109 protein-coding genes and 1 riboswitch (2 of these 110 running past the window's edge) are annotated in these 113,571 nt (G+C 60.4%); of the genes, 52 read left to right on the forward strand and 57 right to left on the reverse strand.

The window, feature by feature from the left end; all coding sequences use genetic code 11:
• Positions 1–1,737, reverse strand: the 5' portion of a protein-coding gene (locus AC3Y64_RS26045) for a putative bifunctional diguanylate cyclase/phosphodiesterase (protein WP_489985711.1). The gene continues 387 nt to the left of window position 1, outside the view; only the first 1,737 of its 2,124 coding nucleotides appear in the window; its start codon is at positions 1,735–1,737; its stop codon lies off the left edge, out of view.
• A gap of 322 nt (positions 1,738–2,059) precedes the next feature.
• Between AC3Y64_RS26045 and AC3Y64_RS26050 the strand changes: the two genes are divergently transcribed.
• Positions 2,060–2,728, forward strand: coding sequence for a polysaccharide lyase family 7 protein (locus AC3Y64_RS26050; RefSeq protein ID WP_489985712.1), 669 nt, complete (start codon positions 2,060–2,062; stop codon positions 2,726–2,728).
• A gap of 187 nt (positions 2,729–2,915) precedes the next feature.
• On the opposite strand, the gene AC3Y64_RS26055 is transcribed toward AC3Y64_RS26050, so the two are convergent.
• The 7 genes from AC3Y64_RS26055 to tkt all read right to left on the reverse strand — a co-directional run bounded on the left by AC3Y64_RS26055 (position 2,916) and on the right by tkt (position 9,927).
• The gene (locus tag AC3Y64_RS26055; protein ID WP_489985713.1) at positions 2,916–3,290 is read right to left on the reverse strand and encodes a DUF6124 family protein; all 375 of its coding nucleotides are present in this window, start codon (positions 3,288–3,290) and stop codon (positions 2,916–2,918) included.
• A 394-nt stretch (positions 3,291–3,684) separates the two neighbouring features.
• On the reverse strand, positions 3,685–4,749 hold the full coding sequence (gene fba, locus AC3Y64_RS26060; protein WP_008081027.1) for a class II fructose-bisphosphate aldolase: 1,065 nt from the start codon (positions 4,747–4,749) through the stop codon (positions 3,685–3,687).
• A gap of 126 nt (positions 4,750–4,875) precedes the next feature.
• Entirely contained in the window at positions 4,876–5,208 is a 333-nt protein-coding gene (locus tag AC3Y64_RS26065; RefSeq protein WP_489985714.1) for an MliC family protein, read from the reverse strand.
• A gap of 56 nt (positions 5,209–5,264) precedes the next feature.
• Positions 5,265–5,486, reverse strand: a complete 222-nt coding sequence (locus tag AC3Y64_RS26070) for a hypothetical protein (RefSeq protein WP_489985715.1) — start codon at positions 5,484–5,486, stop codon at positions 5,265–5,267.
• A gap of 35 nt (positions 5,487–5,521) precedes the next feature.
• Complete coding sequence (locus tag AC3Y64_RS26075; RefSeq protein ID WP_007913753.1) at positions 5,522–6,685, reverse strand: phosphoglycerate kinase; 1,164 nt, start codon at positions 6,683–6,685, stop codon at positions 5,522–5,524.
• A gap of 12 nt (positions 6,686–6,697) precedes the next feature.
• Positions 6,698–7,750: an erythrose-4-phosphate dehydrogenase gene (epd, locus tag AC3Y64_RS26080; protein ID WP_489985716.1), complete on the reverse strand. Its 1,053-nt coding sequence runs from the start codon at positions 7,748–7,750 to the stop codon at positions 6,698–6,700.
• Between the two features lie 179 nt (positions 7,751–7,929).
• Entirely contained in the window at positions 7,930–9,927 is a 1,998-nt protein-coding gene (gene tkt, locus AC3Y64_RS26085) for a transketolase (RefSeq protein ID WP_489985717.1), read from the reverse strand.
• A gap of 258 nt (positions 9,928–10,185) precedes the next feature.
• Between tkt and AC3Y64_RS26090 the strand changes: the two genes are divergently transcribed.
• From AC3Y64_RS26090 to AC3Y64_RS26105, 4 genes are all read left to right on the forward strand, one after another.
• Positions 10,186–11,181, forward strand: a complete 996-nt coding sequence (locus tag AC3Y64_RS26090) for an ArsR/SmtB family transcription factor (protein ID WP_489985718.1) — start codon at positions 10,186–10,188, stop codon at positions 11,179–11,181.
• Between the two features lie 18 nt (positions 11,182–11,199).
• Entirely contained in the window at positions 11,200–12,390 is a 1,191-nt protein-coding gene (gene metK, locus AC3Y64_RS26095; protein WP_489985719.1) for a methionine adenosyltransferase, read from the forward strand.
• Between the two features lie 169 nt (positions 12,391–12,559).
• Positions 12,560–14,227 carry an NAD-dependent DNA ligase LigB gene (ligB, locus tag AC3Y64_RS26100; protein ID WP_489985720.1) on the forward strand — a complete coding sequence of 556 codons (1,668 nt, stop codon included), beginning with the start codon at positions 12,560–12,562 and terminating at the stop codon, positions 14,225–14,227.
• A gap of 97 nt (positions 14,228–14,324) precedes the next feature.
• Positions 14,325–14,720 (forward strand): DUF1090 domain-containing protein, encoded by a 396-nt coding sequence (locus AC3Y64_RS26105; protein WP_158956322.1) that lies wholly within the window; start codon positions 14,325–14,327, stop codon positions 14,718–14,720.
• Between the two features lie 78 nt (positions 14,721–14,798).
• On the opposite strand, the gene AC3Y64_RS26110 is transcribed toward AC3Y64_RS26105, so the two are convergent.
• Positions 14,799–15,248 carry a c-type cytochrome gene (locus AC3Y64_RS26110; protein ID WP_489985721.1) on the reverse strand — a complete coding sequence of 150 codons (450 nt, stop codon included), beginning with the start codon at positions 15,246–15,248 and terminating at the stop codon, positions 14,799–14,801.
• 127 nt (positions 15,249–15,375) lie between these two features.
• Between AC3Y64_RS26110 and mltA the strand changes: the two genes are divergently transcribed.
• Positions 15,376–16,560, forward strand: a complete 1,185-nt coding sequence (gene mltA / locus AC3Y64_RS26115; RefSeq protein ID WP_489985722.1) for a murein transglycosylase A — start codon at positions 15,376–15,378, stop codon at positions 16,558–16,560.
• 114 nt (positions 16,561–16,674) lie between these two features.
• On the opposite strand, the gene AC3Y64_RS26120 is transcribed toward mltA, so the two are convergent.
• Both AC3Y64_RS26120 and AC3Y64_RS26125 read right to left on the reverse strand, forming a co-directional pair.
• Positions 16,675–17,058, reverse strand: a complete 384-nt coding sequence (locus AC3Y64_RS26120; RefSeq protein ID WP_489985723.1) for an MAPEG family protein — start codon at positions 17,056–17,058, stop codon at positions 16,675–16,677.
• Between the two features lie 39 nt (positions 17,059–17,097).
• Positions 17,098–17,931: an EamA family transporter gene (locus AC3Y64_RS26125; RefSeq protein WP_158956316.1), complete on the reverse strand. Its 834-nt coding sequence runs from the start codon at positions 17,929–17,931 to the stop codon at positions 17,098–17,100.
• A 154-nt stretch (positions 17,932–18,085) separates the two neighbouring features.
• Between AC3Y64_RS26125 and AC3Y64_RS26130 the strand changes: the two genes are divergently transcribed.
• A complete protein-coding gene (locus AC3Y64_RS26130) occupies positions 18,086–19,351 on the forward strand; it encodes a cation:proton antiporter (RefSeq protein WP_489985724.1) in 1,266 nt (421 codons plus the stop codon).
• On the opposite strand, the gene AC3Y64_RS26135 is transcribed toward AC3Y64_RS26130, so the two are convergent.
• Positions 19,352–20,239, reverse strand: coding sequence for a formate/nitrite transporter family protein (locus AC3Y64_RS26135; RefSeq protein WP_489985725.1), 888 nt, complete (start codon positions 20,237–20,239; stop codon positions 19,352–19,354).
• Between the two features lie 177 nt (positions 20,240–20,416).
• The gene (locus tag AC3Y64_RS26140) at positions 20,417–20,824 is read right to left on the reverse strand and encodes an acyl-CoA thioesterase (protein WP_016984776.1); all 408 of its coding nucleotides are present in this window, start codon (positions 20,822–20,824) and stop codon (positions 20,417–20,419) included.
• A 190-nt stretch (positions 20,825–21,014) separates the two neighbouring features.
• A riboswitch (S-adenosyl-L-homocysteine riboswitch) is annotated at positions 21,015–21,113 on the forward strand.
• Positions 21,114–21,136: 23 nt separating this feature from the next.
• Between AC3Y64_RS26140 and ahcY the strand changes: the two genes are divergently transcribed.
• The 4 genes from ahcY (at position 21,137) to rhlE2 (ending at position 26,670) form a co-directional block, all read left to right on the forward strand.
• A complete protein-coding gene (gene ahcY / locus AC3Y64_RS26145) occupies positions 21,137–22,546 on the forward strand; it encodes an adenosylhomocysteinase (protein WP_489985726.1) in 1,410 nt (469 codons plus the stop codon).
• A gap of 192 nt (positions 22,547–22,738) precedes the next feature.
• Positions 22,739–23,584 (forward strand): methylenetetrahydrofolate reductase [NAD(P)H], encoded by an 846-nt coding sequence (metF, locus tag AC3Y64_RS26150; RefSeq protein ID WP_122594708.1) that lies wholly within the window; start codon positions 22,739–22,741, stop codon positions 23,582–23,584.
• Between the two features lie 168 nt (positions 23,585–23,752).
• A complete protein-coding gene (locus tag AC3Y64_RS26155; protein WP_489985727.1) occupies positions 23,753–24,565 on the forward strand; it encodes a substrate-binding periplasmic protein in 813 nt (270 codons plus the stop codon).
• Between the two features lie 221 nt (positions 24,566–24,786).
• Positions 24,787–26,670, forward strand: coding sequence for an RNA helicase RhlE2 (rhlE2, locus tag AC3Y64_RS26160; RefSeq protein ID WP_489985728.1), 1,884 nt, complete (start codon positions 24,787–24,789; stop codon positions 26,668–26,670).
• A 247-nt stretch (positions 26,671–26,917) separates the two neighbouring features.
• Here rhlE2 and AC3Y64_RS26165 read toward each other — a convergent pair whose 3' ends face one another.
• From AC3Y64_RS26165 to AC3Y64_RS26175, 3 genes are all read right to left on the reverse strand, one after another.
• Positions 26,918–27,493: a YceI family protein gene (locus AC3Y64_RS26165; RefSeq protein ID WP_489985729.1), complete on the reverse strand. Its 576-nt coding sequence runs from the start codon at positions 27,491–27,493 to the stop codon at positions 26,918–26,920.
• A gap of 31 nt (positions 27,494–27,524) precedes the next feature.
• Positions 27,525–28,076, reverse strand: coding sequence for a cytochrome b (locus tag AC3Y64_RS26170; protein ID WP_489985730.1), 552 nt, complete (start codon positions 28,074–28,076; stop codon positions 27,525–27,527).
• 611 nt (positions 28,077–28,687) lie between these two features.
• Positions 28,688–30,457 (reverse strand): flavin monoamine oxidase family protein, encoded by a 1,770-nt coding sequence (locus AC3Y64_RS26175; protein ID WP_489985731.1) that lies wholly within the window; start codon positions 30,455–30,457, stop codon positions 28,688–28,690.
• 223 nt (positions 30,458–30,680) lie between these two features.
• Between AC3Y64_RS26175 and AC3Y64_RS26180 the strand changes: the two genes are divergently transcribed.
• Together AC3Y64_RS26180 and AC3Y64_RS26185 are read left to right on the forward strand one after the other, a co-directional pair.
• Complete coding sequence (locus tag AC3Y64_RS26180; protein ID WP_489985732.1) at positions 30,681–32,087, forward strand: adenosylmethionine--8-amino-7-oxononanoate transaminase; 1,407 nt, start codon at positions 30,681–30,683, stop codon at positions 32,085–32,087.
• A gap of 144 nt (positions 32,088–32,231) precedes the next feature.
• The gene (locus tag AC3Y64_RS26185; protein ID WP_253481505.1) at positions 32,232–32,951 is read left to right on the forward strand and encodes a 16S rRNA (uracil(1498)-N(3))-methyltransferase; all 720 of its coding nucleotides are present in this window, start codon (positions 32,232–32,234) and stop codon (positions 32,949–32,951) included.
• 115 nt (positions 32,952–33,066) lie between these two features.
• On the opposite strand, the gene trhA is transcribed toward AC3Y64_RS26185, so the two are convergent.
• Positions 33,067–33,684 carry a PAQR family membrane homeostasis protein TrhA gene (gene trhA / locus AC3Y64_RS26190; RefSeq protein WP_064388099.1) on the reverse strand — a complete coding sequence of 206 codons (618 nt, stop codon included), beginning with the start codon at positions 33,682–33,684 and terminating at the stop codon, positions 33,067–33,069.
• Between the two features lie 209 nt (positions 33,685–33,893).
• Here trhA and AC3Y64_RS26195 point away from each other — a divergent pair, with 209 nt between their 5' ends.
• Complete coding sequence (locus tag AC3Y64_RS26195; RefSeq protein WP_123454264.1) at positions 33,894–34,808, forward strand: LysR family transcriptional regulator; 915 nt, start codon at positions 33,894–33,896, stop codon at positions 34,806–34,808.
• 123 nt (positions 34,809–34,931) lie between these two features.
• Here the strand turns inward: AC3Y64_RS26195 and madM are convergent, their stop codons facing one another.
• From madM to pilG, 16 genes are all read right to left on the reverse strand, one after another.
• The gene (gene madM / locus AC3Y64_RS26200; RefSeq protein ID WP_016984761.1) at positions 34,932–35,696 is read right to left on the reverse strand and encodes a malonate transporter subunit MadM; all 765 of its coding nucleotides are present in this window, start codon (positions 35,694–35,696) and stop codon (positions 34,932–34,934) included.
• Between the two features lie 5 nt (positions 35,697–35,701).
• A complete protein-coding gene (madL, locus tag AC3Y64_RS26205) occupies positions 35,702–36,094 on the reverse strand; it encodes a malonate transporter subunit MadL (RefSeq protein WP_129395884.1) in 393 nt (130 codons plus the stop codon).
• A 66-nt stretch (positions 36,095–36,160) separates the two neighbouring features.
• Entirely contained in the window at positions 36,161–37,081 is a 921-nt protein-coding gene (mdcH, locus tag AC3Y64_RS26210) for a malonate decarboxylase subunit epsilon (protein WP_489985733.1), read from the reverse strand.
• Complete coding sequence (locus tag AC3Y64_RS26215) at positions 37,078–37,698, reverse strand: malonate decarboxylase holo-ACP synthase (protein WP_489985734.1); 621 nt, start codon at positions 37,696–37,698, stop codon at positions 37,078–37,080. Before AC3Y64_RS26215 ends, mdcH begins: the two co-directional genes overlap by 4 nt.
• Positions 37,692–38,477: a biotin-independent malonate decarboxylase subunit gamma gene (gene mdcE, locus AC3Y64_RS26220; protein WP_489985735.1), complete on the reverse strand. Its 786-nt coding sequence runs from the start codon at positions 38,475–38,477 to the stop codon at positions 37,692–37,694. The genes AC3Y64_RS26215 and mdcE overlap by 7 nt, the downstream gene beginning before the upstream one ends.
• Entirely contained in the window at positions 38,474–39,325 is an 852-nt protein-coding gene (locus tag AC3Y64_RS26225) for a biotin-independent malonate decarboxylase subunit beta (RefSeq protein WP_489985736.1), read from the reverse strand. Before AC3Y64_RS26225 ends, mdcE begins: the two co-directional genes overlap by 4 nt.
• Positions 39,318–39,617 carry a malonate decarboxylase subunit delta gene (locus AC3Y64_RS26230; RefSeq protein ID WP_007913697.1) on the reverse strand — a complete coding sequence of 100 codons (300 nt, stop codon included), beginning with the start codon at positions 39,615–39,617 and terminating at the stop codon, positions 39,318–39,320. Before AC3Y64_RS26230 ends, AC3Y64_RS26225 begins: the two co-directional genes overlap by 8 nt.
• A complete protein-coding gene (locus tag AC3Y64_RS26235) occupies positions 39,617–40,489 on the reverse strand; it encodes a triphosphoribosyl-dephospho-CoA synthase (protein WP_489985737.1) in 873 nt (290 codons plus the stop codon). The genes AC3Y64_RS26230 and AC3Y64_RS26235 overlap by 1 nt, the downstream gene beginning before the upstream one ends.
• Positions 40,489–42,159 (reverse strand): malonate decarboxylase subunit alpha, encoded by a 1,671-nt coding sequence (gene mdcA / locus AC3Y64_RS26240; protein ID WP_007913685.1) that lies wholly within the window; start codon positions 42,157–42,159, stop codon positions 40,489–40,491. Before mdcA ends, AC3Y64_RS26235 begins: the two co-directional genes overlap by 1 nt.
• A 380-nt stretch (positions 42,160–42,539) precedes the next feature.
• Positions 42,540–42,905, reverse strand: a complete 366-nt coding sequence (locus tag AC3Y64_RS26245; RefSeq protein WP_489985738.1) for a DUF6124 family protein — start codon at positions 42,903–42,905, stop codon at positions 42,540–42,542.
• A gap of 533 nt (positions 42,906–43,438) precedes the next feature.
• Positions 43,439–43,909: a chemotaxis protein CheW gene (locus tag AC3Y64_RS26250; protein ID WP_397483413.1), complete on the reverse strand. Its 471-nt coding sequence runs from the start codon at positions 43,907–43,909 to the stop codon at positions 43,439–43,441.
• The gene (locus AC3Y64_RS26255) at positions 43,902–49,811 is read right to left on the reverse strand and encodes a hybrid sensor histidine kinase/response regulator (RefSeq protein WP_489985739.1); all 5,910 of its coding nucleotides are present in this window, start codon (positions 49,809–49,811) and stop codon (positions 43,902–43,904) included. Before AC3Y64_RS26255 ends, AC3Y64_RS26250 begins: the two co-directional genes overlap by 8 nt.
• Before the next feature lie 11 nt (positions 49,812–49,822).
• Positions 49,823–51,883 (reverse strand): methyl-accepting chemotaxis protein, encoded by a 2,061-nt coding sequence (locus tag AC3Y64_RS26260; protein WP_008084308.1) that lies wholly within the window; start codon positions 51,881–51,883, stop codon positions 49,823–49,825.
• Positions 51,884–52,029: 146 nt separating this feature from the next.
• Positions 52,030–52,569, reverse strand: coding sequence for a chemotaxis protein CheW (locus AC3Y64_RS26265; RefSeq protein ID WP_095049470.1), 540 nt, complete (start codon positions 52,567–52,569; stop codon positions 52,030–52,032).
• Positions 52,570–52,579: 10 nt separating this feature from the next.
• Positions 52,580–52,945 carry a twitching motility response regulator PilH gene (pilH, locus tag AC3Y64_RS26270; protein WP_007913674.1) on the reverse strand — a complete coding sequence of 122 codons (366 nt, stop codon included), beginning with the start codon at positions 52,943–52,945 and terminating at the stop codon, positions 52,580–52,582.
• 60 nt (positions 52,946–53,005) lie between these two features.
• Complete coding sequence (gene pilG / locus AC3Y64_RS26275) at positions 53,006–53,410, reverse strand: twitching motility response regulator PilG (protein ID WP_007913673.1); 405 nt, start codon at positions 53,408–53,410, stop codon at positions 53,006–53,008.
• Between the two features lie 225 nt (positions 53,411–53,635).
• Here pilG and gshB point away from each other — a divergent pair, with 225 nt between their 5' ends.
• From gshB to AC3Y64_RS26310, 7 genes are all read left to right on the forward strand, one after another.
• Complete coding sequence (gene gshB, locus AC3Y64_RS26280) at positions 53,636–54,607, forward strand: glutathione synthase (protein WP_489985740.1); 972 nt, start codon at positions 53,636–53,638, stop codon at positions 54,605–54,607.
• Between the two features lie 173 nt (positions 54,608–54,780).
• Positions 54,781–55,680, forward strand: a complete 900-nt coding sequence (locus AC3Y64_RS26285; protein ID WP_489985741.1) for an energy transducer TonB — start codon at positions 54,781–54,783, stop codon at positions 55,678–55,680.
• A gap of 134 nt (positions 55,681–55,814) precedes the next feature.
• On the forward strand, positions 55,815–56,387 hold the full coding sequence (locus AC3Y64_RS26290; protein WP_150793224.1) for a YqgE/AlgH family protein: 573 nt from the start codon (positions 55,815–55,817) through the stop codon (positions 56,385–56,387).
• Positions 56,387–56,824: a Holliday junction resolvase RuvX gene (gene ruvX, locus AC3Y64_RS26295; protein ID WP_064589634.1), complete on the forward strand. Its 438-nt coding sequence runs from the start codon at positions 56,387–56,389 to the stop codon at positions 56,822–56,824. The genes AC3Y64_RS26290 and ruvX overlap by 1 nt, the downstream gene beginning before the upstream one ends.
• Positions 56,825–56,904: 80 nt before the next feature.
• Positions 56,905–57,411, forward strand: coding sequence for a bifunctional pyr operon transcriptional regulator/uracil phosphoribosyltransferase PyrR (pyrR, locus tag AC3Y64_RS26300; protein WP_489985742.1), 507 nt, complete (start codon positions 56,905–56,907; stop codon positions 57,409–57,411).
• 27 nt (positions 57,412–57,438) lie between these two features.
• Positions 57,439–58,443 carry an aspartate carbamoyltransferase catalytic subunit gene (locus tag AC3Y64_RS26305; protein ID WP_007913665.1) on the forward strand — a complete coding sequence of 335 codons (1,005 nt, stop codon included), beginning with the start codon at positions 57,439–57,441 and terminating at the stop codon, positions 58,441–58,443.
• On the forward strand, positions 58,440–59,711 hold the full coding sequence (locus AC3Y64_RS26310) for a dihydroorotase (protein ID WP_489985743.1): 1,272 nt from the start codon (positions 58,440–58,442) through the stop codon (positions 59,709–59,711). The genes AC3Y64_RS26305 and AC3Y64_RS26310 overlap by 4 nt, the downstream gene beginning before the upstream one ends.
• A gap of 96 nt (positions 59,712–59,807) precedes the next feature.
• Here the strand turns inward: AC3Y64_RS26310 and AC3Y64_RS26315 are convergent, their stop codons facing one another.
• On the reverse strand, positions 59,808–60,221 hold the full coding sequence (locus tag AC3Y64_RS26315) for an NINE protein (protein WP_178113635.1): 414 nt from the start codon (positions 60,219–60,221) through the stop codon (positions 59,808–59,810).
• A gap of 266 nt (positions 60,222–60,487) precedes the next feature.
• Between AC3Y64_RS26315 and AC3Y64_RS26320 the strand changes: the two genes are divergently transcribed.
• Complete coding sequence (locus AC3Y64_RS26320; protein WP_016985978.1) at positions 60,488–61,105, forward strand: C40 family peptidase; 618 nt, start codon at positions 60,488–60,490, stop codon at positions 61,103–61,105.
• Between the two features lie 125 nt (positions 61,106–61,230).
• Here AC3Y64_RS26320 and AC3Y64_RS26325 read toward each other — a convergent pair whose 3' ends face one another.
• Complete coding sequence (locus tag AC3Y64_RS26325) at positions 61,231–62,265, reverse strand: type IV pilus twitching motility protein PilT (protein ID WP_158953380.1); 1,035 nt, start codon at positions 62,263–62,265, stop codon at positions 61,231–61,233.
• Between the two features lie 56 nt (positions 62,266–62,321).
• Between AC3Y64_RS26325 and AC3Y64_RS26330 the strand changes: the two genes are divergently transcribed.
• The 10 genes from AC3Y64_RS26330 to AC3Y64_RS26375 all read left to right on the forward strand — a co-directional run bounded on the left by AC3Y64_RS26330 (position 62,322) and on the right by AC3Y64_RS26375 (position 69,281).
• A complete protein-coding gene (locus tag AC3Y64_RS26330) occupies positions 62,322–63,008 on the forward strand; it encodes a YggS family pyridoxal phosphate-dependent enzyme (RefSeq protein ID WP_489985744.1) in 687 nt (228 codons plus the stop codon).
• Positions 63,009–63,031: 23 nt separating this feature from the next.
• On the forward strand, positions 63,032–63,850 hold the full coding sequence (proC, locus tag AC3Y64_RS26335; protein ID WP_489985745.1) for a pyrroline-5-carboxylate reductase: 819 nt from the start codon (positions 63,032–63,034) through the stop codon (positions 63,848–63,850).
• Between the two features lie 10 nt (positions 63,851–63,860).
• On the forward strand, positions 63,861–64,451 hold the full coding sequence (locus AC3Y64_RS26340; RefSeq protein ID WP_007913643.1) for a YggT family protein: 591 nt from the start codon (positions 63,861–63,863) through the stop codon (positions 64,449–64,451).
• Entirely contained in the window at positions 64,448–64,735 is a 288-nt protein-coding gene (locus AC3Y64_RS26345) for a DUF167 domain-containing protein (protein WP_489985746.1), read from the forward strand. The genes AC3Y64_RS26340 and AC3Y64_RS26345 overlap by 4 nt, the downstream gene beginning before the upstream one ends.
• 179 nt (positions 64,736–64,914) lie before the next feature.
• Positions 64,915–66,054, forward strand: coding sequence for a homoserine O-succinyltransferase MetX (metX, locus tag AC3Y64_RS26350; RefSeq protein ID WP_038358832.1), 1,140 nt, complete (start codon positions 64,915–64,917; stop codon positions 66,052–66,054).
• Positions 66,055–66,061: 7 nt separating this feature from the next.
• Positions 66,062–66,682 carry a methionine biosynthesis protein MetW gene (gene metW, locus AC3Y64_RS26355; protein WP_095121520.1) on the forward strand — a complete coding sequence of 207 codons (621 nt, stop codon included), beginning with the start codon at positions 66,062–66,064 and terminating at the stop codon, positions 66,680–66,682.
• Between the two features lie 25 nt (positions 66,683–66,707).
• Positions 66,708–67,142 (forward strand): DUF4426 domain-containing protein, encoded by a 435-nt coding sequence (locus AC3Y64_RS26360; RefSeq protein WP_489985747.1) that lies wholly within the window; start codon positions 66,708–66,710, stop codon positions 67,140–67,142.
• Positions 67,139–67,735 (forward strand): RdgB/HAM1 family non-canonical purine NTP pyrophosphatase, encoded by a 597-nt coding sequence (gene rdgB / locus AC3Y64_RS26365; protein WP_008083802.1) that lies wholly within the window; start codon positions 67,139–67,141, stop codon positions 67,733–67,735. The genes AC3Y64_RS26360 and rdgB overlap by 4 nt, the downstream gene beginning before the upstream one ends.
• Positions 67,732–68,937 (forward strand): radical SAM family heme chaperone HemW, encoded by a 1,206-nt coding sequence (gene hemW, locus AC3Y64_RS26370; RefSeq protein ID WP_489985748.1) that lies wholly within the window; start codon positions 67,732–67,734, stop codon positions 68,935–68,937. Before rdgB ends, hemW begins: the two co-directional genes overlap by 4 nt.
• A gap of 20 nt (positions 68,938–68,957) precedes the next feature.
• Positions 68,958–69,281, forward strand: a complete 324-nt coding sequence (locus AC3Y64_RS26375) for a DUF3392 domain-containing protein (protein ID WP_127930116.1) — start codon at positions 68,958–68,960, stop codon at positions 69,279–69,281.
• Positions 69,282–69,399: 118 nt separating this feature from the next.
• Here the strand turns inward: AC3Y64_RS26375 and trmB are convergent, their stop codons facing one another.
• The 4 genes from trmB to AC3Y64_RS26395 all read right to left on the reverse strand — a co-directional run bounded on the left by trmB (position 69,400) and on the right by AC3Y64_RS26395 (position 71,642).
• Positions 69,400–70,125, reverse strand: a complete 726-nt coding sequence (gene trmB / locus AC3Y64_RS26380; protein WP_489985749.1) for a tRNA (guanosine(46)-N7)-methyltransferase TrmB — start codon at positions 70,123–70,125, stop codon at positions 69,400–69,402.
• A 9-nt stretch (positions 70,126–70,134) separates the two neighbouring features.
• Positions 70,135–70,929 carry a thiazole synthase gene (locus AC3Y64_RS26385; RefSeq protein ID WP_489985750.1) on the reverse strand — a complete coding sequence of 265 codons (795 nt, stop codon included), beginning with the start codon at positions 70,927–70,929 and terminating at the stop codon, positions 70,135–70,137.
• Positions 70,930–70,989: 60 nt separating this feature from the next.
• Positions 70,990–71,190: a sulfur carrier protein ThiS gene (gene thiS / locus AC3Y64_RS26390; RefSeq protein ID WP_122604433.1), complete on the reverse strand. Its 201-nt coding sequence runs from the start codon at positions 71,188–71,190 to the stop codon at positions 70,990–70,992.
• A 71-nt stretch (positions 71,191–71,261) separates the two neighbouring features.
• Positions 71,262–71,642 carry a DUF423 domain-containing protein gene (locus AC3Y64_RS26395; RefSeq protein ID WP_489985751.1) on the reverse strand — a complete coding sequence of 127 codons (381 nt, stop codon included), beginning with the start codon at positions 71,640–71,642 and terminating at the stop codon, positions 71,262–71,264.
• Positions 71,643–71,716: 74 nt separating this feature from the next.
• Here AC3Y64_RS26395 and mtgA point away from each other — a divergent pair, with 74 nt between their 5' ends.
• The gene (gene mtgA, locus AC3Y64_RS26400; protein ID WP_007913618.1) at positions 71,717–72,439 is read left to right on the forward strand and encodes a monofunctional biosynthetic peptidoglycan transglycosylase; all 723 of its coding nucleotides are present in this window, start codon (positions 71,717–71,719) and stop codon (positions 72,437–72,439) included.
• 206 nt (positions 72,440–72,645) lie between these two features.
• Here the strand turns inward: mtgA and rpoH are convergent, their stop codons facing one another.
• The 4 genes from rpoH to ftsY form a co-directional block, all read right to left on the reverse strand.
• The gene (gene rpoH / locus AC3Y64_RS26405) at positions 72,646–73,500 is read right to left on the reverse strand and encodes an RNA polymerase sigma factor RpoH (RefSeq protein ID WP_042561557.1); all 855 of its coding nucleotides are present in this window, start codon (positions 73,498–73,500) and stop codon (positions 72,646–72,648) included.
• A 114-nt stretch (positions 73,501–73,614) separates the two neighbouring features.
• A complete protein-coding gene (gene ftsX / locus AC3Y64_RS26410; RefSeq protein WP_034153670.1) occupies positions 73,615–74,640 on the reverse strand; it encodes a permease-like cell division protein FtsX in 1,026 nt (341 codons plus the stop codon).
• Positions 74,637–75,308 (reverse strand): cell division ATP-binding protein FtsE, encoded by a 672-nt coding sequence (gene ftsE / locus AC3Y64_RS26415; RefSeq protein WP_003229148.1) that lies wholly within the window; start codon positions 75,306–75,308, stop codon positions 74,637–74,639. Before ftsE ends, ftsX begins: the two co-directional genes overlap by 4 nt.
• Entirely contained in the window at positions 75,305–76,846 is a 1,542-nt protein-coding gene (ftsY, locus tag AC3Y64_RS26420) for a signal recognition particle-docking protein FtsY (RefSeq protein ID WP_489985752.1), read from the reverse strand. Before ftsY ends, ftsE begins: the two co-directional genes overlap by 4 nt.
• A gap of 344 nt (positions 76,847–77,190) precedes the next feature.
• On the opposite strand from ftsY, the gene AC3Y64_RS26425 reads away from it, so the two are divergent.
• The 5 genes from AC3Y64_RS26425 to AC3Y64_RS26445 all read left to right on the forward strand — a co-directional run bounded on the left by AC3Y64_RS26425 (position 77,191) and on the right by AC3Y64_RS26445 (position 82,530).
• Positions 77,191–78,546 (forward strand): M16 family metallopeptidase, encoded by a 1,356-nt coding sequence (locus AC3Y64_RS26425; RefSeq protein WP_489985753.1) that lies wholly within the window; start codon positions 77,191–77,193, stop codon positions 78,544–78,546.
• A complete protein-coding gene (locus AC3Y64_RS26430; protein ID WP_489985754.1) occupies positions 78,539–80,029 on the forward strand; it encodes a M16 family metallopeptidase in 1,491 nt (496 codons plus the stop codon). Before AC3Y64_RS26425 ends, AC3Y64_RS26430 begins: the two co-directional genes overlap by 8 nt.
• Complete coding sequence (gene rsmD, locus AC3Y64_RS26435; protein ID WP_158953356.1) at positions 80,029–80,643, forward strand: 16S rRNA (guanine(966)-N(2))-methyltransferase RsmD; 615 nt, start codon at positions 80,029–80,031, stop codon at positions 80,641–80,643. Before AC3Y64_RS26430 ends, rsmD begins: the two co-directional genes overlap by 1 nt.
• Before the next feature lie 64 nt (positions 80,644–80,707).
• Entirely contained in the window at positions 80,708–81,703 is a 996-nt protein-coding gene (locus tag AC3Y64_RS26440) for a hydrolase (protein WP_489985755.1), read from the forward strand.
• Positions 81,700–82,530 carry an AraC family ligand binding domain-containing protein gene (locus AC3Y64_RS26445; RefSeq protein WP_489985756.1) on the forward strand — a complete coding sequence of 277 codons (831 nt, stop codon included), beginning with the start codon at positions 81,700–81,702 and terminating at the stop codon, positions 82,528–82,530. The genes AC3Y64_RS26440 and AC3Y64_RS26445 overlap by 4 nt, the downstream gene beginning before the upstream one ends.
• A gap of 78 nt (positions 82,531–82,608) precedes the next feature.
• Here the strand turns inward: AC3Y64_RS26445 and AC3Y64_RS26450 are convergent, their stop codons facing one another.
• Both AC3Y64_RS26450 and AC3Y64_RS26455 read right to left on the reverse strand, forming a co-directional pair.
• Positions 82,609–83,463 (reverse strand): sulfurtransferase, encoded by an 855-nt coding sequence (locus AC3Y64_RS26450; protein ID WP_489985757.1) that lies wholly within the window; start codon positions 83,461–83,463, stop codon positions 82,609–82,611.
• Between the two features lie 32 nt (positions 83,464–83,495).
• The gene (locus tag AC3Y64_RS26455; RefSeq protein ID WP_064388061.1) at positions 83,496–84,167 is read right to left on the reverse strand and encodes a TetR/AcrR family transcriptional regulator; all 672 of its coding nucleotides are present in this window, start codon (positions 84,165–84,167) and stop codon (positions 83,496–83,498) included.
• A 146-nt stretch (positions 84,168–84,313) separates the two neighbouring features.
• Between AC3Y64_RS26455 and AC3Y64_RS26460 the strand changes: the two genes are divergently transcribed.
• The 5 genes from AC3Y64_RS26460 (at position 84,314) to AC3Y64_RS26480 (ending at position 88,997) form a co-directional block, all read left to right on the forward strand.
• Positions 84,314–85,744: a coniferyl aldehyde dehydrogenase gene (locus AC3Y64_RS26460; protein ID WP_489985758.1), complete on the forward strand. Its 1,431-nt coding sequence runs from the start codon at positions 84,314–84,316 to the stop codon at positions 85,742–85,744.
• Positions 85,745–85,773: 29 nt separating this feature from the next.
• Positions 85,774–86,319, forward strand: coding sequence for a twin-arginine translocation pathway signal protein (locus AC3Y64_RS26465; protein ID WP_489985759.1), 546 nt, complete (start codon positions 85,774–85,776; stop codon positions 86,317–86,319).
• Positions 86,320–86,408: 89 nt separating this feature from the next.
• Entirely contained in the window at positions 86,409–88,004 is a 1,596-nt protein-coding gene (locus AC3Y64_RS26470) for a GMC family oxidoreductase (protein ID WP_489985760.1), read from the forward strand.
• A gap of 115 nt (positions 88,005–88,119) precedes the next feature.
• Positions 88,120–88,599, forward strand: a complete 480-nt coding sequence (coaD, locus tag AC3Y64_RS26475; protein ID WP_003229157.1) for a pantetheine-phosphate adenylyltransferase — start codon at positions 88,120–88,122, stop codon at positions 88,597–88,599.
• 146 nt (positions 88,600–88,745) lie between these two features.
• A complete protein-coding gene (locus AC3Y64_RS26480; protein ID WP_017734768.1) occupies positions 88,746–88,997 on the forward strand; it encodes a YfhL family 4Fe-4S dicluster ferredoxin in 252 nt (83 codons plus the stop codon).
• Positions 88,998–89,125: 128 nt separating this feature from the next.
• Here the strand turns inward: AC3Y64_RS26480 and AC3Y64_RS26485 are convergent, their stop codons facing one another.
• The 3 genes from AC3Y64_RS26485 to AC3Y64_RS26495 form a co-directional block, all read right to left on the reverse strand.
• A complete protein-coding gene (locus tag AC3Y64_RS26485) occupies positions 89,126–89,449 on the reverse strand; it encodes a multidrug transporter (protein WP_489985761.1) in 324 nt (107 codons plus the stop codon).
• 69 nt (positions 89,450–89,518) lie between these two features.
• The gene (gene mutM, locus AC3Y64_RS26490; RefSeq protein WP_158958057.1) at positions 89,519–90,331 is read right to left on the reverse strand and encodes a bifunctional DNA-formamidopyrimidine glycosylase/DNA-(apurinic or apyrimidinic site) lyase; all 813 of its coding nucleotides are present in this window, start codon (positions 90,329–90,331) and stop codon (positions 89,519–89,521) included.
• A 12-nt stretch (positions 90,332–90,343) separates the two neighbouring features.
• Positions 90,344–91,156 carry an HDOD domain-containing protein gene (locus AC3Y64_RS26495; RefSeq protein WP_489988032.1) on the reverse strand — a complete coding sequence of 271 codons (813 nt, stop codon included), beginning with the start codon at positions 91,154–91,156 and terminating at the stop codon, positions 90,344–90,346.
• A 227-nt stretch (positions 91,157–91,383) separates the two neighbouring features.
• Here AC3Y64_RS26495 and AC3Y64_RS26500 point away from each other — a divergent pair, with 227 nt between their 5' ends.
• The 6 genes from AC3Y64_RS26500 to ilvD all read left to right on the forward strand — a co-directional run bounded on the left by AC3Y64_RS26500 (position 91,384) and on the right by ilvD (position 99,101).
• Entirely contained in the window at positions 91,384–91,923 is a 540-nt protein-coding gene (locus AC3Y64_RS26500) for a type 1 glutamine amidotransferase domain-containing protein (RefSeq protein ID WP_489985762.1), read from the forward strand.
• A gap of 168 nt (positions 91,924–92,091) precedes the next feature.
• On the forward strand, positions 92,092–93,288 hold the full coding sequence (locus tag AC3Y64_RS26505) for a class I SAM-dependent rRNA methyltransferase (protein WP_077574923.1): 1,197 nt from the start codon (positions 92,092–92,094) through the stop codon (positions 93,286–93,288).
• Between the two features lie 446 nt (positions 93,289–93,734).
• Entirely contained in the window at positions 93,735–94,805 is a 1,071-nt protein-coding gene (locus AC3Y64_RS26510; RefSeq protein WP_489985763.1) for a SagB family peptide dehydrogenase, read from the forward strand.
• Complete coding sequence (locus AC3Y64_RS26515; protein ID WP_489985764.1) at positions 94,802–95,779, forward strand: diiron oxygenase; 978 nt, start codon at positions 94,802–94,804, stop codon at positions 95,777–95,779. Before AC3Y64_RS26510 ends, AC3Y64_RS26515 begins: the two co-directional genes overlap by 4 nt.
• Positions 95,772–97,004 carry an MFS transporter gene (locus tag AC3Y64_RS26520; protein WP_489985765.1) on the forward strand — a complete coding sequence of 411 codons (1,233 nt, stop codon included), beginning with the start codon at positions 95,772–95,774 and terminating at the stop codon, positions 97,002–97,004. The genes AC3Y64_RS26515 and AC3Y64_RS26520 overlap by 8 nt, the downstream gene beginning before the upstream one ends.
• A 255-nt stretch (positions 97,005–97,259) precedes the next feature.
• Positions 97,260–99,101 (forward strand): dihydroxy-acid dehydratase, encoded by a 1,842-nt coding sequence (ilvD, locus tag AC3Y64_RS26525; protein WP_489985766.1) that lies wholly within the window; start codon positions 97,260–97,262, stop codon positions 99,099–99,101.
• 188 nt (positions 99,102–99,289) lie between these two features.
• Here the strand turns inward: ilvD and AC3Y64_RS26530 are convergent, their stop codons facing one another.
• The gene (locus AC3Y64_RS26530; protein ID WP_489985767.1) at positions 99,290–100,351 is read right to left on the reverse strand and encodes an HAD family hydrolase; all 1,062 of its coding nucleotides are present in this window, start codon (positions 100,349–100,351) and stop codon (positions 99,290–99,292) included.
• A 242-nt stretch (positions 100,352–100,593) separates the two neighbouring features.
• On the opposite strand from AC3Y64_RS26530, the gene AC3Y64_RS26535 reads away from it, so the two are divergent.
• Complete coding sequence (locus tag AC3Y64_RS26535; RefSeq protein ID WP_489985768.1) at positions 100,594–101,985, forward strand: L-cystine transporter; 1,392 nt, start codon at positions 100,594–100,596, stop codon at positions 101,983–101,985.
• 114 nt (positions 101,986–102,099) lie between these two features.
• Here the strand turns inward: AC3Y64_RS26535 and AC3Y64_RS26540 are convergent, their stop codons facing one another.
• Positions 102,100–102,612 (reverse strand): dihydrofolate reductase, encoded by a 513-nt coding sequence (locus AC3Y64_RS26540; protein ID WP_489985769.1) that lies wholly within the window; start codon positions 102,610–102,612, stop codon positions 102,100–102,102.
• 85 nt (positions 102,613–102,697) lie between these two features.
• On the opposite strand from AC3Y64_RS26540, the gene AC3Y64_RS26545 reads away from it, so the two are divergent.
• On the forward strand, positions 102,698–104,071 hold the full coding sequence (locus AC3Y64_RS26545; protein WP_489985770.1) for a DUF2868 domain-containing protein: 1,374 nt from the start codon (positions 102,698–102,700) through the stop codon (positions 104,069–104,071).
• Positions 104,064–105,440 carry a GTPase/DUF3482 domain-containing protein gene (locus AC3Y64_RS26550; RefSeq protein WP_489985771.1) on the forward strand — a complete coding sequence of 459 codons (1,377 nt, stop codon included), beginning with the start codon at positions 104,064–104,066 and terminating at the stop codon, positions 105,438–105,440. The genes AC3Y64_RS26545 and AC3Y64_RS26550 overlap by 8 nt, the downstream gene beginning before the upstream one ends.
• A 130-nt stretch (positions 105,441–105,570) precedes the next feature.
• Here AC3Y64_RS26550 and AC3Y64_RS26555 read toward each other — a convergent pair whose 3' ends face one another.
• The 7 genes from AC3Y64_RS26555 to AC3Y64_RS26585 all read right to left on the reverse strand — a co-directional run.
• Positions 105,571–106,128, reverse strand: coding sequence for a phosphonate degradation HD-domain oxygenase (locus tag AC3Y64_RS26555; RefSeq protein WP_489985772.1), 558 nt, complete (start codon positions 106,126–106,128; stop codon positions 105,571–105,573).
• Complete coding sequence (locus tag AC3Y64_RS26560) at positions 106,128–107,261, reverse strand: TIGR03364 family FAD-dependent oxidoreductase (RefSeq protein WP_489985773.1); 1,134 nt, start codon at positions 107,259–107,261, stop codon at positions 106,128–106,130. The genes AC3Y64_RS26555 and AC3Y64_RS26560 overlap by 1 nt, the downstream gene beginning before the upstream one ends.
• Before the next feature lie 144 nt (positions 107,262–107,405).
• Positions 107,406–108,431 (reverse strand): putative 2-aminoethylphosphonate ABC transporter substrate-binding protein, encoded by a 1,026-nt coding sequence (locus AC3Y64_RS26565; RefSeq protein WP_489985774.1) that lies wholly within the window; start codon positions 108,429–108,431, stop codon positions 107,406–107,408.
• A 36-nt stretch (positions 108,432–108,467) separates the two neighbouring features.
• Positions 108,468–110,192, reverse strand: a complete 1,725-nt coding sequence (locus AC3Y64_RS26570; RefSeq protein WP_489985775.1) for a putative 2-aminoethylphosphonate ABC transporter permease subunit — start codon at positions 110,190–110,192, stop codon at positions 108,468–108,470.
• Positions 110,192–111,268, reverse strand: coding sequence for a putative 2-aminoethylphosphonate ABC transporter ATP-binding protein (locus AC3Y64_RS26575; RefSeq protein WP_016983207.1), 1,077 nt, complete (start codon positions 111,266–111,268; stop codon positions 110,192–110,194). The genes AC3Y64_RS26570 and AC3Y64_RS26575 overlap by 1 nt, the downstream gene beginning before the upstream one ends.
• 258 nt (positions 111,269–111,526) lie before the next feature.
• Positions 111,527–112,390, reverse strand: coding sequence for a LysR family transcriptional regulator (locus tag AC3Y64_RS26580; RefSeq protein WP_489985776.1), 864 nt, complete (start codon positions 112,388–112,390; stop codon positions 111,527–111,529).
• Positions 112,391–112,403: 13 nt separating this feature from the next.
• Positions 112,404–113,571, reverse strand: the 3' portion of a protein-coding gene (locus tag AC3Y64_RS26585) for a heavy metal translocating P-type ATPase (RefSeq protein WP_489985777.1). 1,142 nt of this gene lie beyond the right edge of the window; only the last 1,168 of its 2,310 coding nucleotides appear in the window; its start codon lies off the right edge, out of view — the gene reads right to left on this strand; it ends in the stop codon at positions 112,404–112,406.

Here is a 113,571-nt window from a genome sequence, read left to right on the forward strand (position 1 = left end):
CAGCGCTTCTTCGGTGACTTCAACCTCCAGTTGCCGTGGCTGCAGGGCATGGCGCTCCATCACCTGGCGCAATTCGGTGACCAGATTCGGCAGGCTGAACTGGGTGTTGCTCAGGCTCACGCCGAGCACCAGATCGTCGGCGAACAAGGTTTCCCAGGCTTTGCGCTGACCGGCCCCGCGATGATAAATCCAGCTGCCGAGACGACTGATCAGCCGCGCCTCTTCCAGCAATGGCAGGAACAGGCCTGGTGGGACATCACCGACGCTCGGGTGCTGCCAGCGCAGCAGTGCTTCAAACCCTCGGATCTGCCCGGTGTCGATGGCCACTTGCGGCTGGTAGACCAGATTGAAATCGCGGTTTTCGATGGCGGTGCGCACGCTTTCTTCCAGCATCAAGCGCGAACGGGCGCGACCATTCATTTCATGATCATAGAAGCGATATTGCTGGCGACCCGCGCGCTTGGCTTCGTACATGGCGATGTCAGAAGCGCGCAGCAGGCCGTCGAGGTTCGAACCGCAATCGGGAAAGGTGGCAATGCCAATACTGGCGCCAAGGGCGATATCCAATCCTTCGATCTGCTGACAGATCGATACGCGTTCGATGAGCTTCTCGGAAATTTTCGCCGCTTGTTCGGGAAACTCCAGATCCAGCAGCGCGGTAAATTCATCGCCGCCCATGCGCGCGAGAATGTCGAATGGCCGCAGACAGGCTTTCAATTGCTCGGAGACCCAGCGCAACACGCGGTCGCCAGCATCATGGCCCAGCGAATCGTTGACCCGTTTGAAACCGTCGAGATCCAGATACAACAGCACCCAACTGCTGTCGCTGCGTTCGCCGCGCAGCAGCAGGTTTTCCACGGTCTGGTAAAAGCCCCGGCGATTGAGCAAGCCAGTCAAAGGATCAGTGACCGCCTGAAACTCCAGTTGCTGATGCAGATGGCGCACGACCGACATGTCCAGCACGGTCACCACCATGGCATGTTGTTCGGCGGGTAACGTCGCGCAGGACAAGGCCACCGGCACCTGCTGCCCCGGCGCCGTGCGCAGCAGCGCATCGTGCAGGCGCAAGGTTTCGCCACGTTTGTAACTGGCATAGAACTCGGAATCGGCCCACACCGGAATGTGAGGTTTCTGCAGATAGTCGAGGAACTCCTTCCCCTCCAACTCCTTCACCGGCGCATTCAGCAGCCGTGAAATCGCCGGGTTGGCGAAGCGGATCACGCCATCTTCACCCAATACCAGAATGCCTTCGGCGGCGTTATCCAGCACTGAAGCATTGAATGCCCGCGCCACTTCCAGATCGTGACTCAAGCGCTGCAAGGCGCGGCGATTACGCTGGTGCTCCAGCAACGCCTGAACCTTGGGCTTGAGAATCTGCGGGTCGAACGGTTTGAACAGGTAATCCACCGCACCACTGGCATAGCCCTTGATCACGGCATCCTGAGATTGCTCGTTGGCGGTGAGAAAAATAATTGGCGTGAGCCGCGTACGCTGGCTGCCGCGCATCAGCCGCGCGACTTCGAAGCCGTCCATGCCCGGCATCTGCACATCCAGCAGCACCAGGTCGACGTCATGTTCGAGCAACAGACTGAGCGCCTCGAAACCGGAGGCAGCGGTGATGACTTGCCAGTCCTGACGCTGCAGTAAAGCACGCATGCTGATCAGGTTTTCAGGGTAATCATCCACGATTAAAAGGACAGAGCTGCCTTCACCTGGCTGTGGTTGCGCGCATTCCATGCTGCTTCTCTTGTCGGGACTTCAGGCCGGTTTCCGGACAAAACCGTACACATTCTGAGCGTTCACTCTAGTCCGGGATCGGCCAAAGCAATAGCTGTCATCAGGCCATCATTTAAACAAAGTGTCGTTTAGCCGACTAACGGTCACCGCCGTAACCCCCGGAAACCGGGAAAGATGGCATTTCGACAGGATGTTGACGCCAATCATCTGCCAAACGGGCGTTAACAAAAATCGCCTCTACGCTTATAAAGGCCGCCCCCAAAAGACGCGGGCTAGAGCTTCTGGCACCCGCGTTCAGGATGAATCGAGTGGAAGAACCGACATGATCGATCTCGCAACCTGGAACCTCAGCGTTCCCGTCGGCAGTCCGCCGTACACCGTCGAAACCTCAAAACTGGTGAATGGCTTCAAGGATCAGTACTTCCATTCCGACACCGGCACCTTGTTCTTCTGGTCTCCGGTTACCGGGTCAAAAACCGAAAACGCCATCTACCCGCGCACCGAACTGCGCGAAACCTACAGCAACGGCACGCTGCGTAACTGGTATTACCCGGACGCCGACAACCTGCTGCGCGCGACCGTCACAGTCAACAAAGTGCCCAGCTCCGGCAAGATCGTCATTGGCCAGATCCACGCCTATGAAAGCCAGAAGCCGATGGTCAAGCTCGAGTACCAATACAAGACCAAAACCGAAACCGGCAACCTGGTGATCAAAGTGCGCATGCACCCGGATGACGACGAAAGTCGCGTCATTACTCTCGCAAGCGGCATCAAACTGGATCGCGAATTCAACTACCTCATCCATTTAAGCCCTGGCGGCGCATTGGGTGTGAGTGCAGCGGGTTATCAATGGGACTCGCAGATCAGTGCGACGTGGCGCAACAAACCGCTGTACTTCAAGGCTGGCGTTTATGTGCAGGACAATACCGGCTACACCAGCGAAGGCGGCCAGGTGACCTTCACCAAGCTGGATATTGATCACGATAAATAACTTCGCGAGGCCCCCAAACCTGTGGGAGTTGGCTTGCCAACGATGACGACCTCTAAGCCAACTCATTTCGTGCAGACCACTTCCGATCCCACTGTAGGAGTGAGCCTGCTCGCGATGACGGACCAGCATCCAACATCTGTGCTGACTGATCCACCGCCTTCGCGAGCAGGCTCACTCCTACAGGGGGTCAGCTGTGCGCCACAGACTGCGCCACGTCCACTTTATCCAGAACGCGATTTACCGCGAGTTCGGCCAGCATGATGATCTGCTGAATCGCCAGAATCGTATGCCGCTGCGGGCTATCGACATATGCCGCAATATCGCTGGTCATGATGCTCGCCGAGGCCAGCGATTCACATGCATGGGCCAACAGGCTTTCGTTATCCATGTCAGGAGCGACCTGAAACATGGTGCTGGGCTTGTGGAATTTCAGGGCGGTGACGTTCGGTTTGAGGTAATGATCGAGCGCACGCTCGGCAGCGTCGTGGAGCTTTCTGGAATCGAGAGATTCGTACGGGGATGTGCAATCGCCTTCGGGCGGATTGGGTGTTGGTTTGATCATCGTGAACTCCAAGTGATGCATTGAGCTGCCACTGATCGCTGCGACGCGACGGAGGGAGGCAGCTGTACGCGGGGTCGCAGACCGGATCACTTGGAAATCCGGCATACCCGAGGGTATTCCGCGCACAGCCACCATCAACAAACACAAACACCGAAGCGTTACGGTTTGGGGTGGCGATTATGCACCAAGTGAGCTGAACGGACTGCGACGTCCGATCGCTGAATTCAGCGATCCCCAGAGCCTATCTATCCCACTTCCGACGGACAACCGACGCGAGCTGTCGGAATAATCACGCCAAAAGCCAATATCTGTAGGACAAGCACTTTGCCTACAACCCGCCCACAAAAAACCCGCCTCTCGGCGGGTTTTTCATAACGCTACTTAACGCTCAGGCTTAGTTAACCTTGGCGTTCAACTCACCCTTCAGATAACGCTGATACATCGCTTCCAGCGAGATCGGCTTGATCTTCGAAGCATTACCGGCAGTGCCGAAGGCTTCGTAGCGAGCGATACACACGTCACGCATTGCAGTCACGGTCGCGCCGAAGAATTTACGTGGGTCAAATTCGCTCGGGTTGGTGGCCATCAGGCGACGCATGGCGCCGGTGGATGCCAGACGCAGGTCGGTGTCGATGTTGACTTTGCGCACGCCGTGCTTGATGCCTTCGACGATTTCTTCAACCGGTACACCGTAGGTTTCTTTGATGTCGCCGCCGTACTGGTTGATGATCGCCAACCACTCCTGTGGCACCGAGGACGAACCGTGCATCACCAGGTGGGTGTTCGGGATGCGCTTGTGGATTTCCTTGATGCGGTCGATCGCCAGCACGTCACCGGTAGGTGGCTTGGTGAACTTGTAGGCGCCGTGGCTGGTGCCGATGGCGATGGCCAGGGCATCGACCTGAGTGCGCTTGACGAAGTCAGCGGCTTCTTCCGGGTCGGTCAGCATTTGGCTGTGATCCAGAACGCCTTCGGCGCCGATACCGTCTTCTTCACCGGCCATGCCGGTTTCCAGCGAACCCAGGCAGCCCAGCTCGCCTTCTACCGAGACGCCGCAGGCGTGAGCCATGGCCACGGTTTGCTGGGTAACACGGACGTTGTAGTCGTAGTCGGTCGGGGTCTTGCCGTCTTCGCCGAGGGAACCGTCCATCATTACCGAGCTGAAGCCCAGTTGAATCGAACGCTGGCAGACGTCAGGGCTGGTGCCGTGGTCCTGGTGCATGCACACCGGGATGTGCGGGAATTCTTCGATCGCGGCCAGGATCAGGTGACGCAGGAATGGCGCGCCGGCGTATTTGCGAGCGCCGGCCGAAGCCTGAACGATCACCGGGGAGTCAGTCTTGTCAGCGGCTTCCATGATGGCGCGCATCTGCTCAAGGTTGTTGACGTTGAAAGCTGGAACGCCGTAGCCGAATTCGGCTGCGTGGTCCAACATCTGGCGCATGCTGATAAGTGCCATTGTGTGTGTCTCTCCCGGTTTAGGGTCGTTAATCGTGCCAGCCTGCCGGAGCGGCGGCGGCTATTCAAGTGATTGCAGATCGGGGGTTGAGGCCCGGTCTGGTGATTCGATAAAGCAAATTCTGTGTTATTCAGCTTTGCAGCCGCGGCCAATCAGGTCATTGGTGGCGACCCAGTACACCAGGCCTTCCTCACCCTTGACGTGAAACGCCAGCATGCCGTCGCTGTACAGCGTGCCCGAGGCGCCCGGCTCTTCTTTCAGGCGATAGACCTGATCGCCGCCACCCAGTCGAACGTCGACTTCCTTCTGGCCGGCATCGGCGTAACGCCACAGCACTTTGGCCTGGCTGTCGCAGGTCCAGGTGGTCCAGTGATCCGCCGGAGCCGACGACTGAAACAGGTTCAACTGCGCGCAACCGCCCAACAATGCCAACGCCGCAATGGCGATCAAGCCTTTCATCCGTGTTCCTCGACTGACAGCACACGCCGCCAGCCCTGAGTTAAGAGTCAGACCCGTCAAGGACAACCATGTTCCTTGGCCGGGGTTTGCGTCTCGTATTTCTCCAGGCCGTCCGGCCCCGAGCGCTTGTTCAGCACCGGGTTGGTTTCGGCCTGCCAGTCGGCCTGATAACAGCCCTTCTGCAACTCGCTCGGCGCCGGCGTGGCTTCGGCCTTCGGGTTACTCCCGCAGGCCGCCAGCGTACCGGTCAGCAACAACAGCGCTAACGACTTGACCATGTAAACACTCCTTTGCCTGGCCAAACGGGGCGGCCTCAGGCCTTGGCCCGGCTTTCCAGGACTTCAACGGCTGGCAGCACTTTGCCCTCAACGAATTCGAGGAACGCGCCACCACCGGTGGAAATGTAGGAGATCTGTTCAGCCACGCCATATTTATCGATCGCAGCCAAAGTATCGCCACCGCCAGCAATGGAGAACGCCGAGCTTTCAGCAATAGCCTGAGCCAGCACTTTGGTGCCGTTGCCGAACTGGTCGAACTCGAACACGCCGACCGGACCGTTCCACAGAATGGTTTTCGACGACTTCAGCAGTTCAGCGAAGTTGGCCGCCGTTTGCGGGCCGATGTCCAGAATCATGTCGTCAGCAGCGACGTCAGCGATCAGCTTGACGGTGGCTTCGGCGGTTTCGGCGAATTCTTTGGCGACTACTACGTCAACCGGCAGCGGCACGCTGACTTTGGCAGCGATGGCACGCGCGGTGTCGAGCAGGTCTGGTTCGTACAGCGACTTGCCAACCGGGTGACCGGCTGCCGCGAGGAAGGTGTTGGCGATGCCGCCGCCAACGATCAGTTGATCGCAGATCTGGCTAAGGCTATTCAGCACGTCGAGTTTGGTCGACACCTTGGAGCCGGCAACGATGGCAGCCATTGGCTGAGCCGGTGCGCCGAGGGCTTTGCCCAGTGCGTCCAGTTCAGCGGCCAGCAGCGGGCCAGCGGCAGCGACTTTAGCGAACTTGGCCACGCCGTGGGTCGACCCTTCGGCGCGGTGAGCGGTGCCGAACGCGTCCATCACGAATACGTCGCACAGGGCTGCGTATTGCTGGGCCAGTTCGTCAGCGTTCTTTTTCTCGCCTTTGTTGAAGCGCACGTTTTCGAACAGCACGATGTCGCCGGCCTTGACGTCAACGCCACCAAGATAATCGGCCACCAGCGGCACTTCGCGGCCCAGGGCCTTGCTCAGGTAGTCCGCGACAGGCTTGAGGCTGTTCTCGGCAGAGAATTCGCCTTCGGTCGGACGGCCAAGGTGCGAGCAGACCATCACGGCCGCACCTTTTTCCAGGGCCAGCTTGATGGTCGGCAGCGAAGCCAGGATACGCGCATCGCTGGTGACAACACCGTCCTTGACTGGGACGTTGAGGTCTTCGCGGATCAATACGCGCTTACCTTGCAGATCGAGGTCGGACATCTTCAACACGGTCATGGGTCGCACTTCCTACGGTTTTTTTGAAGTTGCTGTTTGCAGATAGTGTTCTGCAACGTCCAGCATTCGGTTGGCAAAACCCCATTCGTTGTCGAACCAGGCCAGGATGTTCACCAGTTTGGGGCCGGAAACACGGGTCTGACTGGCATCGACGATGGCCGAATGTGGGTCATGGTTGAAATCACAGCTGGCGTGCGGCAACTCGGTGTAGGCCAGCAGGCCTTTGAGCGGGCCGCTGGTGGCGGCCTCGCGCAGGATCCGGTTGATCTCGTTGGCGTCGGTCGCCGTGGCGGTCTGCATCGTGATGTCGAGGCAGGACACGTTGACCGTCGGCACGCGTACGGCTTTGGCCTGAATTCGTCCGGCAAGTTCCGGCAGCAGGCGCTCGATGCCACGCGCCAGACCGGTGGACACCGGGATCACCGACTGGAACGCCGAACGGGTGCGGCGCAGGTCTTCGTGGTGATAAGCGTCGATTACTGGCTGATCGTTCATCGCCGAGTGAATCGTGGTGATCGACACGTAATCGAGGCCAATGGCCTTGTCGAGCAAACGCAACAGCGGCACCCCGCAGTTGGTGGTGCAGGAGGCATTGGACACCAGCAGTTCGTCGCCGGTCAGGCAATCCTGATTGACGCCGTAAACGATGGTGGCGTCGACATCCGCCTCGCTGGCCATCGGCTGCGAGAACAGCACGCGTGGCGCGCCGGCGTCGAGAAAGCGCTGGCCGTCTTCACGGGTGTTGTAGGCACCGGAGCATTCGAGCACCAGATCGACGCCCAGCGACGCCCAATCGATGCCTTCGGGGGTGGCACTGCGCAGGACCTTCACGCAGTCGCCATTAATATGCAGACAATCGCCGTCTACTCGCACTTCGCCGGGGAAGCGGCCGTGGGTGGAGTCGAAGCGTGTCAGGTATTCGATGCTGGCCATGTCAGCCAGATCGTTGATTGCGACAATTTCAAACCCGGCTTTTTCGCCTCGCTCAAACAACGCACGCAAGACGCAACGACCAATCCGGCCGTAGCCGTTGAGTGCAACTTTGTAAGGACGCGTTTGAGGCATGGGGTTCTCGATAGTACGCGGTCAGACGTAATGTTTGTTGCAACACAACCCTTGTGGGAGCTGGCTTGCCAGCGATAGGGCCACCCGCTTCAACATAAATGCTGACTGACAGGACGCCATCGCTGGCAAGCCAGCTCCCACAGGGAATTGCGGTGACCGTCAGATCACCGCGCTGTGCCTTAGTCTTCCAGCAGCTCTTCAGCCTGACCCAGGATGTTTTCCAGGGTGAAGCCGAATTCTTCGAACAGTGCCGAAGCCGGAGCCGATTCGCCGTAGGTGGTCATGCCGATCACGCGACCTTCCAGACCCACGTACTTGAACCAGAAGTCGGCGTGCGCCGCTTCGATCGCGATACGCGCGCCAACCTGCAACGGCAGGACATCCTGCTTGTAGCCAGCGTCCTGAGCGTCGAACACGCTGGTGCACGGCATGGACACCACACGCACCTTGCGGCCCTGCTCGGTCAGTTTGTCGAAGGCCTGAACTGCCAGACCGACTTCCGAACCGGTGGCGATCAGGATCAGCTCAGGCTCGCCTGCGCAGTCCTTCAGCACGTAACCGCCACGGCTGATGTCGGCAATCTGGCCGGCATCGCGTTCCTGGTGCTGCAGGTTCTGACGCGAGAAAATCAGCGCCGATGGGCCGTCCTTGCGCTCCAGAGCATTTTTCCAGGCCACTGCCGATTCAACGGCATCGGCTGGACGCCAGGTGTCAAGGTTCGGCGTGGTGCGCAGGCTGGTCAGTTGCTCGATCGGCTGGTGCGTCGGGCCGTCTTCGCCCAGACCGATGGAGTCGTGGGTGTAGACGTGGATGACCTGCTTCTTCATCAGCGCGGACATGCGCACGGCGTTGCGGGCGTATTCCATGAACATCAGGAAGGTCGCGCCGTAAGGCACCAGGCCGCCGTGCAGGGTCACGCCGTTCATGATTGCGGTCATGCCGAATTCGCGCACGCCGTAGTACATGTAGTTGCCGCTGGCATCTTCAGCGCTGACGCCTTTGCAACCTTTCCACAGGGTCAGGTTGGAACCGGCCAGGTCAGCGGAGCCGCCGAGCAGTTCCGGCAGCAGCGGGCCGAACGCGTTCAGGGTGTTCTGGCTGGCTTTACGGCTGGCGATGGTTTCGCCTTTGGCCGCGACTTCAGCGATGTAAGCCGAAGCTTTTTCGGAGAAGTCGGCTGGCAACTCACCGCTCAGGCGACGCACCAGTTCGTTGGCTTCGGTCGGGAACGCAGCGGAGTAGGCAGCGAAACGCTGATCCCACTCGGCTTCGGCGGCGCGACCTTTTTCCTTGGCATCCCACTCGGCATAGATGTCGGCCGGGATTTCGAACGGGCCGTAGTTCCAGTTCAGCGCCTGACGGGTCAGCGCGATTTCCGCGTCACCCAGTGGAGCGCCGTGACAGTCTTCTTTGCCCTGCTTGTTCGGCGAACCGAAACCGATGGTGGTCTTGCAGCAGATCAGCGTCGGCAGCGGGCTCTTGCGAGCGGTTTCGATGGCAGTCTTGATCTCTTCCGGGTCGTGACCGTCAACGTTGCGGATCACCTGCCAGTTGTAGGCTTCGAAACGCTTCGGGGTGTCGTCGGTGAACCAGCCTTCGACTTCGCCGTCGATGGAGATGCCGTTGTCATCGTAGAAGGCGATCAGCTTGCCCAGGCCCAAAGTACCGGCCAGAGAAGCGACTTCGTGGGAAATGCCTTCCATCATGCAGCCATCACCCAGGAACACGTAGGTGTGGTGATCGACGATGTCGTGGCCAGGACGGTTGAACTGCGCGCCCAGCACTTTTTCCGCCAGGGCAAAGCCCACAGCGTTGGCCAGACCCTGACCCAGCGGGCCGGTGGTGGTTTCAACGCCCGGGGTATAACCGAACTCCGGGTGGCCCGGGGTGCGGCTGTGCAGTTGACGGAATTGTTTGAGGTCTTCGATCGACAGGTCGTAACCGGTCAGGTGCAGCAGCGAGTAGATCAACATCGAGCCGTGGCCGTTGGACAGCACGAAGCGGTCACGGTCGGCGAACGATGGATTGCTCGGGTTGTGCTTGAGGTAGTCGCGCCAAAGCACTTCGGCGATATCTGCCATACCCATAGGGGCACCGGGATGGCCGCTGTTGGCTTTTTGCACGGCATCCATGCTGAGGGCACGAATGGCGTTGGCACGCTCACGACGGCTAGGCATCGCTGATCTCCTGGGTTTTGGTAAGTCGAAACGGAAAAAAGGAGGGCATTTTCCCTCACCGGAGCGCCTCGGGGCAATGACAGATAGTCATCCGGGGGCGTTTTTCCCATGCTTGGCGGCGGTTTAGCCTGGTGAAACCTTTCCGCTACTCGTTTGTAGAGTTAACCCTTTGGTGAGAAGTGCCATTTATCGAGCAATATCAAAACTTTTTGATATTGCCCTTGCGACGAATTCCCACCGTCACTAGACTGCGGCCCTATGAATTTACGCGCGCCTTCCATTCGCCATGACGATTGCGACGAGCTGGCGGCCTTGTGCAAGGCCGGCGGCGATCCGTTGCGCCTGAATGTATTGCGCGCGCTGGCCAACGATTCGTTCGGTGTATTGGAGCTGGCGCAGATTTTCGGCATTGGTCAGTCCGGCATGAGTCATCACCTCAAGGTGTTGGCGCAAGCCGATCTGGTAGCGACGCGCCGCGAAGGCAACGCGATTTTCTATCGCCGTGCCCTGCCCCACACCGAACTGCTCGGCGGCAAGCTGCACGCAGCATTGTTAGAAGAAGTCGACAACCTGGTACTGCCGAACGATGTGCAAGCGCGGATCGAACAGGTGCATGGCCAGCGTGCTGCGGCCAGCCAGGACTTTTTCGCCCGGGTCGCGGAGAAATTTCGCGCCCAGCAAGACTTGATCGCAGGCCTGCCGCAATACCGTGACAGCGTGCTGGCCCTGCTCGACAAACTGAACTTCGAGGGCGCTGCCACGGCCATCGAAGTCGGTCCCGGCGATGGTGCTTTTCTGCCGGAACTGGCCCGTCGCTTCGGCACCGTAACCGCGCTGGACAACAGCCCGGCGATGCTCGAACTGGCCCGCCAGCTATGTGAACGTGAACAGCTGGCTAACGTCAGCCTGCAATTGGCCGATGCATTGAACGGCACAAGCCTTAAGGCCGATTGCGTGGTGTTGAACATGGTGTTGCACCATTTCGCCGCCCCGGCCGATGCGCTCAAGCACATGGCCAACCTGCTGCAGCCGGGCGGTAGCTTGCTCGTGACAGAGTTATGTAGCCACAACCAGAGTTGGGCCAGGGAGGCCTGCGGTGATCTCTGGTTGGGGTTTGAACAGGACGATTTGGCCCGTTGGGCCACCGCTGCGGGACTCGTTCCCGGGGAAAGCCTCTATGTAGGCTTACGTAATGGTTTCCAGATCCAGGTTCGCCACTTTCAGCGACCGACTGGCGACACTCACCATCGGTAAATTCAGGAAAACATCGAGATGAGCGAATACTCCCTCTTCACCTCCGAGTCCGTGTCCGAAGGGCATCCGGACAAAATCGCCGACCAGATTTCCGATGCGGTGCTGGACGCCATTATTGCCCAGGACAAACACGCACGCGTGGCCGTGGAAACCCTGGTCAAGACCGGCGTGGCCATCGTTGCCGGTGAAGTGACCACCAGCGCCTGGGTCGACCTGGAGCAGATCGTTCGTGACGTGATTTGCGACATCGGCTACACCAGTTCCGAAGTCGGCTTCGACGGCGCGACCTGCGGCGTGATGAACATCATCGGCAAGCAGTCCCCAGACATCAACCAAGGTGTTGACCGTGCCAAGCCTGAAGATCAGGGTGCCGGCGACCAAGGCCTGATGTTCGGCTACGCCAGCAACGAAACCGAGGTTTTGATGCCAGCGCCGATCACCTTCTCGCACCAGTTGGTGCAGCGCCAGGCCGAAGCCCGTAAATCGGGTCTGCTGCCTTGGCTGCGTCCAGACGCCAAGTCGCAAGTGACTTGCCGTTACGAAGGCGGCAAGGTTGTCGGTATCGACGCGGTTGTTCTGTCGACCCAGCACAACCCTGAAGTGTCGTACAAAGACCTGCGCGAAGGCGTGATGGAGCTGATCGTCAAGCACGTGCTGCCTGCCGAACTGCTGAGCAAGGACACCCAGTTCCACATCAACCCGACCGGCCAGTTCATCATCGGCGGCCCGGTAGGTGACTGCGGTCTGACCGGTCGCAAGATCATCGTCGACAGCTACGGCGGCATGGCCCGTCACGGCGGCGGCGCGTTCTCCGGTAAAGATCCATCGAAGGTTGACCGTTCGGCTGCCTACGCTGGCCGTTACGTTGCCAAGAACATCGTCGCTGCCGGCCTGGCCGAGCGTTGCGAGATTCAGGTTTCCTACGCGATCGGCGTGGCTCAGCCAACTTCGATCTCGCTGAACACCTTCGGCACCGGCAAGATCAGCGATGACAAGATCATCAAACTGGTGCGTGAAGTGTTCGACCTGCGTCCATACGCAATCACCACCATGCTCGATCTGCTGCACCCGATGTACCAGGAAACTGCTGCCTACGGCCACTTCGGTCGCGCATCAGAGACCAAGACTGTTGGCGAAGACACCTTCACCACTTTCACCTGGGAAAAAACCGACCGCGCCGACGCCCTGCGTTCTGCTGCTGGCCTGTAAGCCTTCCCCGGCGGTACAAAAAAGCCCCGCACGGTTTGCGCCGTGCGGGGCTTTTTCATGCCTGCAAACTTTGATTTATGGCTGTTGTAACACCTCGAAAAACACCCGCCCAACCTCGCCCGGAATCCTGACTAACCTTGAGGAACACCCATGAGCAAGGACGCTCACGATGCGTTTGTGTTTGTTTGTTTTGCTGCACCTTGTATGCCTGACGGGCTACGCGTCTAAATGCCCGGATTGGACGTCCACCCAGGCCCAGCGCGAAATCACCGCCCTGCAAAACCAGATCGACCAATGGGACGATGCCTACCACCGCCAAGGACGCTCACTGATCGCCGATGAACTCTACGATCAGTCGCGCCAACGCCTGAGCGCATGGCGTGAGTGCTTCAAACTGCCCTCGTCTTCTGACCCTTTGCGCACCGCTTCAGGCACAGTCAGCCACCCCATCGCCCATACCGGTCTGGATAAAATCCACAAGACAGAGGCCGTGGAATCATGGCTGCGGGATCGGCAAAATGTCTGGATACAACCCAAAGTCGACGGCGTCGCGGTGACATTGATTTATCGCAACGGGGTTTTGCAGCAAGCGATCAGTCGGGGCGACGGCATCGACGGTCACGACTGGACGGCATCGGCGCAAAAGATCAACGCCATCCCGCAACGGCTGACCCAACCGCTCGACCTGCTGGTTCAGGGAGAACTCTATTGGCGCCTGAGCGAACACGTGCAGGCCCGATCCGGCAGCGTCAATGCGCGCGCCACCGTGGCCGGTTTGATGGGACGAAAATCCTTGAGTGCCGAGCAAGCCTCCGGGATCGGATTGTTTGCGTGGGACTGGCCGCAAGGGCCGCTGGATTTGCCCGAGCGAATATCCACATTGACCAAGCTGGGTTTCGCGTCGATCGAGCCGTATAGCCATCCCGTCAGCGACCTTGCTGAAGCACAGACATGGCGCGATCACTGGTACCGCTCCCCTCTGCCCTTCGCCACGGATGGTGTGGTTCTGCGTCAGAGCCAGCGACCACCCGCCCAACGCTGGCAGGCTCGCGCGCCGTACTGGGCCGTCGCTTGGAAATACCCGTTTGCCCAGGCATTGGCCGAAGTACGCAAGGTCAATTTCAAGGTCGGCCGCACCGGACGCATCACGCCTGTGCTGGAACTCAAACCCGTGATGCTGGATGACCGGGAGATAAAAAGGGTCAGCGCCAGTTCCTTGAAGCGCTGGCAAGAACTGGATATCCGCTCCGGCGACCAGGTTGCGATCAGCCTTGCCGGACTGACGATCCCTCGGCTCGACAGTGTAGTTTTACGCGCCAGTGAACGGGCCCACATCAACATCCCTGACGCCAAGGACTTTCACGCACTAAGCTGCTGGCAACCGACTTCAGGTTGCGAAAGCCAGTTTCTCGCCCGTTTGACCTGGCTCAGTGGCAAACAGGGTCTGAACATGCACCATGTCGGCCGTGGTACTTGGGAGAAACTTCTCGAAACACGCCGCCTGAACAACCTGCTGGATTGGTTGACCCTCGATGCGCCAGAGCTTGCTAACATTGCCGGCTTCGGTGAACGCAGCAGCGTGCGCCTGATGGACAGCTTTCGCAGCGCCCGCCAGCAACCGTTTGTCCAGTGGCTCAAAGCCTTGGGCCTGCCGCCAACCGGTCAGGCGCAACTGGCTGATTCATGGCAGGCGCTGGCACAACGTGACACCGAACAATGGCAGGCAGAAGCCGGCATCGGCCCCGGACGCGCGGCGCAATTGAGCGCATTCTTCCGCGACCCGCAGGTGCTGGCTCTGAGTGAAACTTTACGCGCCGCCGGAATCGACGGTTTCTGAACATGCAATTCCGGCAGGCCGGGAACCCAACGGTAGCCGAGGCGCTCCAACAGCGCAGTGCCTGACCAACCCGATTGCCTTTGCACATGGAGCTTTTATGAAATTTCTCGCACCGCTCGCCATGCTGACCCTCTGCGGCATGATGGCCGCCCCCGTGATGGCCGATGAAGATGCTCCGGGCCTTACCGGTTGCGCTGCCAAGAAGCAGGGCATCATGAATCAGATCGAACAGGCCAAGTCGCGCGGCAACGCCGATCAGCAGGCTGGCCTGGAAACGGCCCTGAGTGAAGTGACCGAGCACTGCACCGACGCCGGGCTGAAGAAAGAACGCGAAAACAAAGTGCTCGAAGCCAAGCACGAAGTCAGCCAGCGTCAGGCTGATCTGGACAAGGCGATGAAGAAAGGTGATCCAGAGAAGATCAACAAGCGCAAAGACAAACTGGCCGAGTCGCGTAAAGAGCTGCAGGACGCGCTGGACGAAATCGATAAGTAAGAATCAAAAGATCGCAGCCTGCGGCAGCTCCTGTTCTGATCAGTGCAGGAGCGGCCGCAGGCTGCGATCTTTTAACTTTCAATGATCGCGAAACTGTTTATGGCAAGCGCTGCAGGCATCTTCGACTTTCTGCACCGCGGGCCCGAGATTGCTGACCTTGTACGGTTGAACCTGACTGGCGATCACCAATTCACCGGTGGCCGTTTCAAGGTTGCGGGCCATTTCCTGAAACTGCGCCTGTTTCTGCCAGACATCGTCCTTGGCGCTGGTGTGATCTTCTTCGCGCACCTGTGGGAAATGCTTCCACGGCTCATGGGACAACGCATCGAGTTTGACCGCGCCTTCGGCAAACTTCGGCCCGTCGAACGGAGTGCGACCGCGCAACATGCCGCCGAGGTCTTCGCCGGTCTTGAGCATTTGTTTGAAGATCGCCTTGCGTTGGCCCAGCGGGGAATTCGGATCGACACCGCCACAGGCGGACAAGGTCAGACAGGCCAGCAATACAACAGAAATTCTTTTAAGAGTCATGGTGGCTTCAGGTCACGGAATCGGCGGCCAGTATCCTCGCGTCACCGCCAAACACCAATAGCCCTATTAAAAATACGGGTTGCTTGAGCGCATGGAGCACTCGGGCCACCGGCACAGGAATTACTCCATGAACATCCGCTTCAAGGCTTGGCGTCATCCGCTGTTCGCAAGCCTGCCGCTACTGGCCATTCTCGCCGGCTGCACCGGCGGCGACAGCGAAAAGCCGAAAACCCATGCGCTGGCCACTTACTCCAGCGCCACTTGGGAGGCGCTGCCGGCGGTGTCCGACAGTGATCTGGTCGCCGGTTTCGGCTCGTGGCGCAGCGCTTGTACCCGACTCAAGGCGGATGTGGTCTGGGGCGCTACCTGCGCCGCAGCGGCCAATGTGCCGCAGAGTGCCAGCGAAATTCGCGCGTTCCTCAAGCAGAACCTCGACGTCTACGGCCTGCGCGCAGAGAACGACAACCCCAATGGCTTGATCACTGGTTACTACGAACCGGTTTATCCCGGCAGCCTGACGCCTACTGACGCGGCCAACGTGCCGGTGTACGGCGTGCCCGAAGACATGATCATTGTCTCGCTCGACAGCATTTACCCTGAGCTCAAAGGCAAACGCCTGCGCGGTCGCCTCGAAGGTCGGGTACTCAAGCCTTACGACGACGCTGCGACCATCGAATCGAAAGGCGTGAAAGCCCCGGTGGTGGCGTACCTGACCGATCCGATGAACCTGCAATTTCTGCAGATCCAGGGCTCCGGACGCATTCAGACCGAGGACGGTAAACAGCTGCGCATCGCCTACGCCGACCAGAACGGTCATCCCTATCGGCCGATCGGTCGCTGGCTGGTCGAGCAAGGCGAGTTGAAGAAAGAAGACGTCACCATGAGCGCGATCAGCAACTGGGCCAAGGCCAATCCGTCGCGCATCCCGGAGCTGCTCGGCAGCAACCCGAGTTATGTGTTCTTTACCCGCAACCCGGACAGCAACGAAGGCCCACGCGGCTCGCTGAACGTGCCGTTGACCGCGGGCTACAGCGCGGCGGTGGATCGCAAAGTGATTCCGCTGGGCAGCCTGTTGTGGCTGTCGACCACGCGCCCGGATGGCACGGCACTCGTGCGACCGGTGGCCGCGCAGGATACCGGCGGCGCGATTGCCGGCGAAGTGCGTGCGGATCTGTTCTGGGGCACCGGTGATGCGGCCGGGCAACTGGCCGGGGACATGAAACAACAGGGGCAGATCTGGATGCTCTGGCCAAAAGGCGCGGCGTTGCCGCAAGTGCCGCAGGTGGCGGACACACCCAAGGATAAATCCTAAGTTCTTCGGTGCCTGACCAACAGCTTTCGCGAGCAGGCTCGCTCCCACATGGATATGCATTCCAACTGTGGGAGCGAGCCTGCTCGCGAAGGGGCCAGCAGCATCACCCGATCATCAGACAGACACAAAGAAGAACGAAGCAATCAACCCCATCCCCACAAACCATACCAGCGACCGCAAGATCGCCCAGTCCGCCAGATAGCAAATGATGTACAGCAGGCGACTGGTGATAAACAGCACCGCCAGCACATTCACCGTCACCAGCTCCGCCGTGCCCACCAGGTGCGCGACGATCACTGCTGCGGCAAACGCCGGGGTCACTTCAAAGCTGTTCATCTGCGCGGCATGCGCACGTCTCGCCACACCGTTGAGACTTTCGAGAAAGTCGCGCGGATCATGGTTGTCACTCAGCCGGTAACCGCCCACGGCCTTGGCCACACCCGTGCAGAGATACGGCAGAAAAATCGCGATCAACACACACCACAGAGCCACCGTCATAACGCCGTCCTTTTTTCGAGTTATAGAATTCGCGGGCCGTCAGAACTTCATGATCAGCATGCCAATCAGTACCAGCCCACAGGCTAAGAGCCGTGGCCGGCCGAAAGGTTCTTTGAGGTAGCGCATCCCGAACAGCACCACCAGGATCACGCTGATCTCGCGCAACGCCGCCGCTTCGGCAATCGAGCCCAACTGCATCGCCCATAGCACCAGAGCGTAGCTGGCCAATACGCAGACGCCCACCGCCAACCCGAGCTTCCATTGCTCACGCCAGAACAGCAGGAACGCCGGGCGCTTGGCGACCCACGCCAGCAGCGGAAACGGCCACGCACTGAGTAGCGTGACCCAGACCAGATAGTCCAGCGGATGCGACCAGCGCCGCAGGGCCTGGCCATCGATGTAGGTGTAGCAACCGATGCACAGGCCGATCAGCGCCACCACCGGCAGCATCGACCACGGCAAGTGCTTGCCACCGCCGCCCTGCCACAGCAGGCAAACCATGCCGAACGGGATCAGCATGATCCCGAAGATCTGCTGGGTGGTGAGCACTTCGCCGGCAAAGATCAGGGTCAACGCCAGCACTACCAGGGGCGACAACCCGCGCATCAGCGGATAGACCAATCCAAGATCGCCGACCCGATAGGCCTGAATCAGCAGGTAACGATAGAGCAGCTCGAACGCCGCCGATGCCAGAATCCAGGGCCAGATTTCCATGGGCGGCAAGCTCACAAACGGCAACGCGATGGCGACCACCAGCAGCGCCACGGTGTCCATGCACGCCACCACCAGCAGCCGTTCGGCGCTGAATTTGATCAACGTATTCCACGTCGCGTGCAACAGGGCCGCCATCAATACCAAAGCTGTCGCCAGCACGTTTCACTCCTTTATTTTTTGTTGACCCTACACCAATGCGTGCGGCTGACCAATGGAGGCGACGGATTGTGTCCTCACCCCGAATCAACCCATCCAACCTCTGCACCAAAGATTTGGTGCACTGTCTTTCCATCCCTCATCCAAAGGACCCCGGATGCTTGAACTTGTCGCCGCTTTCATCTGCCTGACCACCCTCCTCACCTTCGTCAACTTCCGCTTCATCGGTCTGCCGCCGACCATCGGCGTGATGGTCACCGCGCTGCTGTTCTCGCTGATCCTGCAAGGCCTGAGCGTGCTCGGCTATCCCGGTCTCGAAGAACGCGTGCAGCAACTGATCGGCCAGATCGACTTCGGCGATCTGCTGATGAACTGGATGCTCTCATTCCTGCTGTTCGCAGGTGCCCTGCACGTCAACCTCAATGACCTGCGCAGCTACCGTTGGCCCATCGGCCTGTTGGCGACCTTCGGCGTATTGATTGCCACCACGGTGATCGGCAGCCTCGCCTATTACATTTTTGCTCTGTTCGGCTGGCACGTGAGTTTCCTCTACTGCCTGTTGTTCGGCGCGCTGATTTCACCGACCGATCCGATCGCGGTGCTCGGCGTGTTGCGTACCGCCAACGCCTCGAAACCGTTGAAAACCACCATCGTCGGCGAGTCGCTGTTCAACGACGGTACAGCCGTTGTGGTGTTCACCGTGCTGCTGGGCATCGCCCAACTCGGCGAAACCCCGACCATCAGCGCCACGGCGATGCTGTTTGTTCAAGAAGCGATAGGCGGCGTGCTGTTTGGCGGGCTGATCGGTTATCTGGTCTACCGGATGATCAAGAGCATCGAGCAGCATCAGATCACCGTGATGCTCACTCTGGCGCTGGTCATCGGCGGCTCGGCAATGGCCACCGAGATTCACGTTTCAGCGCCGATTGCGATGGTCGTCGCCGGTCTGATCATCGGCAATGTCGGCCGCAACCTGGCAATGAACGACATGACCCGCCGCTACCTCGACGGTTTCTGGGAATTGCTCGATGACATGCTCAACGCGCTGCTGTTCGCGCTGATCGGCATGGAGCTGTTGCTGCTGCCGTTCAACTGGCTGCACATGGCGGCGGCTGGTTTGCTGGCGGTAGCGATTCTGCTGTCGCGCCTGCTCACCGTGGCCCCGGCGATTCTCCTGCTACGCCGCTGGCGCACGGTGCCCGCCGGCACCATCCGCATTCTGACGTGGGGCGGTTTGCGCGGCGGTGTCTCGGTGGCACTGGCGCTGGCCCTGCCGCTGGGCCCGGAGCGCGATCTGCTGCTGAGCATCACTTACATCGTGGTGCTGTCGTCGATCCTGTTGCAGGGCCTGACCATCGGCAAACTGGTCAAACACGCGACTCGCAATGAGCCGGTAACCGTGACTGAACCCGCGCATCACTGATCATTTTTTGATCTCTCGCGGATCAGGTTTCTCGGCCTGATCCGTTGTTTCCTTCGGCGTCCCGCTCTCGCTACGAATCTGCGCATGGCTGATCAACGCGAAGATGAAGCTGCCGCCAATGATGTTCCCCGCCAGCGTCGGCCCTGCGAACACCGCCCAGAAATCACTCCACGGCAATTCGCCGGCAAACACCAGATACGACACTTCCGCCGATCCCACCACGATGTGGGTGAAGTCGCCGAGCGCCATCAAGTAGGTGATGAGGATGATGATCCACATCTTCGCGCTCTCCATGGACGGGATCATCCAGACCATGGTGGCGATCATCCAGCCGGAAACGATGCCTTTGGCGAACATCTGGCTGGCGTGGTTTTCCATGACCTTGCGGCCGATTTCGAGGAAGGCATGGTCCGTTTTGGTGTCGAAGATCGGCAGCTCTAACATCACGTACGCCACCAGAATCGTGCCGCAGAGGTTGCCGACCAGCACCACTGTCCACAGGCGAATCAAGCGGCCGAAGTTGCGCAGGGTCGGTTTGGTCATCACCGGCAGAACGGCGGTCAGGGTGTTCTCAGTAAACAGTTGCTGGCGGGCGAGGATCACCGCGAGGAAGCCTGCGCAGTAACCGAAACTGGCGATCACCTTGAATTCGTCGCCCTCGGGCAGACGTGAATTGAGCAAGCCCATACCCATCAGCGACAGGCCCATGGTCAGCCCCGCCGCTAGCGCCGACCACCACAGCGCGGCAATGCTGCGCTCCAGTTCCTGATCGCCTTGGCTGCGGATGATTTCATGCAGGACAGCCGCGCGTGGCGGCTGGCTTTTCTCGACTTCGTGCTGTTCTTTGGCCGAGAGGTCGGGGGTCTTGCCGTCGGTGGGGGTGGTCATGGCGTGGGAACCGTGGGGGGGTGGTGTTTAGCTACGACCCCGGCGGTTCAAGGCTGTTCAGTGGCCAGATGATTCTTCTGCGACTGAACAACCGCTATCGCTAGCAGGGCTAGCTCCCACAGGTACAGCGCGATCCTGTGGGAGCCAGCCCTGCTGGCGATGGCCGCACCGCCGATGTCACTTGGTGACGAGTTCATCTTCCTGAAACTGATCTTTCACATATTTGATTTCAGTGCGCCCGTGCGGCGCCGGCAAGCCGTCTTCACCCAGGTTCACGAACACCATCTTCTCGACAGTCAGAATGCTCTTGCGGGTGATCTTGTTGCGCACTTCGCAGGTCAGGGTGATCGAGGTGCGACCGAACTCGGTGGCGGTGATGCCCAGTTCGATAATGTCGCCCTGGCGTGAGGCGCTGACGAAGTTGATTTCGGAAATGTACTTGGTCACCACGCGCTGATTGCCCAACTGCACGATGGCGTAAATCGCCGCTTCTTCGTCGATCCAGCGCAACAGGCTGCCACCGAACAGGGTGCCGTTGGGGTTGAGGTCTTCGGGTTTTACCCATTTGCGGGTGTGGAAATTCATGGGGGACGGACTCCGAGGTGTTTGGGCATTAGGTTTACTCCCCCAGCTTCAAGTTGCAAGCGACAAGCTGCAAGTAAAGGCCGAGCCGCTGTTACTTGTCGCTTGCGGCTTGCCACTCGCAGCTCAAAGAAAGCTATAATCGCCACCGTTTCAAAACGGTCATCTCCAATTGGTACCGTTTTCCCGCCACCTGTCCGAGGGGCGCTGCAGCAGGTTCGACCTGTCAGGCTCGGATGGGGCGTTGACTGGCTCAGGCCAGACACTAAACGCACAACGGCGCCCATTCGCATACATTACGAATGGAGGCTCTTCATGAGCGCTGTCAACACGCCTGCAGATTTTACCGATTACAAAGTGGCCGACATGTCCCTCGCTGCCTGGGGCCGTCGCGAAACCATCATCGCCGAATCGGAAATGCCGGCCCTGATGGGTCTGCGTCGCAAGTACTCCGGCGAACAGCCGTTGAAAGGCGCCAAGATCCTCGGCTGCATCCACATGACTATTCAGACTGCCGTGCTGATCGAAACCCTGGTTGCCCTGGGTGCCGAAGTGCGCTGGTCGTCGTGCAACATTTTCTCGACGCAGGATCAGGCTGCTGCCGCTATCGCTGCTGCCGGCATCCCGGTTTTCGCCTGGAAAGGTGAAACTGAAGAAGAGTACGAGTGGTGCCTGGAACAAACCATCCTGAAGGATGGCGCACCATGGGACGCCAACATGATCCTCGACGACGGCGGCGACCTGACTCAGCTGCTGCACGACAAGTACCCACAAGTACTGGATCGCGTTCACGGCGTGACCGAAGAAACCACCACCGGCGTACACCGTCTGCTGGACATGCTGGCCAAGGGCGAGCTGAAAATCCCGGCCATCAACGTCAACGACTCGGTGACCAAGTCCAAGAACGACAACAAGTACGGCTGCCGTCACAGCCTGAACGATGCGATCAAGCGTGGTACTGACCACCTGCTGTCCGGCAAGCAAGCGCTGGTCATCGGTTACGGTGACGTGGGCAAGGGCTCCGCTCAGTCCCTGCGTCAGGAAGGCATGATCGTTAAAGTCTCCGAAGTTGACCCGATCTGCGCCATGCAAGCGTGCATGGACGGTTTCGAACTGGTTTCGCCGTTCATCGACGGTATCAACGACGGTTCCGAAGCGAGCATCGACAAAGCGCTGCTGGGCAAGATCGACCTGATCGTGACCACCACCGGTAACGTCAATGTTTGCGACGCGAACATGCTCAAAGCCCTGAAGAAGCGCGCTGTTGTCTGCAACATCGGTCACTTCGACAACGAAATCGACACCGCTTTCATGCGCAAGAACTGGGCATGGGAAGAAGTTAAGCCGCAGGTACACAAGATCCACCGTACCGGCGCTGGCGCTTTCGACGCGCAGAACGATGACTACCTGATCCTGCTGGCCGAAGGCCGTCTGGTTAACCTGGGTAACGCCACTGGCCACCCAAGCCGCATCATGGACGGTTCGTTCGCCAACCAGGTTCTGGCGCAGATCTTCCTGTTCGACCAGAAGTACGCCGACCTGTCGCCAGCCCAGAAAGCCGAGCGTCTGACTGTTGAAGTACTGCCGAAGAAACTCGACGAAGAAGTAGCCCTGGAAATGGTTCGCGGCTTCGGCGGCGTGGTCACTCAACTGACCAAGCAACAGGCTGACTACATCGGCGTCACCGTCGAAGGCCCGTTCAAGCCGCACGCTTACCGCTACTAAGTTTAGAGCAGCTGCGAGCTTCTAGCTTCAAGCGGCAAGCGAGGTCAAAAGCCGAACTTGCCGTGCGAAGCCTGAGGCTCTGCCCCTATTTCAAAACAGTGTCAGGCCGCAAGCTTCAGGCACGAGAGACCAGCGCACCTCCGCTGCTCTTGCAGCTTGAAGCTTGCAGCTTGTAGCTGGAGGTCCCCTCCGATGTCCCAAGACCGTCGCTACAGCTTCGAGTTCTTCCCGACCAAGACCGATGCTGGGCATGAAAAACTGCTCGCCACTGCCCGTCAGCTGGCCACTTACAACCCCGATTTCTTTTCCTGCACCTATGGCGCTGGTGGTTCGACCCGTGATCGCACCCTCAACACCGTTCTGCAACTGGAAAGCGAAGTCAAAGTACCGGCCGCACCGCACCTGTCGTGCGTCGGCGACAGCAAGGACGACCTGCGCGGCCTGCTGAACGAGTACAAGGCTGCCGGCATCAAGCGCATCGTCGCCCTGCGTGGTGACCTGCCGTCCGGCATGGGCATGACCAGCGGTGAGCTGCGTCACGCCAATGAACTGGTTGAATTCATTCGTGAAGAAACCGGCGATCATTTCCACATCGAAGTCGCCGCTTACCCGGAGATGCATCCGCAAGCGCGCAACTACGAAGACGATCTCGCCAACTTCGTGCGCAAGGCCCGCGCCGGCGCCGACAGCGCGATCACCCAGTACTTCTTCAACGCCGACAGTTACTTCTACTTCGTCGACCGTTTGCAGGCGCAGGGTGTGGATCTGCCGATCGTGCCGGGCATCATGCCGATCACCAACTACAGCAAGCTCGCGCGTTTCTCCGATGCCTGCGGTGCGGAAATCCCGCGCTGGATCCGCAAGCAACTGGAAGCCTACGGCGATGATGCCCAAAGCATTCAGCGCTTTGGTGAGGAAGTCGTCAGCGAGATGTGCGAACGCCTGTTGCAGGGCGGCGCACCGGGGCTGCACTTCTATTCCATGAACCAGGCCGAACCGAGTCTGGCGATCTGGAATAACCTGAAGTTGCCTCGCTAAACATCAAAGCAAGATCAAAATATCGCAGCCTTCGGCAGCTCCTACATGGGTATTAATTACACCTGTAGGAGCTGCCGAAGGCTGCGATCTTTTGCTTTTGAAGCCCCGAAACAGAGCTTGTGCAGGCACTTTCTGGCTCTTTCGCGTTTCTCGTCGTAATCTCAAGCCATGCCTTTGATCACACAGTTATTCGCCGTGCTGGTTTTTGCTTGCCTGAGCTTCGCCGCTCGAGGCGAGAAGCTGCGTATTGTCACCGAGCCGTGGGCGCCTTACGTGTATGAAGAGGGCGGCAAAAACCTTGGCCTCGATTACGAAACCACGGCCATCGTCTTCAAACGCCTGGGCATTGAAGTCGAATGGCAATTTCTGCCGTGGAAGCGTTGCCTGTCGATGCTCGAAACCGGGCAGGCCGATGGGGCGCTGGATATCTTTCACAGCGACGAGCGCGACGCCACCCTGCTCTACCCGATCGAACCGCTGTCGGACGTCGAGTTCGTGATGTTCTACGCCAATGATCGACCGCATCCGTTTACCCGACTCGAAGAACTCAAAGGCCTGACCATCGGCACTTCGCCCGGTTATCTGTACAGCCCGGATTTTCGCGAATCGAGCCTGTTTACTCGCGAACCGGCACCGACCCACGAAGCCAACTTCGGCAAACTGGTGCGCGGGCGCATCGACCTGCTGATCACCGATCGCCGCGTCGGTCAGCATTTGCTTGATGAACTGAATATCCGCGATCAAATCAGCGAGAACCCCACGGTTATTAGCCGCCAGAGCCAGTTTCTTGCGGTTCGGCGCAATGCCGGGATGGATTTGCTGGTGCAGCGCTTCGGCGCCGAACTCAAGCGATTCAAGCGCGAACCGGCGTATGCCGAGCTCAGCGCACGCTACGGCGCCGCTCCTGCCGACAGCCCTTCAATGGATTCCGCCACCGCCAACGGCAAAACCGTTGAGCAGCAGGAAAGCAGCGCGCAGTGATTGCTCTGTTATACTCCGGCGTTCCCGCCAGGCTCACGCCCGGACGCCCGGAACCGTAACAGGCCTCTCGACCCGCTACAGCGCAGCTTTCAGCCCGCGCGAGCGCTCCAGACGTGCCTTCGGAACCGCAGCAGGACCGGACGGGATTGCGTCCTCTTAAACGCCATTCGCGCCAGGCAAGACTCCCATTGGGCCAAGCCCTAACTAAAACAGGATTACTCATGTCCTTTGCTTCCCTCGGTCTCTCCGAGGCTTTAGTCCGCGCCATCGAAGATGCGGGCTATACCGAGCCTACTCCGGTGCAACAGCGGGCCATTCCCGCCGTGTTGCAAGGTCGCGACCTGATGGTGGCGGCTCAGACAGGTACCGGTAAAACCGGCGGTTTCGCCCTTCCGATCCTGGAGCGGTTGTTCCCCAACGGTCACCCGGACAAATCCCAGCGTCATGGCCCGCGCCAACCGCGCGTACTGGTCCTGACCCCGACCCGCGAACTCGCGGCCCAGGTTCACGAGAGCTTCAAGATCTATGCCCGTGACCTGAAATTCGTCAGCGCCTGCATCTTCGGCGGCGTCGGCATGAACCCGCAGGTTCAGGCCATGTCCCGTGGCGTCGACGTCCTCGTTGCTTGCCCGGGTCGTTTGCTCGACCTCTGCGGTCAGGGCAGCGTCGATCTGTCCCACGTGGAAATCCTCGTCCTCGACGAAGCCGACCGCATGCTCGACATGGGCTTCGTGCACGACGTGAAGAAAGTCCTCGCACGTCTGCCGTCCAAGCGTCAGAACCTGCTGTTCTCGGCGACCTTCTCCAAAGACATCACCGACCTCGCCGGCAAGCTGCTGCACAACCCGGAACGCATCGAAGTGACGCCGCCGAACACCACGGTCGAGCGCATCGAACAACGCGTGTTCCGTCTGCCGGCCAGCCACAAGCGTGCACTGCTGGCGCACCTGATCACCGCCGGCGCGTGGGAACAGGTGCTGGTCTTCACCCGCACCAAGCACGGCGCCAACCGTCTGGCCGAATACCTGGACAAGCACGGCCTGCCGGCTGTGGCGATCCACGGTAACAAGAGCCAGAACGCGCGCACCAAAGCGCTGGCCGACTTCAAGGCCAACCAGGTTCGCATCCTGGTCGCCACCGACATCGCTGCTCGCGGTCTGGACATCGATCAGTTGCCACACGTGGTCAACTTCGAACTGCCGAACGTCGATGAAGATTACGTTCACCGTATCGGCCGTACCGGCCGTGCCGGTCGTTCGGGCGAGGCGATCTCGCTGGTTGCTCCGGACGAAGAAAAACTGCTGAAAAGCATCGAACGCATGACCAAGCAGAAAATCGCCGACGGCGACCTGATGGGCTTCGATTCGAGCACGATTGAAGCCGAGAAGCCGGAAGTGCGTGAACGTCCGGACGTGCGCAACCCGCGCAATCCACGTGGCCCACGCGGCGATGGCCCGAATGGCGGCGGCGGTGGTGGCGGTCGTAAAGACAAAGGCAAGGACAAGGGCAAGGAAAAACCTGCCGGTGAACGTGGCGAGCGTCCTGCCCGTCAGCAGAAACCGCGCGAAGGCACTCCGAGCCGCGAACAGCGTCCGAGCCAGCCGCCACGTGCTGCTGCCGATCGTGCACCGGACGAGTTCCTCGACGACGATGTGGATAACTTCGGTAACCGCGTTGACTACGTGCCGAAGCCGGCTCCGGCTGGCGGTCGCGGCCGTCGTCCAGGCGCACCGGCGCAGGGCGCAGGCGCAGGTTCGGGCGCACCACGCGGCGGTCAGTCGCAGGGTCGTCAGAACGGTCCGCGCAACAGCAACGGTTCGAGCACCGGCACCCCGCCAGCCAAACGCAGCGGCCCGCGCAACGGCGCACCGCGTGAAGGTCAGTCGGGTCGTCGTGACGATTCCGCCTCGTCCTCGCGCAACCGCCGTCCGGCCCGTGACGATCAGCCTCGTAGCGAGCCGGCCGTGCAGAACCCGCGCAACAATGGTCCGAAGATCATGCACAAGGAATCGAAAGCCGACCGCTTCCCGACGCCTGAGCAGCTCGATCAACTGCCAAGCCGCCCACGTGGCGAAAAACCAGCCTTGCTGACCCGCAACCGCTGAGTTTCAAGCCAATGAAAATGCCCCGGTTCGAAAGAGCCGGGGCATTTTTTTGCGCCTGCGAATGTGCACATTCTCCTGTGGGAGCTAGCCCTGCTAGCGATGAGTCAGCTCATTCAACATTTATGCTGACTGACCCTCCGCTATCGCTAGCAGGGCTAGCTCCCACAAAGGATTAGCGTTGTGTCAGGCAATAAAAAAACGCCCCCGATCTTTCGACCGGGGGCGTTTCTGTGTGGCGGGGCGAAAGTTATTTAACTTTCACGCCTTCCAGCGAGATGTCCAGATCCGCAGTTTGCGAGGTAGGACCTGGGCCCTTGATCCCGAAATCGTTCAGGTTCAGGGTGGTCTTGGCGTTGAAGCCAGCACGCTCGCCGCCCCATGGATCCTTGCCTTCGCCGTTGAACGTAGCCTTGAAGGTTACTGGCTTGGTCACGCCGTGCAGAGTCAGGTCGCCGGTCACGTCAGCGGTCTTTTCGCCGGTCGATTTAACAGCGGTGGAGACGAACTTGGCATCAGCAAACTTGCCGACATCCAGGAAGTCTTTGCTGGCGATGTGCTTGTCACGTTCAGCGTGGTTCGACCACAGGCTGGCGGTTTTCACGTCTACAGCGATCTTGCTGGCTTCAGGCTTGGTCGAATCCCACGAGAAAGTACCGTCGAAATCTTTGAAAGTACCGTGGATGAAGCTGTAGCCCAGGTGGCTGATTTTCCAGTCAACGAAGGCGTGCTGACCTTCCTTGTCGATTTTGTAGTCCGCTGCCATGGCCTGGGCCGAGAGCAGTGCAGAACCGATTGCCAGAGCGGCCAGAGTCTTTTTCAACATGCTTTCTTTTCCTTTGAGTCGAGGTTGAATTTCAGGCTTTGCGACCGAGCATTCGTGTCAGGGTCGCATCACGATCGATAAAGTGGTGCTTCATTGCTGCCAACGCATGGAGACCGGAAAAAATTACCAGCGCCCACGCCAGCCAGAGATGAATCACCCCAGCGGTATCTGCCTGATCCGGTAGCCCGGAAACCAGTGCAGGAACTTCAAACAGGCCAAACACCGGGATCCCGACACCGTCTGCGGTGGAAATCAGGTAACCGGCAAGCATCACAGCGAACAGCGCCAGATACAGAAACCCGTGGCCGAATTTGGCGCCGAGACGGGTCATGCGGCTGTAGCTTTGCAGCGTCGGCGGCGGTGGGCTGATAAAGCGCCACAACACCCGCAACACCATCACACCGAGCAGCACCAGACCGATGCTCTTGTGCAGATCCGGCGCGTCTTTGCGCCAGCTGCTGTAGTAATCCAGCCCGACCATCCACAAACCCAGCGCGAACAGCCCGAAGACCACCAGCGCCACGCCCCAGTGCATGAAGATGCTGACCCAACCATAGCGCGAAGAAGAGTTACGTAGCTGCATTGCCCAAATCCTGTGAGAACTGCGAACCAAGACTAGCGAGTTATCTATCGAATTAAAGCGGAAAATTTCGCTTTGAAATATCGAGAAATACGATCAAGAGTCTGGAAGTGGCGTGTTAAGGAAAGATTAAAGGCGATTACGGCGTGGGACGTCTGGACAAATGATCGTTGCTGAACTCTCGGGCGCTTGCACAAGCGCAAGCAAAGGTGGCCGAGGGAAACCGCCGAACGGGGCAGAGTTATTCAAGTAACCGGCCCTCTATTCATGGCTAATTAGTTATGAAGTACCGCCGGCGGTTGCAGGCAATCGGCGCTGTAGGGATCTATCTGGCATTTATGCGCGAGTTCTGAACTATAACCGCCAGGTAAGAAACGCCCGTTGGAGCAACCTGGAAGTGCAATCAGCAAAAGCATGAGCGTGAACGTTTTCATCAAGTGCCTCCTATTTTTCCCAGCATAGAATTGGCGCCGGGACACCCGCTATCACCTCAGTCTGAGTACTTTGTGGGAAGGCTCCGGTACACAAGTAAGCCCCGTGACCGGATGGCGAAGGACAAAATTGCAGGAAAAAAAACGCGACCCGAAGGTCGCGTTTTTTATTGAAGCAAAGGCTTATTGTGCCTTGGCCTCGGTCGTTGCAGCGGGCTTGGCCGCTGGCTTCTTCGCCGGTTCAGCCTTCTTCGCTGCCGGTTTGGCCGCAGGCTTTTTCGCCTCGGTTTTAGCCGCTGGCTTCTTCGCCGCAGGCTTGGCCGCGGCTTTCTTGGCCGGTTCAGCTTTCACTGGGGCAGCTGGTTTCGGTGCTTCCACCGGAGCTGGCGCAGGTGCCGGGGTTGGCGCTGGCGCTGGCGCAACCGGAGCTGGAGCCGGCTCTGGTGCTTTCACAGGCTCAGGCTTCTTCTCCTCATCCGAACCGCCGAACAGATTAGTGAAGAAGTTGCCCTTCTTCGCCGCCACGGCACCCGCCGCGCCTGCCGCTGCTGCAGCCGGAACCACTTTCGCCGGTTCAAACAATTTGCCTGCCGCCAGGTCTTCAACCTGACTCGCTGCACGCTGACCCGTGCGCAGTGCGCCTTCCAGGGTGCCCGGGTACAAGGTGTCGGTGTGTTCGCCAGCGAACGTCACGCGTTGCAGCGGACGTTCCCACAGGCGCCAGAACTTGCTGATCTGGCCCGGGCCGTAAGCCAGGTAGGCGCCGCCCATCGACGGGTCGGTGCTGTAACGACGGATTTCATAGCCAGTGAATGAGCCACGAGCCTGTGGATAAAACGCGTGCAGACGGATCAGCACCTGATCGACCATCTGCTTGTCGCCGAACGCCTGCATCACTCGGGCGTTGTCGCCGGACAGGTTGATCACCACGTTGGCGCCGCCCTTCAGGGCTGGCTCGATCCAGAGCATGCCGAGACCGGTGTTGCTGTAGATCTCGCCGGACATGCGCGCCTTGCTTTCCCACACTGGCGTCTTGAACTTCAGCATGATCTGGTCGCGCCAACCGTAGTTGGTGCCCTTGATCGCGGCCAGATGCTGAGCATCCAGCGCCGGGGTCAGCGCAATCTTGTTCAGCGCACGCAACGGCACGGCCAGTACGACGTAGTCAGCCTGATAGCCAACACTGCCGACCTTGACGGTCACGCCGTCCTTGTCCTGGGTGATCGCCGACACTGGCGCGTTGGTCTTGATGGTCTTGATCTGTTTGACGAAGGCCTGTGCCAGCACCTGGCTGCCGCCGACCAGACGCGAAGCACGCAGGTCACGGTCGGAGACGCCGCGATAGACGCGGTTCTGCTGGGCAAAGTACAGCAGCGACAGACGCGAAGGTTCGTCGTAGTGGGTGCGGATGTCCTGGTTGATCAACTGACGCGCGGTGGCTGGCAGGTTCTGCTTGTCGAGCCAGCTCGAGACGGTGATCTGATCCAGTGCGTGCAGGGTGTTGGTCGCGGCCGGATTCTGCGGGTCGTCGATCGAACGCGCCAGATCGTCGAGGGTTTTCTGGTAGCGCTTCAAGGCATCGGCGGTCGCCGGTTGCTTGGTCGCCAGATCAGCGGCGGAGAAATATTCGCCGTCGATCAGATAACCCGGCGTCCGCACGAATTCCGGCGCTGGCGTGGTGCCCAGCTTGAATGTCGAGACGTACTTGTTCAGCACCGGCTGCGTCTTGTCATTGCCGATCCACTCGCTGGTGGCCATACCGGAACGACCGCCCAGGCTCGGCTTGGCTTCCAGCAGCGTGACCTGCCAGCCTTTGTTTTGCAGCTCATAAGCGGCGGTCAGGCCCGACAGGCCCCCACCGATCACGATTGCGGTTTTATCCTTGGCCAGCGCTGTAACGCTGAACAGCCCCAACATCACTAGCGCACAGGCGCGCAGCCAACCGACAGACATTCAGCGAACTCCGGAAATACACGTAGGAAAAAGCAGTTTTGCGAGTCAGACGACCCAAAGAACCGCGAAGAATACGTTAGCCATCAAAACGCCGCCAGCGACGTCTATCGGCTCATACAAAGTAGCTCAATCGACACAATGGGTTGTCCCCACGCGATGCATTGCATAGGCTTGCGCGATTGTTTGCCCGCGCCTGACGCGAGCCGCCTCGAGGAGACTGTAAATGGGCCTGAATAACCAGTGGATGCAACGCGACCTCGCGGTGTTGTGGCATCCCTGCACCCAGATGAAAGACCACGAACAGCTGCCGCTGATCCCGATCAAGCGCGGTGAAGGCGTCTGGCTCGAAGACTTCGAAGGCAAGCGTTACCTCGATGCGGTCAGCTCCTGGTGGGTCAACGTGTTCGGCCACGCCAACCCGCGCATCAACCAGCGCATCAAGGATCAGGTCGATCAACTGGAACACGTGATTCTCGCCGGGTTCAGCCATCAACCGGTGATCGAGCTGTCCGAGCGTCTGGTGAAGATGACGCCGGAAGGCCTGAACCGGGTGTTCTACGCCGATAATGGTTCGTCCTGCATCGAAGTCGCGCTGAAAATGAGCTTTCACTACTGGCTCAATCGCGGCCAGCCAAACAAAAAGCGCTTCGTCACCCTGACCAACAGCTACCACGGCGAAACCATGGCCGCGATGGCGGTAGGCGATGTGCCGCTGTTCACCGAAACCTACAAAGCGCTGCTGATGGACACCATCAAAGTGCCGAGCCCGGATTGCTACGGGCGTCCCGATGGCATGAGCTGGGAAGAACATTCGCGCAACATGTTCGCCGCGATGGAACAGACTTTGGCTGAGAATCATGACAGCGTCGCGGCAGTCATCGTCGAGCCGCTGATTCAAGGCGCTGGCGGCATGCGCATGTATCACCCGGTGTATCTGACGTTGCTGCGCGAGGCCTGCGACCGTTATGGCGTGCACCTGATCCTCGACGAAATCGCCGTTGGCTTCGGCCGCACCGGGACGATGTTTGCCTGTGAACAGGCTGGCATTCGCCCGGACTTCCTCTGCCTGTCGAAAGCCCTGACCGGCGGCTATCTGCCGCTGGCGGCGTGCCTGACCACCGACGAAGTCTACAGCGCGTTCTACGACGACTATCCGAGCTTGCGCGCCTTCCTGCACTCGCACAGCTACACCGGCAACCCGCTGGCGTGCGCGGCGGCACTGGCGACGCTGGATATCTTCGAGCAGGACAATGTCATCGAGAACAACAAGGCACTGGCCCAGCGCATGGCCTCGGCGACCGCGCATCTGGTCGATCACCCGAACGTCTCCGAAGTGCGCCAGACCGGCATGGTGCTGGCCATCGAGATGGTCAAGGATAAAGCCACCAAAGAGGCCTACCCTTGGCAGGAGCGTCGCGGTTTGAAGGTGTTCCAGCATGCGCTGGAGCGTGGCGCGTTGCTGCGTCCGCTGGGCAGCGTGGTGTATTTCCTGCCGCCGTACGTGATTACCCCGGAGCAGATCGACTTCCTTGCCGAAGTCGCCAGCGAAGGCATCGACATTGCCACGCGTGACAGCGTCAGCGTCGCCGTGCCGAAAGATTTCCATCCCGGCTTCCGCGATCCGGGCTGATCTACTTCACTTAAGCTTCAGCGGTGACCGGACTACCGTCATCGCTGGCAAGCCAGCTCCCACAGGTTCTGCGAAAAACCCTGTGGGAGCTGGCTTGCCAGCGATGGGGCCGCCAGACTTTTACAAATTTTACAGAGACCCTGCATGAGACTGTCCCGCTTCTTTATCGACGCCCCGCTGAGCACTGGCGAACACGAATTGCCGGAGGCCCAGGCGCATTACATCAGCCGCGTGCTGCGCATGGCCGAGGGCGATGCGGTGCAGTTGTTCGACGGTTCCGGCCATGAGTTTCGCGGTTCGCTGCTGGAAGTCGGCAAGAAGCGCGTGACCGTGCAGATCGACGAGCAATTCGCCGGACAGGTCGAATCGCCGCTGCACATCCACCTCGGCCAGGGCCTGTCCCGTGGTGAGCGCATGGACTGGGCGATCCAGAAAGCCACCGAACTGGGTGTGAATGAAATCACCCCGATCTTCAGTGATCGCTGCGAAGTCCGCCTCAAGGACGAACGCGCCGACAAACGCCTGCTGCACTGGCGCCAAGTGGCGATCAGCGCCTGCGAGCAATGTGGTCGTTCGCGAGTGCCGGTGATTCATCCGCCCGTGTTGCTGGCGGACTGGATCAAACAGACCGAAGCCGAATTGAAACTGGTGCTGCACCCGGTCGCGGAGCCGTTGGTAAGTCATGCCAAACCGGCGACGCTGGCATTTCTGATCGGGCCTGAGGGTGGTTTGACTGACGCCGAAGTCGAGCAGGCCAAAGGCAACGGCTTCCACGCCGCCCGCCTCGGCCCACGCGTGTTGCGCACCGAGACCGCGCCGGTGGTGGCACTGGCGGTGGCCCAGCAACTTTGGGGTGATTTCTAGGGCCCCATCGCTAGCAGGGCTAGCTCCCACATGGGATTTTGGCTGAGCACAAATTTGTGTTCACCGCAGATCACCTGTGGGAGCTAGCCCTGCTAGCGATTGGCGGCGCCTCGGTTTAGAGGACATAAAACAGAATCGCCACAAAGTGCAGCAAGCTCCCGGCAATCACGAACAAATGCCAGATCCCGTGCGCATGCCGCAGCCGGTGATCGAGGGCAAAAAAGATAATCCCCACCGTGTACAAAACCCCGCCCGACGCCAGCCAGGCAAACCCGGTGGTGCCCAGCGCCGCAATCAAAGGCTTCACCGCCACCAACACAATCCAGCCCATCACCGCGTAAATCACGATCGACAGAATCCGCGCCTCCGAACGCGGTTTGATCTCTTGCAAGATGCCGATCAGCGCCAGCCCCCAGACAATCCCGAACAGCGTCCAGCCCCACGGCCCGCGCAGGGTCACCAGGCAGAACGGCGTGTAGCTGCCGGCAATCAACAGGTAGATCGAAAAGTGATCGACCTTCTTCATGATCGCTTTCTTGCGCCCTCGCACGCTGTGGTAAACGGTTGATGCGCTGTAGAGCACCAGCAAAGTGAAAGCGTAAATCGCCACGCTGACAATCTTCCACGGGCTGCCGTCCAGACAGGCAATCACCAGCATCCAGACCCCGCCGACAAAAGCCGCCACCGCCCCGACCAAATGCGTCCAGGCGTTGAGTTTTTCTCCGTGATACATGTGTCACTTACCTCAATATTCATTACCGCAGCGCGCAAGGCTCGGGCCTTGAGCGTAAAAGCGCAATGTTTCTGTTCAAAGCCAAGATCAAAAGATCGCAGCCTTCGGCAGCTCCTACAGGTGATCGCATTCCAATGTAGGAGCTGCCGAAGGCTGCGATCTTTTGATCTTCAAGGCACAATCGACGCATTCCAAAAAGAGTCCGCGCCATGCTGATCGACGAAGAATTGACCCTGAAAAAACTCGAGGTGTTCCTCGCTTTCATGCGCACCGGCAACCTCGCCCGCGCCGCCGCCGAGTTGCAGACCAGCAACGTCAGCGTGCACCGCGCCATTCATTCGCTGGAAAGCGCCCTGCGCTGCCCGCTGTTCAAACACGAAGGCCGCAACCTGACGCCGCTGGAAAGCGCTTATGTGCTGGAAGAGCGCGCGCAGAAACTGATCAACGACGTCGTCGAAAGCGTGCGCCTGACCCGCGAAGCCGCGGGCTTCTCCGCTGAACGCTTCAAGCTTGGCTCGCTGTATTCACTGACAGTGAAAACCGTGCCGCAGCTGATCATGGGCCTGAAAATCCGCCGCAGCGAACTCAACATCGACCTGATCCTCGGTTCGAACATCGACCTGCTCTACAAGCTGAAGAACATGGAAGTCGACGCGATACTGGTGTCGCTGGACGACAGCATCAACGACCCGGATTGCGAGCAGATTGCGCTGTTTTCCGATGACATCTTCCTCGCCACCCCGGCGGACTCAAAGTTCGCCCAGCGCAGTGAAGTGGATCTGGCGGAAGTGCGCGATGAAACGTTTATCACGCTGACCCAGGGCTTCGCCACGCATCAGGACGGTAACCGGGTGTTCAAGCAAGCGGGGTTCGAGCCGAAGGTGGCGATGCAGGTGAATGACATTTTCACTCTGCTGAGCATGGTCAGTTCGGGGGTGGGCTATGCGCTGCTGCCGGGAAGGATTGCGGCGGTGTATGAGAACCGGGTGAAGCTGATTCCGTTGCAGGAGAAGTACCGGTTGCAACAGCACATTGGCGTGGTGTTTTTGAAAGCCAAGGAGAGGGATCCGAATTTGCTGGCGTTGCTGGCGGAGTGTCGCATGTATGCCAATCGCCAGGCCTGACACCGCGGCGCCTCAATCGCTAGCAGGGCTAGCTCCCACACTGGACTCGCATACGACGCAAATCCTTCTGGGAGCTAGCCCTGCTAGCGATGGCGTCAGATCAGATAACCAAGCATCAACGCTCTAACCCACCAACCCGCGCATCGCCAAAAACAACAGCGAAGGCCCAAGCAAACACCCAAGCGCGGTGTAGAACGCCGCCGTCAGACAGCCATAAGGCACCAGCTTCGGATCCGTCGCCGCCAACCCACCAGCGACGCCGCTGGACGTTCCCATCAGCCCGCCAAAAATCACCGCACTGCGTGGATTGTTCAGGCCGATCATCGGTGCCACGAACGGCGTCATCACCATCACCAAAATCGCCTTGATCAGCCCCGCCGCAATCGACAGCGCCATCACCTCGGAACTCGCGCCAATCGCCGCGCCGGTCACCGGGCCGACGATGTAAGTCACCGCGCCCGCGCCAATGGTGGTCAGGCTCACTGCATCGGTATAACCGAACGCCATCGCCACACCGACCCCGGCGACAAACGAGGTGCCGACACCCACAAACAACGCCAGCACACCGACGAACCCGGCACGCTTGAGCTCATCGACACTCACGCCAAACGCCGTGGCGACAATCGCAAAATCGCGCAGCATCGCGCCGCCGAGCAGACCGATGCCGGACAGCAACGGAATATCCACCACACCCTTTTGCCCACCGGTCAGCGCGCCGCCGACATACGACAGCACCAGCCCGAGCAAAATGGCGATGGCCGAGCCGTGCAAACGGCCCTTGGTGAAGGTGTTGGACATCCAGTAGGACACCCACATGGTCAGGCCGACAATCAGGAAACCGCTGATCAAACCGTAGCCGGTGATCACTTTCATCATCGATTCGTACATGGCGATTACCCCGCAGTCTTGGCTGGAGCGATCGGGGTCTGCTCCTTGTTGCCCATGCGTGTCAGCACTGGCACCAGGGCAAAAGCGATGACCACGGCCAGCGTCCCGGCGAGGATCGCCATCGGCCCGCCCTTCAGTGCGCCGTAGACGTTTTGCTGGGCCGCCATGGCCACCACGATAGGAATGTAGACCGCGCTCCAGAACTCGACACCCTGCTCGGTCTTGCCCTTGAGCCAGCCGCTTTTGTTGAGGTAACTGCCCAGACCGATCAACAGCAGCATCGCAATGCCGACACCGCCGACGTTGGCCGGCACGCCGATCAGTTTGCCAAGCAGTTCACCGACCCAAATGCCTACCAGCGTACAAAAGGCGAGAAACGCCACACCGTAAATAATCATTGTTGTAGTCCTCAAAGTGCATCGTCGAATGTTGTTTTTGTTGTTCGAAGCTTGAGTCGCGGCGGTTTAGAGTTGGCGGTTTCCCTCCTCACGCAGCAGCGCTTGCAAGGTGTCGAGGCGAGCACTGTCGAAGGCAGTGACCGTGCCCTGCTCGAACACCCGGCGCGCCAGCCCGGTCAGCACCGCACCGGGCGGCAGTTCGATCTGTAAACGTACGCCGCGCTCGTAGGCGCTTTGCACGGTGCCGCGCCAATCGACCACACGGCACATGTTGAAGGCGAGGTCGTCGCGCAGCGCTTCTACTTTGGTCACAGGGCGTGCGCGACTGCCGCTCAGGTAAGCGACTTTCGGGATTTTCAGTTCAACCTTGGCGAAGGCTTCGGCGAGGGTTTGCGCCGGTGCGTCCAGCAGCGGACAGTGCGACGGCACGCTGACCGCCAGACGTTTCGCCAGACCGGCGCCACGACTGCGCGCCAGTTCGGCGACCGCTTGCATGGCCTCGTCACTGCCGGCGATTACTACCTGATTGTCGGCATTGATATTGGCCAGATACACCGGCGAATTCTCACCGTGCACCTGCGCCAGCAGCGTTTCGACTGTGGATAACTGCAGGCCGATGATCGCGGTCATGCCGTAGCCTTGTGGATAAGCTTGTTGCATCAACTCACCGCGCAGGCTGACCAGATGCAACGCATCGCTGAAGCTCAAAGCGCCGGCAACCACCGCTGCCGGGTAAGCACCAATGGACAGGCCGGCGACGTAATCCGCCGTGAGTCCGTCCTGCAACAACTGCCGTGACGCAGCGACGCCGGCGATCAACAGGCAAAGCTGAACCGCCCTTGTCGTGCGCAATGCTTCGCAGGAATCGAGCAGCAAAACATCTTCGCCAAGTACATCGCTGGCCTCGACCAGAGTTTCGCGAGGCAAGCGCTGAAGCATGCCCGCTTGCTGCGCGCCCTGGCCGGGGAACACCAGCAGACTGCTCACGCTGCTTGCTCCTGCGGGTTCCACGGATCAATCACCAGACAAGCCTGATAAGCATTTTTCAGCAGCACGCGCGCGGAACCGCTGGCCCACTCACGCAACGCCACAGCACCGAACGGCGTTTGCAATTGCATATCGACCCGGCACACGGTTTGATCGAAAATCTCTACGAATTTACGGGCCTGATTACGCGTGATCATCTGCAGTGTACGCAGAATCAAATCGAGGTCGCTGGCCGCGTGCATCGCTTTAAAACCACTGGCCAATTCAAACCCGACACTGCCGCTGACACCCCAGACCCAACCGCAATCGTCGAGCATTGGCCGCAGTTGTTTGAGCGCCTGCATGACCGGCAGATCGCGCTCGCAGTCGACGTGACACAGCGCTTCGGGACTGACCCGACAGGCAATCGAATCGACCGCCATAAACGCTGCCAAGCGCTGCTCGCGCAAAACTCCGCGTACGCCGACCGCGACAAAACCTTCATCACTCAACGCCCGCCGCACCACCACCGGTTGCCCGGCGGCCAGCGACTCGACGGCCCACAACGGCGCATCCGCCGGCAACTGCGCCGGGGTCATGCCCCAGAGCAGGTCGTGGGCCAGAGGGGTGCTCACCACTGCGCCCTCAACAGTTCGCGGACCTTGCTGGAAGCCGCACGATTTTTCGCGCCGAGGCGATTGCTCAGGTCAGTGCTGGAGACATCGCTGATGGCTTGCTTGAGGCACTCGTTGACCCTTGATAGATCCTCCGCCGTCGGCTGTTCAATCTGCTGCACCGACAAGGTTTCCCAGAGCAATCCGAGACTCGCATAGCTGTCGATGTCATAAGCCATCGGCGGCACACTGGCGGCCAGCGCTTCCAGTTCTTCAACACTGCGCAAGGTCACACGCGCTGCCGACGCCTTGCCCATCGCATGCACCATCACGCCTGGATCACGCAACGCGATCAAGCGGTTGGCCTGATAACCGTGAGCCAGAAACGCCCCGGACATCGCCTTGCCCACCAACAACGCAATCACTGGATGCCCGGCCAAACGCGCACGGGCATAACTGTCCGCCGCACCCGCCAGTGCCTGATGAATGCCGAGGGCTTCTTCGCGGCGACCGTAAGCCTGGCTCGGCACATCGACGATGGCGATGATTGGGCGCTTCTGCGCTTTATCGCGGTCAGCCGTGATCGCGTCATCCACAGCCTTGGCCAGACCCCAGCCTTCGAGCAAACCGACTTCGCCGTTGCGAGCGCGAGGAAAACGATTGTCTGGGTCAGCGACCACCGCGATGAAACGCCCCAGCGCACCGTCAGCCACCTTCAACGAGGCCGGCAGCCCTTCGACCACGACAGCGCCCACGCTCAAGGCGTTGAACCAGTTCAAACCGCGCAGTGAATAACCGCTCATGAGCGCTCTCCTTGATACAGATCGCGAACCACCGACGGTTCGATTTGCGGGTCAGTGTTCAGACTGCCAAGGCGTTGCAGAAACCACTCGGCGCGTTGGCTGCGCGGTTGTGCCGGCAAACCCTGCTGCAGTAATTCACCAACCTGCTGACGAATCTCCGCCACGTCATCGGCGACATAACGATCCACCAGACCACTGGCGAAACGCTGCTCGCCGCCAGTCAGGCTCCAAATGAACGGCCGGTCGCGAGAGTCGTATTCTTCAATCCCCGCTTCCTGCTCGATGACCTGCGGGCCGTTCAAACCGAGGCGTGCTTCCTGAGTCACCAACAAATAACTGCACAGCGCAGCGGCAATCGACATGCCGCCGAAGCAACCAACGCTGCCCGCGACCACGCCAACCACCGGTTGGTACTGCTGCAAATCGACAATCGCCGCATGAATATCGGCAATCGCCGCCAGCCCGAGATTGGCCTCCTGCAAGCGCACGCCACCGGTTTCCAGCAACAACACTGCACGGGTCGGAATGCCTTTGCGGTTGTCTTCAGCCGCCAGTTCCAGCGCGCCGGCAATCTTCGCCCCACCGACTTCGCCAAGGCTGCCACCCTGGAACGCGCCTTCAATCGCGGCAATCACCACCGGCAAACCGTCGAGGCTGCCCTTGGCAATCACCACACCGTCATCGGCCTGCGGCACCACCCCTTGGCGTTCAAGCCACGGAGACATGACTCTTTGAAACGGATCGAGCAATTCGCGAAAGCTGCCGGCATCAAGCAAGGCTTTCGCCCGTTGCCGCGCGCCGAGTTCGACGAAGCTGTGTTTGTTGAGCAACGCGGCGCTGTCAGTCATGGCCGATCTCCTCGAAACCTTGTTCCAGACGCAAGCGCACCACGCCCGGCGTAGCGCCGAAATCGTGGATATCAATAGCCATGGCCGGCGGCGTGGTGCCGTCGAACATCCGTGCAAACAGATGCTGCCAACGCAGTTGTGCGCCGTTGACCGAGGTCTGCACATTGATCGTCAGCTTGCCGGCCAGGCCCGGTTCGATCAGCACTTCCAGATCACCCGAACCGACACAACCGACCAGCGCGCGACCGCGTGGCGGCTGCCCGGCGGGGAATTCAAACGATAGGGTTTCCATCAAAACGCTCCCTGAGAGATGCCGTCGCGCTCGATACGGTCGAGCAGCAGCGTGGCGGCGAGCAAGTCGGCGGCGCCACCGGGTGAGGCATTCAATGCGATGAGTTGTTGATCCAGTTCGTGCAGTCGGCGGCGACCGCTGAGGCTGGCGCTGCCACCGGCGTCGAGCACCGCTTGTGCGCCGGACTGCATGGCCTGCAAACCCTCTTCGCCGGCGCGGTAGAGCACGCAGGTGTCGGCCAGATTGGTCATGATTGCGAGCAAGGCGTCGAGTCGGGCGTTCTGTTCGCCGTGGCCATTGGCGCGGCTGCGCTTGAGTTGTGGCAGGCCGCGTTGCAGCACCGAAGGGAAGCCGAGTTGCGCTTCTTCACGAGCGCCGCGTGCGCCGTAACGCAAGGCGACTTGCGCGCCGTGGCTCAAGGGTTTGGGGGCGTGGTGATCATCCAGCAAGGCTAGACGTGCGGCGCGCAGGGTCACGGCATTCGCGCTGGAGGATTGCGGTTCCAGCGCAGCGGCAGTCACCAACAATCCCAGCGCCCAAATGGCTCCGCGATGAGTATTCACGCCGTTGGTGGTGGTGAGCATGGCTTGCTCGCCCTCACGGCCAATGCGGCCAATCGCTTCGCGCAACGTTGAATCGACTTCGCCGATTGCGCCCGCCGCTTCAGCCATCTCCTTGAACGCCGGCCACAACGACAACGCCGAAGCGTGCATCAGGCCCAGGTGCAGATCGGTATGCGCGCCGTTGCCGCGACGGTCGACCAGTGCCGGTTTCGGCGACAGATCGGCTTCGTCGATCAGCGCGTCTACCGCCAGATCGGCCAGTCGATCAGCCAGGGACAGCGGTTTCGCTTGCAGGTTAAATGCGTGCATTACCAGCTCCTGAATTTCGCGGGCGGGTTGTACAGGCCGCCGGACCACTCGACCAGATCGGCCACGCTTTTCGCCGCGAGCAACTCACGGGTGGCGTCGGTGCGGCGGATACCGAGGTCTTCGGGCAAGGCGATCAGGCCTTCGCGGCGCATGCGTTCGGTGTCTTTCGGGTTGTGGCGCAGGCCGATGGCGGTGACACCCGCGACGGCGGCGATCATCGCCTGGCGTTCTTCCAGCGAGCGCGCCTTGTACAGGTAGGCGATGCCTTCTTCGGTGAGCAGATGGGTGACGTCGTCGCCGTAAATCATGATCGGCGCCAGCGGCATGCCGCTTTTCTTCGCCACTTCCACAGCGTCGAGGGTTTCAACGAAGGTCGGTTTGCCGCCCTCCTGGAAGGTCTCGACCATTTGCACTACGAGTTTTTTGCCGCGTTCGAGCATCGGTTGCTGCGAGTCGTCGTGGCGCATGTCCAGCCACGCCGGGGTGCCGTGACGGCGACCGCGCGGATCGTGGCCCATGTTCGGCGCACCACCGAAACCGGCGAGGCGGCCACGGGTCACGGTTGAGGAATGGCCATCACCATCGACCTGCAACGTCGCGCCGATAAACAGATCCACCGCGTATTGCCCGGCGAGTTGGCAGAACATCCGGTTGGAACGCAGCGAGCCGTCGCGGCCGGTGAAGAACACGTCCGGACGCGCGGCGATGTAGTTTTCCATACCCAGTTCGGTGCCGAAGCAATGCACGCTTTCGACCCAGCCGCTCTCGATTGCCGGGATCAGCGTCGGGTGCGGGTTGAGCGTCCAGTTGCGGCAGATCTTGCCTTTAAGGCCGAGGGATTCGCCGTAGGTCGGCAGGATCAATTCGATGGCGGCGGTGTTGAAACCGATGCCGTGGTTGAGCGACTGCACGTTGTGTTTTTCGTAGATGCCACGGATCGCCATCATCGCCATCAGTACATGCACAGGCTTGATGTGCCGTGGGTCACGGGTAAACAGCGGTTCGATGTAGAACGGCTTGTCGGCGACCACGACGAAATCGACCCATGACGCGGGGATGTCTACGCGGGGTAGTTCGCTGACGTCGTCGACCAATTGGTTGACCTGGACGATGACGATGCCGTCGCTGAACGCTGCGGGTTCGATCAGTGCCGGGGTGTCTTCGGTGCTCGGGCCGGTGTAGATGTTGCCGGCGCGGTCGGCCATGAACCCGGCGGAGAGCACGACGTTGGGGATCAGGTCCACCACCAGTCGCGCATAGAGTTCGATGTAGGTGTGGATCGCGCCGACTTCCAGTAGGCCGTCTTCAAGCAATTGGCTGATGCGCAGGCTCTGGGTGCCGGCGAAGGAGAAATCGAGCTTGCGGGCGATGCCGCGTTCAAACAGGTCGAGGTGCTCGGAGCGGCCGACGCTGGGCATGATCATGTGCAGGTCGTGGAGCTTTTCCGGGTCGGCCTTGGCCAGCGAACGGGAGAGGAAATCCGCCTGCTTCTGGTTGTTACCCTCCAGCACCACACGGTCGCCGGGATGGATCAGCGCTTCGAGCGCGGCGACGATCTTGTCGGTGGGCAACACCACACCGTCGGCCAGCCCGCGCACCTTGTCGAGGCGGCGCTGCTTCTCATCGCGCCGCCGCGTCCAGCGCGAGTCGGGGGAAATTGTTGTTGTCATGCTCACTCCACGGGGTTCGCTGTCGTGGAGCTAAGGTAGGCGTGTGGGGAGGGGGCATCAATCAAGCACGGTGGTGAATCATTACGCTGAGCGTAACGTTCGCCGACGCCTTCGCGAGTAGGAGCTGTCGAGTGAAACGAGGCTGCGATCTTTTGATTTTCAGAATCAACATCAAAAGATCGCAGCGTGCCGCAGCTCCTACAGGGGACGCATTCCACACCCAATTCCTGTAGGAGCTGTCGAGTGAAACGAGGCTGCGATCTTTTGATCTTCAGGATCAACATCAAGAGATCGCAGCGTGCCGCAGCTCCTACAGGGGACGTATTCCAACTGTAGGAGTGAGCCTGCTCGCGATGGCGTCGCATGGGTCGACGCATTAATCAGTCAGTCGGCACCAATCTGTCCAACACGCGATTGACGGCCATTTCCGCCACCATCACCACCTGCGCAATACCTTGCACAGTCTTGCGGTGCGTACCTTCCACCATTGCCGCATGGTTGTTGAGCATCACCGTGGCCGAGCCGAGGGTTTCGCTGGCGTCGGCCAGCAGGGATTCCGTGTCGGCATTGGGGTTGGCCATGTACAGCGTGTTGGGGGTGTAGGGCGTGGCCATCAGATCGGCGTTGGTCGGGCCGAGGTAATGGTCGAGGGCGCGTTCGGCGGCTTCGTGGAATTTCTTTGAGTCGGGGGATTCGTAGGGGGATGCCGGGTCGGTGGGCGGCGGGTTTGGCGTTACTTTGAACATGGATGACTTTCCTCTGTTGAGGCTGCGACCATCCCGCTGCTAAACGATAGGGAGGCAGCTGTGCGCAAGTTAGCAGACCGGTAGTCACCCAAACCCGGCGCACCCGAAGGTGCCATGCGCACAGCCACCATCAAGTGCAGGCGAATGCCTGACTGGATGAGACTCGTACGACCGGACAACTAGCCGGGCTGCTAAACCCGATCACTGGGAATCAGTGACCCGATTCAAGTTACGCAGCCAGCCCAAGGCGCACAAGCCGGCGGATTCTGGTACATGCGTAGGCAGCGGCGCAAGGATTTGTAGGCTAGGGAGCCGTAACACCGGGTGTCTTTAAACAGATGTGCCGGAAAGTGTTTAAGGCATGACAGAAATCGGGAATTTGCCTGTAGGAATTTGGTGATGTTGCTGGCCCCATCGCTGGCAAGCCAGCTCCCACAGTGTCCGAGTTGTATTCGAATTTTGTGCACAACACAAAAACCTGTGGGAGCTGGCTTGCCAGCGATGGGGCCAGTCAGAGCAACATGAATTCTGGATCAATGGACCAGCCCAGCGTCCACCAACAAACTCTCCAACCCCAACAAATCCGGCACCTTCGCCACTTGCTCCCCGACCTGCACCGCCGCCTGCTCCAGCGCACACAACGGCACATCGACATAGCTCAACTGACTGTCGAGCTTGTACGAGCGCGGAATCCCCTGCACCAGCAGCGCAATGAACTTCAGTTCCGGCAACCCGCCGAGGGCATTGAGGATGACAATCCGCGCGCGCTCGCCAATGACGATTTTCTGCCCGCACGCCGACTCAAAACTGAGCAACGGAATCTGCCGCTCACGCCACTTCACGCGCCCCAGATACCACGGCGGCGTATCCAGATCGAAGGCGCTGGCCTGGTAATCGATCAGCTCTGCGACAGCGACGTTAGGCAGGATCAAATTGCGATCCGCCAGCGGCAGCAATAGCCCGGTCAGCTGACTGCTGCGCTGATTGTGCCGGCGCTCATGCATGCTTCTTGCTCCATTGGGCAATGCTTTCAAGCAGCACCGACTCTTGATACGGCTTGCCGAGGTAGTCGTTGACGCCAATCGCCATCGCGCGGTCGCGGTGTTTTTGGCCGGTGCGCGAGGTGATCATGATGATCGGCAGGTGTTGCAGGCGTTCGTCGTTGCGTACTTGGGTGGCGACTTCGAAGCCGTCCATGCGCGGCATTTCTATGTCGAGCAGCATCAGGTCGGGCATGTGCTCTTCGAGCAGCAGCATCGCGTCGACACCGTCCTTGGCGGTCAGCACGTTCATGCCGTGACGTTCAAGCAAGCGGCTGGTGACCTTGCGCACGGTGACCGAGTCGTCGACCACCATCACCAGCAGCGGTTTGTGCGGTTCGCTGTCGATCTCCGGCAGCGTCGGCGTCTGCGCAACGCGTGCCTGCATCGCGCGGATCGGCGCGAGCAAATCGAGAATCAGCACCACCCGGCCATCGCCAAGAATCGTCGCCCCGGACACACCCTGCACCGCCGCAAATTGTGCGCCAAGGCTCTTGACCACGATCTCGCGAGTGCCGGCCATGGTGTCGACCTGCACCGCGATGCGCCGGTCGTTGTAATGCACCAGCAGCACCGGCAACGGCAGGTTCTGCCCCAGCAGTTTTGGCCGTGGCGCGGTTTTCAGCAGTTCGCCGAGGTAGCACAGTTCATAGGTCTGGCCGCCGTACTGGTAGCGCGGCGGATCCTGGCGGAAGTGCCCTTCCAGATCATTCGGCAACACGCGAACGATGCCTTCGATGGTGTTCAGCGGAATCGCGTATTGATCCTCGCCACACTGCACCATCAGCGCACGGTTGACCGACACGGTGAACGGCAGACGAATGCGGAAATGCACGCCCTGGCCCGGCACCGAGTCGATACTCATGCTGCCGCCCAGTTGCCGTACCTCTTCGTGCACCACGTCCATGCCGACGCCACGCCCGGAAATCTGCGTAATCTTTTCTGCTGTGGAAAACCCCGGTTGAAGGATGAACTGCAACACGTCGCGGTCGCTGATCTCGGCTTCCGGCGCGAGCATGCCGCGCTTGATTGCCTTCTTGCGCACGGCTTCCAGAGGCACCCCGGCACCGTCGTCGCGAATATCGAAAACGATGTCGCCGCCCTCGCGCGACAAGTCGAGGCTGATCTGCCCTTGCGCCGGTTTACCCGCCGCCAACCGTACTTCGGCAGACTCCAGACCATGGTCGACGGCGTTGCGCAGCATGTGTTCCAGCGGCGCGGCCATGCGTTCGAGGACGTTGCGATCCATCTCGCCTTCAGCGTTGCCGACGACGAAAGCGACGTCTTTGTTCAGCTCTTCGGCGACCTGACGGACGATGCGTTTCAAACGCGGCAACATGCGCTCGAACGGCACCATGCGCGTACGCATCAGGCCTTCCTGCAATTCGGTGTTGATGCGGCCCTGTTGCTGCAACAGGTTCTCGGCGTCGTGGTTGCGGCGGTCGAGGGTTTCCTTGAGGTCGAGCAAGTCGGATGCCGATTCGAACAGCGCCCGCGACAATTGCTGCAACTGCGAATGACGGTCCATTTCCAGCGGGTCGAATTCTTCGTAACCGAGGCGTTCGGCGTCGACTTGCTGGCGGCTGAGAATCCGCCCCTGGGTTTCCGTGTCGAGGCGGCGCAGCTGATCGCGCATGCGTTCGATGGTGGTTTCCATCTCGTTCAGGGCAATTTGTGCGTCGTTGACCTGCTGCTCGATACGGCCCCGGAAGATAGAGGTTTCCCCGGCCAGATTGACCAGCTCGTCGAGCAGTTCGGCGGAGACTTTGACCATGTCCGCGCCAGCCTCGGCAGTCGGCGGCGCCGGGTCAGTCTTGACTGGAACAGGTAGCACTGGCGGCGTTTCTACCGCCACCGGATGGCTAAAATTCTGGATCGCGTTGATCAGTCGATCGGCCGGTGGACACGGCTGTCCGGCGCGCACGCCATCAAGCATTTGCGCGAGCCGATCATGGCCGCGCTGGACCAGTGCGAACAGCTCCGCCGACGGCTGCAAGGCGCCGCTGGAAAGACTTTCGTAAAGGTATTCCAGCTCATGGGCGAGGTCGCCGATCGGGCCGATCTCGACCATCCGCGCACCACCCTTGAGGGTGTGCAGATCGCGCAGCAGGGTTTCCACTTCCTGGCGATTGCCCGGCTCGGCCTGCCAGCGCAGCAGCGCGGCGCCGGAGTTTTCGATGATGTCGAAACCTTCTTCGAGGAAGATTTCCAGCAGCTCCGGGTCGTGACCGGCGCTGTCGTGTTCGGTTGTTGCTGGCGCCGTTTCGGCAACGACTGGGCCTTGGCGAACCTGACGGATCGCGTCGATCAGATCCAGCGCCGGGGTCAGCGGCTGATGGTTTTGCAACTGATCAAGCAACAGCGCCAAGCGGTCATGGCTCTTGAGCAGCAAGCGCCCCAGGCTTTCGCTGTAGTGATAACGACGATCGACCAGACCTTCGTAAAGGCTTTCCAGCTCTTGTGCCAGATCGCCGATGGCCTCGACGTCAGCCATTCGCGCGCCGCCCTTGAGCGTGTGCAAATCCCGTTGCAACGAGGACAGTGGTGCTGCGTTGTCGGGGTCGCTGAGCCAGCGCTGCAAGGCTTGGCCGGAGCTGTCGAGAATGTCGACCGCCTCTTCAAGGAAGATCTCGACAATCTCGTCATCGGGTTCAAGCGCCGTTGCCTTTTGCTGCAACTCGGCGGTGGCACTGCCCAGTTCATGAATGCTCAAGGTGCGGCTGCCGTCGCTGCGAATCAGGCCCATCGATGACGGGTCGAGGCTTTCATCGAGCAGATCATGCAACGCGCGGATTCGCTCAGGCTGCGGCGTGACTTCCTGGCCGGCAGCCAGTTCGTCGAGCATGTTGATCAGCGCTTCATGGGCATTTTGCGCTTCGTGAAAAAAACGCTCGCTGACCGCCAGACTGCTTTCCTCGACGGCGCCGTAAAGATCGAGCAAGGCCTCACACAACACATCGACCGGCAGCAGATCGGCCATGTGCGCGCCTTCGCCGAGGGTGGTCAGCTCATCCAGCAAGGCGCTGAGTTCCTGACGCTCGCCGGGGTGTTGCTGCCAGCGCTGCAAGAGGTTTTCCGCGTCGAGGAGGATGTCCATGCCTTGAGCGAGGAAGTTGTTGATCAGTTGCGGATCACGCTTGATTCGCAGACCGGTGTTCGGCGCATTGAGGATGGTCTCCAGGCGTTCGGCGAGCAGCGTGTCGGTGCGTTTGATCAGCGATTGCGCACCGACAATCGGCGCCAGCGGATCATGCTTGAGCTGGCGCAAGCCGATACGGAACAGGCCCTCGGCTTCCAGCAGCAATTCCACTTCGTCGAGGTCCAGCGGCAGCTGATGCGCCTTGAACTCGCGGGCCAGTTGATCGAGCGATGCGGCGAGTTCAGCAATCGGCAACACGCCGGCCATCGAGGCGCTGCCCTTAAGCGTGTGCAGGGCGCGCTGCAATTCGTCGCTAGCCTGCAACGGCACATGTTCGGCGGCTTGATCGAGAAAGCGATTGAGGCTGGCGAGGTGGGTTTCGGCTTCCTTGCGGAAGATCTCCAGCAACAACGGATCGAGTGCCGCGACATCGTCGACGTCTTCGGCGGCCAGCGGTTCATCACCTTTGGACAAGGCGTGGGCACGAGCGGCGAGTTGATCGACATCGCTGCGCTGACGCTGGCGGTTGGTGGCGAATTCGCTGATCAGTTCGGGCAGCAACAGCACGGTGTCGGTCAACACCTGCTGCACCACCGAGCCCGGCTCGACGCTTTGTTCGAGCACGCGGTTGAGCAGGTTTTCCACCGACCAGGCCAACTCGCCGAGAATCAGCGCGCGGACCATACGCCCGCTGCCCTTCAAGGTGTGAAAGGCGCGGCGCAGTTCAGTCAGCGCATCACGATCCTGCGGATTGGCCGACCAGCGCGGCAGGTATTCGTGGAGGACTTCGAGGACCTCATCGGTCTCTTCGAGGAACACTTCGCGCAGTTCATCGTCGACCGGTTCTTCATCGGCCGGCGGCGGCATCAGGCTGCCGGGCGTCATCAATGCAGGCGGGTTGAGCGCTGACACCGGGCTGGCCAGAACGTCGGCCAGCGACTGCACGATCTCGGGATCGTCGAGTGCCTGCATGTCCTGCATCACCAGCGCTTCGCTCGGGCTGAGGACATCATCGAGTACTGGCACATGCGGCGCGCCGGGCTGCTCATCGGGAAAGAAACCGAGACTGGCGAGGGATTTCTGCGCGACATCCAGCAGTTGTTCGCCAGGTGCCTGCGGATCGTCGCTCAAGCGTTCGAGGTAATACTCAAGGCTGCTGATGACATCGGCCAGACGATCCAGTTGTTCCCAACCCGGCTCGTGCGGATCAAGCAGCAAATGTTCGCGGATAAACCCGTTGCAGGCTTCGACCAGACTCGCCGCGCGACTGAGCGGAATCATCGCCAGCGCGCCGCGCACCTGAGTCAGCAGCGCCGGCAACGGTTGCAGGTGCTGGCGATCCCAATCGGCGTCGATGTAGTCGACGATCATGTCCTTGGCCTGCTGCAGGCAGATGCGCGCTTCCTTGATGACGATCTGGTGAATCTGCGTCAGGTCAGTGGTCGGCAGGCGCGCGTCTTCCGGGCTTTCCGGCTCGACGGTGCCGACCATCCCGGCCAGCGTCGCTTCGACGTAGAGCAGCGCGCCGGCAACGTCCATGAGGATTGCGTCGTTCGGTTCGCGCTGGCCCTGGGCGAGGCTGAGCACCACGGTCAATTGATCGATGATGACTTTGCGCGGCTGGCCGAAACCGAGCACGGCGAGAGTGTCGGCGATCTGCCGCAGCGGTGCGAGCAGGCTTTCCAGATCCGAGGTGTGCTGGCGGTCGCTGCGCACGAACAGGTCGAGGCGTTCCTTGACCCGCACCAGTTCTTCGCACAGAGCTGCCAGCACCGAACGCATCGCATCGCGATCGGGGCCGGCCAGTCGCGCGCGTTCTTCATCGACCATCGCGCTGTCGGGCAACGCGTCGTCCAGGGAGTAGCGATCTTTCATGGTCAGCATCTGCCCGGTGGGATGTTCGGCTTTGGCAATATAGAACAACAGGCTTTTCAGCAGCTCCGCCGGCGCCGGCTGATTGAGGCCAGACAGGCCTTGTTCGAGCAGGCGCTTGAGTTCTTTGTCGGCGTCCTTGAACAGGCTGCGCAGCGCCGGGCTGTTGGCGATGACGCCTTCGCGCATGCCTTCGACCAGCGCCGAGGCGACCTGCCACAAAGGGCTCAGTGGCGCATGACCGCTCAATGCTTCGAGGCGGGTGAAGACTTTGGCCAGATACTCGAGGTGCGTCTGGTCATCCTGTTCGCGCAGCAAACCGACCAGCGCCATTTGCAGCATCTGGCGTAATTTGCGCAGCACGTTGGGCAGTTCGGCGGGCTCCAGCAGCGCCAGTTCGTCGGCCCGCAGCGGCGGCAGTTCGGGCAGTTGCGGGCTGAACAGACTGGTTTCCGAGAGCAGGCTTTCGCCGCGAGCGCTGCGCAGATCATTGATCAGCGGCAGCACCACCAACGGCAGATCACGCCGGGCGCTCTGCACGCGGTCGAGGTAGATCGGCAATTGCCCAAGGGCTTGCAGCAACAGGTGCAGCGCTTCGTCGCGGTGGCTGACGCGCTCGTGTTGCAGGGCTTCGACCAGATGCTCCATTTCCTCGGCGAGCAACGCGGCGCCGTAGAACTCGACCATCTGCAGGCTGCCGTGGACCTGGTGGATGTAATCCAGGCACTCGTCCAGCCCCGGAAAGGCCTGAGGATCATCGAGCACGGCTTCAATCGCCTGATGCGCCAGTTTCAGCGTTTCGGCAATTTCGCCTTTGACCCATTCGAGGGCCACGTAGTCGTGGCGATCACCCATAACCGCTCCGATCACACTTTATCCGTCGCCGGCGCGGACGCTGCCGGCAAGGTGAATCCGGACACCGAGCGCCGCAGCTGACTGGCCATTTTCGCCAGGTTGCCGATGCTTTCGGCGGTGGCCGTGGAGCCGGACGAAGTCTGCGAGGTGATCTGCTGGATCACGTTCATCGTCAGTGAAATCTGCCCGGCGGAAGACGTCTGCTGCTGCGCCGCGTTGGAGATGCTTTGAATCAACGCCGCGAGAGTCTTCGACACGCCTTCGATTTCTTCCAGGGCCACACCGGCATCCTGCGCCAGTCGCGCGCCGCGCACCACTTCGGTGGTGGTTTGTTCCATGGAAATAACGGCTTCGTTGGTGTCGGTCTGGATCGCCCGCACCAGCGTTTCGATCTGCCGGGTGGCGGCGGACGAGCGCTCGGCGAGGCGCTGCACTTCGTCGGCAACCACAGCAAAACCGCGCCCGGCATCACCGGCCATGGAAGCCTGAATCGCCGCGTTGAGGGCGAGGATGTTGGTCTGGTCGGCGATGTCGTCGATCAGGCTGACGATGTCGCCGATTTCCTGCGATGACTCGCCGAGACGCTTGATACGTTTGGCGGTGTCTTGAATCTGCTCGCGAATGTTGTCCATGCCGTGGATGGTGTTGTGCACCACCTCGTTGCCCTTGTTGGCGATTTCCACGGAGCGCTCGGCTACCGCTGAAGACTCGGCGGCGTTGGCTGAAACCTGATCGATGGATTCGGCCATGTCGCTGATCGCCGTCGAGGCTTCGGAAATCTGCTGGGCCTGATGCTCCGAGGCCTGGGCCAGATGCATCGCGGTGGCTTGGGTTTCCTGCACCGCAGCGGCGACCTGGCCGGCGGTAAGGTTGATGGTCGCAACCAGATCACGCAACTGGTCGACGGAGTAGTTGATCGAGTCGGCGATGGTGCCGGTGAAGTCCTCAGTCACCGAGGCGGTCACGGTGAGGTCACCGTCGGCGAGGTCTTCGATCTCGTCGAGCAGGCGCATGATCGCGTTCTGATTACGCTCGTTCTTCTCGGCGGTTTCGCGCAACTGGCGATTGGTCTCACGGACCATCACCAGACCGATGAGGATGATCGAGGCCAGCGCCAGCAAGCCAAGGACGTAGCCGCCGATGGTGTCGGTGTTGCGCCCGCCGGCAAGGTTCTCGAAACCGGTGGCCAGGTGCGAGGCTTCGTCGAGCAGGGTTTGCGAGAGGCTGAAGATGTTGCTCGCCGATTCGCGAACCTTGAACAGCTCTGGCGAGGTTTCGAGGATTTCATCGACGGAGCCGGAGACAAACTGGAACAGCTCGGAGATTTCGCTCAAACGCGCGCGGGCGTCGCGGTCTTCGACCTGGCTGATCTTCAACGCCGGGTTCCCCTGCAGCATGCCGTTGAGCACTTGGCCGAAACGCGTGGCGTCGCGACCAAAGGCGTCGGCGGCTTGCTGGGAGTTTTCGTCGCCGGCAAGCACGGTGTTGACCGCGCCGAGGATACGTTCCGCCAGCAGCGACTGACGCTGGGCCATCGCCACTTGCGCCGCCGGGGCCCCACGCTGGAGGAGGATTTCCACGACTTTTTCGTATTCGATCTGCAACTGCGGCACGGTTTCGGCCAGGGTCGCGGCGACCTGATGCAGCGACAGTACGGTCTGCTCGCTGGAGAGAATCGCGTCAGTATTTTTCAGCAGGCGTTCCCAGTCGAGCTGCACGGCGCGCATTTCCGGGCGCACGGTGGCGGGCGCTGGCGGCAGGCCGGTGACCGGGTCGCCCTTCTTCAGATAACCCCAGCGCTGGGCGAAATCGTTGCGCGCATCGCTGAGCAACTTGAACGCGGCAGCCTTGCCGGCGGCGGCTTCGGTGGCGTTCTTGGCAATGCGTTGCGAGAGCACGCGCAGCTCACCGGCGTGGCCGATGTACTGTTTGTCGTAGTTCGCCTGGGTGTTGAGGTAAGCGAAGTTGGCGAACAGCAGCATGATGAACACGATCAGTGCGATGAACAGCACGATGATCTGCGAGCGACTGCGCGATCCTTCCGCCGGCTTGCCTGTTTTTGCTTTTATCATCGGTCCTCGCCTAATTTGAAGCTCACCGAAGAACCTGTGGGAGCTAGCCCTGCTAGCGATTGAACGATGGCGCGGTGTGCCTGATGCACCATGGCGCCTGAATCGCTAGCAGGGCTAGCTCCCACATGGGTTCTCTGTTGTAACGGCTATATCGCGACGCTCATGAATACCGGGGACTTGGCCAGCGCAAACAAGCTGAACACCCGCCAGTTCTGCTCACGGCGGAAGTAGCCTTTGACGAACTCGGCCTTCGAGCCCTGACGTTTGCTGATCGACAGCGGTTCAAAGCTGTTCTGCTCGAAATGCTGCAAGCCAATGACTTCATCGACCATCAACCCGGCGAACACATCGCCATGCTCGACCACCAAGACCCGCCGCTGTTTACGCAACGGCGACAGTTCATGGCCGAAGAAGCCGCACAGATCCATGATCGGCAGCAGCCGTCCGCGCAGATTAGCCACGCCCTTGACCCACGGCTTGACCCCAGGCAATTGCGTGAAGCGCGGTTCGTGCAGCACTTCGCTGACTTCACCCATCGGCGCCACATACCAATGCTCGCCGAGGCGAAAGCCAATGCCACTCCAGCGATCCTGACGCGCCGGTTGCGACGGCAGGTCCGCCGCCAGCAAGCGGCAGCGCTGGTCGATTTGCCAGAGCAGTTCGAACGCGGTCAGCGATTCGCTCATGGTCGCGCGATCAGCCTTTGAGCACGTTGTTCAGGGTCTTGATCAGGGTGTCTTCGTCGACCGGTTTGGTCAGGTAGTCCTTGGCGCCCTGACGGGTGCCCCAGACCTTGTCGGTTTCCTGATCCTTGGTGGTGATGATGATCACCGGGATGTGGCTGGTGTCGGCGTCCTTGGTCAACTGGCGAGTCGCCTGAAAACCGTTGAGGCCGGGCATGACGATGTCCATCAGCACCGCGTCGGGTTTTTCCTGACGGGCCAGGGCCACACCATCGGCGCCGTTTTCGGCCTTGAGCACTTCATGGCCGTGCTTTTCGAGCATGCCGGTGAGTTTGTACATTTCAGTCGGCGAATCATCGACGATCAGGATACGTGCCATGGTTTTCCCCATTTTTCTTGTCGACCCCCGGCCCGCTGGCCGAGTGTCACTGTACGTGTCTTACTGCGGCAAAACGGCGGCGAAGCCCGGAACATGGGCCTGGATCGCGTTGAGCAGTTCTTCCTTGCTGAAAGGCTTGGTCAAAAATTGATCGGAACCGACAATCCGCCCCTTGGCCTTGTCGAACAGCCCGTCACGCGATGACAGCATGATCACCGGCGTGGCCTTGAATGCACTGTTGTTCTTGATTAAAGCGCAGGTCTGATAACCATCCAGACGCGGCATCATGATGTCGACAAAAATGATCCCGGGATGGTTGTCGGCGATCTTCGCCAGGGCGTCGAAACCGTCGATCGCCGTGATCACTTCGCAACCGACATTCTTCAACAATGTTTCGGCGGTGCGACGAATCGTTTTCGAGTCGTCGATCACCATGACCTTCAAGGCGCTGGACTGCTGTTCCATAAGAGGGCTCTACCGTCGCCTTTGCGAATCAATTTGTCCGTTTTGCGGTTATGAATGGCTCGAAACCCTTGATGCTCAAGGGCCAGCACGCTACGCCAGCCTTTTTAGCACAGTCTCCAGATGCAATCTATCGACGGGTTTTTCCTTGACCGAAAACCCGCCCGGCGCCACTCTGGCGGCACTTTTTCAATACCGATCCGGTAGCCAATTTTCGAGGAAAACCCAATGAGCGTTCGCGTCGGGATTGTCATGGACCCTATCGCCAGCATCTCCTATAAAAAGGATAGCTCGCTGGCCATGCTGCTGGCCGCGCAGAAGCGTGGTTGGGAACTGTTCTATATGGAGCAGAGCGACCTGTATCAGGCCGAAGGCCAGGCACGGGGGCGCATGAAGCCGCTGAAAGTCTTCGCCAACCCGGAAAAATGGTTCGAACTGGACGCCGAGCAGGACAACCTGCTGAGCGATCTGGACGTGATCCTGATGCGCAAGGATCCGCCGTTCGACATGGAGTTCGTCTACACCACCTACCTGCTCGAGCAAGCCGAAACCGCTGGCGTGCTGGTGGTGAACAAACCGCAGAGCCTGCGCGACTGCAATGAAAAGCTGTTCGCCACGCTGTTCCCGCAGTGCACGCCGCCAACCATCGTCAGCCGTCGCCCCGACGTGCTGCGTGAATTCGCCGACCATCACGGCGACGTGATCCTCAAGCCGCTGGACGGCATGGGCGGTTCGTCGATCTTCCGCCACACCGCCGGCCACCCGAACCTGTCGGTGATCCTCGAAACCCTGACCTTGCACGGCAAGCAGCAGATCATGATTCAGGGCTACCTGCCGGCCATCGTCGATGGCGACAAACGCATCCTGATGATCGACGGCGAGCCGGTGGATTACTGCCTGGCGCGGATTCCGGCACTCGGCGAAACCCGTGGCAACCTCGCCGCCGGTGGCCGTGGTGAAGCGCGCCCGCTGACCGACAAGGATCGCTGGATTGCCGCACAAGTCGGCCCGACCCTGCGTGAGAAAGGCCTGCTGTTCGTTGGCCTCGATGTGATCGGCGAAAGCCTCACCGAAATCAACGTGACCAGCCCGACCTGCATCCGTGAAATCGACAATGCCTTCGGCACTGACATTGGCGGCATGCTGATGGATGCGATCGAAAGCAAGCTGCAAGCCACGAGCCGCAAGCCGCAAGCCTGACGGCCAGCTACAAGCCGCAAGCCATGAGCTACAAGCTTTTACTTGCAGCTTGCCGCTCGAAACTTGCAGCTGCCCTTATGCATCTTGTCGCTTGAAGCTCGTCGCTTGCAGCTAAAAACCAACATTGCGTTATCATGCCGTGCCTTTAAAAACGCGATGTTGGTTTTTCTGTCATGACCCTCCCGTCCGATCTGCCCGCAGAACTCGCCCATCGTGGCGTGCGCCCGGCCGATCGCCTCGGTTTTACCTTGTTTCTCGCAGCGCTGATCCATTTGGCGCTGCTGCTCGGCGTCGGCTTCACGATGGTCGAGCCCAAGCAGATCAGCAAAACCCTGGAAATCACCCTCGCCACCTTCAAGAGCGAAAAGAAACCGGAGAAGGCTGATTTCCTCGCGCAAGAGCATCAGGAAGGCAGCGGCACGCTGGACAAGAAGGCGATCCCGAAGACCACCGAGGTCGCGCCGTTCCAGGATAATCAGGTCAAGAAAGTCACCCCGCCACCGGCCGCCAAGCCCGAAGTGCAGGAGGCCGCGCCCAAGGCTGCGGTGACCACCGTCGCGCCGAAGCCAAAAAAGGCGCCAACCAAGAAAGAAGAAACCAAGACCCAGGTCAAACCGACGGTCGACGCGCCGGAGTTCGATAGCTCGCAGCTGTCCAGCGACATTGCCAGCCTCGAAGCCGAACTGGCCAAGGAACAACAGCTGTACGCCAAGCGCCCGCGCATCCACCGCTTGAGCGCCGCCTCGACCATGCGCGACAAGGGTGCCTGGTACAAGGACGACTGGCGCAAGAAGGTCGAACGCATCGGCAATCTCAATTACCCGGAAGAAGCACGGCGCAAGCAGATTTACGGCAATTTGCGCCTGATGGTCTCGATCAACCGTGACGGTTCGCTGTATGAAGTGCTGGTGCTGGAATCTTCCGGCCAGCCGCTGCTGGATCAGGCAGCACAGCGCATCGTCCGACTGGCGGCACCGTTTGCGCCGTTTACCGGGGACTTGTCGGATATCGACCGTCTGGAAATCATTCGTACCTGGAAATTTGCCCGGGGCGACAAACTCTCAAGCAATTAAGGGCAAGATCAAAAGATCGCAGCCTTCGGCAGCTCCTACATTGGCCTGCATTCACATGTAGGAGCTGCTGGAGGCTGCGATCTTTTGGCGGCTTCAGCTTGTCAGTTCGCCCCCCGAACGCCACACTAGCGCACATGAAAAACGTCAGCCCCAGCTACCTCAAGCATCAATTCCTGATCGCCATGCCACACATGGCCGACCCGAACTTTGCCCACACCTTGACCTACATCGTCGAGCACACGGCCAATGGCGCTATGGGGATTGTGGTCAACCGGCCGCAAGAGCTGAATCTGGCCGACATTCTTGAGCAATTGCGCCCCGACATCGATCCGCCAGCACTGTGCCAGCACGTGCCAATCTTCATCGGCGGGCCGGTGCAGACCGATCGCGGTTTCGTCCTGCACCCGGCGGGCAAGACCTTCCAGGCCACCGCGCAGCTGGATGGCGATCTGGCCCTGTCGACCTCGCAGGATGTACTGTTCGCCATCGCTGACGGCGTCGGCCCGGCGAAAAGCCTGATCGCCCTCGGTTACGCGGGGTGGGAAGCCGGGCAACTGGAAGCCGAACTGGCCGACAACGCTTGGCTGAACTGCCCGTACGACGCCGACATCCTCTTCAACACCAGCAGCGAACTGCGCCTCGAAGCGGCGGCCAAGCACCTGGGGATCAACCTCAGCCTGCTGACCAGCCAGGCAGGGCACGCCTGATGGCCCTGCGCCTGATTCTCGGCTTTGATTACGGCACCAAACAGATCGGCGTTGCCGTCGGTCAGGTGATCACCGGCCAGGCCCGCGAGCTGTGCACCTTGAAGGCACAAAACGGCGTGCCGGACTGGAACCAGGTTGAAGCCCTTATAAAGGAATGGAAACCCGATGCCGTCGTCGTTGGCCTGCCGCTGAACATGGACGGCACACCGAGCGACATGTGCGTACGCGCGGAGAAATTCGCCCGTCGCCTCAATGGCCGCTTCAACCTGCCCTTCTATACCCACGACGAGCGCCTGACCACATTCGAGGCCAAAGGCGAGCGCCTGGCCCGTGGCGGTCAGAAAGGCAGTTACCGCGACAACCCGGTGGACGCCATCGCCGCTGCTCTGCTGTTGCAGGGCTGGCTCGATGAAAACACTGCATTGTTTGAATCCTGACAAGCGCTTCGGCGCTTTTCTTTTGAGTGAAAAACCGAGTCGCGTCCAAGGACCCGACTCGCCCCCAACAAGGAGCAACCATGAGCCTGCCAAATCCCGCCGATCTGATCAGCCAGATGGCGACCCGCCTCAAGGCGCACCTTGCCCAGCGTGAAATCACTGAACCGCGTTACATCGGCATTCGCACCGGCGGCATCTGGGTCGCACAGGCTCTGCTCAAGGAATTGGGCAGCGACGCGCCACTGGGCACGCTGGACGTGTCCTTCTACCGCGATGACTTCAGCCAGAACGGCTTGCACCCGCAAGTGCGCCCGTCCGCCCTGCCCTTCGAGATCGAAGGCCAGCATCTGGTGCTGATCGACGACGTCCTGATGAGCGGTCGGACCATCCGCGCCGCGTTGAACGAACTGTTCGACTACGGCCGTCCGGCCAGCGTGACCCTGGTCTGCCTGCTGGATCTGGACGCCGGCGAGCTGCCAATTCGCCCGAACGTGGTCGGCGCGACCTTGGCGCTGGCCGCTCACGAACGGGTGAAGCTGTCCGGCCCCGAGCCGCTGACGCTCGAACTACAAGACATGTCCCTTTAATCCGCCCTATTGAGAGTCCCCTTCGCGATGACGCCTCTAGATACCAAGCGCCCGCTGCAGCTCAATGATCAGGGCCAGCTGCGCCACTTCCTCTCGCTCGACGGCCTGCGCCGCGAGTTGCTGACGGAAATCCTCGACACTGCCGACTCGTTCCTTGAAGTCGGTGCCCGGGCGGTGAAAAAAGTCCCGTTGCTGCGCGGCAAGACCGTGTGCAACGTGTTCTTCGAAAACTCCACGCGCACCCGCACTACCTTCGAACTGGCCGCCCAGCGGCTGTCGGCGGACGTGATCACCCTGAACGTGTCGACCTCGTCGGCAAGCAAGGGTGAAACCCTGCTCGACACCCTGCGCAACCTCGAAGCCATGGCCGCCGACATGTTCGTCGTGCGCCACGGTGATTCCGGCGCCGCGCACTTCATCGCCGAACATGTGTGCCCGCAAGTGGCAATCATCAACGGCGGCGACGGCCGTCACGCGCACCCGACGCAGGGCATGCTCGACATGCTCACCATCCGTCGGCACAAGGGCGGTTTCGAAAACCTCTCGGTGGCCATCGTCGGCGACATCCTGCACTCGCGGGTTGCGCGCTCGAACATGCTCGCGCTGAAAACCCTCGGTTGCCCGGACATCCGCGTGATCGCGCCGAAAACCCTGCTGCCGATCGGCATCGAGCAATACGGCGTGAAGGTCTACACCGACATGACCGAAGGCCTGAAAGACGTCGACGTGGTGATCATGCTGCGCCTGCAACGTGAACGCATGACCGGCGGCCTGCTGCCGAGCGAAGGCGAGTTCTACCGCCTGTTCGGCCTGACCACCGCGCGTCTGGCCGGGGCCAAACCGGACTGCATCGTCATGCACCCGGGGCCGATCAACCGCGGGGTGGAGATCGAGTCCGCAGTGGCCGACGGTCCGCACTCGGTGATCCTCAATCAGGTCACCTACGGCATCGCGATTCGTATGGCTGTGCTGTCCATGGCCATGAGCGGGCAGACTGCCCAGCGCCAATTCGAGCAGGAGAACGCCCAGTGAAGCTCAGCATTCTCGGCGCACGCGTCATCGATCCAAGCAGCGGCCTGGATCAAGTCACCGACATTCACGTCGAAGCCTGCAAGATCGTCGCCCTCGGCGCCGCTCCAGCGGGTTTCACGGCAGTAGAAACCATCGACGCCCAAGGCCTCGTCGCCGCTCCGGGCCTCGTCGATCTGAACGTTGCCCTGCGTGAGCCGGGCTACAGCCGCAAAGGCTCGATCATCAGCGAAACCCGCGCCGCCGCCGCCGGCGGTGTGACCAGCCTGTGCTGCCCACCGAAAACCAAACCAGTGCTCGACACCTCCGCCGTCGCCGAGCTGATCCTCGATCGCGCCCGCGAAGCTGGCAACACCAAAGTCTTTCCGATTGGCGCGCTGAGCAAAGGTCTGGACGGCGAGCAACTGGCCGAGCTGGTGGCGCTGCGCGACGCCGGTTGCGTGGCGTTCGGCAACGGTCTCGAAAGCTTTCGCAACACCCGCACCCTGTGCCGGGCACTGGAATACGCGGCGACCTTCGATCTGACAGTGATTTTCAACTCGCAGGATCATGATCTGGCTGAAGGTGGCTTGGCCCACGAAGGCGCCGTCGCCAGTTTCCTCGGCCTGCCGGGGATTCCGGAAACCGCTGAAACCGTGGCACTCGCCCGTGATCTGCTGCTGGTCGAGCAGACTGGCGTGCGTGCGCACTTCAGCCAGTTGACCAGTGCGCGCGGCGTTGCCCTGATCGCTCAGGCGCAGGCTCGTGGCTTGCAGGTGACGGCGGATGTCGCGCTGTATCAGCTGATTCTGACCGACGAAGCGCTGATCGACTTCAGCAGCCTCTATCACGTGCAACCGCCGTTGCGCACCCGCGCGGATCGCGATGGTCTGCGCGAAGCAGTGAAGTCCGGCGTGATCTCAGCGATCTCCAGCCATCACCAGCCGCACGAACGTGACGCCAAACTCGCACCGTTCGGCGCGACCGAGCCGGGCATCAGCAGTGTTGAGCTGTTGCTGCCATTGGCGATGACGCTGGTGGAGGATGGGTTGCTGGATCTGCCGACGTTGCTGGCACGCCTGAGTGCAGGCCCGGCCGAAGCCTTGCGCCTGCCGGCGGGCAAACTGGCGGTCGGCGGCGCGGCGGATATCGTCCTGTTCGATCCGAAAGCTTCAACGGTGGCCGGTGAGAACTGGTTGTCGAAGGGTGAGAACTGCCCGTTCCTGGGGCACAGTCTGCCGGGTGTGGTTCGCTATACCCTGGTGGATGGGCGGATCAGCCACCAGGCATAACACCGCGTTGTCCCCAATCGCCAGCAGGGCTGGCTCCCACATTGGATCTATGAGCGACACAAATCCTCTGTGGGAGCTAGCACTGCTAGCGATGGCTTACTGGAAGGCGCCTCTGCCTTCGGCATTGCGCACCGAGACTTGATCATTCAGCGTCCAGAAGTCATACAGCACGCCCAGAAAGAACAACCCGCCCGTCAGTAGATAGATCAGGCCGCTGATCCACTTGCCCTGATACATCCGGTGCACGCCCAGCGCGCCGAGGAACGTCAGCAGAATCCACGCCACGTTGTACTCGATCGGCCCTGCGGTAAAACGCAGATCCGCCTCGCGGTCCATCGCCGGGATCAGGAACAGGTCGATCAGCCAGCCAATGCCCAGCAGACCGAAGGTGAAGAACCAGATCGTCCCGGTCACCGGTTTGCCGTAATAGAAGCGGTGAGCGCCGGTAAATCCGAAGATCCACAGCAGATAACCGATGATTTTGCTGTGTGTATCTTGCGGCTGAGCAATTTGCTGATAGCGGTTCATGAAGACCTCGATTCACACGATAGATAAATATTCTTGAATTCTTTGTGACTTTTTTACAGGTAGCCGACGTACGGCAAATGTTACCGTTGCTACCGTCAAAGCCTTATAGCACCTGACTTCTGTCCGACAATTGCGTCCATTTCCCGCTTATTTGGTTCCGTTGACTGCCAACTGAATCGACCAACGGACTCGGAATGAAAAAAAACTCTGTTATAAAGTTGCGCGCTATCACTGAAGAGCCACGCCTAATGCGACCATTTTTCAAGACATGGCTGACCATCTGCCTATTAATGCCACTGGCCGCCCACGCCACCAATCGTGAGCAACGTCTTCCTAACGTTAACGGCTTCACCCCTAAATCCCATGCTTCGGCTCCATCAAGCAAAAGCAGCAAAAGCAAAACCACCACGCTGAGCAGCAAGAGTCACAGCAAGCTGGTGCCACCGATGGCGAGCAAGGAAAGCAGCAACGTGCTGAGCCGTGCGGTAAACGTCCTCGGTACGCCTTATCGTTGGGGCGGCAGCAGCCCAAGTAAAGGCTTCGATTGCAGCGGCCTGGTGAAATACGCGTTCAACGACGCCACGTTCGACCTGCCACGTACCTCGAACGCCATGGCCAGCGGCCACGGCGAGAAAGTCGAGCGCAAGGATCTGAAACCGGGCGACCTGATTTTCTTCAACATCAAGAGCCGTCGGGTCAACCACGTTGCCATCTACCTGGGCAACGACCGCTTCATCCACGCACCGCGTCGTGGCAAAGCGGTGAGCATCGACACGCTGAACAAGCCGTACTGGCAGCAGCATTACGTAGTTGCCAAGCGTGTGTTGCCGAAAGAACAGAGCCAGATGCGCGTGGTTCAGCGCTAACACCATACCGATCGTTCCCACGCTCCGCGTGGGAATGCCTCAATGGACGCTCCGCGTCCGCTTCGGCAGGGACGCAGAGCGTCCCGGGCTGCATTCCCACGCAGAGCGTGGGAACGATCACTCCCTCAGAAATTATCCGGCGTACGCGCCTTCTCCCGCGCATGCTCGCGGCTGATCAAGCCCTTGGTCACCAGATCCTTCAGGCACATGTCCAGTGTCTGCATCCCCAACGACCCACCCGTTTGAATCGCCGAATACATCTGCGCGACCTTGTCCTCACGGATCAGGTTACGGATCGCCGACGTGCCCAGCATGATCTCGTGCGCCGCCACCCGCCCGCCGCCGATCTTCTTGATCAGCGTCTGCGAAACCACCGCCAGCAACGACTCCGACAGCATTGAGCGGACCATCGACTTCTCGTCACCGGGAAACACGTCCACCACACGGTCGATGGTTTTCGCTGCCGAGGTCGTGTGCAACGTGCCGAATACCAAGTGCCCGGTTTCGGCAGCAGTCAGCGCCAAGCGGATGGTTTCCAGATCGCGCATTTCCCCCACCAGAATCACATCAGGGTCTTCGCGCAGTGCCGAACGTAAAGCGGTGGCGAAACTGCGGGTATCACGATGGACTTCGCGCTGATTGATCAGGCATTTGCGCGATTCGTGAACGAATTCGATCGGATCTTCGATGGTCAGGATGTGGTGATGCCGGTGGGTGTTGAGGTAATCGATCATCGCCGCGAGCGTGGTCGACTTGCCCGAACCGGTCGGCCCGGTGACCAGCACCAGCCCGCGCGGGGCGTCGGTAATCTTGCGAAAGACATCGCCCATGCCGAGGTCGTCCATGCTCAGCACTTTCGACGGAATCGTACGGAATACGGCGCCGGCACCACGGTTCTGGTTAAAGGCGTTGACCCGAAAACGGGCGACACCGGGGACTTCAAAAGAAAAGTCGGTTTCCAGATGTTTCTCGAAGTCGACACGCTGAGTGTCGTTCATGATGTCGTAGATCAATTCGTGCACTTGCTTGTGATCCAGCGGCGGCAGATTGATCCGCCGCACATCGCCATCGACACGGATCATCGGCGGCAGACCGGCCGACAGGTGCAGGTCGGAAGCTCCCTGTTTGGCGCTGAAGGCCAGCAGTTCAGTGATATCCATAGCGCTCCTCAATTCCAGTAGAATGCCGCGAACCTTCAGACCGCCGGCGCCTCTTGATGTCCACGATAGCAGACAACATTCTTCAGGTTGGTTCGCGCATCCAGGCAGCAGCCAAAGCTGCGAACCGCGACGAAAACAGCATTCAGTTGCTCGCCGTGAGCAAAACCAAACCCGCCGAGGCGCTGCGCGAAGCGTATGCCGCCGGCCTGCGCGACTTTGGCGAGAACTATCTGCAGGAAGCCTTGGGCAAACAGCTCGAACTGGCCGACCTGCCCTTGATCTGGCACTTCATCGGCCCCATTCAATCGAACAAGACTCGTGCGATTGCCGAGCATTTCGACTGGGTGCACTCCGTGGATCGCCTGAAAATCGCTCAACGCCTTTCCGAACAACGCCCGGCCGAACTGCCGCCGCTGAACATCTGCATTCAGGTCAACGTCAGCGGTGAAGCCAGTAAATCCGGCTGCACCCCGGCTGACTTGCCGGCATTGGCCGAGGCCATCAGTGCCCTGCCCCGGCTGAAACTGCGCGGGCTGATGGCGATTCCCGAGCCGACTGAAGATCGCGCCGAGCAGGACGCGGCCTTCGCCGCTGTGCAGAAATTGCAGGCCAGCCTCGATCTGCCGCTCGACACGCTTTCCATGGGCATGAGCCACGATCTCGAGTCGGCCATTGCCCAAGGCGCCACCTGGGTGCGTATCGGTACGGCCCTGTTCGGTGCCCGCGACTATTCCCAATCTTGAACGTTTCCAGATAAGGACCACACATGAGCAACACACGTATTGCGTTTATCGGTGCGGGCAACATGGCGGCCAGCCTGATCGGCGGCCTGCGCGCCAAAGGTCTGGAAGCGGCGCAGATCCGCGCCAGCGATCCGGGCGAAGAAACCCGCGCCAAGGTCAGCGCCGAACACGGCATCGAAACCTTCGCTGACAACGCCCAGGCCATCGACGGCGTCGATGTGATCGTGCTGGCGGTCAAACCTCAGGCGATGAAAACCGTGTGCGAAGCGATTCGCCCGAGCCTGAAACCGAATCAACTGGTGGTCTCCATCGCGGCCGGCATCACTTGCGCGAGCATGACCACGTGGCTCGGCGAGCAGCCGATCGTGCGCTGCATGCCGAACACCCCGGCACTGCTGCGTCAGGGCGTCAGTGGCTTGTACGCGACCAGCGAAGTGACCGCCGAGCAGCGTCAGCAGGCTGAAGAGTTGCTGTCCGCCGTCGGCATCGCGCTGTGGCTCGACGAAGAGCAGCAGCTCGACGCGGTCACTGCGGTGTCCGGTTCCGGCCCGGCGTACTTCTTCCTGCTGATCGAAGCGATGACCGCCGCCGGCGTCAAACTCGGCCTGCCGAAGGACATCGCTGAACAACTGACCCTGCAGACCGCACTCGGCGCCGCACACATGGCTGTTTCCAGTGATGTTGATGCTGCCGAACTGCGTCGTCGCGTGACTTCGCCAAACGGCACCACCGAAGCCGCGATCAAATCATTCCAGGCCAATGGCTTCGAAGCCCTGGTCGAAACTGCACTCGGCGCCGCCGCGCACCGCTCGGCCGAAATGGCCGAACAACTGGGCAAATAAGGAGCCTTACATGATTGGATTGAACACTGCAGCGGTTTACGTGCTGCAAACCCTCGGCAGTCTGTACCTGCTGATCGTGCTGCTGCGTTTCGTGCTGCAACTGGTGCGGGCGAATTTCTACAACCCGCTGTGCCAGTTCATCGTCAAAGCCACCCAGCCTCTGCTCAAGCCACTGCGCCGGATCATCCCGAGCCTGTTCGGCCTGGACATGTCGTCACTGGTGCTGGCGATTCTGGTGCAGCTGGCGCTGATGGCGCTGACCCTGCTGCTGACCTACGGCACCACCGGCAACCCGCTGCAATTGTTTATCTGGTCGCTGATCGGCGTTACCGCGCTGTTCCTGAAGATCTTCTTCTTCGCCCTGATCATCAGCGTGATTCTGTCGTGGGTCGCGCCGGGCAGCCACAATCCGGGCGCTGAGCTGGTCAACCAGATCTGCGAGCCTGCATTGGCGCCGTTCCGCCGCTTCCTGCCGAATCTGGGCGGTCTGGACCTGTCGCCGATCTTCGCCTTCCTCGCGCTGAAGCTGATCGACATGTTGGTGATCAACAATCTGGCGGCGATGACGATGATGCCGGAAATCCTCCGTCTGCTGATGTGAGCTGGTTTCGATGGGACGGTGACGACTTGATCCTCGAGTGTCACCTGCAACCGGCAGCCCGCAGCGATGACTTCGCCGGGCTGCACGGCGATCGCCTGAAGATCCGCCTGACCGCGCCGCCGGTCGAGGGCAAGGCCAATGCGTATCTGATGGGCTTTCTGGCCAATGCGTTTGGGGTGTCCAAGAGCCAGGTCAGCTTGCTCAGCGGTGAGTTGAACCGGCAGAAGCGGGTGAAGATATGCTCGCCGAAGAAGTTGCCGGATTTGCCTGGACTAGTGCGCTGATCGTTCCCACGCTCCGCGTGGGAATGCATCCCGGGACGCTCCGCGTCCCCAGCCGAAGCGGACGCGGAGCGTCCAATGAGGCATTCCCACGCAGAGCGTGGGAACGAGCGCAGGTAGTTGCTTGCCGCTAACCCCCCCGGTCTTTAGACTTACGCCTCATTTCAACGAGAGCAGGGTCGATGCCAACTGCCTTTCCCCCCGATTCTGTTGGTCTGGTGACGCCGCAAACCGCGCACTTCAGCGAACCGCTGGCGCTGGCCTGTGGCCGTTCGCTGGCCGCCTATGACCTGATCTACGAAACCTACGGCACGCTGAACGCGCAAGCGAGCAACGCCGTGCTGATTTGCCACGCCTTGTCCGGCCACCATCACGCCGCCGGCTATCACAGTGTCGATGACCGCAAACCCGGTTGGTGGGACAGCTGCATCGGCCCCGGCAAACCGATCGACACCAATAAGTTCTTCGTGGTCAGCCTGAATAATCTGGGCGGCTGCAACGGCTCCACCGGCCCGAGCAGCGTCAACCCGGAGACTGGCAAACCGTTTGGTGCCGACTTCCCGGTGCTGACCGTGGAAGACTGGGTGCACAGCCAGGCGCGTCTCGCTGATCTGCTCGGCATCGGCCAGTGGGCGGCGGTGATTGGCGGCAGCCTCGGCGGCATGCAGGCGCTGCAATGGACCATCACTTATCCAGATCGCGTGCGTCACTGTCTGGCCATCGCCTCGGCACCGAAGCTGTCGGCACAGAACATCGCCTTCAACGAAGTCGCGCGTCAGGCGATCCTCACGGACCCGGAGTTCCACGGCGGCTCGTTCCAGGAAGCGGGCGTGATCCCCAAGCGCGGTTTGATGCTGGCGCGCATGGTCGGACACATCACTTACCTGTCCGACGATTCGATGGGCGAGAAATTCGGCCGCGGCCTGAAGAGCGAGAAGCTCAACTACGACTTCCACAGTGTCGAGTTCCAGGTCGAAAGCTACCTGCGTTATCAGGGCGAAGAGTTCTCCGGACGCTTCGACGCCAACACTTATCTGTTGATGACCAAGGCACTGGATTACTTCGATCCGGCGGCGAACTTCGACGATAATCTGGCAAAAACCTTTGAAAACGCCACGGCCAAGTTCTGCGTGATGTCGTTCACCACCGACTGGCGCTTCTCCCCGGCCCGTTCGCGGGAACTGGTGGATGCGCTGATGGCGGCGCGCAAAGACGTCAGCTATCTGGAAATCGATGCGCCGCAGGGCCACGACGCCTTTCTGATTCCGATCCCGCGCTACTTGCAGGCGTTCGGCAATTACATGAACCGCATCACGTTGTGAGAAAGCCATGAGAGCTGATCTGGAAATCATCCAGGAATGGATCCCCGCCGGCAGCCGCGTCCTCGACCTCGGTTGCGGTGACGGCGAACTGCTGACCTGGCTGCGCGACAACAAGAACGTCACCGGTTATGGCCTGGAAAACGACGCCGACAACATCGCCGAGTGCGTGGCCAAAGGCGTCAACGTTATCGAGCAGGATCTGGACAAGGGGCTGGGCAACTTCGCCAGCAACAGTTTCGACATCGTCGTGATGACCCAGGCCCTGCAAGCCGTGCACTATCCGGACAAGATCCTCGACGAAATGCTCCGGGTCGGTCGCCAATGCATCATCACCTTCCCGAACTTCGGCCACTGGCGCTGCCGCTGGTACCTGGCGAGCAAGGGTCGCATGCCGGTCTCCGAGTTTCTGCCGTACACCTGGTACAACACGCCGAACATTCACTTCTGCACCTTCGAAGACTTTGAAGAACTTTGTCGCGAACGTGATGCGAAGGTCATTGATCGGCTTGCCGTGGATCAACAGCACCGTCACGGGTGGGCCAGTAAGCTATGGCCTAATCTGTTAGGTGAGATCGGTATCTACCGCGTCAGCAGCCCACAGCTTGCAGACCACAAGGTCGCGGTCTGAGCCACGTCATTTCGAGGAGACGATCATGGGTCGTTTAGCGTTGTTGTTATTGACTGCCTGCCTGAGCGCCAGCGCTCTGGCGGCCGACGTCATCAAGGGTGATCGTCAGGAAACCTTTGGCGACGTGACGGTGCACTACAACACTTTCAACTCGACGTACCTGCAACCGGACATCGCCAAAGCTGCCGAACTCATTCGCAGCAAGCATCAGGGCGTGATCAATGTCTCGGTGATCAAGGACGGCAAACCGCTGATTGCCAACGTCACCGGCACGGTCAAAGACCTCACCAGCAACAGCGTGCCGCTGAATTTCCGCCAGATCACCGAACAGGGCGCGATCTATTACATCGCCCAGTACCCGGTGGAACAGCAGGAAACCCGCACCTTTGAAATCAAGGTGCAGAATGGCGACAAGATCAACACCATCAATTTCAACCAAGAACTCTTTCCCGGCGAATGATGAACATCAAGCAGCTCGTACTGGCCAGCCATAACGCCGGCAAACTCAAAGAACTCCAGGCCATGCTCGGCGAATCGGTGCAACTGCGCTCAATTGGCGAGTGGAGCAAGGTCGAGCCGGAAGAAACCGGTCTGTCGTTCGTCGAGAACGCGATCCTCAAGGCGCGCAATGCCGCACGCATTTCCGGGTTGCCGGCGCTGGCCGATGACTCCGGTCTGGCAGTGGATTTCCTCGGCGGTGCGCCGGGCATCTATTCGGCGCGCTATGCCGATGGCAAAGGCGATGCAGCCAACAACGCGAAACTGCTCGACGCCTTGAAAGACGTCCCGGAAGCCGAGCGCGGCGCGCAATTCGTCTGCGTATTGGCGCTGGTTCGTCACGCCGATGATCCGTTGCCGATCCTCTGCGAAGGCCTGTGGCACGGGCGCATTCTGACCGCTGCCAGCGGCGAGCACGGTTTCGGTTACGACCCACTGTTCTGGGTGCCGGAGCGTGACGTGTCCAGCGCCGAACTGAGCCCGGCCGACAAGAACCAGATCAGCCACCGCGCCCGTGCAATGGATCTGCTGCGCCAGCGTCTGGGCTTGAAATGACCCGTGATTCTTCTGCGTCGTCGCTGATCGTCGGCGGCGCCGCTTCTTCGCCTCGGGCACCGTTGCCAACGCTGCCGCCCCTGGCGCTGTACATCCACATCCCGTGGTGTGTGCGCAAATGCCCGTATTGCGACTTCAACTCGCACACCGCCAGCCCGGTACTGCCGGAGCAGGAATACGTCGATGCGCTGCTGGCCGATCTCGATCAGGATCTGCACGCGGTTTATGGCCGGAAAATCACTTCGATCTTTTTTGGTGGCGGCACGCCGAGCCTGTTCAGCGCCGAAGCCCTTGGGCGTTTACTCGAAGGCGTCGAGCAGCGCATTCCGTTTGCCGATGACATCGAAATCACCCTGGAAGCCAATCCGGGCACCTTCGAGCAAGAGAAGTTCGTCGCGTACCGCAAGCTGGGGATCAATCGCCTGTCGATTGGCATCCAGAGCTTTCAGCAGGAAAAGCTCAAGGCGCTGGGGCGGATTCACAATGGTGACGAAGCGGTGCGCGCCGCCGGGATGGCGCGGCAGGCCGGGTTCGATAACTTCAACCTCGACTTGATGCACGGCTTGCCCGATCAATCCCTGGACGACGCCTTGAGCGATCTGCGCCAGGCCATCGAACTGAATCCGACGCACATCTCCTGGTATCAGCTGACACTGGAGCCGAATACGGTGTTCTGGAATCAGCCGCCGGTGCTGCCGGAAGACGACACGTTGTGGGACATTCAAGAGGCCGGGCAGGCCCTGCTGGCCGAGCACGGTTACGCGCAGTATGAAGTTTCGGCGTATGCCCAGGCCGGGCGTCCGGCACGGCATAACCTCAATTACTGGAGTTTTGGCGACTTCATCGGTATTGGCGCGGGTGCGCATGGCAAGCTCAGCCACCCGGATGGGCGCATCGTGCGCACCTGGAAAACCCGTCTGCCGAAGGACTATCTCAACCCGGCAAAAAGCTTTCAGGCCGGCGAAAAAGCCCTGACCAATGACGAGATGCCGTTCGAGTTTCTGATGAACGCATTGCGCCTGACTGCAGGCGTCGAATCGCGCCTGTATCCGGAGCGCACTGGCCTGTCGCTGGAAAGCCTTGCTGAAGGCCGGGCAGCGGCAGAACAAAGCGGTCTGTTGCAGGTCGAACCGTCACGTCTGGCGGCCACCGAGCGCGGACAGCTATTCCTCAACGACTTGCTGCAACAATTTCTGAACTGACTTCAGTCAAGGGAAAACGCATGGATTTGATACTCGACCTGCTCGCCACCGTCTCCCGCTGGAGCCGCAGCAACCTCTCGGAAATCGCCTTGGCGCTGGTCGGCTGCCTGCTGGTGTTGTTCGGCGCCGACTTCAAAGGCTGGGTCGAGCAACGCCTGGGCAGCATCGCCGGCGCCTTGCGCGTACCGCTGATGTCGCTGCTGTGCGTGATCGGCAGCGGCGCGGCGCTGATCTACGCCACGCCTTGGGTGATCAAGGGTTTGAGCCAGTTCAACAACTACAGCCTGGCGCCGGTGTTGTTGGTAGTCCTCGTCCTCATCGGCGTAGTCGCCGACCGCCGCTGATCTTTCAGTACACCCAAAACGACTGTAGGAGCTGCGGCACGCTGCGATCTTTTGATCTTGATTTGAAGATCAAGAGATCGCAGCGTGCCGCAGCTCCTACAGGGGTATCGCGTAGGACTCAGGACTGTTTTTCGAACTTCAGATCCCACACGCCATGCCCAAGACGTTCGCCGCGGCGTTCGAACTTGGTGATCGGGCGTTCGGCCGGGCGCGGCACGCACTTGCCGTCTTCGGCGAGGTTGCGGTAGCCCGGGGCGACGTTCATCACTTCCAGCATGTATTCGGCATACGGTTCCCAGTCGGTGGCCATGTGCAGAATGCCGCCGACCTTCAACTTGCTACGCACCAGCTCAGCGAACGACGCCTGCACGATACGGCGCTTGTGGTGACGGCTCTTGTGCCACGGATCCGGGAAGAACAGCATCAGGCGATCAAGGCTGTTGTCGGCGATGCAGCGGTTGAGCACTTCGATCGCGTCGCAATCGTAGACCCGCAGGTTGGTCAGCCCCTGAGTCAGCACGCCATTGAGCAGCGCGCCAACACCCGGACGGTGCACTTCAACGCCGATGAAATCCTGCTCCGGTGACGCCGCTGCCATTTCCAGCAGCGAGTGGCCCATGCCGAAACCGATCTCCAGCGAGCGCGGTGCCGAACGGCCGAACACTTGATCGTAATCCACCGGCGCGTCAGCCAAGGGCAGCACGTACAGCGGCGCGCCCTGATCCAGACCGCGTTGCTGGCCTTCGGTCATGCGCCCGGCGCGCATCACGAAACTCTTGATGCGGCGGTGTTGGCGCTCGTCGCCTTCTTCCGTCTGGATAGGCGTGTCGTTCGATTCAGTCATCAATGGCTCTTACTTGATCAGACCATCCAGCGGCGAAGAGGCGCTGGCATAGAGTTTTTTCGGCATACGGCCAGCGAGGTAGGCCAGACGGCCTGCAACGATGGCGTGTTTCATGGCTTCAGCCATCATCACCGGTTGCTGGGCGTGGGCGATGGCCGAGTTCATCAGCACCGCATCGCAACCCAGTTCCATGGCGATGGTTGCGTCGGACGCAGTGCCGACACCGGCATCGACCAACACAGGAATCTTGGCTTCTTCGAGGATGATCTGCAGGTTGTACGGATTGCAGATCCCCAGACCGGAACCGATCAGACCGGCCAGCGGCATCACCGCGATGCAGCCGATTTCCGCCAATTGACGGGCGATGATCGGGTCATCGCTGGTGTAAACCATCACATCGAAACCTTCCTTGACCAGCGTTTCGGCAGCCTTGAGGGTTTCGATGACGTTCGGGAACAGGGTCTTCTGGTCAGCCAGCACTTCCAGCTTCACCAGGTTGTGGCCATCGAGCAGCTCACGGGCCAGGCGGCAGGTGCGTACGGCTTCGATGGCGTCGTAGCAACCAGCGGTGTTCGGCAGGAAGGTATAGCGATCCGGCGACAACACGTCGAGCAGGTTCGGCTCGCCTTCGATCTGGCCCAGGTTGGTGCGGCGCACGGCGAAGGTGACCATCTCGGCACCCGAGGCTTCGATGGCCTGACGGGTTTCTTCCATGTCACGGTACTTGCCGGTACCGACCAGCAAACGCGACTGGTAAGTACGACCGGCCAGAACAAAAGGCTTGTCGCTACGAACGATGCTCATGGGGAATCCTCTTTAGGGGTGAGGGTCTTGCAGAATTCTGTGCCCTCGCGGGCCGGGCGATCAGCCGCCGCCGATGGCGTGCACGACTTCGACGTTGTCGCCGTCGTTGAGCGTGGTGTCGGCATGCTGGCTGCGCGGGACGATATCCAGATTGAGTTCGACTGCCACCCGGCGTCCGGTCAGTTCCAGACGGGTGATCAGGGCCGCAACGGTCTCGCCGTCGGGCAGTTCAAGGGATTCACCGTTCAACTGAATGCGCATGCGCAACGCCGCCATCATTTTTAGGGGCTGGCATTCTAGCCCGATCATGACCTAAAGGTCAGCACCAAGCGTCAAGCGGTTGGTTGCAAGCGCCAAGCGGCTAGGCCCAGGCACACCCAACCGGCCAGAAACGCCAGGCCACCAAACGGCGTGATGATGCCGAGCTTGCTGATGCCAGTGGTGGTCAGCACGTAGAGGCTGCCGGAGAACAGCAGGATGCCGACGGCGAAGGAAACGCCGGCCCACATCACCAGCCGTCCCTGAATCTGCGTGGCCAGCAGCGCGACACCGAACAATGCCAGGGTGTGTACCAGTTGGTAGGTAACACCGGTGTGGAAAATCGCCAGATACTCCGGCGTCAGACGGTTTTTCAGGCCATGGGCGGCGAATGCGCCCAGCGCGACACCGGTGAAACCGAAAAAAGCGGCCAGCATCAAAAAGCCACGCAGCATGGGGAACTCCAGTCAGACTCGATCGGCAGGGTCTGTATAATGGCCCGCTCCACGGGTTCGGCCAAGCCATCTCTATGCTGCGTACTATTTTCCGTCGTCTCACGAAGGCCCTGCTCTGGTTCGCGGGCGGCAGCGTATTGCTGGTGCTGGTGTTTCGCTTCGTGCCGCCGCCGGGCACGGCGCTGATGGTCGAGCGCAAGGTCGAATCCTGGGTCGACGGCGAGCCGATTGATCTGCAGCGCACCTGGAAGCCGTGGGACGAGATCTCCGATGACCTCAAAGTGGCGGTCATGGCTGGCGAGGATCAGAAGTTTCCCGAGCATTGGGGTTTTGACTTCAGCGCAATCCAGGCTGCCCTGGCGCACAACGAACTCGGCGGCTCGATTCGCGGCGCCAGCACCCTGAGCCAACAGGTGTCGAAGAACCTGTTTCTGTGGGCTGGGCGCAGCTATCTGCGTAAAGGTCTCGAAGCCTGGTTCACCGCGTTGATCGAGGTGTTCTGGCCCAAGCAGCGGATTCTTGAAGTGTACTTGAACAGCGTCGAGTGGGATGACGGGGTGTTTGGTGCCGAGGCTGCGGCCCGCCATCACTTTGGCGTGAGCGCGAAGTCGCTGTCCCGGCAGCAGGCGAGTTATCTGGCTGCCGTCCTGCCAAACCCACGCGTCTGGAGTGCCAGCCATCCGACCGCTTATGTGTCGCGCCGGGCTGGGTGGATTCGCCAGCAGATGAGTCAGTTGGGTGGGGATAGTTATTTGCTTGGGCTTAATGATTCGCGACGGGCGCCTTGGTCTCGATAGTCAGTCAGTGTTCTTGGAGACACTGAACATCCCTGTGGGAGCGGGCTTGCCCGCGATAGCGATGGCTCAGCCACCATCTACATGACTGACCCGACGCTATCGCTGGCAAGCCAGCTCCCACAGGATTGATGCTGCCCTGCCATACGCGCATAAAAAAACGCCCCGATCATCGCTGATCGGGGCGTTTTTTATTGCCTGCTCGCCGGTTATGCGGCGATCGACAACTTGAGCTTGTTCATCGCGCTCTTCTCGAGCTGACGGATCCGCTCGGCCGACACGTTGTACTTCTGCGCCAGATCGTGCAGCGTGGCTTTCTCTTCTGCCAGCCAGCGCTGGTAGAGGATGTCGCGGCTGCGTTCGTCCAGCACTTCCAGTGCTTCGTGCAGGTTGTTGTTGGAGTTGTCGCTCCAGTCGGCATCTTCCAGTTGACGCGCCGGGTCGTACCGGTGGTCTTCCAGATAGTTGGCCGGCGACTGGAAAGCGCTGTCGTCGTCGGCTTCAGCAGCCGGGTCGAAAGCCATGTCATGGCCGGTCAGGCGACTTTCCATCTCGCGCACTTCACGCGGTTCAACGCCGAGGCTTTCCGCCACACGGTGGACTTCCTCGTTGTTCAGCCACGCCAGACGTTTCTTCTGGCTGCGCAGGTTGAAGAACAGCTTGCGCTGGGCCTTGGTGGTCGCGACTTTCACAATGCGCCAGTTGCGCAGGATGAACTCGTGAATTTCCGCCTTGATCCAGTGCACAGCAAACGACACCAGACGCACACCCATTTCCGGGTTGAAGCGTTTAACAGCCTTCATCAGGCCGACGTTACCTTCCTGGATCAGGTCAGCCTGAGCCAGACCGTAGCCGGAATAGCTACGGGCAATGTGTACGACAAAACGCAGGTGGGCGAGCACCATCTGCCGAGCCGCCCCCAAATCCTGCTCATAGTAGAGACTCTCGGCCAGTTCACGCTCCTGCTCCGGCGTCAGCAATGGAATGCTGTTGACGGTGTGCACATAGGCTTCCAGGTTCGCACCCGGAACCAACGCATACGCAGGTTGCAAAGAATTGGTCATACGAAAAAACCTCCGACTTACATACTCGTGCTTCTCAGCACTGCGAAAAATTGACCGGGAACTCAAATACAAGTTCCCAAAAAACCGCGAGGTCAATCACGCGCAAAAAAGATTCTACTTCGGCGCCAGCTCCCTGAGATGGCGTGCGACTGCAATCCATGCACCGATATAACCCAACAGCACCGCGCCAAGCAAGAGCGACAGACCGTCGGCAACTGGCACTCCGGCCAGCGCGAAATCACTGCCGTACAAGCCGGCCAGCCCAACCACCGCGTCGTTCAGCCAGTTCAGGCCAAACGCCAATACGCCCCAGGACAATAGCCCCGCACCGAAGCCATACAACGCGCCCATATAAAGGAAAGGACGACGTACATAGCTGTCAGTGCCGCCGACGAGTTTAATCACTTCTATCTCGGTGCGGCGGTTTTCAATATGAAGACGAATGGTATTGCCTATCACCAAAAGTAATGCAGAAACCAAAAGCACCGTCAGACCGAAGACAAAACGATCGCCAAGCTTGAGGATGGCGGCCAGTCGCTCGACCCAGACTAGATCAAGTTGCGCCTGTTGTACCTTGGGCAGCTCGGAAAGTTTTTGTCTTAATGCTTCCAGGGTCGGCTTGTCGACTTCGTTCGGCGTCACCAACACCACGCCCGGCAAGGGGTTCTCAGGCAGCTCGCGCAGAGCTTCGCCCAACCCGGACTGCTGCTGGAACTCTTCCAGCGCCTGATCACGGCCGACATATTCAGCATCAGCTACGCCGGGCATGCCTTTGATCTGCTCGCGCAACGATTCGCCCTGCTCCGGGCTGGCGTCGAGTTGCAGATACAACGAGATCTGCGCCGCACGCTGCCACGAACCGCCGAGACGCTCGACGTTGTTGAGCAACAGCGAAAGCCCCATCGGCAGACTCAGCGCCACGGCCATCACCATGCAGGTGAAGAAGCTACCGATTGGCTGCTTGCCGAGACGACGCAGGCTGTCGAGCAGGCTGGCGCGATGGCTTTCGACCCACGCACGAAACAGCGTGGCGAAATCCGGGCCATCATCATCGTCGTGTTTTTTCTTCTTTGGTGGCTGCGGATCGGCGGCTTTCGGGGCCACGCGTTCGGAAACCTTGGGACTGCGTGTCGCACTCATACCCCGGCCTCCCCGTCACCGATCAATCGGCCACGTTGCAGGGTCAGCATGCGGTGGCGCATGCGCGCGATCAGCGCCAGGTCGTGACTGGCGATCAGCACGCTGGTGCCCAACCGGTTGATGTCTTCGAACACGCCCATGATTTCGGCCGCCAGACGCGGGTCGAGGTTACCGGTCGGTTCGTCCGCCAGCAGCAAGGCCGGGCGGTGCACGATGGCGCGGGCAATGCCGACGCGCTGTTGCTGACCGGTGGACAGGTCGCCAGGGTACAGATCGGTTTTATCCGACAGCGCTACGCGTTCCAGCGCCGAATCGACACGCTTGGCGATTTCGGCCTTGGACAGCCCGAGAATCTGCAGCGGCAACGCGACGTTATTGAACACCGTGCGATCGAACAGCAACTGGTGATTCTGGAACACCACGCCGATCTGCCGGCGCAGGAACGGTATCTGCGCGTTGCTGATGGTGCTCAGGTCTTGCCCGGCCAGTAGCAGTTTGCCGCTGGTCGGACGTTCCATCGCCAGCAACAGGCGCAACAACGTGGATTTACCGGCACCGGAGTGGCCGGTGACAAACAAGAACTCGCCACGGCGGACTCGAAAGCTCAGCTCATGCAAGCCGACGTGACCGTTCGGGTAGCGTTTACCGACCTGTTCGAAACGAATCATGAACGCTCCCGCTCGGCAAACAGTGCCTGGACAAAGGGTTCGGCTTCAAAGGTACGCAAGTCGTCGATGCCTTCACCGACGCCGATATAGCGGATCGGCAGGCCGAACTGCTTGGCCAAGGCGAAGATCACCCCGCCCTTGGCGGTACCGTCGAGCTTGGTCAGCGCCAGACCAGTCAGTTCGACGGTCTGGTTGAATTGCTTGGCCTGATTGATGGCGTTCTGGCCAGTACCGGCGTCGAGCACCAGCAGCACTTCGTGCGGCGCATCGGCATCAAGCTTGCCGATCACCCGGCGAACCTTTTTCAGTTCTTCCATCAGGTTATCTTTGGTGTGCAGACGACCGGCGGTGTCGGCGATCAGGACGTCAATGCCACGGGCCTTGGCGGCCTGCACGGCGTCGAAGATCACCGATGCCGAGTCGGCACCGGTGTGCTGAGCGATGACTGGAATCTTGTTGCGCTCGCCCCAGACCTGCAATTGCTCCACGGCAGCGGCACGGAAGGTGTCACCGGCGGCGAGCATGACTTTCTTGCCTTCCAGTTGCAGCTTCTTCGCCAGTTTGCCGATGGTGGTGGTTTTGCCGGCGCCGTTGACGCCAACCACCAGAATCACGAACGGCTTGTTCTGCGAAGCGATTTTCAGCGGTTGTTCAACCGGTTTGAGCATCGCGGCCAGCTCGGCCTGCAGGGATTTGTACAGCGCGTCAGCGTCGGCCAGTTCCTTGCGGGCGACCTTCTGGGTCAGGCGCTGGATGATTTGCGTGGTGGCTTCGACGCCCACGTCAGCGGTGAGCAGACGGGTTTCGAGGTCATCGAGCAGATCGTCGTCAATGGTTTTGCGGCCGAGGAACAGGCTGGCCATACCCTCGCCGATGCTGGCGCTGGTTTTCGACAGACCCTGCTTGAGGCGGGCAAAGAAGCCGGCTTTGGTTTCTTCGGAGCGCGGGGCTTCGACCGGGGCTTCAGCGACCACTTCAACGGCTGCCACAGCGGGAGCAGCGACGACCGGCGCCGGTACAGGCTCTGGTTGTTGAACGACTGGCGCGACTGGAGCAACAACCGCCGGGGCAGTCGGCTCAACCGCAACAGGTTCAGCCACTACAGGCTCAGCAACAATCGGCGCAGGTTCGGCAATCGGCTCGACCGCCGGCGCCGGAGCCACCTCAGGCACAAACTCAGCAGGCGCAGGAATCACTGGCGTAATGTGCGGCGCAGCCTCTTCAACCAGTGCCACCGGCTCTTCCGCCACCGGCAAGGTCAGCCACGGCTCGGCGGCCGGGGTCAGCGGCAGCTCAGCCGCCACCGACGCTTCCGGCTCTGGCTCTGGCTCAACCGGTTGCAACACCGGCTCGGCAATCGGCAGAACAATCGGTGCCGGCTCTTCTTCTATAACCGGAGCAGGTGCCGGTGCAGGTTCAGGAATCGCGGGCGGCTGTTCGACGACGGGTTCCTGCGGTTTCTTACGCAGCCATCCGAACAGGCTTTTCTTCTCGCCAGCCGCAGCTGGGGTCTTCTTGTCGTCGTTGGAACCAAACATGGAGGACGGCTATCTCACGGTAGCGACGCGCCATAAGGGCGCCCCGGCAAATAAATATTCGATGCAGAACAGACTGTGTTTCATCCAGCTTGTTCACGCGCAACATTTTGTCGAGGCACCGACGGCACCTCAAAGATCGTTTTAACGAAGGTCTACACCGGTAAAAATCGGCGAAAACGCGGAGTTTAGTAAGGAAAACCCTGCTTTGCGCCGCAAACCCATTCAGCCTGATCAAGTCTCGAAACCTGATAGGCGTGGTCGCCGGTAAAACGGATCAGTATCCTAGCACCCTCTCGCCCGCCGACGCTAAGACCAAGCGGGCAGCCCAACAGGTTAAAAAACGAATGAATGCTCTAGCCCGCCGCGCTGCAGGCCTGCTGCTCAGCACAGTCTGCCTGCCCCTTTCGGCCCTGGCGGCCGACCCGCAACCGACCCACGAATTCACCCTCGACAACGGCCTCAAGGTTGTCGTGCGCGAAGACCATCGTGCGCCAGTGGTGGTCTCGCAGGTCTGGTACAAGGTCGGCTCCAGCTACGAAACCCCGGGCCAGACCGGTCTGTCCCACGCGCTTGAGCACATGATGTTCAAGGGCAGCGAGAAAGTCGGCCCCGGCGAAGCCTCGCTGATCCTTCGCGATCTGGGCGCCGAAGAGAACGCTTTCACCAGCGACGACTTCACTGCTTATTATCAGGTTCTGGCTCGCGACCGCTTGGGCGTAGCCTTCGAACTGGAAGCCGACCGCATGGCCAATCTGCGCCTGCCGGCTGACGAGTTCGCCAAGGAAATCGAAGTCATCAAGGAAGAGCGCCGCTTGCGCACCGATGACAAGCCGATGTCCAAAGCCTACGAGCGCTACAAAGCCATGGCCTACCCGGCCAGCGGCTACCACACGCCGACCATCGGCTGGATGGCTGACCTCGACCGCATGAAGGTCGAAGAGCTGCGCCACTGGTATCAATCCTGGTATGTGCCGAACAACGCCACATTGGTAGTCGTCGGCGACGTCACCCCGGACGAGGTCAAAACCCTCGCCCAGCGCTACTTCGGCCCAATCGAGAAGCGCGACGTGCCACCGGCGAAAAAACCACTGGAACTGGCTGAACCCGGCGAACGCCAGATCACCCTGCATGCGCAGACACAACTGCCTAGCCTGATGCTCGGTTTCAACGTGCCAAGCATTGCCACCGCTGAAGACAAGCGCTCGGTCAATGCGCTGCGCCTGATCTCGGCGCTGCTCGACGGCGGTTACAGCGGTCGCATCCCGACGCAACTGGAGCGCGGCGAAGAGCTGGTCTCCGGCGGTTCGTCGAATTACGACGCCTACACCCGTGGCGACAGCCTGTTCACCCTGTCGGCAACCCCGAACACGCAGAAGAAAAAGACCATGGCGCAAGCCGAGGCCGGTCTGTGGAAACTGCTGGAACAGTTGAAAACCACCGCGCCGTCCGCTGAAGAACTGGAGCGCGTGCGTGCGCAAGTGATTGCCGGTCTGGTCTTCGAACGTGATTCGATCACCAGCCAGGCCACGGCGATTGGCCAACTGGAAACCGTCGGCCTGTCGTGGAAACTGATGGACACCGAACTCGCCGATCTGGAAAGCGTAACTCCACAAGACATCCAGAACGCCGCCAAGCTGTATTTCACCCGCGAACGTCTCAGCGTCGCCCACGTCCTGCCACTGGAGACGACCCATGAGTGAGCGCAAAACCCCACGCCTGATGCTGCTCGGCCTGATTGCCATCGCGGTGATCGGCTCGACGGCTTTCTATCTGTCGCCAAGTGCTGACAGCAAAGCCAGTGAAGCCCTCGACAACGCCAAAACCAGTCAGAAGCTGCAATCGCTGGCTGAACTCGACGGCAAGGCCCCGGCCAGCCGCAAACTCGACGTACAGACCTGGAACACCGCTGAAGGCGCCAAGGTATTGTTCGTCGAAGCCCACGAACTGCCGATGTTCGACATGCGCCTGATCTTCGCCGCCGGCAGCAGCCAGGACGGCAGCGCTTCGGGTCTGGCGGTGCTGACCAACGCGATGCTCAACGAAGGTGTAGCTGGCAAAGACGTCGGCGCGATCGCTCAAGGCTTCGAAGGCCTCGGTGCGGATTTCGGCAACGGTGCCTTCAAGGACATGGCGCTGGCTTCGCTGCGCAGCCTGAGTGCTGCCGACAAACGCGAACCGGCGTTGAAGCTGTTCTCGGAAGTGGTCGGCAAACCGACCTTTCCGGCCGATTCGTTCGCGCGCATCAAGAACCAGATGCTTGCCGGATTCGAATACCAGAAACAGAACCCCGGCAAACTCGCCAGCCTCGAACTGATGAAGCGTCTGTATGGCGATCACCCGTACGCGCATTCGAGTGACGGCAATCCGCAAAGCGTACCGAAGATCACCCTCGCACAATTGCGTGAGTTTCACGCCAAGGCTTACGCGGCGGGCAACGCGGTGATCGCGCTGGTCGGCGATCTGTCGCGCGCGGAAGCCGAGGCAATTGCCAATCAGGTCTCTACTGCCCTGCCGAAAGGCCCGGCGCTGGCGAAGATCGCTCAACCGCAGGAACCGAAAGCCAGCACCAACCACATCGAGTTTCCGTCGAAGCAGACCAACCTGATGCTCGCGCAACTGGGCATTGACCGCGACGATCCGGATTACGCGGCGCTGTCGATGGGCAACCAGATCCTTGGTGGCGGCGGTTTCGGCACCCGCCTGATGAGCGAAGTGCGCGAGAAACGCGGCCTGACCTACGGCGTGTATTCGGCGTTCAGCCCGATGCAGGCCCGTGGCCCGTTCATGATCAACCTGCAGACCCGCGCGGAGATGAGCGAAGGCACCCTGAAACTGGTGCAGGACGTGCTCGCCGACTACCTGAAAACCGGGCCGACGCAGAAAGAACTCGACGACGCCAAACGCGAACTGGCCGGCAGCTTCCCGCTGTCCACCGCGAGCAATGCCGATATCGTCGGCCAACTTGGCGCGATGGGCTTCTATAATCTGCCGTTGAGCTATCTGGATGATTTCATGCGTCAGTCGCAAAGCCTGACCGTGGAACAAGTCCGCGACGCCCTGAACAAACACCTGAGCACGGACAAAATGGTCATCGTCACCGCTGGCCCGACCGTGCCGCAAAAGCCGTTACCGGCCCCATCTGATAAACCTGCCGAGCAACCGCTCGGGGTTCCGGAGCATTAATGGCTACCCGATCGCCTAAAAAACCCGCGCAGAACGTCCATAACGGCGTGAACCAGTTGCGCATCATTGGCGGCCAATGGCGCAGTCGCAAGCTCAGCTTCCCTGACGCGCCAGGCCTGCGCCCGACGCCGGATCGTGTGCGTGAAACCCTGTTCAACTGGCTCGCGCCGTACGTTGAAGGGGCCAAGGTACTCGACCCGTTCGCCGGCAGCGGCGCGCTGTTTCTCGAAGCGCTGTCCCGTGGCGCGGCCATGGGCCAGGCGCTGGATGCCAGCAACATTGCGGTGTCCAGCCTGAAAGAACACCTCGGCACCCTGCGCTGCACCAACGGTCAGGTGCAGACCGCCGACGCCCTGCGTTATCTGGAAACCCAGACCGCAACGCCGTTTGATCTGGTGTTCCTCGACCCGCCGTTCAACCAGAATCTGCTGCCGGCCGTGTGCACCTTGCTTGAAGAGCGGCAGTGGCTGGCACCGGACTCGTGGATCTACACTGAAAGTGAAACGGCACCCTCGATCCTCGGCCTGCCGGGCAACTGGCGCCTGCACCGCGAGCAGAAATCCGGGCGAGTGCACTACGCCTTGTGGCAACGTATGGCAGAGATCGCCGGTTAACCGACCAGCCTGAACAAGCGGCGCGCTTCACAAGAGGCGTCGCCGCGCTGCATCGAGAATCATCGTGCCCCCTCCTTCAGAACGCTTCATTCCCGCCCTCGGCCTCGGCAATCCACACCTGCAAACCTTGTGGGGACCGCTGTGGCGCAAAACCGTGCATATCGAACGCGAGCGCGAACGCTTGTGGCTTGAGGACGGCGACTTCCTCGACCTTGACTGGTATGGCCCGCACACGGCTGACGCGCCGCTGGTTCTGGTGCTGCATGGCCTGACCGGATCTTCCAATTCGCCCTATGTGGCGGGCGTGCAGAAGGCGTTGGCCGATCAAGGCTGGGCCAGCGTTGCGCTGAACTGGCGCGGCTGTTCAGGCGAGCCGAACCTGCTGCCACGCAGCTATCACTCCGGCGCCAGCGAAGACCTCGCCGAAGCCATCAAACACCTGCGTGCGAAACGACCCTTGGCGCCGTTGTATGCCGTCGGTTATTCCTTGGGCGGCAATGTGTTGCTCAAGCATCTGGGCGAAACCGGCAGCGCCAGTGGTGTGCTCGGCGCGGTGGCGGTGTCGGTGCCGTTCCGCCTCGATCAATGCGCCGACCGGATCGGCCAGGGTTTTTCCAAGGTCTATCAGGCGCACTTCATGCGCGAAATGGTCGCGTACATCAAGAACAAGCAACGGCAGTTTCAGCATGACGGGCGTGAAGATGGCCTGGCGGCGCTGGCAGCGCTCGGTTCACTGGAGAACATGCGCACGTTCTGGGATTTCGATGGCCGGGTGACCGCTCCGTTGCACGGTTTTACCGATGCCGAGGATTATTACCGGCGGGCGTCGAGTCGTTATTACCTCGGTGAAATCCGCACACCGACCCTGATCATTCAGGCGGCGGACGACCCGTTCGTGTTCCCGCACAGCTTGCCTCAGGCGAGCGAACTGTCGGCCTCAACCACCTTTGAATTGCAGGCACGCGGCGGACACGTTGGATTCGTCGACGGCTCGGTGCGCCAGCCTGGCTATTACCTCGAACGCCGTATCCCGCAATGGCTGGCCAGCGTGCCCGCATGAGCGATCAGGGCGAGTCGATCCGTTTCTGGCAATCGGCGCCGTTGCCCGGTGTCGAACTGCTGTCGGCGCGCTATATCGAACAGCGCTTCGCCCCGCACGTACACGATGGCTTTGTGATCGGCATGATCATGGCCGGCGCGCAGCGTTATCGCTACCGCGGCGCCGAACATCTGGCCGGCAGCGGCACGCTGGTGCTGATCAACCCGGATGAGCTGCACACCGGGCACAAGGGCACCGACGACGGTTGGCTGTATCGAGCCTTCTACCCGGATACCGGCAAGATTGTTTCGCTGCTGGATGAGCTTGAACTGTCCACGACGAGTTTGCCGGCGTTCGGCGCCACGCTGTACCGCGACCCGGATCTGGTCAGCGGTTTTGCACAATTGCACCGGTTGCTGGAAAGCCCTGCTACCGCGCTGCAACAGCAGACGGTGTGGCGCGAGATGATGTTGCTGTTGTTGCAGCGCCACGCGGCGGTGCGAGAAATCGGTAACCCCGGCAAGGAGCACCGCGCGGTGCTGATCGCCAAGGATCTGTTGCACACACACCTGGCGGCGCCGCCGTCGCTGGAGGAACTGGCCGCAGCGGTCAATCTGTCGCCGTTCCATTTCGCCCGGGTGTTCCGCCGCGCGACCGGCATGCCACCGCACAACTGGCTGATGCAGCAACGCATCGCTCAGGCGCGGGCCTTGTTGCAGAACGGCTGTTTGCCGCTGGAAGTTGCCACGCAATTAGGTTTTGCCGATCAGAGCCATTTGAGTCGACAGTTCAAGCAGGCTTATGGCGTTGGGCCCGCTGCGTATCGCAGTGCCCGCCTGAAAAGCTAAAAGATCGCAGCCTGCGGCAGCTCCTACATTGGAATGCATTTCCCTGTAGGAGCTGCCGCAGGCTGCGATCCTTTGATCTTATTCGCCGGTGGCTATGCCGCGCGCCGGTTCGTTGATCCACTCACTCCAAGACCCCGCATACAACGAACCCAACGGATACCCCGCCAGGCACAGCGCAAACAGGTTATGGCACGCGGTCACTCCAGAGCCGCAATAAGCCACCAGCTCCGACGGCGAACGCTCACCGAGCTTCTCGGCAAAACGCTGCTTGAGCTGATCGGCCGGGAGGAATCGCCCGTCGCTGCCAAGGTTGTCAGTGAACGCCGCGCACTGTGCACCCGGAATATGCCCGGCCACCGGATCGATCGGTTCCACTTCACCCTTGAAGCGCGGCAAGGCCCGAGCATCGATCAACGTCAGCGCCGGCTGACCGAGGCGCTTTTGCAATTTCTCGGCGCTGATCAACAAGCTCATGTCCGGTTGACCCCTGAAGTTGCCAGGGCTCACCGTCGGCGCATCCAGGCTCAGCGGCAAACCCGCCGCGTGCCAGGCCTTGAGTCCACCATCGAGAATGAACACGCCTTCACGTTTGCCCAGCCACGCCAGCAACCACCACGCCCGCGCCGCGTAGGCACCGGGGCCGTCGTCATACAGAACCACGTCGCTGTCGTTGTTGATGCCCCACGCTTGCAACCGCTCGATCAACGCCGCCGGCTCGGGCAACGGATGCCGCCCGGTCACGCCCTTGACCACTGTGCCGCTGAGATCGCGCTCAAGATCGGCAAAGCTCGCCCCGGCAATGTGCCCTTCGGCATAGCTGCGCTGCCCGTAATCCGGATCTTCGAGGGCGAAACGACAATCGAGAATCACCAGCCCCGGCTGTTCCTTGCGGGCATCCAGCGTTTGCGGGCTGATCAGTTGCGCAATCGGCATAACGGGCTCCTGTGGAGTTTCAACAGAACGGTTTATTTCACGTCTTCGAGGGCCTGGGCCAACGGCACGTAGAACTCATCAAACAACGCGTTGACCTGTTCACGCGCCTCGTCGGTGACAAATCCGGCTTCGAGGACCAACACCTGATACACGCCACGTTTAACAGCTTGTTCGCTGAGGTGATTGGAGTTTTCGCGGGTGGTGCACAGAAAGCGTACCCAAGAGGTCAGGATGATCCACGCGTTGAGGGTCAGGGATTCAATCTGCACGCGATCCATCTTGAGGATTCCGGCGGCGACAAAGCCTTCGTAGATCGCCGCGCCTTGAATCACGCAGCGCTGGGAAAAACGCCGGTAACGCGCGGCCAGTTCCGGATCGCTGTCGAGCAGATGCTCGAGGTCGCGATGCAGAAAACGGTAACCCCACATCGCCGACAGCAGCTCCTTGAGATAGAAACGCTTGTCTTCGACCGTCGCGGCGCGGCCCTGCGGCGGGCGCAGAAAGCTGTCCACCAAGGCTTCGTACTCACTGAACAGCACGGCGATGATCGCCTGCTTGTTAGGGAAGTGGTAGTACAGATTGCCCGGAGAAATCTCCATGTGGGCGGCAATGTGGTTGGTGCTGATGCTGCGCTCGCCCTGTTGGTTGAACAGCTCGAGGCTGTTCTGCACGATGCGCTCGCTGGTTTTTATTCGTGGGGCCATGGCTTGAGCTTTAATTCAGAGTGCGATGAGGGGCATCTTACGACCTATCCGGAAATGGATAAAACAAAGCTGCACACGGAAGTCATTTGACTTTATAGAGCATAGACTCTAAAAAGTTCCTCACTACAATAAATCCGGAGCCTACGATGACTGCCGATATTGCCTACCTGCAAACACTGCAACAGCCACTCGAAGAGCTCAACCGGCTGTTCCATGCGCAACGGGCAGCATATGCCGCCAACCCGATGCCTCCCGCCGCCCAACGCCAGCAGTGGTTGAAGGCATTACGCGATTTGTTGAGCAGTGAGCGCCAGGCGTTGATCGAAGCCATCAGCGCAGATTTCAGCAACCGCAGCGCCGATGAAACCCTGCTCGCCGAGCTGATGCCCAGTCTGCATGGCATTCATTACGCCAGCCGCCACCTCAAAGGCTGGATGAAACCCTCGCGGCGCAAGGTCGGTATGGCGTTCCAGCCTGCTGCAGCGAAAGTGGTTTACCAGCCGCTGGGCGTCGTCGGCGTCATCGTGCCGTGGAATTACCCGTTGTACCTGGCCATCGGGCCGTTGGTCGGCGCTCTTGCGGCGGGCAATCGAGTGATGCTCAAACTCAGCGAATCAACCCCGGCAACCGGGCTGTTGCTCAAGGAGCTGCTGGCGCGAATCTTCCCCGAAGATCTGGTGGGCGTAGTTCTCGGCGAGGCCGATGTTGGCGTGGCGTTCTCCCGCCTGTCGTTTGATCACCTGCTGTTCACCGGTTCAACCAGTGTCGGCAAGCACGTGATGCGCGCAGCGGCCGAAAACCTCACGCCCGTGACGCTGGAGCTGGGCGGCAAATCCCCCGCCATCGTTTCCCGAGACGTGCCGCTGAAGGACGCTGCCGAACGCATCGCTTTCGGTAAAACCCTGAATGCCGGGCAAACCTGCGTCGCCCCCGATTACGTGCTGGTGCCGGAAGACCGCGTCGGCGGCTTCGTCGAAGCCTATCGCCAGGCAGTGCAGAGCTTTTATCCGACCCTCAGCGACAACCCGGATTACACCGCGATCATCAATGACCGCCAGCTGAGCCGCCTCAATGGTTACATCAGCGACGCCACCAGCAAAGGCGCGCTGCTGATTCCGCTGTTCGAGCAGGGTCAGGGCCGACGCATGCCGCACAGTGTGCTGCTGAATGTCAGCGACGACATGACCGTGATGCAGGACGAAATCTTCGGCCCGCTACTGCCGATCGTGCCGTATCGCGATCTGGAGCAGGCATTTGCTTACATCAATCAGCGCCCAAGACCTCTGGCTCTTTACTACTTCGGCTACGACAAAGGTGAGCAGACCCGCGTGCTGCACGAAACCCACTCCGGTGGCGTGTGCCTGAACGACACACTGCTGCAAGTGGCGCAGGACGACATGCCGTTCGGCGGCATCGGTCCATCCGGCATGGGCCATTACCACGGTCACGAAGGTTTTCTGACCTTCAGCAAGGCCAAAGGCGTGTTGGTTAAACAGCGCTTCAACGCTGCCCGGCTGATTTACCCGCCGTACGGCACGTCGCTTCAGAAACTGATCCAGAAGCTGTTCATTCGCTAAACATTTGTCATTGCCGGGTAATAACAATAATGCACCCAAGCCTGACCGAAACACCTGCGCTGTCACGCCGTGGCCTGCTGAAATTCAGCCTCGGTGCCACGGCATTCCTCGCCACCGCTGGCCTCGGCGCCAGCCTCAGCGGTTGTTCTTCCAACGTCGCAGCCAACGGCTTCATCACCTTGCGCGACGGCGATCTGCTGTTTTTGCGCGCACTGATTCCGGTGATGCTCGAAGGCGCCGTGGCGGCCGAAAAAATGCCCAGTGCCGTCGACGGGACGTTGAAGTCGCTGGATTACAGCCTCGATCATTTGTCGCCCGAGATGCTCAAACTCACTCGCCAACTGTTCGACGTACTCGGCATGGCGGTGACCCGTGGGCCGCTCACCGGAATCTGGGGCAGTTGGGAAAACGCCAGTCCCGAAGCGATGCGGCACTTTCTTGATCGCTGGGAAAACAGTTCGCTGAGCCTGTTGCGCATGGGGCATAGCTCGTTGCAACAAATGGTGCTGATGGCGTGGTACGCCCGCGCCGAGTCATGGGCGCATTGCGGTTATCCCGGCCCGCCCACCGTTTGAGATCGGCGTAGCGCCCTTCGCGAGCAAGCTCGCTCCCACAGGGCCAGTCACCCCACCTTGCATCCAGAATAATAAAGAGAACCTGACCGATGCCCGTACCCGACCCGTTCCGCGAAGGCCTCGCCCGAGGCTGGAAAACCTACAACGGCGCACAACTGAGCGATGACCTGACGCTGGAAGCCGATGTTGCCATCATCGGCAGCGGCGCGGGTGGCGGCACCACCGCGGAAATCCTCAGCGCCGCCGGCTACAAAGTCCTGCTGATCGAAGAAGGCCCGCTCAAGACCAGCTCCGACTTCAAGATGCTCGAAGACCAGGCCTACAGCAGCCTCTATCAGGAAGGCATCGGGCGCATGAGCAAGGACGGCGCGATCACCATCCTGCAGGGCCGAGCGGTCGGCGGCACGACGCTGATCAACTGGACATCAAGCTTCCGCACCCCGGAGCCGACCCTCGATCACTGGGCCAAGGAACACAACGTCAAAGGTCACAGCCCAGCCGAAATGGCGCCATGGTTCGAAAAAATGGAACAGCGCCTCGGCGTCGCGCCGTGGATGGTGCCGCCCAACGCCAACAATGACGTGATCCGCAAAGGCTGCGAGCAACTCGGCTACAGCTGGCACGTGATCCCGCGCAACGTGCGCGGTTGCTGGAATCTGGGCTACTGCGGCATGGGCTGCCCGACCAACGCCAAGCAATCGATGATGGTCACCACCATTCCCGCAACATTGGAAAAGGGTGGCGAGTTGCTCTATCTCGCCCGCGCAGAGAAATTGCTGATCAGCGGCGACAAGGTCACTGGCCTGCAATGCGTGGCGATGGACGAGCGCTGCGTCGCACCGACCGGGCGCACCATCACGGTCAAGGCTCGGCATTACGTGCTGGCCGGCGGCGGCATCAACAGCCCGGCGCTGCTGCTGCGTTCAGAGGCGCCGGATCCGCATAAGAATCTCGGCAAGCGCACCTTTCTGCACCCGGTGAACATGTCCGCTGCGCGCTTCGATGACGTGGTCAATCCGTTTTACGGGGCGCCGCAATCGATCTATTCCGATCACTTCCAATGGAAGGACGGCACCACCGGGCCGATGGCGTTCAAACTCGAAGTGCCGCCGCTGCATCCCGCGCTGGCGGCGACGCTGCTCGGCGGTTTTGGCCAGGAGAGCGCGCAACACATGGCTGATCTGCCGCACACGCACGCCATGCTCGCGCTGCTGCGTGACGGTTTTCACCCGGACAGCACTGGCGGCGCGGTCGAGTTGCGTGGCGATGGCTCACCGGTGCTCGATTACCAGGTTTCGCCGTACGCCTGGGAGGGTTTGCGCAAGGCCTTCCACGTCATGGCTGAAATCCAGTTCGCCGGCGGCGCGAAATCGGTGATGCCGATGCACGCCGACGCGCGTTACGTGAACACCCTGGCCGAAGCCCGCACGCTGATCGATGGCCTGAGCCTCGAGTTGTATCGCACGCGCCTGGGCAGCGCCCACGTCATGGGCGGCTGCGCGATGGGTGAAGACGCCAAAAGCGCCGTCACCGACAGCCTCGGTCGCCATCATCAACTGAGCAATCTGTCGATTCATGACGGCTCGCTGTTCCCCACCAGCATCGGCGCCAACCCGCAGTTGTCGGTGTACGGCCTGACCGCGCAACTGGCGAGCGCATTGGCTGATCGGCTGAAAAACCCGTGAATATCCGGATTATTGCCATCGTCTATAGTGCTTTCTTACCCAACAGGCGACTTGGCCGACCGGGACGGCTGCGATACCATCCGACTCCCCAACGGACTCCCGCCAGGACGACGCGATGAACCGAGTGTTGTACCCAGGTACCTTCGACCCTATTACCAAGGGCCATGGCGATCTGGTCGAACGCGCCTCGCGCCTGTTCGATCACGTGATCATTGCGGTCGCTGCCAGCCCGAAAAAGAACCCGCTGTTCCCGCTGGAACAACGGGTTGAACTGGCTCGCGAGGTCACCAAACACCTGCCGAACGTGGAAGTGGTCGGTTTCTCGACGCTGCTCGCGCATTTCGCCAAAGAGCAGAACGCCAACGTGTTCCTGCGTGGGTTGCGTGCGGTGTCGGACTTCGAATACGAATTCCAGCTGGCCAACATGAATCGCCAGTTGGCGCCGGATGTAGAGAGCCTGTTTCTCACGCCGTCCGAGCGTTATTCGTTCATTTCTTCGACGTTGGTGCGGGAAATCGCCGCGCTGGGCGGCGATATCAGCAAGTTCGTCCACCCGGCCGTGGCCGATGCGCTGACCCTGCGCTTCAAAAAGTAGGCGCTGCCGAAGGCTGCGATCTTTTGATCTTGATCGCAGCCACGCACAGCAGTTGATCGCAGCAACGTGCACTGCGCTCGCCAATGCGGCACAATTGCGCGCATTGATTTATAGCGCCCGGGCCTGCCGCCCCGGCTGGAGTTAGCATGTCCCTGATCATCACCGACGATTGCATCAACTGCGACGTCTGCGAACCCGAGTGCCCGAACGCCGCCATCTCCCAAGGCGAAGAGATCTACGTGATCGACCCGAACCTGTGCACCCAGTGCGTCGGCCACTACGACGAACCGCAGTGCCAACAGGTCTGCCCGGTTGATTGCATTCCGCTGGACGAAGCGCATCCGGAGACTGAAGAACAGTTGATGGACAAGTATCGCAAGATCACCGGCAAGGCCTGATTTCTTCAGCGCCTGATCGGGTCTGATCGCTAGCAGGGCTAGCTCCCACACTGGATTTGCGTCGATCACAAATCCCTGTGGGAGCCAGCCCTGCTGGCGATCAGCAGCGCCATAAATCCCTGATCAGCTCACTCACGCTGCTCAAACCCCTCCCCTATACACCCCAGACATCGCACAAACGCTGCCTTCGCCGGATCCACCACCAACGCCTGCCCGGCATCGCCGATTCCGCCACCCAACGCGGTAAATGGCAGCGACACGACAAACGCTCCCGCACCGATCACCGTTGCTACCACCAATAAAGGTCGGGCAATCAGCAAATCGCCGAGCATGGCGTAGGCCGGAGGATTCTGGATGGTGTAGCGCGGATCACCGCTGCCGTTTTCCGTGGCCTGAACGACCAGACTGGAACACAGCAGCAGCGAGACAAGCAGGACTTGCAAGGATTTCATGGCACGATCCTTCGGGCTGAACAGTGAGACAACTCACTATAGACCGTAGGACTTTTTCAGCCGTCTGCCTCAGGTCTGGCAGCGCGGGCAGAACACACTGGCCCGCTGACCCAGCTTCACTTCCCGCAGACCGGTGCCGCAGACCTTGCAGTGTTCACCGCCACGGCCATAGACAAACAGCTCCTGCTGAAAATACCCCGGCTGACCATCACCGCCAATGAAATCACGCAACGTGGTGCCGCCGCGCTCGATGGCGGCGGCGAGAATCCGCTTGATTTCGATCGCTAGTTTCAAATAGCGCCCCCGGGAAATGCCTCCGGCCTCGCGACGTGGATCGATGCCGGCAGCGAATAGCGCTTCGGTCGCATAAATATTGCCGACCCCGACCACCACTGCGTTGTCCATGATGAACGGCTTCACCGCCATCGAACGCCCGCGTGACAACTGAAACAAGCGCTCGCCATCAAATAGATCGGTTAACGGCTCGGGGCCGAGTCGAATCAACAGCTCGTGATTGAGCGGATCGGTACTCCACAGCATCGCGCCGAAACGTCGCGGATCGGTGTAACGCAGGGCCAGGCCCGATTCCAGCTCGATATCGACGTGCTCATGCTTCAACGCCGGCAAACCGGCCTCGACCAGACGCAAATTGCCCGACATGCCCAAATGGCTGATCAACGTGCCGACTTCAGCGTTGATCAACAAATACTTGGCGCGGCGCTCGACCAGCACGATGCGCTGCCCCGACAGGCGCACATCGAGGTCGTCCGGGATCGGCCAGCGCAGGCGCCGGTCACGCACGATCACCCGGCTGACGCGCTGGCCTTCCAGGTGCGGAGCAATGCCGCGGCGGGTGGTTTCGACTTCCGGCAATTCAGGCATGGGGTTCTCGAATCAATGCGCGCCGAGGTCGCGGATCGTTTGTTTGAGGGTTTCGAAGTCGTAATCCGACAACCCCACGTAATCGAGTACCAGCGGGCCGACAGCGTTCCATTCGAAATCTTCGGTCTGGTTGCCCAGCACGCGATACGAGGCGCAAATGTGCTCGGCCATCTTCAGGATCGCCAGCAGGTTTTTCAACTGACTGTTGCGCGACGACTCATCGCTGAAGATCGCCAGTGCATTGTGATGATTGGCGATCGCGGCGCTGACATGCTCCGGCAGGCGCCACGATTTGGCGGTGTAATAACCGACCACGGCATGGTTGGTGTTGAACTCACGATTCTCGGTGTCGACCACCCGGCATTCCGGGCTGGCGTTGGCGTAAGCCTGTTCCAGCACCGACATGTAATTGGGGAAGCGCTGCAACATCAACGGCACGCCGCAGTCGTGGAACAGGCCCAGTGCGTAAGCTTCGTCACCGGCCTGAGTGCCAACGCGCTTGGCCAGGGTCAGGCACGTCATCGCCACATCCTGAGCGGTGTCCCAGAAACGATTGAGGGTGACGATGGTGTCGTCGTTCATCTCGCCCTTGATCGACTGCGCGTTGATCAGGTTGATGATCGAACGGCTGCCCAACAGGTTCACCGCGCGCTGGATCGAAGTGATCTTGTTGCTCAAGCCGTAATACGGCGAATTGACGATTTTCAGCAGCGAGCCGGACAGGCCCGGATCCTGAGCGATCAATTTGGCGATCACTTCCAGGTCCGGATCGGGCATGTACTGCTCCATTTGCAGATCCACCATGATCTGCGGTTGCGCCGGCACACTGATGCCTTGCAGCGATTGTTGAATCTGTTCGGTGGTCAGCTCTTGGGACATAAGTACACACTCTGGGACAGGCGGCGATTCTAACCGCTGAAGCACGGGTACGACACACCGACCGGCATATCGGAGGAACTTTCATTCAAGCTCAGGCTTCGGATTTTGTAAGGCCCGATGGACAGTTTCTGTCCGGCACGGCAACAAATCCCCATAGACTCAGGAGCTTATCGATGGCCACTTCCCTCAACGGCAAGCGCGTCGCTTTTTTGGTAACCGATGGTTTCGAACAGGTTGAATTGACAGGTCCGAAGCAAGCGCTGGAGCAGGCTGGCGCGCAGGTCGACATCCTTTCGGCCGAGGCCGGCCAGGTCAAAGGCTGGAATCACGACAAACCGGCAGATGACTTCAAGGTCGACCAGACGTTCCAGGCCGCCAGCATCGAACAGTACGACGCGGTGGTGTTGCCGGGCGGCGTGCAGAACTCCGACACCATCCGTATCGATCAGGATGCCCAGCATCTGGTCAAGACCGGCGCCTCCGCCGGCAAGCCGATCGCGGTGATCTGCCATGGCAGCTGGCTGTTGATTTCGGCGGGATTGGTCAATGGCAAGACCATGACCAGCTACAAGACGCTCAAGGATGACTTGGTGAACGCTGGCGCGCATTGGGTGGATAAAGAGGTGGTCAAGGATGGCAACCTGATCAGCAGCCGGCAGCCGGATGATATTCCGGCATTCAATAAAGAGCTGATCGACGCGCTGTCGGCGTAATAGTCAAAACCGCCTCGCGAGCAAGCTCGCTCCCACCATAGATCTCTGGGGGAGCGACGGTGCGAGATCCGACCTGCTCGCGGAGGCGTCATCAGCGTTTCATCGCTCACCAAACCCGACACAAGTCGCAACACGGTATACTCCCGCTCTTTTTTCCGGAGCGACGTCATGTCCCTGCCTAGCTTGCGCCTCAAAGCCAACGCCGACCGTCGCCTGCGCGCCGGTCACCTGTGGGTCTACAGCAACGAAATCGATGTCGCTGCCACCCCTCTGCACGGTTTCCAGGCCGGTGATCAAGCCATCCTCGAAGCGGCCGGCGGCAAACCGCTGGGCATCGTTGCGATGAGCCCGAACAACCTGATCTGCGCTCGCCTGTTGTCTCGCGACATCAAGCTGTCGCTGGACAAATCCCTGCTGGTGCACCGTCTGAACGTTGCTTTGTCGCTGCGCGAGCGCCTGTTCGACAAGCCGTTCTATCGCTTGGTCTACGGCGATTCCGATTTGCTGCCTGGCCTGGTTGTCGACCGTTTCGGCGACATCCTCGTGGTGCAGATCGCTTCTGCGACCATGGAAGCGCATAAAGATGACGTGATCGCGGCACTGACCCAAGTGCTCAAGCCAAGCGGCATCCTGTTCAAGAACGATTCCGCAGCCCGCGACGCCGAAGGCCTCAACCGCTACGTCGAAACCGTCTTCGGCCTGGTGCCTGAGTGGGTTGCACTGGAAGAGAACGGCGTGAAGTTCGAAGCCCCGGTCATCCAGGGTCAGAAAACCGGATGGTTCTACGACCACCGCATGAACCGCGCACGTCTGGCCCCTTACGCCAAAGGCAAACGCGTTCTCGACCTTTATAGCTACATCGGTGGCTGGGGCGTTCAGGCTGCCGCGTTCGGCGCCAGCGAAGTGTTCTGCGTCGATGCTTCGGCGTTCGCCCTCGACGGCGTCGAGCGCAACGCGGCCCTCAACGGTTTCGCCGACAAGATGACCTGCATCGAAGGCGACGTTTTCGAAGCCCTGAAAGAACTCAAAGCCAGCGAAGAACGCTTCGACGTGATCGTTGCCGATCCGCCAGCGTTCATCAAACGCAAGAAAGACATGAAAAATGGCGAAGGCGCCTACCGTCGCCTGAACGAGCAAGCGATGCGCCTGCTCAACAAGGACGGCATTCTGGTCAGCGCATCGTGCTCGATGCACCTGCCGGAAGACGATCTGCAGAACATTCTGCTGACCAGCGCCCGTCACCTGGATCGCAACATTCAACTGCTCGAGCGCGGCGGTCAGGGCCCGGATCACCCGGTGCACCCGGCAATTGCCGAAACCCGCTACATCAAGAGCATTACTTGCCGTCTGCTGCCTAACAGCTGATTGGCGAATCGACGGGGAGCCCAACGGCTCCCCGTTTGCTGTGTGCACACCCGCCTCCCCTGCCTTGTTAACGTCCAGCCTTTTATTTCCCACATCAAACTTCCGTTTGGCGTGCAGGAAATTTCCTTGCATCTTTTAGTTATCTAACTTTATCCCACAAGTCCTTTCCAGCCTAAAGATGCGTCCGACAAAATTACTGGAATTTTCCTACTTAATATCCGCTTGCCAATAATCCATTACAAACTATTATTGAGTTGTCACCACGAGGTGGCACTTACCAAACATTGAACAAGGAGTTCACGTTATGAAAGTTATCTCTATGGAAGGCAACAAAATCGCAAACCTGGCTTTTCTCGTAGCGCCTAAAGCCCGCTAAGCAAGTCTAGACGCCGGAGAGTGCCGGCAATCCGGCGTCTTCCAGACTTTCAACCAGAGAAGCCCCAAATATGCACATCAATCCTTATTTGTTCATCTTGCCGCGCACCCCTGCTCAAGTTGTCTGGAACTACAAAGATCATATCCAGCACGAACTCGACTTCGACTACTCATCACGCCTCACCCAATTAATCAGCAATCCCGACCTATTCAATAGTCGCAATACTATAGACATACAACTATTGAATGCAGGGATATTAACCATTTCAGAAACAGACAATACGGAGTGGGGTTGGGACGAACTGTCGAAGATCTACCACATCGGCACCCAGAACATTCCTTGCAAACATATCCCGCAAAATATTCATGAGTGGAGCAGAGATTATCTGGACCACTGCAACGAAGTTTTGGCTGCACCTTTGCCTCAGGCAGGACGCGTACTCGACAATTCCAGCACACGCCTTACGCTGCCCACCCCCACCACACCCCGTCACGACAACCTGACCCACGTCCTGACCCAGCGCAAAACCTGCCGCTCCTTCACGGGCGCCGCCATTTCCCTCAACGACGTCAGCTCATTGCTGTACCTGTCCTTCGGCTACCTGCGCGAACGCGACAGTTCCGCAGACGGCGTTGCCGAAGGCCTCGATGCGCGACGCAGCAGCCCTTCCGGGGGCGGATTGAATGCCTGCGAGTGTTTTTTGCTGGCACAGAACATCGAGGGCCTGGATCCCGGCGTGTATGCCTACCACCCTGCCGAGCATGTCCTCACCCCTGTGAGCCCATCGCCGCAATGCCCGCTCGGGCAACTGCTCGGCGGGCAGCATTTCATCAACAACCTGCCGTTGGGCCTGTTCATCACCGCTCGCTTCGACAAGTTATGGTGGAAATACCAACACTCGCGCGCCTATCGCATGGCCTTCATCGAGGCCGGTCATCTTTCGCAAACCTTCCAGTTGGTCGCCACGGCGCTGTGCCTCAATACCTGGCTGACCGGCGCGTTCGCCGACGATCAGGTCGAATCCTTGCTCAAGATCGAAGGCAGCGCCGAACAACCACTGTTCTTTGTCGGCTGCGGTGAAAGCGATGGTCAGGCGATGTGTCAGGAAATGCTCGATCTGTTGCGCGAGGAGCAGGCATGAACGCGCCTATTGTCGAACAGAACGAGGCACCGGTTTCCTGGGCGCTGCGCTTCACCCTCGGCGACTGGGACACTCGCGCGTCAGTGCGCACCAGTCAGCACGACTATTTACTGCCCGATGACGTGGAGCAGCAGTTGCTGAGCCGTCACTGGTTTCCCCCGGCGTTCCTGCCCTACCTGGCCCATCCGGCCATCCTCGCCGCAGGTCGTGACGTCACCCACCGCCTGACAGCCAATCATCTGGTGCATTTTCTCGACTACACAACGCTGCTCGAGCACCGCATCGTCAACCGCGCTGTCGAGGTGATTGTCCACGGCGAGCTGCCTGCCTTCGTGCCAGACCGCATGAAAACCGCCGCGCTCCAGCTCTATACCGACGAGGGCTACCATGCTCTGTTCTCCAACCGCCTCGCAGAACAGATTTCCAGTCTTTACGGGTTCAACGGTCGCCCACAGATGCCCCTGCGCATCAGCCGGTTGAATGCCTTGATCGCTCGCACTCCCGAAAACAACCGCGCGCTGGCCTGGTTTCTGCTTGGTTTCGTTTCGGAAACCATCATTGCCCGCGAGTTGCTGGACGTCTGCCGCGACAGCCTGGTGTCCAGCGTCAACGACATGTTGCGTGATCACCTTGCGGATGAAGCCCGCCATAGCCGCTATTTCGCTGAGGTGTTCCATTACCTGTGGTTGACCCTGAATAGTCGTCAACGCGGCTTCGCGGCCAGAACGCTGCTGAACGTCATCGACATTTTCTTTGAGGTCGACGAGCGCTGGTTGCAACAGAGCCTGCGCAGCAATGGCATCGCCGAGCCAGCCATCGATGAAATCCTCGGCAGCCTGACCCAAACGGAGGCTAAACGTCTGCGCGCCAAGACGGGTGCCTTCGCCACCCTTGATGCACTGAAAAAGGCCGGTTTTTTCGCATTGCCCAACAACCGAAAACTCTTTTCCAAGGCAGGACTGCTCGATGAATGACGGAAAACCTGTGGTCACACGCCAGCAACGACGCGGCGCTGTCAGCCTGTTATTGACCATGGTCCTGCTGGGGGTGTTTCCACTGGATGTGCTGTTGCCGTCGTTCCCGGCCATGGCCGAGCACTTTCGCAGCAGCCCGGCGGATATAGCACTGTCGATCAGCCTGTTCGCCGTCGGCATCGCCTTTGCGCAATTGCTGATCGGCCCACTGTCGGACGTGATCGGACGCAAGGGCCTGTTACTCGCCGGCATGGCAGTGTCGATGCTCGGCGCGCTCGGTTGCACGCTGTCCAGCGATTACTCGCTGTTCCTGTTCTTTCGGCTGGTACAGGCCTTGGGCTGCGGCTGCTTCGTGCTGTCCCAGGCGCTGGTGCAGGACCTGTTCGAAGGCGAGGAACGTGATCGCCTGCGCATCCTGATGGTCACGGCGACGGGAATATTCATTTCAGTATCGCCATTGGCCGGCACCTTCCTGCAAGCCAGCCTCGGCTGGCGCGGCAGCTTCTGGGTATTTGCCGCACTGGCAGCAGCGGTACTGATCAAGGCGTGGCGGTTTCTGGATAACGCGCGGCCGGTGGCCAGCGGCAGCCCCTTCAAGTTTTTCCAGGCTTATCGACGGGTGCTGGGGGATCGCGACTTCGTTGGCCTGTGGCTGATTTCGGCCTTCGCGTTTGCCTGCCACTTTTCCTTCATCGTGATTTCACCGCTGATCTTCATGGATCAATTGCAGCTGTCGCCCTACGACTTCTCACTGATCCTGCTGATTTACGGTGCGGCCTACGTAGTTGGCGGCATTGTCGCCACCGTGCTCAGCCGGCGGATCACGCCCGGCCAGCAGATCATTACCGGGTTGAGCCTGATCCTGCTGTCGGGGCTGGTCATGCTGACGCTGTCGGCCAATGTCGAACTGTCCGCGATCACCGTACTGATCCCGATGCTGATCTGCACCGCTGGCACCACCATCGCACGCCCGGCAGCCACATCCCGCGCCATGGGCCTGTTTGCGGACATGGCAGGCACCTCAGCCTCGGCGGGCAGCACGATCATCTTTATCTGTGGCGGTCTGATCAGCGCACTGATCAGCCTGAGCCCTGCCAATCTTCAGTCGACGCTGGGCTACTGCTTTGTACTGCTCAGCGGCGTGGCGCTGGTACTGAACAGCCGCATCAGCGTGCGAGCCAGAAACCTCGAGGCCACCGTCGCTCTGCGCTCAGGAGCAGATTGAACCTGCCGGTCGTCATCCCACACACACCGTCGGCACTGGAACAACACTTTGCGCCATTCCCTCCAGACGCCAGCGGTGTAGAATCGGCAGATTCATCGCCATTCATCCCCGGCGGGTTTATGAGCTCAGGCTGAGACCAGCGGCGATCCCGCAACGTCATCGGCAACTTCCGGACACACGGCCATTTCTGAGTGTTCCAGAGGTCAATAGAAGCTCACTCCCATTTAGTACCTGATTAGCCGCCCGGAGTGCTCCATGCCAGATTACCGCTCGAAAACATCCACCCACGGCCGCAACATGGCCGGCGCCCGCGCACTGTGGCGCGCCACGGGGATGAAAGATGACGACTTCAAAAAGCCGATCATCGCCATTGCCAACTCGTTCACCCAGTTCGTACCGGGCCACGTGCACCTGAAGGATCTGGGCCAACTGGTCGCCCGTGAAATCGAACGCGCTGGTGGTGTAGCGAAAGAATTCAACACCATCGCCGTAGATGACGGCATCGCCATGGGCCACGACGGCATGCTGTATTCGCTGCCGAGCCGCGAGATCATCGCCGACTCCGTCGAGTACATGGTCAACGCCCACTGCGCCGACGCCATCGTCTGCATCTCCAACTGCGACAAGATCACCCCAGGCATGCTGATGGCGGCATTGCGCCTGAACATTCCGGTGATTTTCGTTTCCGGCGGCCCGATGGAAGCCGGCAAGACCAAACTCGCGTCCCACGGCCTCGACCTCGTCGACGCCATGGTGATCGCCGCCGACGAAAGCGCTTCTGACGAGAAAGTCGCTGAGTACGAGCGCAGCGCCTGCCCGACTTGCGGTTCGTGCTCCGGCATGTTCACCGCCAACTCGATGAACTGCCTGACCGAAGCATTGGGTCTGGCCTTGCCGGGCAACGGTTCGACCCTCGCTACCCACAGCGATCGCGAACAACTGTTCCTGCAGGCTGGCCGTACCATCGTCGAGCTGTGCAAGCGTTACTACGGCGAGAACGACGAATCGGTTCTGCCGCGCAACATCGCCAACTTCAAGGCGTTCGAGAACGCGATGATGCTCGACATCGCCATGGGCGGTTCGACCAACACCATCCTCCACTTGCTCGCGGCTGCCCAAGAGGCCGAAATCGATTTCGACCTGCGCGACATCGACCGTCTCTCGCGCAGCGTTCCACAGCTGTGCAAGGTTGCGCCGAACATCCAGAAGTACCACATGGAAGACGTGCACCGCGCCGGCGGCATCTTCAGCATCCTTGGTTCGCTGGCCCGTGGCGGTCTGCTGCACACTGACCTGCCGACCGTACACAGCCGCAGCATGGAAGAAGCCATCGCCAAGTGGGACATCACCCAGACCACCGATGAGGCGGTGCATCACTTCTTCAAGGCTGGCCCTGCCGGTATCCCGACCCAGACGGCATTCAGCCAGTCGACCCGTTGGGAAACCCTGGATGACGACCGTGAAAACGGCTGCATCCGCAGCTTCGAACACGCCTATTCGCAAGAAGGTGGTTTGGCCGTGCTGTACGGCAACATCGCCATCGACGGCTGCGTGGTGAAAACCGCCGGTGTCGACGAATCGATCCACGTTTTTGAAGGCAACGCGAAGATCTTCGAAAGCCAGGACAGCGCCGTACGCGGCATCCTGGCTGACGAAGTGAAGGCTGGCGACATCGTGATCATTCGCTACGAAGGCCCGAAAGGCGGCCCGGGCATGCAGGAAATGCTTTACCCGACCTCGTACCTGAAATCCAAAGGCCTGGGCAAAGCTTGTGCGCTGCTCACCGACGGGCGTTTCTCCGGCGGTACTTCGGGTCTGTCCATCGGTCACGCTTCGCCAGAAGCCGCTGCCGGCGGTGCGATCGGTCTGGTGCAGGACGGCGACAAAGTGCTGATCGACATTCCGAACCGTTCGATCAACCTCTTGGTCAGCGATGAAGAACTGGCGGCACGCCGCGCCGAGCAGGACAAGAGAGGCTGGAAACCGGTCGAGATTCGTCCACGCAAAGTGACCACCGCCCTCAAGGCCTACGCCCTGCTGGCGACCAGCGCCGACAAAGGTGCTGTGCGTAACAAAGCGATGCTCGACGGGCTGTAAGCATCAATCGCCGAAATAAAAATGCCCCGCCAAGTGCGGGGCTGATCGTTCCCACGCTCTGCGTGGGAATGTCTCAAGGGACGCTCCGCGTCCAGTGACGCGGAGCGTCACGGGCTGCATTCCCACGCAGAGCGTGGGAACGATCAAAGATCTCAGCCTTCGGCAGCTCCTACATGGGATTCTGGGGGTTATTGAATCTCCTCCGGTTTGACGATCACCCAATTCTTGTCCGCCGTCACCGGCAACCCTTCTTTCGCCTGCGCCGCCGCGTGCTTGGCCATCATGCCGTTCAGCTGCGTCATGTACTTGTCCTTGCGGTTGATCCACAAGTGAATCCCGCCTTTGGCCACGTCGACATCGTGGAACAACATGTAACCGTCGCTGGTTGGGGTATCGCCTCCGACCAAGACCGGTTTTTTCCACTCATCGATGTAGGTCAGGATTGCCGCGTGTTTGCCGGCCATCCACGTCGCCGGGGTCCACAGATACGGCGTCAGCTCAAGGCCGAGGTTGGCCTTCTCGTCATATTTGCCGGCAGTGATCTGCTTGCGCGCGGTGGTTAGTTCGTTGGTCTCGCGGTTCTTCAGCAGCGTGGTCACGCCGATGACGTTCTGCGGTTTGACGTTGTAGCCATACTTCGGATCCGCCGCGACCATACGCACCAGCTCCTCGGAAGCGGCGGTCATCACGTAGACCTCGATGCCGTTCTCCATCAGCTTGTTGTACAGCTCTTGCTGGCCGGTGAAGATCTTCGGCGGATTGACGTCGAGCTTTTTAACCACGTCGCCTTCGTAATACGTCGCTGGCACCGGTTTGCCCGAGGCCATCAACTCATCGACGTAGCCTTTGAGTTCCTTGAGGGTGAAACCCGAGAACACCTGCGCCACCCACGGGTAGCAGACCATGTCGTCGACTTCGCAGAGGCGATAGTAATAGCTGAACAGGCTTTCCTTGTGGTCGGCGGTGTCCTTGAACGGCATCAGTTTCAGGGAGGGGTCGAGTTTGTCGCGGGTGATCAGGCCGTTGTTTTCCATGAACGGCAGCAAGGATTCTTCGAGGTCGTAGCGGTAACTGGTGTTGTCCATGTCGAACACCGCGTAGTTACCCTTGTTGGCGTTGGCGGCGATCATCGCGTCCAATGCCTTGGCCTGATCCACCGGCCAGTGTTTCAGGTCGGTGGCGAAGGCCTGAGTGGCCAGGCCCATGCCCACCGTCAGTGCGACCGCCAGAAATTTCGGTGCGAACTTCATAAGCCTCTTCTCCCTGATTCAAAGAGATCGACGCTAACAAATAAGTGTGACAGTCCTCGTCTGTCAGCGACCGCTCACGTCCCTGTTTGCGCCAAATGCATTGCCGAGAGCGACACGCGCTTATTCCAAAAACGACGGACGCCCTGCGATTTCGGTATTAAATCATTGCAAATCAAACTGTTAGGCTTGCCGGTTCGCAGTTGCCCAAGAATGCGACTGGCACAAGTCTTATCGGAGTTTTCATGAATCTGCCGCTGATCCTCAATCTGCTGGTGTTCCTCGTCCTGCTCTTCGGTCTGGCGCAAACCCGCCACACCTCGTGGAGCCTGGCGAAAAAAGTCCTGCTCGCCCTCGCGCTGGGCGTGGCCTTCGGCGTCGCGCTGCACACCGTTTACGGTGCCGGCAACCCGGTGCTGAAAGCCTCGATCGGCTGGTTCGATCTGGTCGGCAACGGTTACGTGCAGTTGCTGCAAATGATCGTCATCCCGCTGGTGTTCGCTTCGATCCTCAGCGCCGTGGCGCGCCTGCACAACGCGTCGTCGTTGGGCAAGATCAGCTTCCTGACCATCGGCACCCTGCTGTTCACCACCGCGATTGCCGCGCTGATCGGTATCGGCCTGACCAACCTGTTCGGCCTCACCGCCGAAGGTCTGGTCGCCGGCACCCAGGAAATGGCCCGCCTGCAAACCATTCAGAGCGACTATGCCGGCAAGGTCGCCGACCTGAATGTGCCGCAACTGCTGCTGTCGTTCATCCCGCAGAACCCGTTTGCCGATCTGGCACGAGCCAAGCCGACCTCGATCATCAGCGTGGTGATTTTCGCTGCATTCCTCGGGGTCGCCGCGCTGCAATTGCTCAAGGATGACGCCGAAAAAGGTCAGAAAGTGATCAACGCCATCGACACCCTGCAAGCCTGGGTGATGCGTCTGGTGCGCTTGGTGATGAAGCTGACCCCGTACGGCGTGCTGGCGCTGATGACCAAAGTGGTCGCCGGTTCCAACCTGCAGGACATCATCAAGCTCGGCAGTTTCGTGGTGGTGTCGTACCTCGGTCTGGGCCTGATGTTCGTCGTGCACGGTTTGCTGGTCTCGGCTGCCGGGATCAACCCGCTGCGTTTCTTTCGCAAGATCTGGCCGGTGCTGACGTTTGCGTTCACCAGCCGTTCCAGCGCGGCGAGCATTCCGCTGAGCATTGAGGCGCAGACTCGTCGTCTGGGGATTCCACAATCGGTGGCCAGTTTTGCGGCGTCGTTCGGTGCGACCATCGGCCAGAACGGCTGCGCAGGTCTGTACCCGGCGATGTTGGCGGTGATGGTCGCGCCCACCGTGGGCATCAACCCTCTGGATCCGCTGTGGATCGCGACGCTGGTGGCGATTGTGACGTTGAGTTCGGCAGGCGTGGCCGGTGTTGGTGGCGGCGCGACGTTCGCGGCACTGATCGTGCTGCCGGCAATGGGATTGCCGGTGTCATTGGTGGCGTTGCTGATTTCGGTTGAGCCGCTGATTGATATGGGCCGCACGGCGTTGAACGTGAGCGGTTCGATCACCGCTGGCGCGATTACCAGCCAGGTGATGCAGCAGACAGATAAAGAGTTGCTGGATGCGGATGAGCATGCGGAACTTGCTCAGGCCTGATTAGCGCCTGACGGACCGCTATCGCTGGCAAGCCAGCTCCCACAGTGTTTTGTGGTGAACACAGATTTTGTGAACACCTCTAGACCTGTGGGAGCTGGCTTGCGAGCGATGCTTTTAAGCTTTTTCCCAGACTTCGAAGTTGTACGCCGGCTTATCGTCAACCGCCGGGTTTTCAACGTTCGACACCAGTTTCCACTGGTTCAAATCAAACTCCGGAAACCACGCATCCCCTTCCGGGCTCAACGCCACGCGCGTCAGATACAGACGATCCGCCTGCGCCAGCCCTTGCGCGTACAACTGCGCGCCGCCAATCAGCATCAACTCATTGACGCCCTGTGCCTGCGCCCACTCTTCGGCGCGAACCACGGCGGCTTCCAGCGACGGATAAACCTCGGCACCTTCCAGCACCAGATCGGCCTGACGGCTGACCACGATGTTCAGGCGTCCCGGCAAGGGCCGACCGAGCGAATCCCAGGTCTTGCGACCCATGATGATCGGCTTGCCCAGGGTCGTAGCCTTGAAGTATTTGAAGTCCCCCGGCAGGTGCCAGGGCATGCTGTTGTCGACGCCGATCACGCGGTTTTCACCGAGGGCTGCGATCAGGCTGAGGGGGAGTGATTTAGTCATGCCGGCGAGGATACCAGAGCCGCGCTTACCCCGATAAGCGCCACAGCGGTTATGCTCAGCGCTCAATTGAGCGACGGGATGCCGCGTGACTGAACTGACTCCACTGCAAAACCTCTGGCTCACCGAAACCGTGCGCCTGCGCGAAGAATACGCAGGCCCCCTGGATGACCTGGAAGCCAATCGTCTGGCCCGCACCGCCGGCGGCGATCTGCCGAGCCGCATTCAACGCCGGGCCTTATGGCTGGCGGAACGCGACGGGCTGACCCATGCCCTCAAACACTGGCTGCAAGGCGCGCGTCTGGCCCTGGTGTTGTTGATGATCTTCGCGGTGTTGAGCGGCGCCGGCCTGGCCTTCGCCGCACTCGGCCAAACGCCGGTCAATGTGTTCTGGGCCCTGGGCAGCCTGCTCGGGCTCAACCTGATTCTGCTGCTGAGCTGGTTGCTGGGATTGATCTTTGCCGGCGAACACGGCGCCACCCTCGGACGATTGTGGTTATGGCTCAGCGAAAAACTCGCCCGCGATGCCAAAGCCGCGCAACTGGCGCCCGCCCTGCTGCTGATGCTGCAACGCAAGAAACTCAATCGCTGGGCGCTCGGCACATTGGTCAATGGCCTGTGGTTGCTGGCGATGCTCAGCGCACTGATTCTGCTGCTGACGCTGATGGCGACCCGGCGCTACGGCTTCGTCTGGGAAACCACGATTCTCAGCGCCGACACCTTTATCCACGTCACTCATGCGCTCGGCTATCTGCCGTCGCTGCTCGGTTTCAATGTGCCGACGGTGGAGATGATCCGCGCCAGCGGCGACGGCGCGCTCGACATTGAAAGCGCCCGTCAGGCCTGGGCGACCTGGCTGGTCGGCGTGTTGGTGGTGTACGGCGTGCTGCCGCGTCTGCTACTGACACTGTTGTGTTTCTGGCGCTGGAACAGCGGCAAAGCCGCGCTGCGTCTGGACTTGAACCTGCCCGGCTACGCGCAACTGCGTGAACGTCTGATGCCGACTAGCGAACGCCTCGGCGTCAATGACCCGGAGCCTGCGCAACTGCATCGCGTGGAAAGCAGCGTCGGCGAACTCGCCAGCGAAGGCGCGTTGCTGGTTGCCATCGAACTCGACGAACAACGCCCATGGCCGCCCGCACTGCCGAAAAATGTCAGCAACGCCGGTATTCTCGACAGCCGCGAATCACGCCATAAACTCCTCGAACAATTGAGCCGCTTTCCGCTGGCACGCCTGGCGATTGCCTGCGACCCACGGCGCTCGCCGGATCGCGGCAGCCTCGCCTTGATCGCCGAACTGGCGCGCAACGCTGGGGAAACTCGCATCTGGTTGCTGCAAGCGCCGCCGGGTGAGGCATTGGATGCCGAACGCCTCGGCGACTGGCACGTTGCGCTGCAACAGCTTGATCTGCAGTTTGCCGATTGCGCGCCATTGAACTGGCTGGAGACTGGCCATGACTGATGCCTGGAAAGCGCCGCTGAAACTCGCGGTGGTCGGCCACACCAACGTCGGCAAGACCTCGCTGCTGCGCACGCTGACCCGTGATGTCGGCTTTGGCGAAGTCTCCCATCGCCCGAGCACCACGCGGCATGTCGAAGGTGCTCGGTTGTCGGTGGACGGCGAACCGTTGCTCGACCTCTACGACACGCCGGGGCTGGAAGATGCCATCGCGCTGCTGGATTTTCTCGAACGTCTGGAACGTCCCGGCGAACGTCTCGATGGCCCGGCGCGACTGGCGCGGTTTCTCGACGGCAGCGAGGCGCGACAGCGTTTCGAACAGGAAGCCAAAGTGCTGCGGCAACTGCTCGCTTCCGACGCTGGTTTGTATGTGATCGACGCCCGCGAACCGGTGCTGGCCAAATATCGTGATGAGCTGGAAGTGCTGGCCAGTTGCGGCAAACCGCTGCTACCGGTGCTGAATTTCGTCAGCAGCGCCAACCATCGCGAGCCGGATTGGCGTGAAGCGTTGGCGCGGCTCGGGCTGCATGCGTTGGTGCGTTTCGACAGTGTGGCGCCGCCGGAGGATGGCGAGCGACGGCTGTATGAAAGTCTTGCGCTGCTGCTGGAAAATGCTCGTCCGCAACTGGAGCGGTTGATTGCCGATCAACAGGCTCAGCGCCTCGCACGGCAGCAGAGTGCGGCGCGATTGATTGCTGAACTATTGATCGACTGTGCGGCTTGTCGGCGCAGTGTGGTCAGCGAAGCCGAGCAGGAACAGCAAGCCATCAGCGAACTGCGCAAGGCTGTGCGTCAGCGTGAGCAGAAGTGTGTTGAGGCGTTGCTCAAGCTGTATGCGTTCCGACCACAGGATGCGGCGGCGAGTGATTTGCCGTTGCTCGATGGGCGTTGGGGTGATGACTTGTTCAACCCGGAAACCTTGAAGCAACTTGGCGTGCGCGTTGGCGGCGGGATTGCTGCCGGTGCGGCGGCGGGGGCTGGCGTGGATCTGCTGGTGGGCGGGATTACCCTTGGCGCGGCGGCATTGGCCGGCGCGATTGCCGGTGGCGCGCTGCAGACCGCGCGCAGTTATGGCAGTCGCTTGCTCGGCAAGATCAAAGGCCAGCGCGAGCTGACGGTGGATGACGGGGTGTTGCGGCTGTTGGCGTTGCGTCAGCGGCAGTTGGTGTTGGCGCTGGATCAGCGTGGACATGCGGCGATGGATGCGGTTCAAGTCGCGACACCGCAGGATAAGACCTGGCGCGAGGGCAAGTTGCCGGAAGCGCTGAGCAAGGCGCGGGCGCATCCGCAGTGGTCATCGCTCAATCCGCATCCAAAGCTCAATCAAGCAGAGCGGCAGGAGCAGATCGAGTCTTTGGCCAAGGATTTGTAGCGGCTGATCGGGCCTCATCGCTAGCAGGGCTAGCTCCCACAGGGTTCTCGGTGAATACAATTTTTGTGATCACCTGCGATATCTGTGGGAGCTAGCCCTGCTAGCGATGGCAGCACCTCGGTGCCAAGGCTCAAGCAGCAAGAAGCCGCGCCGCTTTCTCCTTCAATACGGCCAGATCAATCACCGGCACCGACCTCTCCTTGGCCAACTCATCCCACTGGCGCATCCGCAGGCTGACGGCACACAATGGATCGCGCTCGAACACATCCGCCTCCGCCTCGGTCATCACCCCGCCCTGATACGCCAAGGTCCGTCGGCTCGCTTCGCTCAGCCGATCAAAATACCCCGGCTCACGCAACGTCAGATAACGCTTGGCCTGCACGTGATATTCCACCAGCCGCGCCATACGCTCGCTGAAACCGGCATCACGCAAATAATCCGCGCCGAGCCGTTCATGGCTGACCACGCCATAACCGCCCATATTCTCCGCGCCCTCGGCACACAGATGACCGATGTCATGGAAGAACGCTGCCAGCACCACTTCATCATCAAAGCCTTCGCTCATCGCCAGTTCAGCGGCCTGGGACATGTGCTCGATCTGCGACACCGGTTCGCCGATGTAATCGCTGGTGCCGAAGCGTTCATACAGCGCGAATACCTTGGCGACGGTTTGCTCATGACCTGTCATCAAATTTCCTCCAACAACTGCGCAACGTTGTGTTCGGCCATGGCTGGGCCGACGCTCATGCCGACGCCGGTGTGCATCAGCGCCACACTCAGCCCCGGTGCCGGGCGCAAGAAAGAAAACGGCCCCGGCCCCCGAGAACCATAGACGCCCTGCCAGCGCTCGACCACTTGCACCGTGCAGCCCAGCGTCTGTTCGGCAAGTTCAATCATCCAATTGTCCACCTGCTCGGCGTTGAACGGTGAAGGGTCGCTGCCGTAATGGTGCGAGTCGCCGATGATCAGTTCGCCGTAGGGCGTCGGGCTGATCAGCAGGTGGATACCGTTGTCATGCAGATGCGGTTGCTCACGCAGAATCTGCGCCTGCACCGCCGCCGCTTCCGGCAGATCGGCGAAGGCGCCGTAGTGCACGCAACTGAGGCCGGTGAGCAAGGCGTGTTGCAGATTCAGGTCGATCTGCGGTTTGGCGCGGAGCATTTGCAGGCGGCAGATTTGCGGGTCGAGTGCGGCAATCGGTTCGGTCAGCAAGGTCTGATAATCGTGGCCGGAGCAGACGATGATCTGCTTGGCGGTAAAACTGCCGGCGGTGCTTTGCAGGCGACCGGGCTGTACGTCGCGCACCAGCGTCGAGAAGTGAAACTCGACGCCGAGGTCGCGGCGCAGGTAGTCGATCAGCGCCGGGATCGCTTCGCGCGAATACAGCTGTTGATCATCGATGCCGTGGAGGGCGGCGCGGTGATGGCAGAACTGACCGTTGTACAGATCGCGCAACGCGGCGCCGCGCAGCAGGTCAACGTTGTAACCGTGTTCCCTCGCGCGACCGGCGCAGAAGGCTTCGAGCAGGTGTTCTTCGGCTTCGGTTCTGGCGAAAAGATAAGAGCCGTTGCGCTTGATTTGCAGACCGGCGAGTTGCGCCCAATCGCCCCAGATCTCGCGGCTGGCCTTGGCCAGTTCGAGCATCGGGCCCGGTGGTTGGCCGGTGACCAGGGCTTGGCCGAAGTTGCGCACCGAAGCGCCGAGGGGCGTGGCGGTGCGTTCGAAAACGGCGACCTTGAGGCCGCGTTTGGCGGCGGCGTAGGCGTGGGAAAGGCCGAGGATGCCGGCGCCTACGATCAGCAGGTCTTTGTGGTGTGTCATCGGGATGAGGTCCTGAATGATAGACCGCAATCGCTGGCAAGCCAGCTCCCACAGGTATCGAGGTGTTCACAAAATTCGTGTTCACCGCAAAACCCTGTGGGAGCTGGCTTGCCAGCGATGAGGCCCTGTCAGTCGACAAAAATCTTACTTGGCAGCCACTTTCTCGGACTTGCCGTCATAGCGCTTGCGCCACTCGGTCAGAATCTCGTCGCGATTCTTCGAGGCCCAGGCGAAGTCGTTCTTGATCAAACGCTGCTCGTAATCCGCTGGCAATTCGGTCTGCGGCTTGGCAATCCCCGGTTGCGCAAGAACAGCAAAGTTCTCCTTGTACAGATCCATCGCCTCAGTACTCGCCGAGAAGTCAGCGAGTTTCTTCGCCGCCTCTTCATGCGGTGTGCCTTTGATCACGGCGGTCGCTTCGATCTCCCAGCCCAGACCTTCCTTCGGCAGGATGATGTCCAGCGGGGCGCCTTGACGCTTCAGCTGTACCGCCGGGTATTCAAAGGAAATCCCGATCGGGAACTCGCCCGCCGCCGCTAACTTGCAAGGCTTGGAACCGGAGTGAACGTACTGGCCGATGTTCTGGTGCAGGCCGTCCATGTACGCCCAGCCCTGCTTCTCGCCGAAGGTTTGCAGCCAGGCGCTGACGTCGAGGAAACCAGTGCCGGACGACGCCGGGTTGGGCATAACGATCTTGCCCTTGTACTCAGGCTTGGTCAGATCCTGCCAGCTCACGGGCTTGGTCAAACCCTGTTTCTCGGCCTCGACAGTGTTGAAGCAAATGGTCGCGGCCCAGACGTCCATACCGACCCACGCTGGCGGGTTGGCGGCGTCGCGGTAGTTCGCGCCGATCTTGCCGAGGTCCTTCGGCGCGTAGCTTTGCAGCATGCCTTGCTGATCGAGGATCGCCAGGCTCGAAGCCGCCAGGCCCCACACCGCGTCAGCCTGCGGACGGGCCTTTTCGGCGAGCAGTTTGGCGGTGATGATCCCGGTGGAATCACGTACCCATTTGATCTCGACGTCCGGGTTGGCTTTTTCGAAGGCTTCTTTGTAGGACTTCAGTTGCTCGGCTTCGAGGGCGGTGTACACCGTCAACTCGGTTTTTGCCGCGAAGGCATTCAGGCTGAAAGTAGCGAGCACAGCAGCGGCCAGGGCCATAGGCTTGAACATGATCGTTTTCCTGTAATGAGTTGAACGGGGTTGGAATCAGTGACCGGGCGCGGTTTGCCGCCAGGCTTGAGAACGGCGCAGCAAGCCGCGCGAAGCCCACGCCAGCAGCAAGGACACGCCCGCCGAGGTGAACAGAATCAGAGTCGACATCGCCGCCGCACCGCCGACGTTGCCGGCGTCATCCATGTTCAGCACCGCGACCGCCGCGAGAATGGTGTCGGGGCTGTAGAGGAAGATCGCCGCCGACACCGTGGTCATCGCCGAGACGAACAGGTAGCGCACGATGTCCAGCAGCGCCGGCAGGCAGATCGGCACGGTGACGCGCAGGTAATGCCGATACAGCGGCGCTTTGAGCGACAGTGCGGCGGCTTCGAACTCGGCGTCGAGTTGGCGCAACGCGGTGGTCGCGGTCATTTGTGCGGTGGTCAAATAATGCGCAATGGTGCAGACGATCAGCAGCGTCATCGTTCCGTAGAGCACATGCAGCGGGTTACCCGTAAGGTTGAAGAAGAAGACGTAACCCAAGCCGAGCACCAAACCCGGCACCGCCATCGGCACAAAACTGAGCATGCGCAGGGCCAGATTGAGGCCGCGTTGGCTGCGGGTTTTCTCCATCAGATATGCGCCGGTAAAGATCAGCACGCTGCCGATCAGCGCCGTGCCCAAGGCCATCTTCAAACTGTTGCTGTAGGCCAGCCAGCCACCGCCGGCGGTTTCGTTGAACTGATAGTGGTTGAGCGACAGCGACAGGTTGTACGGCCAGAATTTCACCAGCGACGAAAACACCGCCATGCCGAACACCAGAATCAGTGCGGCGCTGATCAACAAAACAATCGCCAGATAACAACCATCGCGCAGTGTCGACGGCGCCGGTTTGAACACCTGCGCCCGCCCGCTCATGGAGTCGCCATGACGCCGACGCAGCCAGGCATCGACGCCGAAGCTGAACAGCGCTGGCAGCAAGAGCACCATGCCGATCAACGCGCCGCGTCCGAATTGTTGTTGGCCGACCACGGCTTTGTAGGCTTCCAGCGCCAGCACTTGGTAGTCGCCACCGACCACCACCGGCACACCAAAATCAGTGATGGTCAGGGTGAACACCAGACAGAACGCGGCGAACACAGCCTGGCGAGTTGCCGGCCAGGTGATGCTGCGGAAGGCCTTGGCCGGGCTGGCGCCCATGCTCGACGCGGCATCGAACAGTCGCGCATCGGCCAGCGACAACGCCGAGAGCAGAATCATCAGCGCGTGCGGAAAGGTGTAAATCACCTCGCCCAGCACAATCCCCCAGAACCCATAGATGTTGTCCGAGAGCAGGCCGCGCAACATGCCTTGGTTGCCGAACAGATAAACCAGCGCAATGCCCGGCAGCATCGACGGCGCCATCAGCGGCAGCAGGGAAATCCCACGCCAGATGCCTTTGGCCGGAATCAGTGTGCGTTGCAGCGCGTAGGCAAACAGGTAGGCCAGTGGAACGACGATAGCCGCAACGCTGAGGGAAACCTTCAGGCTGTTGCCGAGCAGCCAGTGGAAATTCTGGCTGCTCACCAGCTCCTTCGCCGCGAGCCAGCCACCGCCCTGCCCGGCCTCACTGCTGAAGCCACGCCAGAAGATCGCCAGCAACGGCAGCAACACCGCGACGCCAAGCAACGCCAACAGGAGAACTTTGCCGCCGACGACAAAAATGCGGTCGCCGATCTCGGCTTTCGAAGACTGTCGCACCTGCTTGTGCGTTAGCGGCAGCGCGAGGTTGCTGTTCATCAGGCAAACACCTGCAGGCTGCGCGGCGGCAAGGCGACCATGATTTGCTGGGCGCCGAGGCGCGGCATGGCTTCCGGCGCGAGTTCAGCGAGCAAGGCGTGGCCCGGCAGTTGATCGAGTTCGAAGCTCATGCGGCAGCGATTGCCGAGGAAGGTGATTTCGCGGACTTTGGCCGGGAACAGGTTTTCCTCATGCACCGGCGGATTGACGTTGATCGCTTCCGGGCGGCAGAACAAACGGCCCGAGGCGCGCTGAACGCTGCCGTCGCTGAGGCGCAGGTTCATCCCGCCGACCTGGGCGTGGCTGTCGCTGCTGCGCTGGAACGGCAGCCAGTTGCCCTGGCCGACAAACTCGGCCACAAACGGCGTGGCCGGGCGGTTGTAGATTTCCTGCGGCGTGGCGTACTGCTCGACGCGGCCGTTGTTCATCACGGCGATGCGGTCGGCCATGAGCATGGCTTCGTCCTGATTGTGCGTGACCATCAGCGTGGTGATGCCGAGGTTGCGCTGCAGCTGGCGCAACTCGGTGCACAGATGCTCGCGAACACGAGCGTCGAGGGCCGACATCGGTTCGTCGAGCAACAACAGTGATGGTGCCGGCGCCAAGGCCCGAGCTAGAGCAACGCGCTGTTGTTGGCCGCCGGACAATTGGCCGGGATACTTTTTCTCGCTGCCGGTGAGGCCGACCAGTTCCAGCATCTGCCCGACGCGGCGGCGCACTTCGTCGCGACCGCTACCGGCGAGGCCGTAGGCAATGTTCGCTTCGACGGTCAGATTAGGGAACAGCGCGTAGGACTGGAACAGAATCCCGTAGTCGCGGGCCTGCGGGGCGAGGTGCGAGACGTCGCGGTCGCCGAGGTACAGCTCGCCGCTGTCCTGTTTCTCCAGACCGGCGATGCAGCGCAGCAACGTGGTCTTGCCGCAGCCCGATGGGCCGAGCAGGCACACCAGTTCACCGGCGGCGACGTCGAGGGAAACGTTATCCAGTGCGGTGAACGCGCCGAAGCGTTTCTGCACGCCGCGCACTTTCATCGGCGCACCGGGGTTGGTCAGGGCAGTTGCGATGGCAGGATTCATGGACAGACCTCATCAAGCAGATGGGGCCAATCCTAGAGTTGTAATGCGTCCGTCATGTGGCAACGAGGCAAAAACTGGTGATAGTGGTATTCGGGGATTTTGGTTCAGAGGATTCAGATCATGGGTTGTTTGATCTGGCCTCATCGCTGGCAAGCCAGCTCCCACAGGTATTTCTGGTGCTCACAAAATCTGCATTCACTGAAGATCCTTGTGGGAGCTGGCTTGCCAGCGATGAGGCCAGCACAGGCACTGAAGATCTCAGGCCGCGGACATTTCCTGGGCCAGGCCTAGGAACGCCGCGGGCAACCGAGCACCCTTCCTTTCTTTGAGGCAGTAAAGGTACTCAGGAATCTGCGGCGCATTCTCGATCGTCAGCACGCGCAATTGCGGATCATGCGGCACTTCCTGCCGGGCAATGATGCTGATGCCGATATTGCGCAGCACCGCCTCACGAATCGACTCTCGACTGCCAATCTCCAGCAACGGTCCGAAGCTCACCCCCGCAGTCGCGAGCAACTCTTCAGTCAATCGCCGCGTGGTCGAACCCGACTCGCGCATCAACAGCGTATGCCCGGCCAGCGCACTCAACACAACATGCTCCTGCGCCGCCAGCGGATGATTGCGATGCACCGCCAGCACCAGCGGATCAGTGCCCAGCACCCGACGAATCAACCGCGCGTCATCGAGCAATTGCGACGACGCAGCGATGTCCACGCGGTAATCCTCCAGCGCTTCGAGCACCTGCTGCGAGTTGCCGATTTCCACCGACACCTCGACCTGCGGCAAGCGCTCGCGAAAAGTCTTTACCAGATCGAGAATGTAATACGGCGCCGTCGCGGCAATGCGCAAAGTGCCTTGCACCTGACCGCTGTTGCGCAGGAAAAACTCGATATCCGCTTCCTGTTGCAACAGCGTCTTGACCATCGGCAGCAATCGCGCGCCTTCATCGCTAACGCTGAGGCGGCGACCGCCTCGGTAGAACAGCTCCACCGAATACTGGCTTTCCAGATTGCGGATCTGCGTGGTCACGGTCGGTTGGCTGAGGCCGAGTTTTTTCGCCGCCAGCGTGATGCTGCCCAGGCGGGCGACCATGTAAAACGCTTTCAGCTCGGCACTCAGCACAACCCTTCCTCATCTATTTGCGCAGCAGGCGCAAACCGTTGAACACCACCAACAGGCTCACGCCCATGTCGGCGAACACCGCCATCCACATGGTGGCGAGCCCGGCGAAGGTTACCGCAAGAAAGATAGCTTTGATCACCAGGGCCAGCGCGATGTTCTGTTTCAAGATGCTGGCGGTACTGCGCGACAGGCTGATGAACGCGGGGATCTTGCGCAGATCGTCGTCCATCAAGGCGACATCGGCAGTTTCAATGGCGGTGTCGGTGCCGGCAGCGGCCATGGCAAAACCGATTTCGGCGCGAGCCAGTGCCGGGGCATCGTTGATGCCGTCGCCGACCATGCCGACGCGATGACCCTGCTTGTACAGATCTTCGATGGCTTGCAGTTTGTCGGTCGGCAGCAAGTCACCACGGGCCTCGTCGATTCCGACCTGCGCAGCAATCGCCTGGGCGGTGTGCACGTTGTCGCCGGTGAGCATCAGGGTTTTCACCCCGAGTTCGTGCAACTGACGTATCGCTTCGCGGCTGGTTTCCTTGACGGTGTCGGCCACGGCGAACAGCGCCAACGGGCCGGAGCTGTCGAGCAGCAGCACCACGGACTTGCCCTGTTTCTCCAGCGCGAAGAGTTTTTCTTCCAGTGCTGGCGAGCACAGGCCGAGTTCTTCTACCAGACGATGGTTGCCCAAGTGGTAGGTCTGGCCGTTGATTTCGCCTTTGACCCCACGCCCGCCCAGCGCTTCGAAGTTATCCACAATCAACGCGTCGAAGTTTTTATCCACAGCGGCGTTGGCGATGGCCAGCGACACCGGGTGGTCTGAACGCCCTGCCAACGCCGCCGCAATTGCCGGAGCCGTGGCATCGGCGGTCGGGTCCAGCGACAAGTAGTCGGTCTGCACCGGTTTGCCGTGGGTGATCGTCCCGGTTTTATCCAGCGCCAGATAATCGAGCTTGAATCCGCCCTCAAGGTACACGCCGCCCTTGACCAAAATGCCTTTGCGCGCTGCCGCGGCGAGGCCGCTGACGATGGTCACCGGGGTCGAAATCACCAGTGCACATGGGCACGCCACCACCAGCAACACCAGCGCGCGGTAGATCCAGTCGAACCACACCGCGCCCATGAACAGCGGCGGGATGATCGCCACGGCCAAGGCAAACAAGAACACCGCAGGCGTGTAGATTTTC

The organism is Pseudomonas sp. 4CAES_32.4 (assembly GCF_058136335.1).

Bases quoted from the DNA above. Each gene is read 5' to 3' on its own strand.
- AC3Y64_RS26050 (WP_489985712.1), top strand. From the start codon at position 2,060: ATGATCGATCTCGCAACCTGGAACCTCAGCGTTCCCGTCGGCAGTCCG.
- AC3Y64_RS26055 (WP_489985713.1), bottom strand. From the start codon at position 3,290: ATGATCAAACCAACACCCAATCCGCCCGAAGGCGATTGCACATCCCCG.
- fba (WP_008081027.1), bottom strand. From the start codon at position 4,749: ATGGCACTTATCAGCATGCGCCAGATGTTGGACCACGCAGCCGAATTC.
- AC3Y64_RS26065 (WP_489985714.1), bottom strand. From the start codon at position 5,208: ATGAAAGGCTTGATCGCCATTGCGGCGTTGGCATTGTTGGGCGGTTGC.
- AC3Y64_RS26070 (WP_489985715.1), bottom strand. From the start codon at position 5,486: ATGGTCAAGTCGTTAGCGCTGTTGTTGCTGACCGGTACGCTGGCGGCC.
- AC3Y64_RS26075 (WP_007913753.1), bottom strand. From the start codon at position 6,685: ATGACCGTGTTGAAGATGTCCGACCTCGATCTGCAAGGTAAGCGCGTA.
- epd (WP_489985716.1), bottom strand. From the start codon at position 7,750: ATGCCTCAAACGCGTCCTTACAAAGTTGCACTCAACGGCTACGGCCGG.
- tkt (WP_489985717.1), bottom strand. From the start codon at position 9,927: ATGCCTAGCCGTCGTGAGCGTGCCAACGCCATTCGTGCCCTCAGCATG.
- AC3Y64_RS26090 (WP_489985718.1), top strand. From the start codon at position 10,186: ATGAATTTACGCGCGCCTTCCATTCGCCATGACGATTGCGACGAGCTG.
- metK (WP_489985719.1), top strand. From the start codon at position 11,200: ATGAGCGAATACTCCCTCTTCACCTCCGAGTCCGTGTCCGAAGGGCAT.
- ligB (WP_489985720.1), top strand. From the start codon at position 12,560: ATGCGTTTGTGTTTGTTTGTTTTGCTGCACCTTGTATGCCTGACGGGC.
- AC3Y64_RS26105 (WP_158956322.1), top strand. From the start codon at position 14,325: ATGAAATTTCTCGCACCGCTCGCCATGCTGACCCTCTGCGGCATGATG.
- AC3Y64_RS26110 (WP_489985721.1), bottom strand. From the start codon at position 15,248: ATGACTCTTAAAAGAATTTCTGTTGTATTGCTGGCCTGTCTGACCTTG.
- mltA (WP_489985722.1), top strand. From the start codon at position 15,376: ATGAACATCCGCTTCAAGGCTTGGCGTCATCCGCTGTTCGCAAGCCTG.
- AC3Y64_RS26120 (WP_489985723.1), bottom strand. From the start codon at position 17,058: ATGACGGTGGCTCTGTGGTGTGTGTTGATCGCGATTTTTCTGCCGTAT.
- AC3Y64_RS26130 (WP_489985724.1), top strand. From the start codon at position 18,086: ATGCTTGAACTTGTCGCCGCTTTCATCTGCCTGACCACCCTCCTCACC.
- AC3Y64_RS26135 (WP_489985725.1), bottom strand. From the start codon at position 20,239: ATGACCACCCCCACCGACGGCAAGACCCCCGACCTCTCGGCCAAAGAA.
- AC3Y64_RS26140 (WP_016984776.1), bottom strand. From the start codon at position 20,824: ATGAATTTCCACACCCGCAAATGGGTAAAACCCGAAGACCTCAACCCC.
- ahcY (WP_489985726.1), top strand. From the start codon at position 21,137: ATGAGCGCTGTCAACACGCCTGCAGATTTTACCGATTACAAAGTGGCC.
- metF (WP_122594708.1), top strand. From the start codon at position 22,739: ATGTCCCAAGACCGTCGCTACAGCTTCGAGTTCTTCCCGACCAAGACC.
- AC3Y64_RS26155 (WP_489985727.1), top strand. From the start codon at position 23,753: ATGCCTTTGATCACACAGTTATTCGCCGTGCTGGTTTTTGCTTGCCTG.
- rhlE2 (WP_489985728.1), top strand. From the start codon at position 24,787: ATGTCCTTTGCTTCCCTCGGTCTCTCCGAGGCTTTAGTCCGCGCCATC.
- AC3Y64_RS26165 (WP_489985729.1), bottom strand. From the start codon at position 27,493: ATGTTGAAAAAGACTCTGGCCGCTCTGGCAATCGGTTCTGCACTGCTC.
- AC3Y64_RS26170 (WP_489985730.1), bottom strand. From the start codon at position 28,076: ATGCAGCTACGTAACTCTTCTTCGCGCTATGGTTGGGTCAGCATCTTC.
- AC3Y64_RS26175 (WP_489985731.1), bottom strand. From the start codon at position 30,457: ATGTCTGTCGGTTGGCTGCGCGCCTGTGCGCTAGTGATGTTGGGGCTG.
- AC3Y64_RS26180 (WP_489985732.1), top strand. From the start codon at position 30,681: ATGGGCCTGAATAACCAGTGGATGCAACGCGACCTCGCGGTGTTGTGG.
- AC3Y64_RS26185 (WP_253481505.1), top strand. From the start codon at position 32,232: ATGAGACTGTCCCGCTTCTTTATCGACGCCCCGCTGAGCACTGGCGAA.
- trhA (WP_064388099.1), bottom strand. From the start codon at position 33,684: ATGTATCACGGAGAAAAACTCAACGCCTGGACGCATTTGGTCGGGGCG.
- AC3Y64_RS26195 (WP_123454264.1), top strand. From the start codon at position 33,894: ATGCTGATCGACGAAGAATTGACCCTGAAAAAACTCGAGGTGTTCCTC.
- madM (WP_016984761.1), bottom strand. From the start codon at position 35,696: ATGTACGAATCGATGATGAAAGTGATCACCGGCTACGGTTTGATCAGC.
- madL (WP_129395884.1), bottom strand. From the start codon at position 36,094: ATGATTATTTACGGTGTGGCGTTTCTCGCCTTTTGTACGCTGGTAGGC.
- mdcE (WP_489985735.1), bottom strand. From the start codon at position 38,477: ATGAGCGGTTATTCACTGCGCGGTTTGAACTGGTTCAACGCCTTGAGC.
- AC3Y64_RS26225 (WP_489985736.1), bottom strand. From the start codon at position 39,325: ATGACTGACAGCGCCGCGTTGCTCAACAAACACAGCTTCGTCGAACTC.
- AC3Y64_RS26230 (WP_007913697.1), bottom strand. From the start codon at position 39,617: ATGGAAACCCTATCGTTTGAATTCCCCGCCGGGCAGCCGCCACGCGGT.
- AC3Y64_RS26235 (WP_489985737.1), bottom strand. From the start codon at position 40,489: ATGCACGCATTTAACCTGCAAGCGAAACCGCTGTCCCTGGCTGATCGA.
- mdcA (WP_007913685.1), bottom strand. From the start codon at position 42,159: ATGACAACAACAATTTCCCCCGACTCGCGCTGGACGCGGCGGCGCGAT.
- AC3Y64_RS26245 (WP_489985738.1), bottom strand. From the start codon at position 42,905: ATGTTCAAAGTAACGCCAAACCCGCCGCCCACCGACCCGGCATCCCCC.
- AC3Y64_RS26250 (WP_397483413.1), bottom strand. From the start codon at position 43,909: ATGCATGAGCGCCGGCACAATCAGCGCAGCAGTCAGCTGACCGGGCTA.
- AC3Y64_RS26255 (WP_489985739.1), bottom strand. From the start codon at position 49,811: ATGGGTGATCGCCACGACTACGTGGCCCTCGAATGGGTCAAAGGCGAA.
- AC3Y64_RS26260 (WP_008084308.1), bottom strand. From the start codon at position 51,883: ATGATAAAAGCAAAAACAGGCAAGCCGGCGGAAGGATCGCGCAGTCGC.
- AC3Y64_RS26265 (WP_095049470.1), bottom strand. From the start codon at position 52,569: ATGAGCGAATCGCTGACCGCGTTCGAACTGCTCTGGCAAATCGACCAG.
- pilH (WP_007913674.1), bottom strand. From the start codon at position 52,945: ATGGCACGTATCCTGATCGTCGATGATTCGCCGACTGAAATGTACAAA.
- pilG (WP_007913673.1), bottom strand. From the start codon at position 53,410: ATGGAACAGCAGTCCAGCGCCTTGAAGGTCATGGTGATCGACGACTCG.
- gshB (WP_489985740.1), top strand. From the start codon at position 53,636: ATGAGCGTTCGCGTCGGGATTGTCATGGACCCTATCGCCAGCATCTCC.
- AC3Y64_RS26285 (WP_489985741.1), top strand. From the start codon at position 54,781: ATGACCCTCCCGTCCGATCTGCCCGCAGAACTCGCCCATCGTGGCGTG.
- AC3Y64_RS26290 (WP_150793224.1), top strand. From the start codon at position 55,815: ATGAAAAACGTCAGCCCCAGCTACCTCAAGCATCAATTCCTGATCGCC.
- ruvX (WP_064589634.1), top strand. From the start codon at position 56,387: ATGGCCCTGCGCCTGATTCTCGGCTTTGATTACGGCACCAAACAGATC.
- pyrR (WP_489985742.1), top strand. From the start codon at position 56,905: ATGAGCCTGCCAAATCCCGCCGATCTGATCAGCCAGATGGCGACCCGC.
- AC3Y64_RS26305 (WP_007913665.1), top strand. From the start codon at position 57,439: ATGACGCCTCTAGATACCAAGCGCCCGCTGCAGCTCAATGATCAGGGC.
- AC3Y64_RS26320 (WP_016985978.1), top strand. From the start codon at position 60,488: ATGCGACCATTTTTCAAGACATGGCTGACCATCTGCCTATTAATGCCA.
- AC3Y64_RS26325 (WP_158953380.1), bottom strand. From the start codon at position 62,265: ATGGATATCACTGAACTGCTGGCCTTCAGCGCCAAACAGGGAGCTTCC.
- AC3Y64_RS26330 (WP_489985744.1), top strand. From the start codon at position 62,322: ATGTCCACGATAGCAGACAACATTCTTCAGGTTGGTTCGCGCATCCAG.
- proC (WP_489985745.1), top strand. From the start codon at position 63,032: ATGAGCAACACACGTATTGCGTTTATCGGTGCGGGCAACATGGCGGCC.
- AC3Y64_RS26340 (WP_007913643.1), top strand. From the start codon at position 63,861: ATGATTGGATTGAACACTGCAGCGGTTTACGTGCTGCAAACCCTCGGC.
- metX (WP_038358832.1), top strand. From the start codon at position 64,915: ATGCCAACTGCCTTTCCCCCCGATTCTGTTGGTCTGGTGACGCCGCAA.
- metW (WP_095121520.1), top strand. From the start codon at position 66,062: ATGAGAGCTGATCTGGAAATCATCCAGGAATGGATCCCCGCCGGCAGC.
- AC3Y64_RS26360 (WP_489985747.1), top strand. From the start codon at position 66,708: ATGGGTCGTTTAGCGTTGTTGTTATTGACTGCCTGCCTGAGCGCCAGC.
- rdgB (WP_008083802.1), top strand. From the start codon at position 67,139: ATGATGAACATCAAGCAGCTCGTACTGGCCAGCCATAACGCCGGCAAA.
- hemW (WP_489985748.1), top strand. From the start codon at position 67,732: ATGACCCGTGATTCTTCTGCGTCGTCGCTGATCGTCGGCGGCGCCGCT.
- AC3Y64_RS26375 (WP_127930116.1), top strand. From the start codon at position 68,958: ATGGATTTGATACTCGACCTGCTCGCCACCGTCTCCCGCTGGAGCCGC.
- trmB (WP_489985749.1), bottom strand. From the start codon at position 70,125: ATGACTGAATCGAACGACACGCCTATCCAGACGGAAGAAGGCGACGAG.
- AC3Y64_RS26385 (WP_489985750.1), bottom strand. From the start codon at position 70,929: ATGAGCATCGTTCGTAGCGACAAGCCTTTTGTTCTGGCCGGTCGTACT.
- thiS (WP_122604433.1), bottom strand. From the start codon at position 71,190: ATGCGCATTCAGTTGAACGGTGAATCCCTTGAACTGCCCGACGGCGAG.
- AC3Y64_RS26395 (WP_489985751.1), bottom strand. From the start codon at position 71,642: ATGCTGCGTGGCTTTTTGATGCTGGCCGCTTTTTTCGGTTTCACCGGT.
- mtgA (WP_007913618.1), top strand. From the start codon at position 71,717: ATGCTGCGTACTATTTTCCGTCGTCTCACGAAGGCCCTGCTCTGGTTC.
- rpoH (WP_042561557.1), bottom strand. From the start codon at position 73,500: ATGACCAATTCTTTGCAACCTGCGTATGCGTTGGTTCCGGGTGCGAAC.
- ftsX (WP_034153670.1), bottom strand. From the start codon at position 74,640: ATGAGTGCGACACGCAGTCCCAAGGTTTCCGAACGCGTGGCCCCGAAA.
- ftsE (WP_003229148.1), bottom strand. From the start codon at position 75,308: ATGATTCGTTTCGAACAGGTCGGTAAACGCTACCCGAACGGTCACGTC.
- ftsY (WP_489985752.1), bottom strand. From the start codon at position 76,846: ATGTTTGGTTCCAACGACGACAAGAAGACCCCAGCTGCGGCTGGCGAG.
- AC3Y64_RS26425 (WP_489985753.1), top strand. From the start codon at position 77,191: ATGAATGCTCTAGCCCGCCGCGCTGCAGGCCTGCTGCTCAGCACAGTC.
- AC3Y64_RS26430 (WP_489985754.1), top strand. From the start codon at position 78,539: ATGAGTGAGCGCAAAACCCCACGCCTGATGCTGCTCGGCCTGATTGCC.
- rsmD (WP_158953356.1), top strand. From the start codon at position 80,029: ATGGCTACCCGATCGCCTAAAAAACCCGCGCAGAACGTCCATAACGGC.
- AC3Y64_RS26445 (WP_489985756.1), top strand. From the start codon at position 81,700: ATGAGCGATCAGGGCGAGTCGATCCGTTTCTGGCAATCGGCGCCGTTG.
- AC3Y64_RS26450 (WP_489985757.1), bottom strand. From the start codon at position 83,463: ATGCCGATTGCGCAACTGATCAGCCCGCAAACGCTGGATGCCCGCAAG.
- AC3Y64_RS26455 (WP_064388061.1), bottom strand. From the start codon at position 84,167: ATGGCCCCACGAATAAAAACCAGCGAGCGCATCGTGCAGAACAGCCTC.
- AC3Y64_RS26460 (WP_489985758.1), top strand. From the start codon at position 84,314: ATGACTGCCGATATTGCCTACCTGCAAACACTGCAACAGCCACTCGAA.
- AC3Y64_RS26465 (WP_489985759.1), top strand. From the start codon at position 85,774: ATGCACCCAAGCCTGACCGAAACACCTGCGCTGTCACGCCGTGGCCTG.
- AC3Y64_RS26470 (WP_489985760.1), top strand. From the start codon at position 86,409: ATGCCCGTACCCGACCCGTTCCGCGAAGGCCTCGCCCGAGGCTGGAAA.
- coaD (WP_003229157.1), top strand. From the start codon at position 88,120: ATGAACCGAGTGTTGTACCCAGGTACCTTCGACCCTATTACCAAGGGC.
- AC3Y64_RS26480 (WP_017734768.1), top strand. From the start codon at position 88,746: ATGTCCCTGATCATCACCGACGATTGCATCAACTGCGACGTCTGCGAA.
- AC3Y64_RS26485 (WP_489985761.1), bottom strand. From the start codon at position 89,449: ATGAAATCCTTGCAAGTCCTGCTTGTCTCGCTGCTGCTGTGTTCCAGT.
- mutM (WP_158958057.1), bottom strand. From the start codon at position 90,331: ATGCCTGAATTGCCGGAAGTCGAAACCACCCGCCGCGGCATTGCTCCG.
- AC3Y64_RS26500 (WP_489985762.1), top strand. From the start codon at position 91,384: ATGGCCACTTCCCTCAACGGCAAGCGCGTCGCTTTTTTGGTAACCGAT.
- AC3Y64_RS26505 (WP_077574923.1), top strand. From the start codon at position 92,092: ATGTCCCTGCCTAGCTTGCGCCTCAAAGCCAACGCCGACCGTCGCCTG.
- AC3Y64_RS26510 (WP_489985763.1), top strand. From the start codon at position 93,735: ATGCACATCAATCCTTATTTGTTCATCTTGCCGCGCACCCCTGCTCAA.
- AC3Y64_RS26515 (WP_489985764.1), top strand. From the start codon at position 94,802: ATGAACGCGCCTATTGTCGAACAGAACGAGGCACCGGTTTCCTGGGCG.
- AC3Y64_RS26520 (WP_489985765.1), top strand. From the start codon at position 95,772: ATGAATGACGGAAAACCTGTGGTCACACGCCAGCAACGACGCGGCGCT.
- ilvD (WP_489985766.1), top strand. From the start codon at position 97,260: ATGCCAGATTACCGCTCGAAAACATCCACCCACGGCCGCAACATGGCC.
- AC3Y64_RS26530 (WP_489985767.1), bottom strand. From the start codon at position 100,351: ATGAAGTTCGCACCGAAATTTCTGGCGGTCGCACTGACGGTGGGCATG.
- AC3Y64_RS26535 (WP_489985768.1), top strand. From the start codon at position 100,594: ATGAATCTGCCGCTGATCCTCAATCTGCTGGTGTTCCTCGTCCTGCTC.
- AC3Y64_RS26540 (WP_489985769.1), bottom strand. From the start codon at position 102,612: ATGACTAAATCACTCCCCCTCAGCCTGATCGCAGCCCTCGGTGAAAAC.
- AC3Y64_RS26550 (WP_489985771.1), top strand. From the start codon at position 104,064: ATGACTGATGCCTGGAAAGCGCCGCTGAAACTCGCGGTGGTCGGCCAC.
- AC3Y64_RS26555 (WP_489985772.1), bottom strand. From the start codon at position 106,128: ATGACAGGTCATGAGCAAACCGTCGCCAAGGTATTCGCGCTGTATGAA.
- AC3Y64_RS26560 (WP_489985773.1), bottom strand. From the start codon at position 107,261: ATGACACACCACAAAGACCTGCTGATCGTAGGCGCCGGCATCCTCGGC.
- AC3Y64_RS26565 (WP_489985774.1), bottom strand. From the start codon at position 108,431: ATGTTCAAGCCTATGGCCCTGGCCGCTGCTGTGCTCGCTACTTTCAGC.
- AC3Y64_RS26570 (WP_489985775.1), bottom strand. From the start codon at position 110,192: ATGAACAGCAACCTCGCGCTGCCGCTAACGCACAAGCAGGTGCGACAG.
- AC3Y64_RS26575 (WP_016983207.1), bottom strand. From the start codon at position 111,268: ATGAATCCTGCCATCGCAACTGCCCTGACCAACCCCGGTGCGCCGATG.